The 112,415-nt window shown below is 62.9% G+C and carries 104 protein-coding genes (2 of these 104 cut by a window edge); 59 read left to right on the plus strand and 45 right to left on the minus strand.

Annotation, left to right across the window (positions count from 1 at the left end):
• Nucleotides 1-335: the 3' portion of a hypothetical protein gene (locus AC0Z42_RS16620; protein ID WP_485469307.1), read on the plus strand. Its footprint begins 319 nt before the window's first position; the window shows 335 of its 654 coding nt (coding positions 320-654); its start codon lies beyond the left edge, outside the window; the stop codon is at nt 333-335.
• 1 nt (nt 336) lies between these two features.
• On the opposite strand, the gene AC0Z42_RS16625 is transcribed toward AC0Z42_RS16620, so the two are convergent.
• The 5 genes from AC0Z42_RS16625 to AC0Z42_RS16645 all read right to left on the minus strand — a co-directional run bounded on the left by AC0Z42_RS16625 (nt 337) and on the right by AC0Z42_RS16645 (nt 4,151).
• Nucleotides 337-891: a hypothetical protein gene (locus tag AC0Z42_RS16625; protein WP_485469308.1), complete on the minus strand. Its 555-nt coding sequence runs from the start codon at nt 889-891 to the stop codon at nt 337-339.
• A gap of 10 nt (nt 892-901) precedes the next feature.
• Complete coding sequence (locus tag AC0Z42_RS16630) at nt 902-1,813, minus strand: DUF2145 domain-containing protein (RefSeq protein ID WP_485469309.1); 912 nt, start codon at nt 1,811-1,813, stop codon at nt 902-904.
• Nucleotides 1,810-2,241 carry a hypothetical protein gene (locus AC0Z42_RS16635; protein ID WP_485469480.1) on the minus strand — a complete coding sequence of 144 codons (432 nt, stop codon included), beginning with the start codon at nt 2,239-2,241 and terminating at the stop codon, nt 1,810-1,812. The genes AC0Z42_RS16630 and AC0Z42_RS16635 overlap by 4 nt, the downstream gene beginning before the upstream one ends.
• 97 nt (nt 2,242-2,338) lie before the next feature.
• Complete coding sequence (locus AC0Z42_RS16640) at nt 2,339-3,172, minus strand: HDOD domain-containing protein (RefSeq protein WP_485469310.1); 834 nt, start codon at nt 3,170-3,172, stop codon at nt 2,339-2,341.
• 82 nt (nt 3,173-3,254) lie between these two features.
• Nucleotides 3,255-4,151 (minus strand): LysR family transcriptional regulator, encoded by an 897-nt coding sequence (locus tag AC0Z42_RS16645; protein ID WP_485469311.1) that lies wholly within the window; start codon nt 4,149-4,151, stop codon nt 3,255-3,257.
• Nucleotides 4,152-4,253: 102 nt separating this feature from the next.
• On the opposite strand from AC0Z42_RS16645, the gene AC0Z42_RS16650 reads away from it, so the two are divergent.
• From AC0Z42_RS16650 to AC0Z42_RS16665, 4 genes are all read left to right on the plus strand, one after another.
• Nucleotides 4,254-4,919 (plus strand): RraA family protein, encoded by a 666-nt coding sequence (locus tag AC0Z42_RS16650; protein WP_485469312.1) that lies wholly within the window; start codon nt 4,254-4,256, stop codon nt 4,917-4,919.
• Nucleotides 4,920-4,949: 30 nt separating this feature from the next.
• Nucleotides 4,950-5,597, plus strand: a complete 648-nt coding sequence (locus AC0Z42_RS16655; RefSeq protein ID WP_485469313.1) for a 4-carboxy-4-hydroxy-2-oxoadipate aldolase/oxaloacetate decarboxylase — start codon at nt 4,950-4,952, stop codon at nt 5,595-5,597.
• Nucleotides 5,598-5,634: 37 nt separating this feature from the next.
• Entirely contained in the window at nt 5,635-6,993 is a 1,359-nt protein-coding gene (locus AC0Z42_RS16660) for an MFS transporter (protein ID WP_485469314.1), read from the plus strand.
• Between the two features lie 153 nt (nt 6,994-7,146).
• On the plus strand, nt 7,147-7,611 hold the full coding sequence (locus AC0Z42_RS16665) for a PaaI family thioesterase (protein WP_485469315.1): 465 nt from the start codon (nt 7,147-7,149) through the stop codon (nt 7,609-7,611).
• On the opposite strand, the gene AC0Z42_RS16670 is transcribed toward AC0Z42_RS16665, so the two are convergent.
• Nucleotides 7,608-8,510 carry a LysR family transcriptional regulator gene (locus AC0Z42_RS16670; protein ID WP_485469316.1) on the minus strand — a complete coding sequence of 301 codons (903 nt, stop codon included), beginning with the start codon at nt 8,508-8,510 and terminating at the stop codon, nt 7,608-7,610. The two genes, AC0Z42_RS16665 and AC0Z42_RS16670, sit on opposite strands and share 4 nt — an antisense overlap.
• 74 nt (nt 8,511-8,584) lie before the next feature.
• Here AC0Z42_RS16670 and AC0Z42_RS16675 point away from each other — a divergent pair, with 74 nt between their 5' ends.
• The 4 genes from AC0Z42_RS16675 (at nt 8,585) to AC0Z42_RS16690 (ending at nt 13,464) form a co-directional block, all read left to right on the plus strand.
• Entirely contained in the window at nt 8,585-9,985 is a 1,401-nt protein-coding gene (locus AC0Z42_RS16675) for an MFS transporter (RefSeq protein ID WP_485469317.1), read from the plus strand.
• 50 nt (nt 9,986-10,035) lie between these two features.
• Complete coding sequence (locus tag AC0Z42_RS16680) at nt 10,036-10,848, plus strand: hypothetical protein (protein ID WP_485469318.1); 813 nt, start codon at nt 10,036-10,038, stop codon at nt 10,846-10,848.
• A 166-nt stretch (nt 10,849-11,014) separates the two neighbouring features.
• Nucleotides 11,015-13,138, plus strand: coding sequence for a GmrSD restriction endonuclease domain-containing protein (locus AC0Z42_RS16685; RefSeq protein WP_485469319.1), 2,124 nt, complete (start codon nt 11,015-11,017; stop codon nt 13,136-13,138).
• 56 nt (nt 13,139-13,194) lie between these two features.
• Complete coding sequence (locus tag AC0Z42_RS16690) at nt 13,195-13,464, plus strand: hypothetical protein (protein ID WP_485469320.1); 270 nt, start codon at nt 13,195-13,197, stop codon at nt 13,462-13,464.
• 3 nt (nt 13,465-13,467) lie between these two features.
• On the opposite strand, the gene AC0Z42_RS16695 is transcribed toward AC0Z42_RS16690, so the two are convergent.
• The 3 genes from AC0Z42_RS16695 to AC0Z42_RS16705 form a co-directional block, all read right to left on the minus strand.
• Complete coding sequence (locus AC0Z42_RS16695) at nt 13,468-13,899, minus strand: hypothetical protein (protein WP_485469321.1); 432 nt, start codon at nt 13,897-13,899, stop codon at nt 13,468-13,470.
• A 155-nt stretch (nt 13,900-14,054) separates the two neighbouring features.
• Nucleotides 14,055-14,444: an RcnB family protein gene (locus AC0Z42_RS16700; RefSeq protein ID WP_485469322.1), complete on the minus strand. Its 390-nt coding sequence runs from the start codon at nt 14,442-14,444 to the stop codon at nt 14,055-14,057.
• A gap of 150 nt (nt 14,445-14,594) precedes the next feature.
• Entirely contained in the window at nt 14,595-15,407 is an 813-nt protein-coding gene (locus tag AC0Z42_RS16705; RefSeq protein ID WP_485469323.1) for an SDR family NAD(P)-dependent oxidoreductase, read from the minus strand.
• Nucleotides 15,408-15,570: 163 nt separating this feature from the next.
• Here AC0Z42_RS16705 and AC0Z42_RS16710 point away from each other — a divergent pair, with 163 nt between their 5' ends.
• Nucleotides 15,571-15,858 (plus strand): winged helix-turn-helix transcriptional regulator, encoded by a 288-nt coding sequence (locus AC0Z42_RS16710; protein WP_485469324.1) that lies wholly within the window; start codon nt 15,571-15,573, stop codon nt 15,856-15,858.
• A gap of 21 nt (nt 15,859-15,879) precedes the next feature.
• On the opposite strand, the gene AC0Z42_RS16715 is transcribed toward AC0Z42_RS16710, so the two are convergent.
• Nucleotides 15,880-16,650, minus strand: coding sequence for an alpha/beta fold hydrolase (locus AC0Z42_RS16715; protein WP_485469325.1), 771 nt, complete (start codon nt 16,648-16,650; stop codon nt 15,880-15,882).
• Nucleotides 16,647-17,663 (minus strand): M14 family zinc carboxypeptidase, encoded by a 1,017-nt coding sequence (locus AC0Z42_RS16720; protein WP_485469326.1) that lies wholly within the window; start codon nt 17,661-17,663, stop codon nt 16,647-16,649. Before AC0Z42_RS16720 ends, AC0Z42_RS16715 begins: the two co-directional genes overlap by 4 nt.
• Nucleotides 17,664-17,849: 186 nt before the next feature.
• Here AC0Z42_RS16720 and paoA point away from each other — a divergent pair, with 186 nt between their 5' ends.
• Genes paoA through paoC form a run of 3 tightly spaced genes read left to right on the plus strand, consistent with a single transcriptional unit; the run spans nt 17,850 to nt 21,699 of the window.
• Nucleotides 17,850-18,524 carry an aldehyde dehydrogenase iron-sulfur subunit PaoA gene (paoA, locus tag AC0Z42_RS16725; protein WP_485469327.1) on the plus strand — a complete coding sequence of 225 codons (675 nt, stop codon included), beginning with the start codon at nt 17,850-17,852 and terminating at the stop codon, nt 18,522-18,524.
• Nucleotides 18,521-19,504 (plus strand): FAD binding domain-containing protein, encoded by a 984-nt coding sequence (locus AC0Z42_RS16730; RefSeq protein ID WP_485469328.1) that lies wholly within the window; start codon nt 18,521-18,523, stop codon nt 19,502-19,504. The genes paoA and AC0Z42_RS16730 overlap by 4 nt, the downstream gene beginning before the upstream one ends.
• Nucleotides 19,501-21,699 (plus strand): aldehyde oxidoreductase molybdenum-binding subunit PaoC, encoded by a 2,199-nt coding sequence (gene paoC / locus AC0Z42_RS16735; protein ID WP_485469329.1) that lies wholly within the window; start codon nt 19,501-19,503, stop codon nt 21,697-21,699. Before AC0Z42_RS16730 ends, paoC begins: the two co-directional genes overlap by 4 nt.
• A 4-nt stretch (nt 21,700-21,703) precedes the next feature.
• Here paoC and AC0Z42_RS16740 read toward each other — a convergent pair whose 3' ends face one another.
• Entirely contained in the window at nt 21,704-23,362 is a 1,659-nt protein-coding gene (locus tag AC0Z42_RS16740; RefSeq protein ID WP_485469330.1) for a methyl-accepting chemotaxis protein, read from the minus strand.
• 232 nt (nt 23,363-23,594) lie between these two features.
• On the opposite strand from AC0Z42_RS16740, the gene AC0Z42_RS16745 reads away from it, so the two are divergent.
• Nucleotides 23,595-24,095: an arsenate reductase ArsC gene (locus AC0Z42_RS16745; protein ID WP_485469481.1), complete on the plus strand. Its 501-nt coding sequence runs from the start codon at nt 23,595-23,597 to the stop codon at nt 24,093-24,095.
• 125 nt (nt 24,096-24,220) lie between these two features.
• Nucleotides 24,221-25,207 carry a magnesium/cobalt transporter CorA gene (gene corA / locus AC0Z42_RS16750; protein ID WP_485469331.1) on the plus strand — a complete coding sequence of 329 codons (987 nt, stop codon included), beginning with the start codon at nt 24,221-24,223 and terminating at the stop codon, nt 25,205-25,207.
• A gap of 8 nt (nt 25,208-25,215) precedes the next feature.
• Here corA and AC0Z42_RS16755 read toward each other — a convergent pair whose 3' ends face one another.
• Nucleotides 25,216-25,710 carry a hypothetical protein gene (locus AC0Z42_RS16755; RefSeq protein ID WP_485469332.1) on the minus strand — a complete coding sequence of 165 codons (495 nt, stop codon included), beginning with the start codon at nt 25,708-25,710 and terminating at the stop codon, nt 25,216-25,218.
• A gap of 220 nt (nt 25,711-25,930) precedes the next feature.
• Here AC0Z42_RS16755 and AC0Z42_RS16760 point away from each other — a divergent pair, with 220 nt between their 5' ends.
• Nucleotides 25,931-27,004, plus strand: a complete 1,074-nt coding sequence (locus tag AC0Z42_RS16760; protein ID WP_485469333.1) for an extracellular catalytic domain type 2 short-chain-length polyhydroxyalkanoate depolymerase — start codon at nt 25,931-25,933, stop codon at nt 27,002-27,004.
• A 10-nt stretch (nt 27,005-27,014) separates the two neighbouring features.
• Here AC0Z42_RS16760 and AC0Z42_RS16765 read toward each other — a convergent pair whose 3' ends face one another.
• The 6 genes from AC0Z42_RS16765 to AC0Z42_RS16790 all read right to left on the minus strand — a co-directional run bounded on the left by AC0Z42_RS16765 (nt 27,015) and on the right by AC0Z42_RS16790 (nt 34,927).
• On the minus strand, nt 27,015-28,067 hold the full coding sequence (locus AC0Z42_RS16765) for an alpha/beta hydrolase (protein WP_485469334.1): 1,053 nt from the start codon (nt 28,065-28,067) through the stop codon (nt 27,015-27,017).
• 99 nt (nt 28,068-28,166) lie between these two features.
• Nucleotides 28,167-29,453 (minus strand): DUF445 domain-containing protein, encoded by a 1,287-nt coding sequence (locus AC0Z42_RS16770; protein WP_485469335.1) that lies wholly within the window; start codon nt 29,451-29,453, stop codon nt 28,167-28,169.
• An 86-nt stretch (nt 29,454-29,539) separates the two neighbouring features.
• Entirely contained in the window at nt 29,540-30,937 is a 1,398-nt protein-coding gene (bcaP, locus tag AC0Z42_RS16775; RefSeq protein ID WP_485469336.1) for a branched-chain amino acid transporter BcaP, read from the minus strand.
• Nucleotides 30,938-31,097: 160 nt separating this feature from the next.
• Nucleotides 31,098-33,170 carry an ATP-binding protein gene (locus tag AC0Z42_RS16780; protein WP_485469337.1) on the minus strand — a complete coding sequence of 691 codons (2,073 nt, stop codon included), beginning with the start codon at nt 33,168-33,170 and terminating at the stop codon, nt 31,098-31,100.
• 161 nt (nt 33,171-33,331) lie between these two features.
• Nucleotides 33,332-33,871, minus strand: coding sequence for a hypothetical protein (locus AC0Z42_RS16785; RefSeq protein ID WP_485469338.1), 540 nt, complete (start codon nt 33,869-33,871; stop codon nt 33,332-33,334).
• Nucleotides 33,872-33,946: 75 nt separating this feature from the next.
• A complete protein-coding gene (locus AC0Z42_RS16790) occupies nt 33,947-34,927 on the minus strand; it encodes a LysR substrate-binding domain-containing protein (RefSeq protein WP_485469339.1) in 981 nt (326 codons plus the stop codon).
• A gap of 70 nt (nt 34,928-34,997) precedes the next feature.
• Between AC0Z42_RS16790 and AC0Z42_RS16795 the strand changes: the two genes are divergently transcribed.
• Nucleotides 34,998-35,990 carry an MBL fold metallo-hydrolase gene (locus tag AC0Z42_RS16795; protein WP_485469340.1) on the plus strand — a complete coding sequence of 331 codons (993 nt, stop codon included), beginning with the start codon at nt 34,998-35,000 and terminating at the stop codon, nt 35,988-35,990.
• 10 nt (nt 35,991-36,000) lie between these two features.
• Here the strand turns inward: AC0Z42_RS16795 and udk are convergent, their stop codons facing one another.
• The 6 genes from udk to AC0Z42_RS16825 all read right to left on the minus strand — a co-directional run bounded on the left by udk (nt 36,001) and on the right by AC0Z42_RS16825 (nt 43,439).
• Nucleotides 36,001-36,642 (minus strand): uridine kinase, encoded by a 642-nt coding sequence (udk, locus tag AC0Z42_RS16800; RefSeq protein ID WP_485469341.1) that lies wholly within the window; start codon nt 36,640-36,642, stop codon nt 36,001-36,003.
• Between the two features lie 82 nt (nt 36,643-36,724).
• Nucleotides 36,725-38,953, minus strand: a complete 2,229-nt coding sequence (locus tag AC0Z42_RS16805) for a xanthine dehydrogenase family protein molybdopterin-binding subunit (protein WP_485469342.1) — start codon at nt 38,951-38,953, stop codon at nt 36,725-36,727.
• A complete protein-coding gene (locus tag AC0Z42_RS16810) occupies nt 38,950-39,414 on the minus strand; it encodes a (2Fe-2S)-binding protein (protein WP_485469343.1) in 465 nt (154 codons plus the stop codon). Before AC0Z42_RS16810 ends, AC0Z42_RS16805 begins: the two co-directional genes overlap by 4 nt.
• Nucleotides 39,411-40,721, minus strand: a complete 1,311-nt coding sequence (locus tag AC0Z42_RS16815; RefSeq protein WP_485469344.1) for a c-type cytochrome — start codon at nt 40,719-40,721, stop codon at nt 39,411-39,413. Before AC0Z42_RS16815 ends, AC0Z42_RS16810 begins: the two co-directional genes overlap by 4 nt.
• Before the next feature lie 10 nt (nt 40,722-40,731).
• A complete protein-coding gene (locus AC0Z42_RS16820; protein ID WP_485469345.1) occupies nt 40,732-42,333 on the minus strand; it encodes a methyl-accepting chemotaxis protein in 1,602 nt (533 codons plus the stop codon).
• Nucleotides 42,330-43,439 (minus strand): alkene reductase, encoded by a 1,110-nt coding sequence (locus AC0Z42_RS16825; protein ID WP_485469346.1) that lies wholly within the window; start codon nt 43,437-43,439, stop codon nt 42,330-42,332. The genes AC0Z42_RS16820 and AC0Z42_RS16825 overlap by 4 nt, the downstream gene beginning before the upstream one ends.
• 103 nt (nt 43,440-43,542) lie before the next feature.
• Between AC0Z42_RS16825 and AC0Z42_RS16830 the strand changes: the two genes are divergently transcribed.
• The gene (locus AC0Z42_RS16830; RefSeq protein ID WP_485469347.1) at nt 43,543-44,541 is read left to right on the plus strand and encodes a LysR family transcriptional regulator; all 999 of its coding nucleotides are present in this window, start codon (nt 43,543-43,545) and stop codon (nt 44,539-44,541) included.
• A gap of 11 nt (nt 44,542-44,552) precedes the next feature.
• Here AC0Z42_RS16830 and AC0Z42_RS16835 read toward each other — a convergent pair whose 3' ends face one another.
• A complete protein-coding gene (locus tag AC0Z42_RS16835; RefSeq protein WP_485469348.1) occupies nt 44,553-46,865 on the minus strand; it encodes a DOMON domain-containing protein in 2,313 nt (770 codons plus the stop codon).
• A gap of 105 nt (nt 46,866-46,970) precedes the next feature.
• Nucleotides 46,971-48,239, minus strand: coding sequence for a beta-ketoacyl-ACP synthase II (fabF, locus tag AC0Z42_RS16840; protein WP_485469349.1), 1,269 nt, complete (start codon nt 48,237-48,239; stop codon nt 46,971-46,973).
• A 179-nt stretch (nt 48,240-48,418) separates the two neighbouring features.
• Here fabF and AC0Z42_RS16845 point away from each other — a divergent pair, with 179 nt between their 5' ends.
• Nucleotides 48,419-49,450: an AraC family transcriptional regulator gene (locus AC0Z42_RS16845; RefSeq protein WP_485469350.1), complete on the plus strand. Its 1,032-nt coding sequence runs from the start codon at nt 48,419-48,421 to the stop codon at nt 49,448-49,450.
• 35 nt (nt 49,451-49,485) lie between these two features.
• Here the strand turns inward: AC0Z42_RS16845 and AC0Z42_RS16850 are convergent, their stop codons facing one another.
• Nucleotides 49,486-50,073, minus strand: a complete 588-nt coding sequence (locus tag AC0Z42_RS16850) for a TetR/AcrR family transcriptional regulator (RefSeq protein ID WP_485469351.1) — start codon at nt 50,071-50,073, stop codon at nt 49,486-49,488.
• Between the two features lie 212 nt (nt 50,074-50,285).
• On the opposite strand from AC0Z42_RS16850, the gene AC0Z42_RS16855 reads away from it, so the two are divergent.
• Nucleotides 50,286-51,047, plus strand: coding sequence for an SDR family NAD(P)-dependent oxidoreductase (locus tag AC0Z42_RS16855; protein ID WP_485469352.1), 762 nt, complete (start codon nt 50,286-50,288; stop codon nt 51,045-51,047).
• 58 nt (nt 51,048-51,105) lie between these two features.
• Here AC0Z42_RS16855 and AC0Z42_RS16860 read toward each other — a convergent pair whose 3' ends face one another.
• A complete protein-coding gene (locus AC0Z42_RS16860) occupies nt 51,106-51,621 on the minus strand; it encodes a hypothetical protein (protein ID WP_485469353.1) in 516 nt (171 codons plus the stop codon).
• A gap of 88 nt (nt 51,622-51,709) precedes the next feature.
• Nucleotides 51,710-52,087: a SirB2 family protein gene (locus AC0Z42_RS16865; RefSeq protein ID WP_485469354.1), complete on the minus strand. Its 378-nt coding sequence runs from the start codon at nt 52,085-52,087 to the stop codon at nt 51,710-51,712.
• A gap of 161 nt (nt 52,088-52,248) precedes the next feature.
• On the opposite strand from AC0Z42_RS16865, the gene AC0Z42_RS16870 reads away from it, so the two are divergent.
• The 4 genes from AC0Z42_RS16870 (at nt 52,249) to AC0Z42_RS16885 (ending at nt 57,375) form a co-directional block, all read left to right on the plus strand.
• The gene (locus tag AC0Z42_RS16870) at nt 52,249-53,766 is read left to right on the plus strand and encodes a phage tail sheath family protein (protein WP_485469355.1); all 1,518 of its coding nucleotides are present in this window, start codon (nt 52,249-52,251) and stop codon (nt 53,764-53,766) included.
• A 332-nt stretch (nt 53,767-54,098) separates the two neighbouring features.
• Nucleotides 54,099-55,283, plus strand: coding sequence for an MFS transporter (locus tag AC0Z42_RS16875; protein ID WP_485469482.1), 1,185 nt, complete (start codon nt 54,099-54,101; stop codon nt 55,281-55,283).
• Nucleotides 55,280-56,665, plus strand: a complete 1,386-nt coding sequence (locus AC0Z42_RS16880) for a NarK family nitrate/nitrite MFS transporter (protein WP_485469356.1) — start codon at nt 55,280-55,282, stop codon at nt 56,663-56,665. Before AC0Z42_RS16875 ends, AC0Z42_RS16880 begins: the two co-directional genes overlap by 4 nt.
• A 14-nt stretch (nt 56,666-56,679) precedes the next feature.
• Nucleotides 56,680-57,375 carry a carbonic anhydrase gene (locus tag AC0Z42_RS16885; protein ID WP_485469483.1) on the plus strand — a complete coding sequence of 232 codons (696 nt, stop codon included), beginning with the start codon at nt 56,680-56,682 and terminating at the stop codon, nt 57,373-57,375.
• Here the strand turns inward: AC0Z42_RS16885 and AC0Z42_RS16890 are convergent.
• Complete coding sequence (locus AC0Z42_RS16890; RefSeq protein WP_485469357.1) at nt 57,361-57,732, minus strand: ribonucleotide reductase subunit alpha; 372 nt, start codon at nt 57,730-57,732, stop codon at nt 57,361-57,363. The two genes, AC0Z42_RS16885 and AC0Z42_RS16890, sit on opposite strands and share 15 nt — an antisense overlap.
• A gap of 245 nt (nt 57,733-57,977) precedes the next feature.
• On the opposite strand from AC0Z42_RS16890, the gene AC0Z42_RS16895 reads away from it, so the two are divergent.
• From AC0Z42_RS16895 to AC0Z42_RS16945, 11 genes are all read left to right on the plus strand, one after another.
• On the plus strand, nt 57,978-61,685 hold the full coding sequence (locus AC0Z42_RS16895; RefSeq protein ID WP_485469358.1) for a nitrate reductase subunit alpha: 3,708 nt from the start codon (nt 57,978-57,980) through the stop codon (nt 61,683-61,685).
• Nucleotides 61,682-63,238: a nitrate reductase subunit beta gene (gene narH / locus AC0Z42_RS16900; RefSeq protein WP_485469359.1), complete on the plus strand. Its 1,557-nt coding sequence runs from the start codon at nt 61,682-61,684 to the stop codon at nt 63,236-63,238. The genes AC0Z42_RS16895 and narH overlap by 4 nt, the downstream gene beginning before the upstream one ends.
• Nucleotides 63,231-63,896, plus strand: coding sequence for a nitrate reductase molybdenum cofactor assembly chaperone (narJ, locus tag AC0Z42_RS16905; RefSeq protein WP_485469360.1), 666 nt, complete (start codon nt 63,231-63,233; stop codon nt 63,894-63,896). The genes narH and narJ overlap by 8 nt, the downstream gene beginning before the upstream one ends.
• A gap of 11 nt (nt 63,897-63,907) precedes the next feature.
• The gene (gene narI / locus AC0Z42_RS16910) at nt 63,908-64,591 is read left to right on the plus strand and encodes a respiratory nitrate reductase subunit gamma (protein ID WP_485469361.1); all 684 of its coding nucleotides are present in this window, start codon (nt 63,908-63,910) and stop codon (nt 64,589-64,591) included.
• 31 nt (nt 64,592-64,622) lie between these two features.
• Nucleotides 64,623-65,369: a peptidylprolyl isomerase gene (locus tag AC0Z42_RS16915; RefSeq protein ID WP_485469362.1), complete on the plus strand. Its 747-nt coding sequence runs from the start codon at nt 64,623-64,625 to the stop codon at nt 65,367-65,369.
• Nucleotides 65,370-65,451: 82 nt separating this feature from the next.
• Nucleotides 65,452-66,426 (plus strand): GTP 3',8-cyclase MoaA, encoded by a 975-nt coding sequence (gene moaA / locus AC0Z42_RS16920; RefSeq protein ID WP_485469363.1) that lies wholly within the window; start codon nt 65,452-65,454, stop codon nt 66,424-66,426.
• A gap of 118 nt (nt 66,427-66,544) precedes the next feature.
• Complete coding sequence (locus AC0Z42_RS16925; RefSeq protein ID WP_485469364.1) at nt 66,545-68,446, plus strand: type IV pili methyl-accepting chemotaxis transducer N-terminal domain-containing protein; 1,902 nt, start codon at nt 66,545-66,547, stop codon at nt 68,444-68,446.
• A gap of 23 nt (nt 68,447-68,469) precedes the next feature.
• Nucleotides 68,470-69,132, plus strand: coding sequence for a response regulator (locus AC0Z42_RS16930; protein ID WP_485469365.1), 663 nt, complete (start codon nt 68,470-68,472; stop codon nt 69,130-69,132).
• A 42-nt stretch (nt 69,133-69,174) separates the two neighbouring features.
• The gene (locus tag AC0Z42_RS16935; protein ID WP_485469366.1) at nt 69,175-69,573 is read left to right on the plus strand and encodes a GFA family protein; all 399 of its coding nucleotides are present in this window, start codon (nt 69,175-69,177) and stop codon (nt 69,571-69,573) included.
• 13 nt (nt 69,574-69,586) lie between these two features.
• On the plus strand, nt 69,587-70,162 hold the full coding sequence (locus tag AC0Z42_RS16940) for a hypothetical protein (RefSeq protein WP_485469367.1): 576 nt from the start codon (nt 69,587-69,589) through the stop codon (nt 70,160-70,162).
• Nucleotides 70,159-70,485 carry a carboxymuconolactone decarboxylase family protein gene (locus AC0Z42_RS16945; protein ID WP_485469368.1) on the plus strand — a complete coding sequence of 109 codons (327 nt, stop codon included), beginning with the start codon at nt 70,159-70,161 and terminating at the stop codon, nt 70,483-70,485. Before AC0Z42_RS16940 ends, AC0Z42_RS16945 begins: the two co-directional genes overlap by 4 nt.
• Here the strand turns inward: AC0Z42_RS16945 and AC0Z42_RS16950 are convergent, their stop codons facing one another.
• Nucleotides 70,486-70,941: a GNAT family N-acetyltransferase gene (locus tag AC0Z42_RS16950; protein ID WP_485469369.1), complete on the minus strand. Its 456-nt coding sequence runs from the start codon at nt 70,939-70,941 to the stop codon at nt 70,486-70,488.
• 224 nt (nt 70,942-71,165) lie between these two features.
• On the opposite strand from AC0Z42_RS16950, the gene AC0Z42_RS16955 reads away from it, so the two are divergent.
• From AC0Z42_RS16955 to AC0Z42_RS16965, 3 genes are all read left to right on the plus strand, one after another.
• A complete protein-coding gene (locus tag AC0Z42_RS16955; RefSeq protein WP_485469370.1) occupies nt 71,166-72,377 on the plus strand; it encodes an NnrS family protein in 1,212 nt (403 codons plus the stop codon).
• Nucleotides 72,378-72,465: 88 nt separating this feature from the next.
• Complete coding sequence (locus AC0Z42_RS16960) at nt 72,466-74,922, plus strand: membrane-bound PQQ-dependent dehydrogenase, glucose/quinate/shikimate family (RefSeq protein ID WP_485469371.1); 2,457 nt, start codon at nt 72,466-72,468, stop codon at nt 74,920-74,922.
• 423 nt (nt 74,923-75,345) lie between these two features.
• Entirely contained in the window at nt 75,346-75,984 is a 639-nt protein-coding gene (locus AC0Z42_RS16965; RefSeq protein WP_485469372.1) for a YidC/Oxa1 family membrane protein insertase, read from the plus strand.
• A 205-nt stretch (nt 75,985-76,189) separates the two neighbouring features.
• Here AC0Z42_RS16965 and AC0Z42_RS16970 read toward each other — a convergent pair whose 3' ends face one another.
• The 4 genes from AC0Z42_RS16970 to AC0Z42_RS16985 all read right to left on the minus strand — a co-directional run bounded on the left by AC0Z42_RS16970 (nt 76,190) and on the right by AC0Z42_RS16985 (nt 78,582).
• Entirely contained in the window at nt 76,190-76,930 is a 741-nt protein-coding gene (locus tag AC0Z42_RS16970) for a hypothetical protein (protein ID WP_485469373.1), read from the minus strand.
• A 163-nt stretch (nt 76,931-77,093) separates the two neighbouring features.
• Complete coding sequence (locus tag AC0Z42_RS16975) at nt 77,094-77,375, minus strand: hypothetical protein (protein ID WP_485469374.1); 282 nt, start codon at nt 77,373-77,375, stop codon at nt 77,094-77,096.
• A gap of 61 nt (nt 77,376-77,436) precedes the next feature.
• Complete coding sequence (locus AC0Z42_RS16980; RefSeq protein WP_485469375.1) at nt 77,437-77,925, minus strand: hypothetical protein; 489 nt, start codon at nt 77,923-77,925, stop codon at nt 77,437-77,439.
• A 393-nt stretch (nt 77,926-78,318) separates the two neighbouring features.
• Nucleotides 78,319-78,582, minus strand: a complete 264-nt coding sequence (locus AC0Z42_RS16985; RefSeq protein WP_485469376.1) for a hypothetical protein — start codon at nt 78,580-78,582, stop codon at nt 78,319-78,321.
• Between the two features lie 563 nt (nt 78,583-79,145).
• Between AC0Z42_RS16985 and AC0Z42_RS16990 the strand changes: the two genes are divergently transcribed.
• The 8 genes from AC0Z42_RS16990 (at nt 79,146) to AC0Z42_RS17025 (ending at nt 88,633) form a co-directional block, all read left to right on the plus strand.
• Nucleotides 79,146-81,254, plus strand: a complete 2,109-nt coding sequence (locus AC0Z42_RS16990; protein WP_485469377.1) for a TonB-dependent siderophore receptor — start codon at nt 79,146-79,148, stop codon at nt 81,252-81,254.
• Nucleotides 81,255-81,316: 62 nt separating this feature from the next.
• Entirely contained in the window at nt 81,317-81,712 is a 396-nt protein-coding gene (locus tag AC0Z42_RS16995; protein ID WP_485469378.1) for a DUF2946 domain-containing protein, read from the plus strand.
• An 83-nt stretch (nt 81,713-81,795) separates the two neighbouring features.
• On the plus strand, nt 81,796-83,886 hold the full coding sequence (locus AC0Z42_RS17000; protein ID WP_485469379.1) for a TonB-dependent receptor: 2,091 nt from the start codon (nt 81,796-81,798) through the stop codon (nt 83,884-83,886).
• A 157-nt stretch (nt 83,887-84,043) separates the two neighbouring features.
• Nucleotides 84,044-85,087 (plus strand): hypothetical protein, encoded by a 1,044-nt coding sequence (locus AC0Z42_RS17005; RefSeq protein WP_485469380.1) that lies wholly within the window; start codon nt 84,044-84,046, stop codon nt 85,085-85,087.
• Between the two features lie 104 nt (nt 85,088-85,191).
• The gene (dsdA, locus tag AC0Z42_RS17010; RefSeq protein ID WP_485469381.1) at nt 85,192-86,520 is read left to right on the plus strand and encodes a D-serine ammonia-lyase; all 1,329 of its coding nucleotides are present in this window, start codon (nt 85,192-85,194) and stop codon (nt 86,518-86,520) included.
• Between the two features lie 185 nt (nt 86,521-86,705).
• Complete coding sequence (locus tag AC0Z42_RS17015) at nt 86,706-87,515, plus strand: ferritin-like domain-containing protein (RefSeq protein WP_485469382.1); 810 nt, start codon at nt 86,706-86,708, stop codon at nt 87,513-87,515.
• Nucleotides 87,516-87,582: 67 nt separating this feature from the next.
• Nucleotides 87,583-88,281, plus strand: a complete 699-nt coding sequence (locus AC0Z42_RS17020) for an MgtC/SapB family protein (protein WP_485469484.1) — start codon at nt 87,583-87,585, stop codon at nt 88,279-88,281.
• Nucleotides 88,282-88,402: 121 nt separating this feature from the next.
• A complete protein-coding gene (locus AC0Z42_RS17025; RefSeq protein WP_485469383.1) occupies nt 88,403-88,633 on the plus strand; it encodes a hypothetical protein in 231 nt (76 codons plus the stop codon).
• Here the strand turns inward: AC0Z42_RS17025 and AC0Z42_RS17030 are convergent.
• Entirely contained in the window at nt 88,617-89,732 is a 1,116-nt protein-coding gene (locus tag AC0Z42_RS17030) for a DNA topoisomerase IB (protein WP_485469384.1), read from the minus strand. The genes AC0Z42_RS17025 and AC0Z42_RS17030 overlap by 17 nt on opposite strands.
• An 88-nt stretch (nt 89,733-89,820) precedes the next feature.
• Here AC0Z42_RS17030 and AC0Z42_RS17035 point away from each other — a divergent pair, with 88 nt between their 5' ends.
• Entirely contained in the window at nt 89,821-90,201 is a 381-nt protein-coding gene (locus AC0Z42_RS17035; RefSeq protein WP_485469385.1) for a YkvA family protein, read from the plus strand.
• Here the strand turns inward: AC0Z42_RS17035 and AC0Z42_RS17040 are convergent.
• The 4 genes from AC0Z42_RS17040 to AC0Z42_RS17055 all read right to left on the minus strand — a co-directional run bounded on the left by AC0Z42_RS17040 (nt 90,198) and on the right by AC0Z42_RS17055 (nt 94,276).
• Nucleotides 90,198-90,371: a hypothetical protein gene (locus tag AC0Z42_RS17040; RefSeq protein WP_485469386.1), complete on the minus strand. Its 174-nt coding sequence runs from the start codon at nt 90,369-90,371 to the stop codon at nt 90,198-90,200. The two genes, AC0Z42_RS17035 and AC0Z42_RS17040, sit on opposite strands and share 4 nt — an antisense overlap.
• 97 nt (nt 90,372-90,468) lie before the next feature.
• A complete protein-coding gene (locus tag AC0Z42_RS17045) occupies nt 90,469-91,647 on the minus strand; it encodes a serine hydrolase domain-containing protein (RefSeq protein WP_485469387.1) in 1,179 nt (392 codons plus the stop codon).
• A gap of 145 nt (nt 91,648-91,792) precedes the next feature.
• Complete coding sequence (locus tag AC0Z42_RS17050) at nt 91,793-93,088, minus strand: cation:proton antiporter (protein ID WP_485469388.1); 1,296 nt, start codon at nt 93,086-93,088, stop codon at nt 91,793-91,795.
• A gap of 39 nt (nt 93,089-93,127) precedes the next feature.
• Entirely contained in the window at nt 93,128-94,276 is a 1,149-nt protein-coding gene (locus AC0Z42_RS17055; RefSeq protein WP_485469389.1) for a mechanosensitive ion channel family protein, read from the minus strand.
• A gap of 260 nt (nt 94,277-94,536) precedes the next feature.
• Here AC0Z42_RS17055 and AC0Z42_RS17060 point away from each other — a divergent pair, with 260 nt between their 5' ends.
• The 3 genes from AC0Z42_RS17060 to AC0Z42_RS17070 are packed head-to-tail and all read left to right on the plus strand — an operon-like array spanning nt 94,537 to nt 99,444.
• A complete protein-coding gene (locus AC0Z42_RS17060) occupies nt 94,537-96,813 on the plus strand; it encodes an alpha,alpha-trehalose-phosphate synthase (UDP-forming) (RefSeq protein ID WP_485469390.1) in 2,277 nt (758 codons plus the stop codon).
• An 11-nt stretch (nt 96,814-96,824) separates the two neighbouring features.
• Nucleotides 96,825-97,619, plus strand: coding sequence for a trehalose-phosphatase (otsB, locus tag AC0Z42_RS17065; protein ID WP_485469391.1), 795 nt, complete (start codon nt 96,825-96,827; stop codon nt 97,617-97,619).
• The gene (locus tag AC0Z42_RS17070) at nt 97,603-99,444 is read left to right on the plus strand and encodes a glycoside hydrolase family 15 protein (RefSeq protein ID WP_485469392.1); all 1,842 of its coding nucleotides are present in this window, start codon (nt 97,603-97,605) and stop codon (nt 99,442-99,444) included. The genes otsB and AC0Z42_RS17070 overlap by 17 nt, the downstream gene beginning before the upstream one ends.
• 43 nt (nt 99,445-99,487) lie before the next feature.
• Here AC0Z42_RS17070 and AC0Z42_RS17075 read toward each other — a convergent pair whose 3' ends face one another.
• The 3 genes from AC0Z42_RS17075 to AC0Z42_RS17085 all read right to left on the minus strand — a co-directional run bounded on the left by AC0Z42_RS17075 (nt 99,488) and on the right by AC0Z42_RS17085 (nt 102,961).
• Entirely contained in the window at nt 99,488-100,003 is a 516-nt protein-coding gene (locus tag AC0Z42_RS17075) for a hypothetical protein (protein WP_485469393.1), read from the minus strand.
• Nucleotides 100,004-100,132: 129 nt separating this feature from the next.
• Nucleotides 100,133-101,716: a methyl-accepting chemotaxis protein gene (locus tag AC0Z42_RS17080; RefSeq protein ID WP_485469394.1), complete on the minus strand. Its 1,584-nt coding sequence runs from the start codon at nt 101,714-101,716 to the stop codon at nt 100,133-100,135.
• A 321-nt stretch (nt 101,717-102,037) separates the two neighbouring features.
• A complete protein-coding gene (locus tag AC0Z42_RS17085; RefSeq protein WP_485469395.1) occupies nt 102,038-102,961 on the minus strand; it encodes a LysR family transcriptional regulator in 924 nt (307 codons plus the stop codon).
• A 120-nt stretch (nt 102,962-103,081) separates the two neighbouring features.
• Here AC0Z42_RS17085 and mdcA point away from each other — a divergent pair, with 120 nt between their 5' ends.
• From mdcA to mdcH, 9 genes are read left to right on the plus strand one after another with little or no spacing between them, the layout of a single operon-like run.
• Nucleotides 103,082-104,752 (plus strand): malonate decarboxylase subunit alpha, encoded by a 1,671-nt coding sequence (gene mdcA / locus AC0Z42_RS17090; RefSeq protein WP_485469396.1) that lies wholly within the window; start codon nt 103,082-103,084, stop codon nt 104,750-104,752.
• The gene (locus tag AC0Z42_RS17095; protein WP_485469397.1) at nt 104,752-105,618 is read left to right on the plus strand and encodes a triphosphoribosyl-dephospho-CoA synthase; all 867 of its coding nucleotides are present in this window, start codon (nt 104,752-104,754) and stop codon (nt 105,616-105,618) included. Before mdcA ends, AC0Z42_RS17095 begins: the two co-directional genes overlap by 1 nt.
• The gene (locus tag AC0Z42_RS17100) at nt 105,605-105,913 is read left to right on the plus strand and encodes a malonate decarboxylase subunit delta (protein ID WP_485469398.1); all 309 of its coding nucleotides are present in this window, start codon (nt 105,605-105,607) and stop codon (nt 105,911-105,913) included. The genes AC0Z42_RS17095 and AC0Z42_RS17100 overlap by 14 nt, the downstream gene beginning before the upstream one ends.
• Nucleotides 105,910-106,764: a biotin-independent malonate decarboxylase subunit beta gene (locus AC0Z42_RS17105; RefSeq protein ID WP_485469399.1), complete on the plus strand. Its 855-nt coding sequence runs from the start codon at nt 105,910-105,912 to the stop codon at nt 106,762-106,764. Before AC0Z42_RS17100 ends, AC0Z42_RS17105 begins: the two co-directional genes overlap by 4 nt.
• Nucleotides 106,761-107,579 (plus strand): biotin-independent malonate decarboxylase subunit gamma, encoded by an 819-nt coding sequence (gene mdcE / locus AC0Z42_RS17110; RefSeq protein ID WP_485469400.1) that lies wholly within the window; start codon nt 106,761-106,763, stop codon nt 107,577-107,579. Before AC0Z42_RS17105 ends, mdcE begins: the two co-directional genes overlap by 4 nt.
• Before the next feature lie 50 nt (nt 107,580-107,629).
• Nucleotides 107,630-108,043, plus strand: coding sequence for a malonate transporter subunit MadL (gene madL / locus AC0Z42_RS17115; protein ID WP_485469401.1), 414 nt, complete (start codon nt 107,630-107,632; stop codon nt 108,041-108,043).
• Nucleotides 108,036-108,800 carry a malonate transporter subunit MadM gene (gene madM, locus AC0Z42_RS17120; protein ID WP_485469402.1) on the plus strand — a complete coding sequence of 255 codons (765 nt, stop codon included), beginning with the start codon at nt 108,036-108,038 and terminating at the stop codon, nt 108,798-108,800. The genes madL and madM overlap by 8 nt, the downstream gene beginning before the upstream one ends.
• Nucleotides 108,800-109,399, plus strand: a complete 600-nt coding sequence (locus tag AC0Z42_RS17125; protein ID WP_485469403.1) for a malonate decarboxylase holo-ACP synthase — start codon at nt 108,800-108,802, stop codon at nt 109,397-109,399. Before madM ends, AC0Z42_RS17125 begins: the two co-directional genes overlap by 1 nt.
• Nucleotides 109,396-110,328: a malonate decarboxylase subunit epsilon gene (gene mdcH, locus AC0Z42_RS17130; protein ID WP_485469404.1), complete on the plus strand. Its 933-nt coding sequence runs from the start codon at nt 109,396-109,398 to the stop codon at nt 110,326-110,328. Before AC0Z42_RS17125 ends, mdcH begins: the two co-directional genes overlap by 4 nt.
• 10 nt (nt 110,329-110,338) lie before the next feature.
• On the opposite strand, the gene AC0Z42_RS17135 is transcribed toward mdcH, so the two are convergent.
• A protein-coding gene (locus AC0Z42_RS17135; protein ID WP_485469405.1) for a TonB-dependent receptor crosses the window boundary here: on the minus strand, nt 110,339-112,415 show its 3' portion. 254 nt of this gene lie beyond the right edge of the window; 2,077 of the gene's 2,331 nt are visible here — the last part of the coding sequence; the start codon falls outside the window, past its right edge — the gene reads right to left on this strand; the stop codon is at nt 110,339-110,341.

Below are 112,415 nucleotides of genomic sequence, written 5' to 3' on the forward strand. Positions count from 1 at the left end.
CCAAGATATTCAATCGCGACAAGGTCGACCTTGCATCAATCGATAAAGAACTGCGGGCAGGCAAGCCGGGCGTGCCCAAGGAGCGGCCCGATACGCCACAGCGAAGACTGGAAAGAGGAATTGCCGATGCATTTGTCGGCTATGCCGAATCCGTCACGGATCACTATACGTCACCGGACGGCGTTGTTTATACCCGCACCACCAAAAATGGCAGGTCGTCGTGTTTCATGAGCGGCGGCAGCAATGTCATTCCCAGCATAATGCATAATGGATCGGGCGCATCGGGAGCGAAATCGGTCAATTGCCCACCGCCTGATAGCGGCTGGGAAAAGTGAATCACGGTTTGTTATCTGCCTCGATCTCGGCAATAATACTGGACAACGGCGGTACGCCAGCGGCGGCGCGCTCCGCATCGCTGATCACGCCCGGCAAGACCGGGTACAGCGTCTTCTTGCCGGTGTCTTTCACGATTTGTGATTGAGTGCCGTACCATTGCGGCTGTTTTTTCCACATCATGTAACGGTCCAATGAAGCGGCGGCAAGCCATTTTGGCGCGGGGTGTTCCGGCGCCAGGCGCGCCGAAATGATGGCCAGCGCGTGGGCCAGCTGGATATCTTCGGCGCTGCCGCCATGCTGGAATGCCATGGCCGCGTTATAAAAATCTTCCGCTGTCTGCACTTTGCCAGCGCGTAGCAGCGTCATGACTTCCGCTGCGCGCGTCGTGTCGCGCTGGTCCACTGCGGCCCAGTTGATATGGGCTGCGCTGCGGTCGGCCTGATCGGCGCGTAGCAGTTCTTTCAATTGCTCATTCGAGGCATTTTGCGCGGCAAGCGGCATGCTGATAACAAGCAGCCATAAGGCCAGGCACTTTTTTGACTTGCGCTGTTTCATCGCCGCTCCATCAGTCAAGCACCACCACCCGGTCATTTTCCCCTGCCACACAGCCCTCGGCCACCGGCTCCCAGCCCCTGTGCACCACCACCTGCTTGCCATCGTGGCAGATTTCCACGCGCTCGCTGGCGGGCAGGCGCTGGCGCACCAGGGTTTCCAGGGTCGACGGCAGGCTGACCTGTAGTTGCATCGTATCGATGGCTTCCTGCGGGTGGTCGGACAAATGCACCAGCGGCACGAAGACGGAACCTAACATCAGCCAGCGCGAGGGAATCGTCACAGGTTCGGGGGTGTAGGGGGCGGTGCGCAGCCAGGCCTGGGCGCGTTCGCGCAGGTCGGCGCCGTCGGGCAGTTCGCCCCAGGCGGCGCCCAGCAGTTCCACCACCCATTGATTGCAGTTCTGGTATTGCAGGCCATACGCATAGGCGTTGGCGCTGTAGCTGCCGGCCAGCAGGTGTTGCACGCGGGCCGGGTCGAGCAGGGCGCGGCGCAGCGGCGGCACTGTTTCGGCCGGCAGGCGCACGATGGAGATATAGCCGAGCTGGGGATTGTCGGTGCCCATCGCAAAGCCGGCCGTTCCTTGATCAAAAATGCGCGGGCGGCCTTCGTCGCAGGCGTAATACAGCTGGCGCGCGGACCAGCCGGCGTCAGCCTCATGGCGCCAGGCCAGTGCGGCATGGGAATAGCGGATGCCGAAGCGGGACAGGTCCAGGCCCGAGCGGCTGATCAGGGCCACGCTGCCTTCGGTGGCGGCCAGTTCTTCGCGCACCACGGCGGCAAAGCGCAGCAGTTTGTCCTGTTCGCTAGCAGTCAGTTCCTGCGAGCGGTCGCAGAAACGCGAGGAAGACAATGAACCGCCGGCATGGGCGCTACCTGCGGCAATCAATAGCAGGGCTGGCGCCAGGAAGCGGCGCAGCTTCACATGCTGACCGGACGCGTACCCAGTTCGCCGTACCACTCGTCGGCCAGCACCAGGAAGAAGGCGGCGCGCGTATCGTTGCGGGAAAATTCAATGCCGTAGGCGCGGTTTTGCGCATGCACCATATCGCCTTGCGCCAGTTGCTGCTGGTCAAAGGTTGCTTGCGGCAGGTCGAGCACCAGCGGCTGCTGGGCTGCTTCGGCTTGCATGGTCAGGCGCGTCATGCCGGCGTGGCCAGGGGTGGCGGCGATATCGATGATGCGGTAAGGGCCGTTGTCGACGCGCTTGTCGGTTTTCGAGCTGTTGCTCGAACCGCTCAGCGAGTCGGATACGCTGCCGCTCGACGCCGAGCCGGCGCTGGAAGCCGAGGAGGCAAAGCTGTCGGCGTGGGCGTTGCAGGCCACGGTCAGTGCTGCGGCCAGGCCGAGCATGCGAAAAGAGATAGTCAAGGCAGTATCCAGTGCTGATGGTGCAAGTCAGGGTAAGCCGAGTGTGTCCTCGGCAACTTTCCCATCATAGCAGATCACATCAGGCCAGCAAAACCGCGATCAGCTCTTTTGCCTCGTTTGACGGATTGTTGCGTAATTCCTGCAACACAGGGTCTTGCTCCAGATATTGCTGCAGCCTTTCGTTGACGGCTGCCGGCATTTGTGGCAATGGCGAGGCAACCGGCGCGATCGCCTTGGCCAGCAGCAGGGTGTCGCGCAAGCCGCCCGCCGGCAGCAGCACGGTGGCGCCGGGCAGGGTGGCGACGGCGTCGGCCACCTGGCTTGGCACGATCAGCTGGCGCATCAGCGCGCGGCCGACGATTTCCAGCACCGGCGCCATCTGCGTTTCCAGCTGCTGGTACAGGCCCGGCGTCTTGTCGGCTTCGGCCAGCAGGTACAGGCCGCCCACTTCATGCACGATGCCGGCGAACACGGCGGTGTCGGGGTCGACATGGGTAATGGTGCGGGCGATTTCATGCGCCAGCACCGCCACGTGCACGCTGTGCGCCCACAGCTGCGAGGCCCTGGCGCGCAGCGCGGCGTCCTTGATGCCGGTATTCATTTGCCGGATCACGGCCGCCGTGGCCAGCGACAGCAGGTTGCGGTAGCCCAGGCGTTCGACGGCGGCGCGCACGCTGGTGACGGTGGGCGTGTGGCCGTGGGCAAACATCACCGAGTTGGCCAGCGACACGGCGCGCGCCGACAGGCCCGGCTCGGACAGCAGCAGGCGGTGGATGTCGGCCGCGTGGCAATCGGGATTGCCCAGTTCCTGCTGCAAGCGCAGGGCCGTATTGACGTTGGTGGGGAACGCCAGCGTCTCGCTGTGGGCGCGGGCGAGGAGCTGGGACAGGCTGCTGAGGGTATCGGCTTGCATGGATGGTGTGCTCAAGAGGATGATTGCTTGAAAAGGATGGTCCTATTATCGGTCAAATTGGCCGGCGGTGTCGTATCGCCGGCTAGTCGTGCGCCGCGCCGGCCAGTATGCCCAGGAAGGCCGCCACCAGCCGGCTTTTCTCGTCGGCCCGCGTGACGGCCACCACGGTGGTGCTGGCGCGGATATCAATCACCGGCAGGAACATCACGTCGGTGCGGTTGTTTTCGGCGATCGAGCGCGCCACCAGGGTCGCACCAAGGCCGGCGGCCACCAAAGACAAGGCGGTGTAGATTTCCACCGCCGAATATGCCACGGCCGGCTCGGCGCCGGCGGCCTTGAGCGCGGCGACGATCTGCTGGCCGAACGGGCTGATCGGATCTTTCGGGTACAGGATGAAGGGAATTGCCGCCAGGTCCGCTGCGCGCACGGACGCCTGGCCGGCCAGCGGATGGTGTATCGGCAGGGCGGCCACCAACGGGTCGTCGATCGCCAGCGCGTGGCACAGGTCTGGCGGCGCGTCGAACGGGCCGATAAAGCGCGACAGGCCGATATCGATGCGGCCCTGGCGCAGCTGCGCCGGCTGGTATTCGGACAAGGCTTCCACCAGGTCCAGCTGCACGTCGGGCCAGGCGGCGCGGAACTGCCGGATTGCCCTGGGCAGCACGGAAAACGTCGCCGAGCGGGTAAACGCGATGCCCAGCCAGCCATGGCTGCCGCTGGCGATGCCCCTGGCTTCGTCATCGAGGCGCGCCGCCTGCAGCAACAACTCCTTTGCGCGCGGATAGAAAAAGCGGCCCAGCGCGGTCGGCTCCATCGGCCGGCGCGAGCGGTCGAACAGCTCGCCGCCAAGGTGGGTTTCCAGCTGGCCCAGCTGCATGCTGATGGCCGTCGGCGCGACATGCAGCCGCTCGGCCGCATGCGCGGCACTGCCGGCTTCGACCACTTCGCAAAAATAGCGTATCTGCCTGAGGTTCGTCATAAGTTCATTTTAATTGATTCAAGAGTCAATAATCGATGTTTGATATTGAATTCACTTTATATGAAACTGGGCTTCACGACAACAAGATCGATGGAGACTTTCATGGAACAAGATCAATTCGCCAAGGCGCGAGGCTTGAGCAGTGCGGAAGTGTCGGACGCGCTCGATTATTTCGGCTTGCCCGGCAGCGCCGTCGGCGTCCAGCCGGTGGCCGGTCCGCGCAAGCTGTTCGGGCCCGCCTTCACGGTGCGCTTCGGCCCGGTCGATACAGCCCAGCCCGGCACGGTGGGCGATTACCTCGATGACATGCCTGCCGGCAGCGTGGCCGTGCTCGACAACGCTGGCCGCGCGGACTGCACGGTATGGGGCGGCATCATGAGCCAGCTGGCCGCGCACCGCGCCATCGGCGGCACGGTGGTGAACGGCGTGTGCCGCGATACACAGGAGGCCGATACGGCCGCTTACCCGCTGTTTGCGCTGGACCGCTTCATGCGCACCGGCAAGGACAGGGTACAGGTCGACGCCGTTGGCGGCCCCGTGACCGTGGCCGGCGTGCGCGTCGCGCCCGGCGATATCGTCGTCGGCGACCAGGACGGCGTGGTGTTCGTGCCGGCGGGCAGGGCGGCCGAGGTATTCGAGCGTGCGCTCGTCATGCAGGCGCTCGAAGCGCGCATCGTCGCCGCCGCGCTGGACGGCATGCCGCTGGCGCAGGCGCGGCGCGAATTCGGCTACCACACCTTGCAGCGCAAGCCCGGGCAAGACGCCTGAACCATTTCAACTTGAATACAGGACATGATCATGGACCAACAAGTATCCATAGCGACCCTGCACGCGTTGCGCCAGCTCGGTGCTGCCACCGTGCACGAAGCACAGGGCGGCAAGGGCGCACTCGACAGCGGCATCAAGCCGATCGCCGCCCACATGCGCCTGGCCGGCCCGGCCTTTACGGTCGATACGCGGCCGGCCGATAATCTGATGTTGCACTACGCCATGCTCAAGGCGCAACCGGGCGACGTGCTGGTCGTCGACGCCAAGGGTTTCCTCGAAGCGGGCGTGTGGGGCGACGTATTTACCGAGCAGGCCCAGCGCATGGGCCTGGCCGGCCTGGTGATCCACGGCGCCGTGCGCGACGCCGCCGCCATGACCGAAGCGGGGTTTCCCGTGTTCAGTCGCGGCCTGTCGATCAAGGGCACCGGCAAGCACCAGCCGGGACGCATCAATGTGACGGTCACCATCGGCGACGTCAGCATCAATCCGGGCGACATCATCGTCGGCGACCAGGATGGGGTGGTGGTGGTGCGCCGCGGCGAGATCGGGCAGGTGCTGGCGAAAAGCCGGCAGCGCGAAGAGAAAGAGGCGCATTTCCGCCAGCAGATCCGAAACGGCGCAACGACCGTGGAACTGCTGGGACTGGAAGAGACGCTGCGCCGGCTGGAACTGAACTGACACCGGCGAACAACCAGAAAAATCAGGAGACACCCTCATGCACACCATTACACCCGCCGCGCCAGCCGCAGCACAGGCAGCATCGCGCCCCACGCGCTACCGCTGGATCGTTGCCGCGCTGTTCTTTATCGTCTACACCATCGCTGCCGCCGACCGCGCCAACCTGGGCGTGGTGCTGCCGTTCCTGCGCCAGGAATTTGAAATGAGCAATACCGATGCGGGCGGCCTGGTCAGCCTGTTCCTGATCGCCTACGCGCTGGCGCAACTGCCGTCGGCCTGGCTGCTGTCGAAATTCGGCGTGCGCAAGGTCTTTACCATTTCCATGGTGCTGACCTCGATCGCCACCGGGCTGACCGGCCTGGTCGGCTCCCTGTTGTCATTGAAGCTGTGCCGCATCGGCCTGGGCCTGGCTGAAGGACCGCTGCCGATCGGCGTGACAACCACCATCAATCACTGGTTTCCTTCGCGCGAAAAGGGCACGGCCTCGGGCATCTTCCTGTCGTCGGTGAAATTCGGCCCGGTGATCACGCCGATCCTGGGTGCCGCGATTATCGCCGCCTGGGGCTGGCGCGAAGTGTTCATCTGGTTCTCGGTGCCCGGCATCGTGCTGGCCATCGTCTGGTATTTCCTGGTCGCCAACAAGCCGGCCGAGAGCCGCCATGTCAACGCGGCTGAACTGGCCTGCATCGAAGAGAAAAGCGCCGATGGCCGCAGTACCGGCGAAGCGGCCACGTCCAGGCCGATGCCCTGGCTCGACAAGCTGATCCGCGTGCGCAAGCTGCCCACGGTGACCACCAGCCGTGGCGTGTTCAAGTCCTGGAACATTATCGGCTGCGCGCTCGGCTACTGCTGCCAGCTGGGCATTTCCAGCGTGCTGCTGGCCTGGATACCGACCTATCTGCTGACGGTAAAACAGTTTTCCATCATGAACATGGGCATGGTGGCGGCCGCGCCGTGGGTCGGCGCCGTGTTCGGCAATATCCTGGGCGGCCTGCTGGCCGACCGCGTGCTCGACAAGCGCAGGAAACCGGGCATGCTGATCTCGGCCCTGTCGACCGCCGTCATGATGTATCTGCTGATCCATGCGCCGGCCGATCCGCTGCAATACGGCGCACTTTTATTCCTCACCGGCGTGCTGCTGAGCATTGGTTTTTCCGCCTATATGGTCTATCCGATGCAGTTTGTATCGAAAGAAAAATTCCCGGTCGCCAATGCGGTGGTCAATATGGGCGCCCAGTTGGGCGGCGCGGCCACGCCGTGGATCGTCGGCATGCTGCTCGATCATTATGGCTGGGACTATGTATTCGGCTTCATGGCGGCGATTTCATGTTTGACCTTCATGGTGGTGCTGACGATTGCCGAACCGTTGAATTTAAGGCAGAAAATCATTCATTGAGAAGGCGTTCCTGGCAACACATGCCACCAAGCAGGATCGGCTGATTGCGTCGCGGTGCAGGCGACACCTTATGTATACCCGCCGGAAGAATGGCGGACGCAGCAGGAAAAGCGGTAGAGTAAACAACTCCACCTATGCCATGAAAGCCACTCCATGACCCTGATCACGCCGCCAGCACTGGCGCCACATATTGCCGAGCGCGTGCGAGAAAGCTTCGATTTGCAAAACGCCATGGTGCTGATACGCGCCAGCCTGCCCGTGCTGGGCCATGGCAGCGCGGAAATCCATGTGCCGCACTGGAGCGGCATCGAGCAGCAGCATGGTTTCGTGCATGGCGGGGTGGTGGGCATGATCGCCGATTCAGCCGCCGGCTACGCAGCCATGACGGTGGCGCCCGAAGGCGCTTCCGTGCTGACGGTGGAATACAAGATGAATTTGCTGGCCCCCGCCGATGGCGACATGTTGATCGCGCGCGGCAAGGTGGTACGGCCTGGACGCACCCTGATCGTCACCCAGGCCGAAGTGTTTGCCGTGCGCGATGGCAAGGAGACGCTGTGTGCGCTGATGCAGCAGACCATCATGGCGATGCAGGGCAAGGCCGAAAAGCCGAAGGGTTAGCCAGGCCTGGCCGGATAGCGCAAGGCATCGAGCATCAGCGTAAACGCCGGCGTCGGATGGCGCCGGCTCGGATAGTACAGCTTGTAGCCGGCATACGGCGGGCACCAGTCTTCCAGCACCCGCAGCAAGGTACCGGCGGCCACGTGCGGTGCAGCGACGTCTGCCGGGATGCATGCCAGGCCCAGGCCGCCCAAGGCCGCCTGCAACCGCACGGCAAGATTGTTGTAGACCAGCTGGCCTTCGACGCGCACATTGATTTCCTTGCCGTCTTTTGCAAACTCCCACACGAACAGGCCGCCATGGGTGGGCAGGCGCATGTTGATGCAATTGTGCATGGTCAGGTCCTGCGGCATGGATGGCTTGGGGCGGCTGGCGAAGTAGCTGGGCGCGGCCACGATGGCCATGCGAAAGTCGCCGCTGATGGGCATCGCAATCATGTCCTTGGCCACCTGCTCGCCCAGGCGCACGCCGGCGTCGAAACGGTTGGCAACAATGTCGGTCATGCCGTTGTCGACCACCACTTCCACGTTAATGTCGGGATACAGCGGCAGCAAGCGCGCGATCGCCGGCTGCAGCACCGTCAGCGCCGCATGCTCGCCGGCGCTGATGCGGATGGTGCCGGCCGGTTTCAAGCGCCGCTCGCTGAGCATGGCCAGCTCCGCTTCGATCTCTTCGAAGCGCGGCGCCACCGTGCGCAGCAGGTGTTCGCCGTCTTCGGTGGGCGAGACGCTGCGCGTGGTGCGCACCAGCAAACGCAGGTCCAGCCGCGCTTCCAGGGCGCGGATGGTCTGGCTCAGCGCGGACTGCGACACGCCCAGCCTGGCCGCCGCTTTGGTGAAACTGCCTTCGCGCGCAACGGCCACGAAGGCCAGCAGATCGTTGTAATTGGTCTGGGCCATTGATTAGCTCCGCTAATAAGTTCATGCGGACTTTAGCATCTAGTTCTTGCAATCACCAGTGTTTACAGTGGGGCATGAAAAACTCCACCATCCCCGTTTCCAAGAACGCGATTCTTGCCATTATCCTGGTCAGCTATGTGATGATCGTGCTCGATACGTCCATCGTGCTGACCGACCTGCCGAACATCCACCGCGAGCTGGGCTTTGGCGACACCGGCCTGGCCTGGGTACAAAGCGCCTATACGCTCGGTTTTGGCGGCTTCATGCTGCTGGCCGCCCGCGCCGGCGATACCTTCGGCCGGCGCCGCATGCTGATGCTGGGCCTGTCGCTGTTTACGGTTGCCTCGCTGGCGATCGGCCTGGCCCGCTCGCCGGCGGCCATGGTGGCCGCGCGCGCCGTCCAGGGCCTGGGGGCGGCGATCCTGGCGCCGTCCACTTTGGCCTTGCTGCAAACCACGTTTGCCGAGGGGCAGGAACGCACACGCGCCATCTCGTTATATAGCGCGGTGGCCGGCATTGCCGCCAGCGTCGGCCTGGTGCTTGGCGGCGTGCTGGCCGAATGGCTGTCGTGGCGGGTGGGCTTCTTCATCAACCTGCCGATCGGTATCGCCATGCTGTGGGCGGCGCGCCGTTTTATCCAGGAAAGCGAACCGGTCAAGGGCCGCTTCGATGTGGCCGGCGCAGCCAGTTCCACCCTCGGCATGACGGCGCTGGTCTACGGCCTGATCCGTTCAGCCAGCGCCGGCTGGGGCGATACCTGGACGCAAGTCTCGCTGGCAGCAGGCCTGCTGTTGCTGGCGGCGTTTATCCTGATCGAAAAGCATGCCAGCCAGCCCATCATGCCGCTGCGCCTGTTTGCCAGCCGCCAGCGTTCGGCCGCCTATGCGGCGCGCGTGCTGTTCCTGGGCGCCATGATCGGTTTCTTCTTTTTCGGCACGCAGTTCCTGCAGGTGGTCAAACATTACTCGCCGTCGCTGACGGGCCTGGCCTTCCTGCCGATGACCCTGGTGAACTTTGCCGTGGCGCTGCGCGTGCCGGCGCTGACGCGGCGCTTCGGCAATGCGCTGCTGCTGGCCGCCGGCCTGGCCTGCACCCTGGCCGGTATGGCGTGGCTGAGCCTGGCCAGTGGCGATACTGCGTACTGGCTCGGCGTCGCACTGCCCATGGTCCTGATCGGCGCAGGGCAGGGCATGGCCCTGAGTCCGCTGACGGTGGCCGGTGTCCAGGGCGTGCCCAAGGCGGACGCTGGCGCCGATTCCGGCATCGTCAACGTGGCGCATCAACTGGGCAATTCGCTGGGGCTGGCGGTGCTGGTGGCCGTGGCCGCCATCGGCGCCGGTGCCAGGACGGGCGTGGCGCTGATGGCGCACCGCGTCACGTTTGCCCTGTCGAGCGCGGCCGGCATGCTGGCGCTGGCCTTGCTGCTGGTGCTGGCACTGCTGGTGCGGCCAAGGCGCAAGACGGCTGGTCTATAATCGCGGCAACGTTGCCACCGATGGCGCGACATATAAAGATGGAAGCGCGCATGCACAAATTGATTTCTCAACTGGCCAGACTCTACCTGCTTGAAGGCCAGCAAGATACGGATGGCCGGCCTGTTACGCCCGAAGTGCTGGCGCGCCAGGTGGCCGGCGGCCCAGCCGTGGCAGCCAACCTGGTCAGCGATGCCGGCCTGACGCGCGCCCTGGTGCTGGAGTTTGGCGGCAAGGGCGGCGGCGAAAAGCACTGGAGCGACTTGTGCGTGATCGCCAACGCCGTGCAGCATGAACTAGACCTGCCGGCACCTGCCGTCAGCATCTCGGGCCGCACCTCTTTTTACTTGTGGCTGTCGCTGGAAACCCCGGTGCCGCAGTCTCAAGCGCGCCAGTTCCTGCAATTGCTGCGCACCGTATTCCTGCCCGCCAGCACCGACATCCTGACCGCCGCACCGGCCGCCTTCCTGGAATCGGTGGAACTGCCGCCATGCCTGCAGCCCTCGGGCAAATGGGCGGCTTTTATCCACCCCGGCATGGGCGCTTCGTTTGCCGACGAGCCGGGCCTGGACATGCCGCCGCCGTTGCCGGCCCAGCTCGGTTTCGTGGAAAGCCTGCGCAGCATGACAGCTGCGCAGTTCGCCAAGGCGCTGGCCGTGCTGCAACAGCATGCCGGTGTCGCGCCGGTAGCTGCTGCTCCCGCTCCCGCTCCCGCTCCCGCTCCCGCTCCCGCTCCCACTCCCGCCATCGCCAAGGCGCCGCCATCAAATGGTGGCTTGCTGCTGCAGGACGCCACCCTGGAAGATATCGTGCAATGGCTGCATGCCCGCAATATCGAGCCGACCTTCCGTCATCGCCTGCCTTGATAGTGCGCCATGATGCCGGAAGTGGCACTTGATATCGTCGAGGCACGCTTGCTGGGCGAGCACGCCATTCCTGTCAAGATCAGCACGCCGTGCCGAACTGTACGATGCAGGAATGGCAATCGAACCTCTGGGCTTACTAGTCGCATAAAAATTTAAAAGGATCCTAGTGAAAGCCACCGAAGCAAACCTGCTCAAGTTTCTGCGTAAGTCTCCTCAATTTGTCATTCCGATCTATCAGCGCAACTATGCATGGACAGCTGCGCAGTGTCGCCAGTTGTGGGGTGATCTGATGCGCGCTGGCCGCGATCCGAATGTGACCGCGCATTTCATCGGTTCTATCGTCTATGTGGAGCGCGGCCTATCATCGGTCACCAGTCAGGAAGCATTGCTGGTCATCGACGGACAGCAGCGCCTGACTACTAGTGCCTTGCTCATTGCGGCCTTGGCCGGACACTTCGAGACCCAAGGGTTGGGGGAAGTGCTCGATGCATTTTCGAACAAAAAGCTTCGCAACTACTACCTGCTCAACCCGGACGAAGAAGGTGAGCGCCATTTCAAATTGATCCTGTCAGAAACCGACAAGGAAACCCTTCTCGCTCTGCTGCAAGGCACACCGTTGCCGGCGGAAGCCAGTAGCCGCATTACCGAAAACCATACCTTGTTTCAGAATTTGATTGCGGAAAATCAGTCGGAACTGGAAGCCATTTGCCACGGCCTGGCCAAGCTCATGATTGTCGATGTGTCGCTCGATCGTGCCCAGGACAACCCGCAGATGATCTTCGAAAGTATGAACTCCACAGGTCTGGAGCTTAGTCAAGCGGATCTGATCCGCAATTACATCCTGATGGGGCTTGAGCCGAAGCTGCAAACCAACCTCTACAAAGCTTACTGGCGGCCAATGGAAAAGGCCTTCGGCCAAGCTGCCTACGTGCTGCACTTTGATGCCTTCATGCGACATTACCTCACTGCGAAGACGGGAGACATCCCTAACGTCCGTGACGTATATGATGCGTTCAAGGCCTTTGCACGCAACTTCAAGGGCGACATTTCTGATCTGGTGGCCGACATCTACGTTTATGCATCCTACTATTGCGCCATGGCCTTGGGTACGGAGACCGAGGTGCGGCTCAGGCAAGCTTTCCACGACCTGCGCGAACTAAAGGTCGATGTGGCATATCCTTTTCTGCTAGACGCTTACCACGACTATAAGCAAGGCCGTCTGAACGCTGAGGAAATACTGCGAATTATTCGCTTGGTGGAAAGTTACGTGTTCCGGCGCGCTATCTGTGCCATTCCCACCAATTCAATGAACAAGACCTTCGCAGGACTGAGCCGAACGTTAAAGAAAGACCGTTACCTTGAGAGCGTACAGGCTGCATTTATGATGCTGCCGTCGTACCGCCGCTTCCCAGGCGATGACGAGTTCCAGCGAGAGGTCAAGGTGCGTGACCTGTATAATTTCCGGAGCCGTAGCTACTGGCTGCGCCGTTTGGAAAACAACGAACGAAAAGAACGCGTCGTCGTCGAAGAATACACCATTGAGCACATCCTGCCTCAGAACGAAGATCTGTGCGACGAATGGCAGACAGAGCTCGGCAAAGAATGGCAGCGTGTTCAGCAGCAATGGCTACACACCTTGGGCAATCTCACTCTCACAGCTTACAACAGTGAATACAGCGATCGTCCTTTCGCTTACAAGCGTGATCGTGTCATTGACAAGAATGGCAACCCGGTTGGATTTGCTCACAGTCCATTGAAGCTGAACCTCGGGCTTGGCAAAGTGCAAGCATGGGATGAGGCAGCCATCATGGCTCGCGCCGAGCGCCTGTCCAGTGATGCCACGCGCGTTTGGATATCGCCGCAACTGGCGGAAGATGTGCTCGACGCCTACAGGCCGCGCTCAGCCAAACCTGGCCAGACATACAGCATTGCTGATCATCCGTTCTTGGCGTCGGGCTCTATGCGCGAATTGTTCGAGGCGCTGCGAAAAGCGGTTCTGGCGCTGGATCCATGCATCAATGAAGAGTTTCTTAAACTTTACGTGGCCTACAAAGCAGAAACGAACTTCGTTGACGTTGTCCCTCAGGCCAAGCGTTTACTGCTGGTACTCAACCTTGGTATTGAGGACATCGAAGACCCCAAGGGCCTGTGCCGTGATATCTCCAATATAGGCCGATGGGGGAATGGCGATGTCGAAGTCGGGTTGAACAATACCGATGAACTGCCATATATATTAGGCTTGGTCCGGCAGTCTTTCGAGCGACAGATGGGTGGTTCCCAAAACGACTGATTTGATCAGGATGTGTGGCGGGTGTTGGGGTCGGATCTGCCATTGTGGACGCACGCTTGCTGGGACCGCAACTCATTCCTGTCATGGTCAGGTTCAGGACTGAAGTCACGGAACACGGGATCGCCGAGCTGTATGCAGCGCTTGATTTTCTGATCGTGCACTGCCAGGATCACGACACCGTGCCGAAGACGTTGGCAGTGCCCTTTGTCTATATCTACAACGGCTCTGTGCAGGGTGAGGCCGAGCTGGTCCCGCAACATCAGCGCCGGCTGGCGGATGTGGTGAGTGCCTTGCAGGACAAAGCGTATCGGCTGTTTGGCGCATGAGTGCTACCGCAGAGCGTGGAATCGTTCAGTCTCGAGTGAGCGCTGCGCGTCAGCGCTTAAATGCAGTGCATTGACCCATCTGGCGATCGCCGTGGAGTCCGGATCCATGGATAAATAAGCCTCGGCGGCTGGCCAGAATTGCTGTATCGAGAACGTGCCGAGTTTGACCAACGCGTCACCCAATAGCGCTTTATTGGTGTAAGCCGATTTCCGGTAATGATGGAAAAGCGTGGCAAGCGTATCGCGATAAAAGGCCTGCGCTTCATCGTCCGCGTGCTCGGTGGTCAGAAAAGAGCGCAGCACCTCAAGCACTGGCGCTGGAATTTCCAGGTCGCCCGCCGGCTGCCAACGTGTTGCTGCCAGCCAGTCACGCAATATCTGCTTATTATCTGTCATCATTTTGGGTTTCAGGTTGATCTGTTGTCGGACATTCATGCGTCTTTTTCAGGCATTTTAATCCGTTCCATACAATCGATGCGCCACCATGAGTAACGCAGCGTCCTGGAAAAGCCGTGGCAATATCATTGTTGAACAAACAAAAAACCGCACCCCTTTCGAGGTGCGGTTTTGTTCATGGTAGAACAGATAGATTAATTCGACAGCAGGATCTGCGTAATCACGCCGGTGGCAATCGCTGCCAGCACATAATCATTGCCGGCACGCACCCAGTGCTGGCCGCGTGGCGGCGCGTTCAGGTGACGAGCTTTCCAGTCGCTGACGACGTAGCGGTTGTCGCGGTATTCCTGGCTCAGACGCTGGCCGCGGCGCAGGTCGTGTTTGGGACCGCCGCCGCGCGAGTCGTCGCGCCTGAACTTGCGCGCATCGTCATGGCGTCCGTCATTGTCGTGTTGCTGGCCGTGGTCGTTGCGGTCATTATGGTCATTGCGGTCGTGGGAGTCGTTGCCACGCTGGGCCAGGGCGCTGCCGCTGGCGGCGATGCTGATTGCAATAAGGGCCGATACGATCATTTTCGATTTCATTTTTGTTCTCCTTGATAACACGGTTGCGATGTGGTGAATCCATTACACCGTGATTCCGTCCTAACAGATAAGACGTTCCCGTAAGAAATGTTACAAGACGTTTCACGCGGCCGTGACATTTGCGACCGCCTGGCAGCCGCTTTTGAACTCCTACAAACCCGGCGACATGCCGCCATCGACCCGCAGGTTGGTACCGGTAATGTAGCCGGCCAGCGGGCTGGCAAGAAAGGCCGCCAGATTCGCGATGTCGTCGATCTGCCCGACGCGCCCGACCGGCACCTGTGCGAACAAGGGCAGCACGGTGCGTTCAATCGTGGCCCATGGTGCATCCATGTCCAGGCCATGCTGGAGCGCGGCCTCACGGAATTTACGGTCCAGCGTGGCGCTGTGGATGGTACCCGGGGAAATTGCGTTCACGGTAATGCCCTCGGCTGCAACAGCCTTGGCCAGCGATGCGGTCATGGCATTGATCGCCGCCTTGCACGCCGCATAGTCGGGGCCGCCCGCTGGCGGCATCGTGGCGGCCAGGCTGGAGATATTGATGATGCGGCCCCATCCGGCCTGGCGCATCGCCGGCAGCAGGCGGGTGGTAACGCGCAGGGCGGCGAGCACGTTGCGGTCATACGTCGCAGCCCAGGTTGCCGGCTGCGTCGCGGTCCAGTCCTCCTTGACGGTACTGGAGCCACCGGCGTTGTTGACCAGGATATCGATCATGCCGGCCTGCCGGGACGCCTCGTCGAGCAGGCCTTGCACGGCATCGTCGTGCGTCAGGTCGCCCAGCACCACGTGGGCGCGCCCGCCATGTCCGACGATGGCATGGGCGACCTCGTCGGCCTGCGTGCGGTCACGGCCATGTACGATGACGATGGCGCCTTCCAGTGCAAATTTGCTGGCAATGCCGGCGCCGATCCCCTTGCTGCTACCGGTGACCAGTACCTTTTTTCCGTCCAGTTGCAAGTCCATCCTGCTGCCTTCCTTTCAGTGTGAGGAAGTTGCATGCTAGAGTGGGGCGATGAACCAGACAAGTACGCACCTTTTTGTACCCATCAAGATAGCTTCCGCGCAGCATCGTGCAAATTGCCTCGGTCCGGACGGCGCCGTTGCCCACGTCAGCCGGGTGATCCGCATGATTCAGGGTCGCTGGAAGCTGCCGATCCTGTTCCGTTTGTATGCGGGCGAGGCGATGCGCACGCTGCAAATGAAGCGAGACCTGCCTGGTATTTCGCAAAAGGTGCTGACCCAGCAATTGCGCGAACTGGCGTCCGATCTTCTTATCGAACGCATCGACTTCAATGAAAAACCGCTGCGCGTCGAATATCGCTTGTCTTCGCTTGGCCGCGAACTGATGCCGGTGCTGATAGCTGCGCGCGCGTTTTCGGTCCAGCACGCAGCCGAAAGCGACACACTGGCTTGAAGCTCCAGGCAACAGTTTTTATCAGGTTTTTCGCTCCGCTCCGCCCAGCCATTGCGCCACCGTCTGCGCCACCCAATGCGGCTGGTCGAGCGGCAAGTCGTGGCCCGCGTCGGGATGGATTTCATACGCCGTCTGCCAGGCGCGCGCCAGTTGATGGGAACAGCCGGGGTCGACCAGCCGGTCGCGGCTGCCTGTCAATACCAGCAACGGCATCGGCGGGCAACTGGCCGGGGCGCGAAAGCGGGCCGCCGACAGCAACTGGCGCAGCGCATTGCGCCGGCTCACGGGATATTGCTGCTGGTACTGTAACCACCGATTTACCAGTGTCGCATTGCCCGTGCCATATTTAAAACTGGTCAGCCGCAAGATCAGCGCTTCCTGGCTGGCCTGGTCGCCGAATAGCAACTGGCGCAGCAGGGCCGGATAATTCTGCCAGCGCAGGCGGCGGTAGAATGGGCTGTACGGTCGCATGCTGGTATTGATCAGCACGCAGGACGCTATCTCCTGCGGATAGGTGCTGGCCCATGCGACGGCGACCATGCCGCCCAGCGACAGGGCCAGCAATCGATACGGTGGCGCCAGCCCTAGCGCCAATAAATCCTGGCGGCAGAACGCCACCATGTCCGCCACGCGCGTGGCGCTGTCGAGCAGATGGCGCTGGCCGTTGCCGGGCAGGTCGGGGGTAATAATCAGCGCATCGGGCAGGGCCGCGCCCAGCGTCGCGGGAAAGTCGCCCCAGTGCCGCTGCTCGCGCATCAGGCCACGCAGCAGAACCCAGGTGCCACTATTCATGATTCATACCACTGCGCCAGCGCGCGCTTGCGATGGGCCTTGCGCGCCAGGCCTTCCGGCATCCAGCGGCCGTGACTGTTGGCCGCGCGCATCAAAAAGTCGAACCACACCAGGTGGCGCCGCAGCACGCGCTGCAATCGGTGCGCGGCGGTCGGGTTGAAAATGCCGGCGCGGTTGAACAGCTGGCGCGGATTTTTCTTGACCCATAGCCAGGAACCCATTTCCAGCGTCAGCGGCAGGAACACGCGCTCGCTGTCGCAGGTAGCCCGCAAATACAGGTAATCCCACAGGTCGCCATGGGTGCGGTATTGCCGGCTTTGCGGCTCGAACACATAGTTGTGGTTGGGGTAAGTGCGGCTGTACAGTTCTTCCAGTGCGCCGATATCGGCCAGGTGGGCAATCGGCGTGGCCGTGTGGGCGTGCGGAAACCAGATGCGGTCGCGCAGGCCGAAGCCGGAATGGCAATCAAGGGCGATGCTGAACTGGCGCGACAGCAATTCGCGTTCGACCAGCTCGCACACGGCCTGGCTTTCCACCTGCATCGGCGTGCCTTCCTGGCCCCGGTACCAGGGCAGCTTGTTGCTGTAGCGCTGGCCGCCGAGCAGGAAGGGCACCGCTTCACTGGCGGACAACGGCGCATTGCGCATCAGGTCCACGCCTTGCGGATTGCTGCGCGTGCCTTGCCACATGCCGCCCGGGTTGACCAGCGGCATGAAGACCAGGCGCATCGATTCAAGCTGCTGGTGCAGGGTGCTGTCCCATTGCAGGCGCGCCAGGATGCTTTGCAAAAAGGCCAGGATCACTTGCGTGCCGATCCGCTCCAGCCCATGGATGCCGCCAAAAAATCCCAGCACCGGCACATCGGGACTGGGGTTGCCCAGCGCAATCGTATACACGGGAAAGTCGCGGCCATCGATGGGGATGCTGCAGGGTGCGGCCACTTCCAGGTGGCGGCCGCCTTCGTCGATCAGGCGCCGTAGCATGACCAGTTCGGGGAGATTCTTTTCGATCATGGGTGACGCGGAAAAAGAAGGTGCCCCAGTGTAGCCGATATGGCCGGGTTTCAGCCGCTCTGCGTTCAATAATGTACGTTCGCGTACAGACCTTTTTTCCTCTGCGCCTTACACTGATTCCTGGGCCGGCATGCGCCCACCCAGCCAATAGCAGCGAGCGACACAATCAGCCAGGAGGACGCAAGGATGGACAAGGTCAACAACAAGATGAGCGATATTAATACGGGCCGGCGCGATGTGCTGATTGCGGGGGCCTTGTCGGCCACTGCGGCGGCGATGCCGGGCATGGCTGCGGCCCAGGCTGCCAATGGGTCGGCTGCCGGCACCGGCGCCCCATCAGCGCCACCCGTGATGGCCGGCGTGCACTTCGAGATCAACGGCAAGGCGCATGCGCTGGAGCTCGACACGCGCACCACCTTGCTCGACGCCTTGCGCGAACACCTGCACCTGACGGGCACCAAGAAGGGCTGCGACCATGGCCAGTGCGGCGCCTGCACCGTGATTGTCGACGGCCAGCGCATCAATTCCTGCCTGAGCCTGGCAGTAATGCACGAAGGATCGAAAATCACCACCATCGAAGGGCTGGGCACGCCGGAAAAACTGCACCCGATGCAGGCCTCGTTTATCCGCCATGATGGCTATCAATGCGGCTACTGTACCCCGGGCCAGATCTGTTCGGCGGTGGCGGCGCTCGGTGAGATCCGCCGCGGCATTCCCAGCCATGTCAGTGCTGACCTGAACGCGAAACCGGAAGTCACGCCGGAAGAATTGCGCGAACGCATGAGCGGCAATATCTGCCGCTGCGGCGCCTATTCGAATATCGTCGACGCGATTACCGATGTTGCAGGGAGGCCGGCATGAAGGTCTTCAGCTACCAGCGCGCCACCACGCCGGCCGAAGCAGCGGCAGCTTCGCTGCGCACGCCGGGCGCCAAATTCATTGCCGGCGGCACCAATCTGCTCGACCTGATGAAGCTCGAGATCGAGGCGCCGCCGCACCTGATCGACGTCAACGGCCTGGGCCTGGACCAGATCAGCGCCACGCAAGACGGCGGCCTGCGCATCGGCGCCCTGGTGCGCAATACGGCCCTGGCCGCCGATGACAAGGTGCGCCGCCACTACGGCGTGCTGTCGCGCGCCTTGCTGGCCGGTGCTTCGGCCCAGTTGCGCAACAAGGCCACCACGGGCGGCAACCTGCTGCAGCGCACTCGCTGCCCGTATTTCTATGACACCAATCAACCCTGCAACAAGCGCAATCCCGGCAGCGGCTGTTCGGCGATTGCCGGCTTCAGCCGCCAGCTGGCCATCGTCGGCGGCAGCGACGCCTGCATCGCTACGCATCCCTCCGACATGGCGGTGGCGATGCGCCTGCTTGACGCCGGGGTTGAAACCGTGCGCCCCGACGGCGCCACGCGCACCATCGCGATTGCCGATTTTTACCGCTTGCCGGGCAATACGCCGCAGATCGAAACGGCCTTGCAGCCGGGCGAACTGATCACCGCCGTGACCTTGCCGAAACCGCTGGGCGGCACGCATGTGTATGCCAAGGTGCGCGACCGCGCCTCGTATGCGTTTGCGCTGGTGTCGGTGGCCGCCATCGTCATGCCGGACGGCTCTGGCCGCGTGGCCTTGGGCGGCGTGGCACCGCAGCCGTGGCGCATGGCGCAGGCGGACCAGGCGATGGGGCAGGGCGCCGCCGCAGTGAGCAAATTGTTGCTTGCCAACGCCAGGCCGACCAAGGACAACGCCTTCAAGGCCACCCTGGTGCAGCGCACCCTGGCTGGCGTGCTCAGTGGAGTGCCGACGCAAGCGCGCGATTCTGCGCAGAAAGTGACATCATGAAATTTACCACCCCCGCCACTACCAATCCCATCGACAAGCTGCGCTATATCGGCCGCGCCACCGACCGCATCGATGGCCCCCTGAAAACCACCGGCACGGCGCCCTATGCCTATGAACAGCACGAAGCGGCGCCGAACGCCGCGTATGGCCATGTGCTGGGTGCGGCGATTGCCAAGGGCCGCATTGCGTCGATGGATACCAGCGCCGCACTGCGCGCACCGGGCGTGCTGGCCGTTGTCACGGCCGACAACGCAGGCAAGCTGGGCAAGGGCAAGATGAACACCGCCAAGCTGCTGGGCGGCCCCGAGATCCAGCATTACCACCAGGCGATAGCGCTGGTGGTGGCCGAAACGTTCGAGCAGGCGCGCGCCGCGACCAGGCTGATCGAGGTGAAGTATGTAGAACAGAAGGGCAAGTACGACCTGGCTGCCGCGAAAAGCTCGGCCACCAAGCCCAAGGATGAAAAGCCCGATACCAGGGTCGGTGATTTTGCCGGCGCTTTTGCCGCCGCGCCGGTGCGCGTCGACGCCATCTATACCACGCCGGACCAGTCGCACGCCATGATGGAGCCGCATGCTTCGATTGCCGCCTGGAACGGCGACCAGCTGACGGTCTGGACCTCGAACCAGATGATAGACTGGGGCAAGGGCGACGTGGCGCTGAACCTGGGCATCCCGAAAGAAAAAGTGCGTATCGTCTCGCCGTATATCGGCGGCGGCTTTGGCGGCAAGCTGTTCGTGCGCGCCGAAGCCGTGCTGGCCGCGCTCGGCGCGCGCGCCGCCCAGCGCCCGGTCAAAGTGGCGCTGTCGCGCCCGCAAATGATGAACAACACCACGCATCGCCCCGCCACTATCCAGCGCCTGCGCATCGGCGCCACGCGTGCCGGCAAGATCACCGCCATCGGCCATGAATCATGGTCGGGCGACCTGGAAGGCGGCAAGCCGGAAACGGCCGTAATGCAGACGCGCCTGCTGTATGCGGGTGCCAACCGCATGACGGCGATGCGCCTGGCCGTGCTGGACCTGCCCGAAGGCAACGCCATGCGTGCCCCCGGCGAAGCGCCGGGCCTGATGGCGCTGGAAATCGCCATGGACGAGCTGGCCGAAAAACTCAAGATGGACCCGATTGCATTTCGCATCCTGAACGATACCAAAGTCGACCCTGAAAAGCCGAGCCGGCCATTTTCGCAGCGCCGTTTGATCGACTGCATGCGCACCGGCGCGGTGGAGTTCGGCTGGAAAGAGCGCAGCGCACAGCCCGGCGCCAAACGCGACGGCCGCTGGCTGGTCGGCATGGGCATGGCGGCTGCCTTCCGCAACAATATGGTGATGAAGTCGGCCGCCCGCGTGCGCCTGAATGCCCAGGGCGTGGTGACGGTGGAAACCGACATGACCGATATCGGCACCGGCAGCTACACCATCATCGCGCAGACGGCCGCTGAAATGCTCGGCGTCGAGCTCGACAAGATCGTCGTCAAGCTGGGCGACTCGGACTTTCCCGTCTCGGCCGGTTCCGGCGGGCAGTGGGGCGGCAACAGTTCCACCGCCGGCGTGTACGCAGCCTGCGTGAAATTGCGCCAGGCAGTGGCTGGCAAGCTGCAGATGGACGCCAATGAAGCGCGCTTTGCCGACGGCCAGGTCAGCGCGGGCGACCGCAACGTGCCGCTGGGCCAGGCTGCCAAGGATGGCGAAATCGTGGCCGAAGACCATATGGAATACGGCGACCTCGACAAGAAGTTCCAGCAATCGACCTTCGGCGCGCATTTTGTCGAGGTGGGGGTCGACGCCTACACGGGCGAAGTACGCATCCGGCGCATGCTGGCCGTGTGCGCTGCCGGCCGCATCCTCAATCCCAAGTCTGCCCGCAGCCAGGTGATCGGCGCCATGACCATGGGCGCCGGCGCGGCCCTGATGGAAGAACTGGTGGTCGACCAGCGCGGCGGTTTTTTTGTGAATCACGACCTGGCCGCCTATGAAGTGCCGGTGCACGCCGACATTCCGCACCAGGAAGTGATCTTCCTGGAAGAAACCGACCCGATGTCGTCGCCGATGAAGGCCAAGGGCGTGGGCGAACTGGGCATTTGCGGCGTGGCGGCGGCGATTGCCAACGCCATCTATAACGCCACCGGGGCCAGGGTGCGCGAGTATCCGGTCACCTTGGACAAGTTGCTGGATAAATTGCCGGCAGTTGCCTGAGTAATTAACCCAGCGCCGGCGCGCCGCCGGCCGGCAAGCTCAACGTTGCCGGCTTGCGGCGTGCCTTGCGTACCGCGCTGGCGGCCGGATGCGCCTCTTCAGGCGCCATCACCACCGCATCGTCGACCGTAAAGAAGCCCACCACGCGCAGCAGGGTGGCTGCTTCGCTATGAACCGATTCGGCGGAAGCGGCCGCTTCTTCGACCAGCGCTGCGTTTTGCTGGGTGACATTATCGATATCGGTGATGGCGGCGTTGATTTCGCCAATACCCGATTCCTGCTCGGCGCTGGCCGAGGCGATCTGCGCCATGATGCCTGTCACGCGCTCGACGCTGGCCACGATCTCGGCCATGGTGTCGCCAGCCGCATGGGCCAGCACGCTGCCGGTTTCAATCTTGTCGACCGAGGCGTTGATCAGCTGCTTGATTTCGCGCGCCGCCGTGGCCGAACGCTGGGCCAGGTTGCGCACTTCGCCGGCGACGACCGCAAAGCCGCGTCCTTGCTCGCCGGCACGGGCCGCTTCGACAGCAGCGTTCAGCGCCAGGATATTGGTCTGGAATGCAATGCCGTCGATCACGCCGATAATGTCGACGATCTTTTTTGCCGCCGCGCTGATGTCGTCCATGGTGCCGACCACATCATCGACCACGCTGCCGCCTTTTTTAGCCACCTGCGAGGCCGACAGCACCAGTTCATTGGCCTGGCGTGCATTACTGGTGTTGCCTTTCACGGCGGCCGTCAGCTCTTCCATTGACGAGGCGGTTTCCTGCAGCGCGCCCGCCTGGTGCTCGGTGCGGCGCGACAGGTCCAGGTTGCCGGTCGACAGTTCGCGCGAGGCGGTGTCGATGGTTACGGCGCCGTCGTGCACCAGCTTGACGGTCTCGCCCAGGCGCACGGTCATATTGTGCAAGGCGTTAAGCAGCTGGCCCACTTCATCGTTTCGTTCCTGAACTTCAATATGGCGCAGGTCACCCTGGGCGACGCGCTCGGCAATATGCACCGCATGCTGGAGCGGGACCACGATGCTGCGCGTAATCGCCCAGGCCAACGCGGCACCCGTGATCAGCGCCAGCGCGCCAAAGGCCAGCAGGGTGGCCACGCTGCTGTTGTACTGGCTGGCCGAGGCGGCTGCCAGGGCGTTGGCTTCTCTGGTCTGGTATTCGAGCAGCCGGGACAGCGCCGCGGCATATGCCGTGAACGTGGTTTTCATGCTGGTGCCGGTCAGTTGCTCGACCTCCTGGGTGCGGCCCTGGTCCTTGAAGGTGAATACTTCCTTGCGCACGGCAAGATAGGCTTTCTGGCTTTTGGCGAACTCGTCAAACAGCGCCGCCTCGGTGCCGTTCTTGGGCAAGGCTTTCATTTGCACCATCAAACGCTCGACGGTCTTGTCGCCCAGGGTCAGCTGGGCCTGGAAATATTCGCCCGTTTCCAGGCTGTCGCTCTTGGCGATCGACATGGCGCTATTGCCATTGAGCTTGGCATTGCCCAGCAGTTCGGAAGCGAGCTGCTGCTTGGCCAGCTTGTCCTTGACCAGGTAATCGGTATTGTCATTGGCCGCATGCAGGCGCCACAAGGCGATGCCGGTAATGCAGGCCATGACGAACAACACCATGGCGAACGAGATCAGGACCCGGGGTCCGGTTTTCAACTGGATGAATTTCATGGTGTGGGAGCGCTTTTCGGTTGTCTGCTGACGGATTGCTGATGAGAGCAAGCGTAGCAGGCCAGTGTGACGCAATCATTACATCATGGAAATTATTTTTGTTGAAAAATCATTATTGCTTTTGGGCGAAAGGGGCCTGCGTCATCATCCTGTCAAAGTGCGTGGATAAGATGGCAAGCCTGAACCCCGCAGGCCGTGCCTGTTTCAACTGGAGACTTATATGCAAGATGACATGCAGGAAAAAGTGTACAAGGTGCTGTTTGTCTGCACCGGCAATTCGGCGCGCAGCATCATGGCGGAAGCCTTGCTGACCACCATGGGCAAGGGGCGTTTCAAGGGCTATTCGGCCGGCAGCCAGCCGAACGGCACGGTCAACCCGCATGCGATCGAGCAGGTGGCGATCACCGGCTACCCGCTTGGCGAACTGCGCAGCAAAAGCTGGGACGAATTTGGCGTGGCGGGCGCGCCGCAGATGGACTTTATCGTTACCGTGTGCGACAACGCGGCGGGCGAAACCTGCCCTGTGTGGCCCGGCCATCCGATGTCGGCCCACTGGGGCTTTGAAGACCCCGCCGCCGTTACCGGCAGCGACGAGGAAAAGCGCGCCGCCTTCCACCGCATCTTCCGCCAGATCATGACGCGCATGAATATCTTTACCAGCCTGCCGCTGCATATGCTGGAAAAGAATGCCATCCACCAGGAAATGCAGGCAATCGGCGCACGCGCGGCCTGAGCCGGCAAGGCATATACAGCGGCGCAAGGCCCAGCGTTGCTCCCCTTGTCTTGTGAAACGATTAACGGAAATAACTTTCTTTTCCGCTATACTGGCCGTCCTCCCCAGCAGCCAGCACGCATATCATGGACTTGAGTCAACACGCCGCCGTCGTCAATTGCGAAGCCTATCGCCACGGCAAGAAGCTTGCCCACTTTGATATCGACAAGGTCGGCGATTTTCTCGGCGATCCCGATTGTTTTGTGTGGATCGGTCTGGCCGGCCCCGACAGCGCGGCCATGCAGGCGCTGCAATCGGCGTTCGGCCTGCATGAACTGGCGGTGGAAGATGCCGAAGGCGCGCACGAGCGGCCCAAGCTGGAAGAGTATGGCGACACCCTGTTCATGGTGCTGCACACGGCCAGCCTTGACGGCCAGACCATCGTTTATGGCGAAACCCACGTGTTTCTTGGCTGCCGCTTCATCATTACCGTGCGCCATGGCCCGTCGGCTGGCTACTCCAAGCTGCGCGAGCGCAAGGAAACCGTGCCCGAGAAACTCGCCAGTGGCCCCGGCTACGTGCTGTATTCCATCATTGATTTTATCGTCGACCAGTACCAGCCCTGCATCGACATGCTGCAATCGAAGTTCCAGCAATATGAAAGCCAGTTATTCAAGCCCAGCCTGAACGAAGACAAGCTGCAGGACTTTTACCAGTTGAAAACCGAGCTGCTGAAGCTCGACGCGGCCGTCAACCCACTGCATGAAATCTGTACCCAGCTGATCCGTTTCCACGGCGATATCGTGCCGAAGGAAAACCGCATCTATTACCGCGACATCCTGGACCATGTAAAGCGCGTCACGCATACCGCGAACCAGATGCGCGAAATGGTCAACGCCGCCATGCAGGTGGCGCTGGGCCAGATTTCGATCCGCCAGAACGAAGTGGTCAAGCGCCTGGCCGCCTGGGCCGGCATCCTGGCCGTGCCGACCATGGTGTTCAGCCTGTACGGCATGAACTTCGAGTTCATGCCGGAACTGAAATGGCGCGGCGGCTATCCGGCCGTGATGGCGGTGATCGTGGCGGGCTGCTATTTCCTGCACCGGCGCCTGAAGCGGGAAGGGTGGTTGTAGGTTTTACTTCAGTCCGTCATGACGATGTCGCGCAGCGCTTTGCCGTCGTAGTACAGAATCCGGCACGATGCTTCACCAAAGCACAGTCCGATTGCCTGGTTGCCGATATGTACCGTCTCGCATGGATGGCCGGGATGGCAAGCCGGCTGGTAGTGGCCAGGCGCTATCAGCGACAAAGCTGGAGGATTGGCATCGCCTTCCTTGTACCTGAACGATTTCAGCAGGCTGGAGTAACCACCGCCAGGCGTAAAGGTGACCATCACCACGCCGACCAGCTGTTGGTCATCGTTGTACATCAACTGGACGTTATCGTCGGTATCTGCATTCTGGACATGGCCCCTGATGGGCAGCAAAGGCATCAGCCGCCAGCCGGCTGGCGTCTGCACGCCCGCCGGGCCCTGAGCGTCGGCAGCGGTGGCGTTGGTGGCCGGCGCGACGGCAAGCGTGAACAGACAGGCGGCGGCGATCCGGGTGAACCGGTGAGAAAGGTGGAAGTGGCGCATGGCGAACTCCGGTTGTATGCGGACGGGTTGCCGCATTTGCAATCCATGCTAGGCAGTCGCTGCGGTGGCGTCAACCATTCTGGCATTACAAATCGGCAATGTTCAGCGTTGCCATGCCGAGATGGCCATGCCAAAATAATTATCATGACTATCACAATGGCTCATTTACAATTACCAGGCCAAGCTGGTTCCCGCCGATGACCTTGATTGAAAGATGACCATGATGAAGCCTGCATTATTCGCCATCCCCTTTACCCTGGCGCTGGCCACCGTGCCTTGCTCCGCAGTGGCCACCAGTGCCGCGCCACTGCCCGGCCTGGGCGCCGACCTGAACCATATTGCTGTTTCCGGCCTGTCGTCGGGCGCCTTCATGGCGGCGCAGATCGCCACCGCGTATTCCGCCGAGATCAAGGGCGTGGCAGTGATTGCCGGCGGCCCTTATGACTGTGCCTCGACCTACCCGCAGCAGCCGCTGCTCGTGAACGCAGCCACCGTCTGCATGCAGCCGGCTTCCGCCAACACGGCGGCAGACGCCATGGTTTCCTGGCGCAATGCCCAGCGCCAGGCGGAGCAGGGCAATATCGACCCGGTGGCGAACCTGGCGAAGCAGCGCGTCTACGTCTTCAGTGGCAGAAGCGACCGTGTCGTCAAGACCATCGTGGTCGACCAGGTGGAAAAATACTATTTGCTGGCGGGGGTGGCGCCGAAGGCCATCGTCTACGACAAGAGCGTCAACGCCGGCCACGCCATCCTGACGGATCGCCCCGACGACGGGCCGTGCGCCACCACCCAGGCGCCATATATCAACAATTGCGGCTTCATGCAGTCGCACGACTTGCTGCGCCACCTGGCTGGCGGGGACAGCCAGCCACCGAACCTGGGCCAGTCCACGGGGCAACTGATCCGCTTTGACCAGGCCGAATTCCTCAAGGGCAGCCGCAACAGCATGGACGATATTGGCTACGCCTATATTCCGCTTGATTGCCGCGACAATGCCTGCGCCGTGCACGTGGTGTTTCACGGCTGCCAGCAGGGCGCGAGAAACATCGGTGCCCGTTTTTACGCCGGCACCGGCTATAACCAGTATGCCGATACCAACCGCCTGATCGTGCTGTATCCGCAGATTCGGCCATCGAATGGCATCCCCGCCAACCCCCAGGGCTGCTGGGATTTCTGGGGATACTCCAGCGACGATTCGTCCAAACCAAACTTCCAGACCCGGCAAGCACCGCAGATGGCGGCCGTGATGGCCATGGTGCGCAGGCTGGGCCAGGCACGCGCGACGCCGCGCTAGACTTGCGCGATCATTTCGCCCAGCGCATCGCCTCGATGGCGGCCACCACCGTGCTCTCGTACTCCATCAGGAAGTCGCTGTGATTGGCGTTGGCGATGGTCAGCAAGGTGCTGCCCGGCAGCGCGTGGGCGATGCGTGCGCAGTCCGCGGCATGTGCCTGGCGGTAAGCGCGCAGGTAGCGGCTCGCTTCCGCGACCACGGCGGGCGCGCTGTGCGGCGTCACCCACGGCAGCATGTCGCGCACGCTGCCCGGGTCGGCGTGCACGACCAGCGCCGGGGCAAGCACCGCCCGGTAATCGGGTGAAAAAGCATGCGCCAGCAGATCCATCGAGGCGGCCACGTCATCCGGTGTATTGGGCCGCACCGAGCCGTCCGGCAGCACGGCCAGCGAGTCGCGCCAGTACGCTTCGGTGGCCGGCCACCAGCGCTTCTGCAGCAGCCTGGCGTAGGCGATCGAGGCGGCCATCGAGGCCATGTCGGCCGGCGTCGGCGCAGGTGGCGCCAGCAGTTCCTCGTCGATATCCTTGTCGATCGGCCATGGCGCCGGGGTGGCATAATCAAACGTCGTGTCGAGATACACCACGCCGCGCACGCGCTGCGGGTGGCTGCCGGCGAACAGGGTGACTTCATTGCCGGCGATCGAGTGGCCGGCCAGGATCACGCGCGGTATGTTCAGCGCGTCGAGCACGGCCAGCAGATCGGCCGCCAGGGTGGCCGGCGCGTAGGTGCTGGCGTCGACCGGCGCCGGTTTGCCGGATTGGCCATAGCCGCGCTGGGTGATTGCCAGCACGCGGTGGCGTCGCGCCAGCGCCGGCGCCAGGCTGTCATACGCATGGGCGTTGGCGCCCAGGCCGGTCAGTAGCACAATCACGTCAGTGTCATCGTGCTGGAAGTTGGACCAGTCGCGCACATGCAGCGTGATGCCAGCGTTGATCGCGATATGGCGGTCGGTCACGGCGGATCGCGGTGCCACGGCGCCACCGCCGCCGCAAGCGGTCAGGATAGCCAGGGCGGGGGCGGTCAGCAGCAGGCGCCGGCGCAAAGGGGAAGATAAACGGGTCATGCGGTACTCCTGGAAGGAAGAGGGCATGACCAGTATCGACGGCGCGCATGAAGCTGCGCTGAGGGTAGCGTGAAGGTAGAATGAAGAGCGGCGGCTGCGTCAGAAAGCCTGGCTGACGGAATGGATCAGCAGCCCGGCCAGCCCGCCCACCACGGTGCCGTTGATGCGGATGAACTGCAAGTCGCGGCCGATCGCCAGTTCGATGCGTTCGCTCATCTCTTCCTTGCTCCACAGCGCCAGACGGCTTTCGATGAAGGCGCCCACTTCGCCGCGGTAGCGGCGCACCAGCGCGCTGCTGCCGGCAACGATGGTGTCGTTCAGCCACGCGCTGGCCTGCGCATCGCTGGCCAGCACCTTGCCGGTATTTTCCGCCATGCTGGCAATCGTGCGCGCCAGCGCCGGCTGTTCGCTGCCCAGGTCCGCCTGCAGGCGCTCGACCAGGGCATCCCAGGCTTCGCCCAGCATCGCCTGCACCTTGTCGCTGGCCAGCGCCTGCAATTGATAGCGCTTGACCGTGTCCTGCCAGTGCGCGTCCTGTTTCAGGTGCAGCGCGCTGTCGGCGATCCAGCCCGACAGCTGCTTGCGCATCGGGTGCTGCGGGTCGGCGCGCACGGCAACCAGGAATTCCTGCAGCGAACGTATCATGCGCGCCTCGTACAGCACCAGGCCCGCCTTGATCAGCTTGTTTTCGATATGGAAGGCGTTCAGCGCGAAGTCGCCGATCGCGGCATGGTGGCTTTCGTCGGCCAGGTAATCGGCGCCCTTGTCGAGCACGAAGTCCAGCAGTTCCTGCGGCTTGCCGTCGGCGATCAGGGCGTCGATGCAGTCGGCCGCCACGCTGGACAGATTCAGTTCGCCCAGGTAGCTGGTGGCCTTGCTGCGCAGCAGTTCGCGCATGTGCGCATGATCGAGCATGGCCAGCAATTGCCTGGCCACCCCGGCGCCAGACTGGCCCAGTTGCTGCGCATTGCCTGGCTCGCGCAGCCAGGCCCCCAGCAGCCCGGCCGGATTGGCCCCGGCGATGCGCTCGGCAATGCCTTGCTCGGTAATGAAATGGTTTTCCACGAAGGCGCCCAGGCTGTGGCCTATGTCGTCCTTGCTGTTCGGGATGATTGCCGTATGCCAGACCGGAATGCCCAGCGGGTGGCGAAACAGCGCAACCACCGCAAACCAGTCGGCGATCGCACCGACCATCGACGCTTCGGCAAACGCTTCCAGGTAGCCCCAGGCCGGGTGGCCTGCGCGCTGCGAGCGGGCCAGCGCATACAGCAGCGCGGCCGCCACCAGCAGGCCGACCGCCACCCACTGCATGGTGCGCAGGCGCGCGCGCTTGCGCTGGTCGGCGCTGTGTTCCAGTGATTCGGTCAGGATGGGGGATGGCGGCATGGCGAAACTCGTCTTGAGGTAGAGAGTGCCATCATAACTGCGGCGCGCGACAAGGGCTGTCGCGCACGTGCAGTGTCATGCAAGGATCAGGCTTTCGGGTGCAGCAGCGAGCGCTTGCGGGCATAGCCGAAATAGATCGCCAGGCCAATCACCAGCCAGATGCCGAAGGCGATCCACGTGACCAGGCTCAGGTAGCTCATCAGGGCCACGCAAAAAATCACCGCCAGCGCCGGGATCACCGGCACTCCCGGGCAGCGGAACGCGCGCGGCAGGTCAGGGCGCTTCTTGCGCAGCACCACCACCGCGATCGCCACCAGCGTGAAGGCGGCCAGGGTGCCGATATTGATCAGTTCGGCCAGGATGTTGAGCGGGATCACGGCGGCGATCAGGCCGAACACGATGCCGACCAGCCAGGTGGCGAAGAACGGCGTCTGGAAGCGCGGGTGCACGGTCGACAGGCGGGCCGGCAGCAGGCCGTCGCGCGACATGGCGAAAATGATACGCGTCTGGCCGAAGGCCATCACCAGGATCACGGTGGTCATGCCCAAAATGGCGCCCAGGTCGACAAAGCCCGCGATCCAGTTTTCACCCGCATATTGCAGCGCAAGGGAGACCGGGTGGTCGACGCCAAGGAATTTCTGGTACGGCACGATGCCCGTCATGATGGCCGATACCACCACATACAGCACCGCGCACACTGCCAAGGACCCAATAATGCCGATCGGCAGGTCGCGCGACGGCTTCTTGACTTCCTCGGCGGCCGAGGTGACGGCGTCAAAGCCGATAAAGGCAAAGAACACCAGCGCCGCCGCGCTCATCACGCCGTTCATGCCGAACGGCATGTAAGGCTGCCAGTTGGCCGGCTGCACATGGCGCGCGCCGAAAATGATAAACAGCAGCACCACGCCGATCTTGATGGCCACCATGACGTTGTTCAGGCGCGCCGATTCGCGCACGCCCCAGCCCAGCATGGCGGTGAGCAGCAGCATGATCACCAGCGCCGGCAGGTTGATCCAGGTGGCAACCCCCGGCAGCGCACCGGGCGCCGCCGTCAGTTCCACCGGCAGCGCGATGCCGAAACCGGCGATCAGCGACTGGAAATAGCCGGACCAGCCGACACACACGGCAGCGGCCGCCAGCCCGTATTCGAGCAGCAGGTCCCAGCCTATCATCCAGGCCGCCAGCTCGCCCATGGTGGCGTAGGTGTAGGTATAGATCGAACCGGCGACCGGCACGGTGGAAGCAAATTCCGCATAGCACAGCGCGGCAAAGCAGCAGGCCACGGCCGCGATCACGAACGACAGCGACAGCGCCGGGCCGGCCGTCAGCGCGCCGGTGCCGGTCAGCACGAAAATGCCGGTACCGACGATGGCGCCTATGCCCATCAGCACCAGGTCGAACGGCCCCAGCACCTTCGCCAGCCCGCCCGGCTTCTTGCTGTGGGCGATCATGTCATCCAGATTCTTGGTTCTCAATAAGCTCACTGTCACTCCCGTGCGTTTTTATAGTGGTTTTGTCATCCTGGCCGCCTCGTGGGTGGCCAGGGGAAGGCAGATTCTAGCGCAGGGGAGGAGGATTCTTGAAAGAAATGTGCGAGTGCCCTGCCTGAGCACAGAATGCGGGTGTGCCGGCCTTGCAGTCCTGTTATCGAACCAGGCTGCCTAAAATGCGTTCGATATCGGCAGTTTGGACCGGCTTCGTGAGATGAAAGTTGAAGCCTGCCTCTTTTGCCTGGAGACGGTCAACTTCAGCTCCCCATCCTGTCAGCGCTACAAGGCAGGCATTTTTCCCTTGTTCCTGCCGACGCATGACGCGCGCGGCTTCATATCCATTCATGCGCGGCATGCCGATGTCGAGAAAGACGAGTTGAGGCACGAAATGCTTTATCTGCTCCAGCGCGTCCAGCCCGTCATGGGCCGTCTTTACACGATGACCTTGCATCTCAAGCAACATCGATAGTGTCGTCGCGGCATCAACGTTGTCGTCGACGACCAGGATCTCAAGGGGCACGTCCCCGGCGCTGCGCGCATTGTCGGGCGACTGTGCCGGCACCGGCTCGACAAAGTCGACCATTTGCTGCGCCAACGGCAAGCGGATGGTGAACGTGGTGCCCAGCCCAGCCCCGGCACTGCTTGCGAAAACGCTGCCGCCATGCATTTCCACCAGACGACGGACAAGTGACAGGCCGATGCCCAGCCCTCCCTGAGAGCGGTCGAGTCCGTGCCGGATCTGGCTGAACATTTCAAACACACTCGTCATCGCTTCCGCAGGTATGCCGATACCGTTGTCGCTGACCGATATCACCGCAACGTCACCGTCGCGCCGCAAGGCGAGTTCAATTTTTCCACCAGACGGGGTATATTTTGCTGCGTTGTTGAGCAGGTTTCCGACAACTTGCGCTATCCGTGTAGCATCAATCTCGGCCAGCATTGCGTGCTCGGGCAGCGCGACATGCAGCACGTGCTTGCCAGCTTCGATATGGGGCAGGCTGACCTCGACCGCATTCGACAACGCCAGCTTCAAGTCCATGCTGGCTTTCTTGAGCACCAGTTTGCCTCCAGTAATGCGCGCAACGTCGAGCAAGTCATCGATCAACGTCACCATATAGCTCACCTGGCGCTCCATCACGCCGCGTACTTTTGCAACCGCTTCAACGCTATCGCCTTTCATGGACAGCACGGTAAGGCCACTGCGAATCGGCGCCAACGGATTTCTCAGTTCGTGCGCCAGGGTGGAAAGAAATTCGGTCTGGCGTTGATTCGAGGCGCGCAGCGATTCTTCCGCGCGGGCACGTTCGACAGCGTCCCAGGTCCGCTCCGCAACGTCGGCAATGACCGTCATGTCGTCCGCAGTCCATTTTCGTGCCGAGCTGTGCGCAACGTTCAGATTTCCCCGTAATTGATCGTTGCGAATCAGCGGAACAATCACGATGGCGCTGATGGCAAGCGCGCTGTAGGCCTGGTCGAACCCGGCAAAACGGGCATCGGCCGACAAGTCATCGACCACCACCATCTGGCCCTGGCGCAGCGTCTTGAGAAGATAAGGGCTGAATTCATCGATGATGCCGCGCGCAGGCAGTTGCGGAAGGCCGGTGCCTTGCGCCCAGCGCGACGGGATGTTGAAGCTTGACGTCTTGTCGTCTATCTCGGCATAAAAGGCGCGCGCCACCTGCAGGTGCGCGCACAGCAGTTCCGTTGCCGTTGCGATAATTTCATCGGGAGTCGCCAGGCCGCGCAGCCTGTCCGCCAGCATCAATTGAAACGCGGTCCTGCGCTCCGCACGTACCCGCTCGCTGGTCTCTACCGCTGCGGTAAACATGCCGTCGATCTGGCCATTGATATTGCGAATCGGGCTGTAAGAGAAGGTAAAGTGACACAGTTCAAGATAGCCGTTCCGGTCAAGGACCAGGGGCATGTCCTCTCCCTTCACCGCAATTCCCTGGTGGACGACCTGGTCAACCATGGGGCCGATGGTCGGCCAGATGTCAGGCCATGTGCCAAGCGCAGGATGTCCGAATGCCTGCGGATGTTTGGTCGCGCCAAGGATGGGCCGGTAACCATCATTGTAAAATTGGATCAGGTCCGGCCCCCACCAGACGGCAATCGGAAACGCCGACTCAAAGCAGAGATTGAGCTGCAAGCGCAGCACTTCCGGCCACGTCGATGGATGCCCTAGCGCGGTGGATGACCAATCGGTGTTCCGCAGCATGGCGACCATCTCGCTATCCTGGGGCAAATGATCGAATTCCGGCGCAAGCTGTGACATAGACGAATTGGAAAAAGTTTCAATGCTTCAGTATGCCTTCAATTCAAAATGGATGACTTCAGGATGGCGTACAGTGCCGGACTCGGAAAAGGTCCGCCCGGCGGTGCGATCAGCTACCGCTTTTCCTTGTTAATCAGTTGCACCAGCTTGAACGCTTCGTGCTCGATCACCGGTTCGGCTTCGTCGAGTTCCTTGCTGGCCTTGACATAGGCGGCGCGCTTGCGCTCTTTCTTTTCTTCCGGCGGCACGGCTTTCGTCGCGCCAGGCATGATGAGCTGGGCACCGGAGTTGTACTTCTTGTGGATGACCTGCTTGCCGTAAGGGGTAGTGTAAAAGCGGACCATCTCGAGCGCAGTGTCGGCGGAGATGGCGTTTGTCAGCGCTGGCGCCAGGCGCTGGTAAATCTCGGCGGGCGCAATTTTGTCGAGTTTGGCGAGCACCGCCTGTTTCTGTCCTTCGGTCGGGTAGCGGCTGCGGGCGGCCACGCCTTTGAGTACCTTTTCGATCTGCATCGCGCCCAGCAGGTCCTGCACGGCTTTGATGTGGGCAGGCTTGCTTATTGCAAGCGGTGTTGCGGGTGGCGTGGCGGCGGCAAATGCCGGGTTGGCAAAAGCCACCGACAGGCCCAGTACGAGATGGACTGCAAATTTCATGGATTCCTTCTGGATGAGGATGTGAACGCATTACGCGAGGAAATACGCAAGTAACTGCAAACTGGTGTTGTTTCGCTATTTTTGCACATTTTCTTCTGATAACTTTAATTGCGTATCGAGGGCGCCAAAGGCAAGGGCGGGCACGAGATCCTTGACGACGCCGCAGACCCACTGGACAAAGACGTCCTTGTCGCGCGTTGCGTGCGAAACGAGGGCGATCTCGATGGTGGGCAGGTCGAGCGGAATGGCGGCGGACAGCAGGCCGAAATCGTTTTCCCAGATGGGCGCCAGGCCTCCCGGCACGGCCGCCACCGCGTCCACCCGTTGCAGCACCCTGGGCAAGGAAGAGAAATGCGGACTGGTATACACCACGTTGCGCGACAGCCCGAGCGTGGCCAGGGCCTTGTCGACGCGCCCTTCGAACGCCCCCCGGTGCGAGACGAGCAAGTGCGACAGCCCGGTATACTCTGCCAGCGTCATTTTTCCGCCGCGACCGATGACGTCCGGGCGCCCGACGCAGCGAAACGTCATCGACGCCAGCCCGGCACGCCGCTGCCAGGGCGGTCCCTGGTCGAACGCGCCGATGGCAAGTTCGATCTCCTCTTTCGCCAGCATGTCCGAGACGGTGTAAGGGTCGGTTTCAAGCACCCGCACACGCACGTGCGGCGCTTTGCGGCTGAGCGCGGCCAGCAGCGGTGCCAGCAGCCAGGTGTCGATCCAGTCCGGCATGCCGATGGTGATCGTGCTGGCCACTGTCAGCGGATCGAATGACGGCGGCTGGAACACGGCGATGTGCATCTCCTGCAGCGCCTCGCCCACGGTGCGTTCAAGTTCCAGCGCGCGCGGGGTCGGCAGCATCCCGGCACCCGTGCGCACCAGCAGTTCATCGTCAAACAGGCTGCGCAGGCGGGCCAGGGCGCCGCTGACCGCCGGCTGGCCCAGGTGCAGCCGCTCGGCGGCGCGCGAGACGCTGCGCTCGCGCAGCAGCACCATCAGCGTGACCATCAGATTGAGGTCGACGCCACGAAAATCATTTTCATTGATATTGTTTATCATAACAATCGATTTGCATGATGATACGGGAGGGCCTATCGTAACACCGTCCCACCACAACCCAGGAGTTATCGTGTCCCATCATTTTTTCAAGGCCAGCGCCATCCGTCGCGCGCTCGTTTCCACCGCGTTCCTCGTCCTCGCAAGCAGCGCGGCAGTCATCCCCGCGATATCGCACGCCGCCGCCCCCATGGCCGCTACCCAGGCGCCAGGCTATTTCCGCATGATGCTCGGGGCATTTGAAGTGACCGCCCTCAGCGATGGCACGCTCGACTTGCCGGTCGATACACTGCTGTCCGCCGACGCGCGCCAGACCCGGGCCGATGTCGCCAGCCTGCATCTCGAGGTGCCGCTTGAAACGTCGTTCAACGCTTACCTGATCAACACGGGCGAGAAACTGGTGCTGATCGATACCGGCGGCGGCGCGCTGTTTGGCAGCCGGCTAGGCCAGCTGGCCCGGCATATCGAGGCGGCGGGTTACCAGGCGAGCCAGATCGACGAGGTACTGCTTACCCATCTGCATTCGGACCATATCGGCGGCTTGATGTCGGACGGCCAACCGGCATTTGCCAATGCGACGGTGCGGGCTGACGGGCGGGAGTCCGGCTACTGGCTGTCGGCCGAGGCAAGGAGGCACGCGGCGGCGAATGATTTGCAGTTTTTTGATGCGGCGGCGGCGATGTTGACGCCGTATATCGCAGCTGGAAAATACCAGCCATTCAAGGCAGGCAGCCAGATCGTGCCAGGCATATCCGCCGTCTCCGCCGATGGCCACACCGCGGGCAGCACGGTGTATCAAATCGAAAGCAAAGGCAGGCGCCTGCTGCTGATTGGTGACCTGATTCATGTCGGGCCGGTGCAGTTCAAGCGGCCCGACGTCACAATCGAGTTCGATGTCGACCGCGACGCCGCGCGAGCGACCCGGGTGGACGTGTTCCGGCGGGCCGCGGTATCGGGCGATCTGTTGGGCGGCAGCCACTTGCCATTTCCTGGCCTGGGGCGCCTGCAAGCCGAAGGCAAGGGCTACCGGTGGCTGCCGGTTGACTACACCACGCAGGTGAAATAACGCGATAAAATCAGGTCCGCTTCGACTTGCCGATCACGCTCGCCACTTTGGTGGTAATCATGTCGACCGCCGGACCGTTGGCGCCATGCGGCAAAATGATATCGGCGTTGCGCTTGGTCGGCTCGATGAATTGCTTGTGCATCGGGCGCACGGTTTCCAGGTACTGCTCGACCACGCTTTCCACCGAGCGGCCGCGTTCGGTGATATCGCGCTGCATGCGGCGGATAAAGCGCACGTCGGAGGCGGTGTCGACAAAGATCTTCAGTGACATCATGTCGCGCAGGTCTTCGTCATACAGGGCAAACAGGCCTTCGACCACGATTACCGGTGCCGGCTTGACGGTAATGGTCTTGTCGGAGCGGTTGTGCAGCGTGAAGTTATATTCAGGCATCTCGATCGCCTCGCCGTTGCACAAGGCCTTGAGGTGCTGTACCAGCAACGGCCACTCGAACGCCTGCGGATGGTCGTAGTTCTGCTGGGGGCGCACTTCCGGTGCGAGATGGGTCTGGTCGCAGTAGTAATCGTCCTGCATCACGACCGACACCATGTCGGCGCCGAACGACGCCAGTACCTGCTGGGATACGGTGGACTTGCCGCTGCCGCTACCGCCAGCGACACCAATAACAAACGGTTGGAAAGGGATAGTATTCATCCCCGAATGATACCGGAACTGCGAGCGAACCGACAGTGGCCGGCCGGTTCCTCCACGAAGTTTCAGCTGTCCGTGTCGCCTTTCAAGTTGGTGGCAGCAGCGGCAAGTCGTGGCGGCGCACGCCTGTGGCCTGCGCCAGCGCATTGGCCAGCGCCGCCGCCATCGGTCCCTGCGCCGCCTCGGCCACGCCGAGAAATGGCAGGCCGGGCCGGTCGATCAGGGCCACCTCGATGCGCTCCGGCACGCCGGAAAAGCGCAGGATCGGATAACTGCTCCAGTCGCCGCTGGCAATGCCATCGGGGCCGTAGCGCAATTGCTCCTGCAAGGTCCAGCTGGCGGACTGGATGATGGCGCCTTCGAGCTGGTTGCGCGCGCCGTCCGGATTGACCACCTGTCCACAGTCGGCGGCGCACACCACGTTCAGGATGCGCACCGTATTGCGGTCCGGGTCGAACAGCACATCGACGGCGATGGCGACATACGCCATCAGGTTCTTGTACTGGCCGAAAGCGAAGCCGCGTCCGCGCCGCGGCAGCCTGGCAGCCCCCGCGCGCCAGCCGAACATGGCGGCGGCGCGCGCCACCACCGCCTGCGCGCGCGGGCTGCTGCGCAGGTGGTCGAGGCGGAAGCGTACCGGATCGGCATGCGCCAGCGCGGCCAGCTGGTCGATCGTGCTTTCGATGGCCGTGATGTTCAGGTGCGCGCCAAGCGAACGCATGGCCGAGGTGCGCAGCGGCGTCACCGGCAGGAAGTGGTTGACCACGCGGGCGTTGGGAATATCGTACAGGGGCAGCGCGTTGCGGTCGCCGCCGCCTTCCGGCTGCGGCATCGGCAGCGACCGGCTGGGCAGGATCGGCCGCGCGCGCAGCCCTGCCGGCACCAGCTTGCCGGCGTTGCCGGGGCGTTCATTGTGCGAACCGCTCCACACCTCGTATTGCCATTGCGCGATGCGCCCGTTGCCGTCGAGGGAAGCTTGCACGGTCGTCACCATGGCCGGCGCATACGGCTCCCACAGGTTTTCCTGGTCGCGCATCAGCTGCACGCGCACCGGCTGGCCCGGCATGGCGCAGGCCAGCAGGGCCGCGTCCGCCGCCACATCGTCGGCGCCATTCTGGCCGTAGCATCCCGATCCTTCCGCATGGATGCAGCGCACCTGGTCGATCCGCATGCCGACCAGTTCGGCCAGCGCCGCGCGCAGCGGATACACGCCCTGCGTATGGGTCCAGACGGTGAGCGTGCCGGCGGCCAGTTGCGCCACTGCGCAGGACGGCCCGATCGAGCCGTGCAATACATATTGCTTGGTGTAGCGCGCCTTGACCTGCGGGCCGCGCGCGCTGCCAGGCGCGCCGCGCTGCAGGATCACCAAGTCCTCGGACGGCAAGGCCTGCAGGGTGGCGTGGATGTCGCCGGGGGCGGGCAGGGGCGTGCCGCCTTCCCAGCGCGCGGCCGCCGTCAAGGCGCGCATGGCGGTGATCGCGCGCCATTCATCGTCGGCCAGCACGGCCAGGTAATTGCCGTCACGCACCACCTTGCGCACGCCCGGCAGGCGCGCCACCTGGGCGGTATCGACGCTGGCGAGCCGGGCGCCGAGGCGCGCCGGGCGCACCACGCGCGCGTGCAGCATGCCGGGCAGCCGCAGATCCTGCACGTAGGCGGCGCCGCCACTGACCTTGGCCGGGATGTCGACCCGCGCCAGCGGCTTGCCGATTACCCGGTAGGCCTGCGGCGCGCGCAATGGCGACGTCGCGCTGGCCATGCGGTGCAGGCCGGCCGCATCGAGTCCCTTGAGGGCGGCGCCATAATGCATGCGTCGCCCGCCCGGCGCCATGACGTTGCCGGCGTCCAGCCAGACTGTTTCGGCACCCAGCTTCCACTGCGCCGCCGCGCCCGCGCGCAGCAGCGCCGCCACTTGCGCCGAGGCGTGCAGCAGCGCGGTGCCGCTGTCGGCGATGGTATGGCTGCCGGCGGTGTAGCCCTCGTTGGGCGTGAGCGCCGTATCGCCGCCGACGAAGCGGATGGCGCCCGGCTGCAGTTCCAGCTGTTCCACGGCGATCTGGATCAGCGCGGTGCGCACGCCGGTGCCCAGTTCGACCTTGCCGCTGCATACCGTCACCTTGCCGTCCGGCGCCACCTGTATCCAGGCGTCGAGCAGCGGCGTGTTTTTCAGGCTGCCGGGCAGGCGCGGATCGGCCAGGGCGGGCAGGCCCATGGCATTGAATTCCGCATGGGCCAGCGCCGGCAGCATCGAAAAGCCGAGCAGCAAGGCGCCGTTCTTCAGCAGCGCACGGCGTTGGTTGTCAAATTCGTTCATGGCTGGCCTTCTTTGGCAACTTCGCCGATGGCGGCGAGAATACGGTGGTGGGTGCCGCAGCGGCACAGGTTCGGCTCCATATGGCGCCGGATCGCCGCTTCGTCCGGATGAGGGTCGCGCTCGAGCAGGGCCTGGGCGCGCATCAGCATGCCGGCGATGCAATAGCCGCACTGCGCGGCCTGGTGCTTGATGAAGGCCGCCTGCAGGCGGCCCGGCTGCGCGGCGCTGCCCAGGCTTTCAACCGTGCGCACGGCGCGCCCGGCCAGTGCGCCGACCGGCGTGATGCATGAAAACACCGGCTTGCCGTCGACGATGACGGTGCAGGCGCCGCATTGGCCCATGCCGCAGCCGAATTTGGCGCCGTTCAGTTGCAGGTCGTTGCGCAGCACGTACAGCAGCGGCGTGCCAGCGTCGGCCGCCACGTTTTTGCGCTGGCCGTTGATAGTGAGTTGTGTTGTCATGGATGCAGTTCCTTGCGTAGTGTGGCGCTGGTTTTTTGCACATCGGTCCAGGCCTGCTGGCCGGCGCCCTGGCGTACGTAGCCGGCCAGTGCGGCAATCTGCTGGTCGTTCAGGATATCGGCGAACGGCGGCATGTAGACCTGCGAGCCGCGTTCCCAGGCGATGCCCCCCAACACGGTTTGCACGAAGTTGGTGGCGTTGCTGCTGGCCAGCGCGCTGCTGCGGGACAGGGGAGGCCTGCCGGACAGCGCCATCATCGGCGCTTCCGGGCTGTGGCAGCCGGCGCAGGCGGCGGCAAACAGCCTGGCGCCATCGGCATGGACCTGGGTTGCGGGCACGGGCGCGGCAGGCCTGGCCGGCGCCTGGATCGACATCAGGTAGCTGGCCATGGCCTCGACGTCTTCACGCGGCACGCCGGCCAGGCGTTCGGTCACCGGCCGCATCGGCCCTTTTGCGGCGCCGTGGGCCAGCGACAGGCCGCTGCGCAGGTAATCGGCCAGCTCGTCGCGCGTCCACGGGTTGGCGCCGTGCGTCAGCTGCGTCAGCGCGGGCGCATCCCAGTCGTCGATATTGCCGCCCTGGAAAGGCGGCTGGCGTTCGCCGCCGATCAGGTTCAGGCCACTATGGCACGATGCGCAATGGCCGAGCGTGTCCACCAGATAGCGGCCGCGCTCGATCGTCGCGGCCGCTCCCGTTTCCGTTTCCGATCCTTGTCTTGTCAAAGGCTCAGGCGCGGTGGGGCCGGGGCGCAGATACAGCGCATTCCAGAATGCCAGCATGGGCCGCATTTTCAACGGCAGCGGCAGGTCGTTCTCGGGCTGCGCCACCTTGACCGGGGTGCGCGTCATCAGGTAGCCGTAGGCCAGCGCGATGTCCTCGTCGGTCATGCGCGTGTAGTGGATGTACGGGAAGGCCGGGTACAGCAGGTGGCCGTCGCGCGAGGCGCCCTCGCGCAGCGCGCGCGTGAACGCCTGCAGCGACCAGCTGCCGATGCCGGTTTCGGGATCGGGCGTGATATTGGTGCTGTAGATGGTGCCGAACGGCGTTTTCAGGCCCAGGCCGCCGGCGTACGCGGCGCCATCCCTGGCCGTATGGCAGACCATGCAGTCGCCCAGCGCCACGATGCGCGCGCCGGCGGCCAGCCTTGCCGCCGATGGCGCCGGCGGCAGGGCGGTCAGCGGTGCGATCGGCGCCGGAGCGGCCCAGCGGTACAGGGCGGCGCCCAGCACGGCCAGTGTCAGCACCGTCACGCCGGCGCGCCGCAGTGTGCGCCTGCGGTTGGTGGCAATTTTTCGGTAGATGCTCATGCGCTACCCTTCAGTGTTGATATTGCAGGCGTGGCGGCGCCATCGGTGCCGGCGCGGACGCCGCGTCCAGTTTGAAACTGCTGACCAGGGCCGACAAGGTCGCGGCCTGGTCGTGCATGCTGCCGGCGGCGGCAGCAGCTTCTTCCACCAGCGCCGCGTTCTGCTGGGTGACGGCGTCCATTTCCGTGATGGCCGTGCTGACGTGTCCGATGCCGGTGCGCTGTTCGGCCGAGGCGTCGGCGATGGCGGCGATAACGGCGTTCACGCTCGCCACGCTGGCGACGACTTCCTGCATCGTCGCGCCGGCGCGTCCGGCCATGTCGGTTCCGGTGGCCATGCTGGTGACGCTGGCGTCGATCAGAGCCTTGATTTCCTTGGCCGCCGTCGCGCTGCGCTGGGCCAGGTTGCGCACTTCGCTGGCCACCACCGCGAAACCGCGGCCCTGGTCACCGGCGCGCGCCGCCTCCACCGCGGCGTTCAGCGCCAGGATATTGGTCTGGAACGCGATGCCTTCGATTACGCCGATGATCGCGACGATGCGTCCGGCGCTGCCGTGGATGGCGTCCATGGTGCCGACCACCTGGCCGACGGCGCTGCCGCCGCGCCGGGCGGTATCCGAGGCCGACACCGCCAGCAGATGGGCCTGGCCGGCGTTGTCGGCGTTCAGGGCCACCGCCTGGGTCAGCTGTTCCATCGACGCCGCCGTTTCCTCCAGCGCGCTGGCCTGCGCCTCGGTGCGGCTGGAAAGATCCATATTGCCGGCGGCGATCTGCGCCGCCGCGGTGGCGATGGTATCCGAACTGGCGCGGATCGCGGCGATCATGGCGGCCAGGTTTTCCTGCATGGTCCGCATCGCGAACAGCAGGCTGGAACGGTCCGCCGGCGCGGTCTGCACACGCATGCTCAGGTCACGCGCGGCGATCTTCATCGCCACCTCGGCCGCGTATTCGGGGCTGCCGCCAATGGCGCGGTGCAGGCTGCGGTTGACCGCAACGACGATAGCCGCCAGCAGCGCGCACACCAGGGCCATCACCAGCAGCGCCTGATTCAGCGCGGCGTAGAACGCGGCGTTGATATCGTCGACGTACAGGCCGCTCACCAGGGCCCAGCCCCAGGGCTTGTACGCCACGATGCGCGCCAGCTTGTTCGACGGTTCCATCTGGCCCGGGCGCAGCCACAGGTACGACAGGAAGCCGGCGCCGTCGGGGCCTGCCGCCATGTGCGCGATCTCGCGGAAGACGTAGATGCCGTTCGCATCCTGGATGCCGCTCATGTCCTTGCCGTCCATCTCGGGACGGCCCGGATTCTGAATCGAATGGGCATCCATGCCGACGATGGCGATGTAGCCGTCGTCGCCATAGCGCATGGTGTTCAGCACCGCCCTGGCTTCGGCCTGGGCGGCGGCCTGCGTCATTTTTCCGGCCGCCGCCTGCGCCGCAAAGCCCTGCACGATCGACAGGGCGGACTTGTCGACGTCGGCCAGGTTCGACCTGCGCTCGCTGAAGCGCAGGTCGCGCGCCTGCAAGGTATAGAACAGCGCGGTGGCGCACAGGCACAGCAGGCTGGCCAGCAGTGGCAGCCACAGTTTCTGGCGGAAGCTCAGGCGTTTCATGTGGCCGCCCCGGTGCCGAGCGCAGGGTAGTCCAGGTAGCCGCCGTCGCCGCCGCCATAGAAGCGGACGGGGTCCGGTTCATTGTAAGGGCCGCCGCGTTCCATGCGCGCCACCAGGTCGGGGTTGGCGATGAAGCTGCGCCCGAACGACACCATATTGGCATTGCCCGAGGCGACCAGCGCGCTGCCGGACACCGGATCGAGGCCGCCGTTGGCGATGATGGTGGCGCCGAAGTTGGGACGCAGGATGCCGAGGATGCGTTCCATGTCCGGCGTGCCGCCCCAGGCATTGGTGTCGGCGGCATGGATGTAGGCCACGCCTGCGGCGCTCAGGACCCGCGCCAGGTAGGCGTAGGTATCGGCGGCGTGTGGATCGGGCGCGTTGTTATAGCCGGCAAACGGCGAGATGCGCACGCCGACGCGCTGGGCCGGCATTTCCTCGAGCACGGCGCGCAGCACCAGGTCCAGGTAGCGGATGCGGTTGACCAGGCTGCCGCCGAAAAGGTCGGTGCGGCGGTTGGTGTGCGGCGACAGGAACTGGTGCGGCAGGTAGCCGTTGCCGGCATGGATTTCGACGCCGTCGATGCCGGCCCGCATCGCATTGCGAGCGGCGATGCGGTACTCGTCGATGGAATGGTGGATCTCGTCGAGCGTCATTTCCCGGGAGGGCGAGGCGGCAATCCGGGTGTACGCGCCGTTGCGCAAGGCGCCGTAGGCCTGCACCAGATGCAGGTCGTCGTTGACGCTGGATGGCGCCAGTGGCGTGCGCCCGTCCAGCAAGGCCCAGGAACTGACGCGCCCACTGTGCCACAATTGAGCAAACAGCCGGCCGCCGGCGCCATGGACCTGTTCCATTACCTGGCGCCAGCCCGCCACCTGCGCTGGCGTGTGCAGCCCTGGCGCGAGTTCGAACGCGGCCGAATCGGGCGACACATTGGTGGCCTCGCTGATGATCAGGCCGGCCGACGCGCGCTGGGCGTAATACGCGGCGTTCGCTGCGGTCGGCACGCCGTCGCGGCCGGAGCGGGCGCGCGTGACCGGCGCCATGGCGATGCGGTTGGGGAGTACCAGGTCGCCGAGGCGGATGGGTTCGAAGATGCTTGCCATTTGTTTGCTCCATGTGAAAAGATGTATTCACTGTAGCCGCGTATCCGGCGCCTGATAATCGGTCGCCGGCCGATAACACCGTTGCTTCAAAGGCAAAGATAAGATGGATCGTTTCGCTGAAATCAAGACGTTTTGCACCGTGGCGGCCAATGGCGGCTTTTCGTCGGCCGCGCGCCAGCTTGGCCTGGCCACGTCCTCTGTTACCCGACTGGTCGATGCGCTCGAAGAGCGCCTGGGGGCCGTCCTGCTGAACCGGTCGACGCGCAGCGTGACGCTGACCGACCGCGGGCGGACCTATTACGAGCAGTCGCTGCGCGTGCTCGAGCAGCTCGACGCGGCCGACGATTCGGTGCTGGATCAATCCTCGGAACTGAGCGGCACGCTGCGCATCGCGGCACCCGTGACCTTTGCCGCGATGTACCTGGCGCCGGTGGTGACGCAGCTGCGCACCCGCTACCCGCGCCTGATGCTCGACTTGCGGCTCAGCGACACGGCGGCCCACCTGATCGACGAGTCGATCGACGTCGCCATCCGCATCGGCAGCCTGGAGCCGCATCCGAACCTGATTGCCCGATGCCTGACCGGCCACGAACGGGTGCTGTGCGCCAGCCCGGCCTACCTGGCGGCGCGCGGCACGCCGCAGCATCCGGCCGACCTGGCCGGCCACGACTGCCTGCAGTTCGTCTTCGCCGACAACCGGCGCATCTGGCGCATGCGCCGCAGCGACGGTATCGGCGGCGTGAATGGCGTGGCGGCGGCCGACATGCCGGTCGAGGAAATCGCCGTGCGCGCCGTGATCCAGGCCAATAACGGCGAGGTGCTGCGCCAGGCGGCCGTCAATGGCATGGGCATCGGCATGCTGGCCGACTGGCTGGTGCGCGCCGATTTGCATGAAGGGCGGCTGGTGCGGGTGCTGGCCGGCTACCAGATCAATCCGGGCCCGATGGACGTGGGACTGCATGCGCTGTACCAGAGCAACCGGCGCGGCTCACAGAAAATCCGCATGTTTGTCGATATGCTGGCCGACTACCTGGCGCAGCCGGACCTTGAAGGGTTGGCGCGCACGCTGCCGCTGGTCTCAGGCAGCCGGTCGACCGCCTGAGCTTCAGGCGGTCACACTTCCCACTGGAACTTGATGGTCAGCGCCTGGTTGGTGACCGTAGGCGCACGGGTTTTGTCGCGCGAGTAGCCAACCGACATCGAGCGCCCGTGGCGCCACAAATGGCGGTACAGCAGCGAGCGGTGCAGCTGCTTTTCGGTCCATGGTTCCAGATTGCTCACGCCATCGTCGCGCCGTTCGCCGGCCGTGTTCTGCACCAGCAGGCGCAGCGAATCTTTAGGGGTGAAGTGCAGCATGGCCAGCACGCGCCAGCCGGTGTCGGTAAACGCAGGCTGTCCCAGGGTGCCTTGCACCCAGGCGCGGCGCCAAAGCTGGTCCAGTTCCAGCGCCCAGCCATTGGGCAAGGCGCGGCGCCAGCCCAGGTCCAGCGTGACGTTGCCGCCACGCCCGACCCGGTCGGCGTCGACGTCGAGCTGGCGCCCCAGCGTGACTTCCGCATTCAGTTTGGGCAGCCAGGGCAGGGGCGACGATTCGAAGCCGAAATGCAGCGCGGTTGTATCGTGCAACTTGCCCAGGCGATTCGCGCGCTGCTGGTCGAAGCCCAGGTTGGCCCAGAAATTGAGCTGGCGCGGACCACGGAACCACACGCCGGGCTGCAGCTTGCGCTCGACCACCTGGCCACCAGGCTGGCCGCTGACGCGGTCGCCGACGGTGCGGATCTCGTGCAGGCCCAGGTGCGCTTCGGTCTCGTACAGGTCCAGCGCCAGGTCGTTCCAGGCCGGTCGCTGCGCACCCATGCGGCGGTTCAGATTGATGTCGGCCTTGGCGACGCCGGTTTGCGGCACGAAGCCATTGTCGTTGACAAAGCCGCCGCTGCTGGCCTCGAAGGCCGCGTCGTTCCACCAGGCGTCACTGATGTGCGTGAATTTGCCCCAGCCATAAACGCCACGGCGGGTGGCGACGCGCCGTGCAGGCCCGGCCTCGTCGGCCAGAGCGACATTGCTGTTCGATTGCATCAGCAGCCACGCCGCCTGCTGGCCGTCGCCGCGCCACTGGCCGTCAAGGCCGAAGACGGTATTGGCGCCGGCGCGGCCGTTATCGTGACTGTACCCGCGCTGCGAGGCGAAAGCTCCCAGCAGCACGCCACCGCCATCCCCATGCCAGCGCCCGCGCAGCAGGCTGGCCAGGGTGCGCGTGCTCTGGTCGTACTGGGCAGTTTCATACGGGCCGCCGCGCAGCACCACGCCGCCGGGCTGGTCGCGCAGGCTCATGGCGGTGGCGTCCATCTGCGCGCCGCGCCAGGTGGCGCGCAAGCCCCATTCCGGGTCGGCCACGGTGCGCGAATAAAACGCCGCCAGCGGCAGGCCCAGCACGTCGGCGCTTTCGAGGAAAAAGCCCCGTTTTTCCGGCAGGCTGAGGGCAATCCGGCTGGCCCCCGACGATGTCGGTTCGTCGATTTCCACCTGCGAGTAATCGGGATTGAGCGTGCCATTGAAGACCCAGTCCGCGCGCGGGCGGGCGTTCACTTCCAGGCCCAGGCTGGCGCGGTTGGCGCGGCGCCGGCCGTTGGCATCGTCGTCGCGCGTGGCACGCAGGGTCAGTTCGGGCTTCAGTTCCAGAAAAGCGCGGTCGCGCACGCCGGCCACCGTGTCACCCATGCCATCGATTTCCTGCAAGGCGGCGATATGGCTCAAGGCGTCGCTGCTCAAAGGTGTGCTGGTCAGCAGCAGGCCGCCCGCATGCGGCACGCTGCGCTCGATCATGGCGCGCCAGGTCTTGCCGCCCTCGTAGGGAAAGCGCAGGTTCGACAAGGGCCAGCGCACTTCCATGCTGTAGCCGTCGTCCAGCAGCTTGACGGCGGCGTCGATCGGAAAATCGGGCCCCAGGTCGGACAGGTCCTCGTCGGCGCGGTACATGCCGTCGCTGATTACACCGAGGGTATTGATGCGCACGAACTGCGCCGCGCGGCCGTGGCCGGTAGGGTCGAGCCAGATGCCGATAAAGTCCTGGTCCGTGCCCACCTTGTCGCGCCGCGCCAGCGCACCCTGGCGCTGGTGTGGAGCGTCGTCCCAGGCGCGGATGCCGAACACCAGCGCGCCGTCGACCACCAGCAGCTGCACCGTGGTGCGCAGCTGCGCGGGCGCCGGCCGGCCGTTTTCGGGCAGGTATTCGTAAAAGGTGTCATGCACGGGCGCCTCGCGCCAGGCATCTTCGCTGAGTGCGCCATCGAGTTGTGGCGGGGCGCTGGCAGACACCATGGCGGGCAGGGCGATGGTTCCCGGCACGCTGGCCTCGCAATTGGCGGCGGCGCTGGCAAGCAGCAGCGCCGAGATCAGCTTGTTAGTGGTCTTGAAGATGGATGGCACCAGATCCCTTGCAGTCGATGCAGCCACGCGCACGGATGTGGCGTGGCTGGGGCCGCAAGTGTACGCGATTTCATGTTATATAGGCAAGTACACCTGCGGCTACCGTCATAGCCTGCCAAATACCAGGCTGGCGTTGACGCCGCCAAAGCCGAAGCCGTTCGAGATGGCGTAATCGGTGGCGATCTGGCGCGCCGTGCCGGTGACGATATCGACGCCTTGGGTGGCCGGATCGGGCTGCGCCAGGTTCAGGGTTGGCGGCGCCATCTGGTCGCGCAAGGCCAGTACCGTGAAGATTGCCTCCACGCCGCCGGCCGCACCCAGCAAATGGCCGGTGGCCGACTTGGTGGCCGAGACGGCGGGGCCGCTGCCGCTGCCGAAGATCGCCTTGATGGCTGCCAGTTCGCTCATGTCGCCCACCGGGGTGGAGGTGGCGTGGGCGTTCAGGTGGCCGATCTGGCCGGGCGCGATATTGGCCTGCCGGATCGCCAGTTCCATGGCGCGCCGTCCACCGGCGCCGTCTTCCGGTGGCGACGTCATGTGATGGGCGTCGGCGCTGGTGCCATAACCGAGCAGTTCGACGATGGGCGTGGCGCCACGGCGCAAGGCGTGTTCCAGTTCTTCGATCACCAGCATGCCGGCGCCTTCGCCCATCACGAAGCCGTCGCGGGCCATATCGAACGGGCGCGATGCCTGGCCTGGATGGTCGTTGAAGCCGGTGGACATGGTCCTGGCGGCGGCAAAGGCGCCAAAGCTGACGCGGTCGATGCAGGCTTCGGCACCGCCGCAGACGGCGATATCGGCTTCGCCGGCGCGTATCAGGCGCGCAGCATCGCCGATGGCCTGGGCGCTGGCGGCGCAGGCCGTCACAGGCGCGCCCAGCGGGCCGCGAAAGCCGTGGCGTATCGAGATGTGGCCGGCCGCCATATTGGCCAGGAAGTTGGGCACTGTAAACGGCGAAAGCCGTTTCGGACCACGGCCATCGGTGGTGCGCACGGCGTCGACGATGGCGCCGAAGCCGCCCACGCCGGAGCCGACGATGGTGGCGGTGCGCTCACGCGCGCTGTGGGTATCGGGCTGCCAGCCGGCCTGCTGCAAGGCCTCCTGCGCGGCGGCCAGCGCAAACACGGTAAAACGGTCCATTTTCTTGAGGTCCTTCGCTTCCACGGCGAGTGCCGGGTCGAAGCCCCAGGGGCGTTCCGGGCTCAGGCCAGGCACGCTGCCAGCCACCTTGGCGGCGATGCCTTCGGTGACGTCATCGGGCAGTATCGCCAGTCCCGACTGCCCATCGAGCAGGCGGCGCCAGACCGCTTCGACTCCGTTACCCAGTGGCGTGACCATGCCCATGCCGGTCACCACAATGCGTCGTGTATTCAATTCGTGCTCCTCTTTGGACCGATGCAGACGGGTCCATGTAAACAGATCATTAACAATAAGCAAAATGCGCCATGGCAGCCCTCAGGCAGCATGGAAATAATGTGCCAGTATAGGGAAATGAAAACGGAAAGGTTGCCACTTCACGCCATTGACTATGCAAAATGCGCCATAATCATGGCATGACTTCCTCCTGGAAAAACTCGCTGACGGTTTCCGCACACTTCCTGCACGCCATGCTGGACGGCGTGCGCAGCCGCCATGGCGAGGACGCTGCGGCCAGGGTGCTGGCGGCCGCCGCCATTCCCGCTTCCTTTCAGCATCAGCCTGACGCACGGCTGACGCGCCAGCAGTACGTGGCGCTGTACCGCGCCGTGGCGGCGACACTCGATGACGAAATGCTGGGCTTGTGGTCGCGGCCGGTGCGCACCGGCACCCTGAAATACCTGATGCTGAGCCTGCTTGATGCGCCCACCGTGCTGGTAGCGCTGCACCGCTTCGTGCGTTTCTGGAATTTGCTGCTGGACGATTACCGCTTGCACATTGCCAGCAAAAATGCGCTGGTGCGCTTGGCGCTGCTGGAGCGCTCGCCTGGCACGACGGTCACGCCGCTGGGGCATGAACTGATGATGAAGCTGATACACGGCATCGCTTCGTGGCTGCTGGGGCGCGAGCTCGGCCTGCGGCTGGTCGAGTTCAGCTTCGCCAGGCCTTTGCATGCGCCAGACTACGGCTTGCTGTATCCGGGCGAGGTGGGCTTCGACGCCGCCGCCACCAGCATCCACTTTGCCTACGACGACTGCGCGCAGCAGTTCAAGCGCGAAAAGCACGAGCTGTGGGCCTTCCTGAAACGCGCGCCCGAAGACTGGACCTTCAGCGCCATGCACCGTGCGTCGATTACGGTGAGGACGCGCGCCTATCTTGAGCGGCACCTGGCGCAAGCGGCGACGATACAGCACCTCGCGCAAGCGTTGCACACCACCGTGCGCACGCTGAACCGGCGCTTTGCCGATGAAGGCACGCATTTCCAGGCGGTCAAGGACGCACTGCGGCGCGATATCGCCGTGCACCGCCTGGCCAATTCCAACACCAGCGTGGCGGCGCTGGCGTTTGATCTTGGCTACGCCGACGCCACCGGCTTTTGCCGCGCCTTCAGGCAGTGGACCGGCAGCAGCCCGGCCAGTTACCGGCAAGGCGCCCGCCAGGGCGAGTGATGTTGCTGATCGCCGGCAGGGCCGGGCAGTGCATTTCAGGCACGGCCAGGCCAGGTGGAAAGTGCTTGCTCAGCTACTGCTTCCAGCGTGGCGCGACAGAAGCCCGCCTTTGCCTGCACAGCCATGCCGTGCAACACCGTCAGGATAAATGCGGCCAGCACGGCAGGGTTGGCGCTTTCCGGCAGGTCCCCCGTCTGCTGCGCCTGCTCCAGGCGCAAGCGCAGCGATGTTTCGGCTCCTGCACGTGCATCAATCAACGCCGTTTGCACCGGTACGATATCGTCTGATCCCGCCAGGGCGCCGTGAATGCCGAGGCAGCCCCTGCGATCGGCGTAGCGGGTATGCAGCTCGGCCGCATTGCGCAGCATGTGTTCGACGACCTTGCGCGATGTCGGCTGCTCCAGCGCGGCCGGAAAGAAATTCAGATAACGCGTGTAATAACGCTCAAGGGCACGGCGAAACAAGGCTTCCTTGTTGCCAAACGCGGAGTACAGCGCCGGCCGCTCAACGCCCGTAGCCTGCGTCAGGTCCGTGTACGACGCACCTTCATAGCCCATGCGCCAGAACACATTGAGCGCGGCGTCGAGCGCTTCATCTATATCGAACTCGCGGTGGCGACCCATCTGTTTCCTCGATTTCCATCTTTTCGTAACGACCGATATTAAATTAACCGGCTTGCCAGGTCAAGAATGCTGTCATCCATGGAGCCGTTCACACGCCGCTCAGCGACAACTTGACAGCGTTTATTTTATAACGTAACGTTCGTTACCGTACTGATCGTTATGATTCGGCGAATCTCGCTGAAAGTCGATCAGTCATTTGAAAAGGACACATCATGCAAAAGACTTTCGAAGGAAAAACCGTGCTGATCACGGGCGGGTCACGCGGGCTTGGCGTCGCCATTGCCCATGTATTTGCCGCTTACGGCGCAAACATCGCCATCAGTTACGCGGCATCGGCCGACAAGGCCGAGGAGGTCGTGGCAAGCTTGCGGGCGAAGGGCGTGCGTGCCCTCGCCATTCAAAGCGATCAGTCGGACCTGAGCAGCGCCAAGCCGCTGATCGATGCGGTGATCGCCGAATTTGGCCAGCTCGATATTCTCGTCAACAACGCTGGTATCGCAACCCAGGGTCAACTGGTGGATGATGCGGGACTCGACGAAGAAAAATACAATCGCCAGTGGCAGGTCAATGTATTGGGCTCGATTGCCAATACGCGTGCGGCGGCATCGAAATTGACAGATGGAGGCCGCATCATTTTCATCGGCTCCCTGCTGGGTGACTACGTGCCGTTCAAGGGCGTGGCCGATTACGCCGGAACGAAGGCGGCCCTGGCCGGCTACGCCAGGGGCATTGCGCGCGACCTCGGCTCGCGCAACATCACCGTCAACGTCGTGCAGCCTGGCGCCATGCCGACAGACATGAACAAGGAGGTCGCCGGTGAACTGCCGGACATGGACACCTTCCTCGACATGCATCCGATCCGACGCTTTGCCAGCCTGGAAGAGGTGGCTGAAGTCACCTGTTTCCTGGCTGGCCCGCATGCCGGCTATATTACCGGCGAGACCATCAATGTAGCGGGCGGACTCGGAATCTGACGCATGGCAAGCGCTTGATCAGGCAAGCATGAAGGTGCGCGGCACTTCGCCGCACCTTTCACGCTCGCCTGGCTGCATCCACCTGCGCCTGCACACCACGAAAATACGTCAGCGGCCGCTCGATTGTCACGCCCATCAGGGCGGCCGCCTGGATGATGTCGGCGGTGTCGCGCCGGTACACGACCAGTGCATCCATGTTGTCGGTGCCGGAACCTTCGATCTGGATCAGGTCGTAACCGCCTTCTTCCACGGCGCGCTGCGCCAGTTCGGCGTCCAGCCACTCGTAATAGGGCAGCACGCCGCGCTCGCGGTCCTTGAGCAGATCGTAGGGGAAGTCGGGAAAGTCGTCGAACATGTCCTGGATCTGCTCGTGCAGTTCGTCGATCTTGTCGCTCGAAGCGATATAGCCGCCCAGCTGGCTGATGATCTCGAGCGCGTAGGCTTCGGCATCGCTGTCGATCCATTCCTCCTGCGGGTTGGACGGCGCAGCGGTAACCGCGGCGACGGCTTCCTCGAGTTCTTCGCCTTCGAGGTCGCCGCAGGTCATTCGGGTCAGCAGTTCGGACAAGAGCATGATTGCCTTTCAGTGGTGGACGCATGGCCGGGATGGCCGGCTGGTGATGCCTGAAATAGTAGCATTGCCGGATTGGTCGCGCTGTTCCTTAGAACGGCCATGGCTGGCGCGTCACGGCCACCGCCACGATATACGCGAACACCAGCAGGGCAAGCACGAACGCGGTGGCGCGCACGGCCAGCGTCTTGCCGCGTTTCAGGGCGACGGTGCCCAGCACGATATACGCCACCAGCGCACACAGCTTGGCCATCAGCCACGGGTGCTGGCCAGGCGACTGGCCGCTCCACACGGCCAGCGTGATGGCGCTGGCCAAGAGGGCCGTATCGATCAGGTGCGGCGCGATTTTTACCCAGCGCTGCTGCAGCGCGGGCGAAGCACGCAGCATCCAGGCACCGCGCAAGAGGAACAGGGCGCCGCTGGCAGCGGCGCAACCCATGTGGAAATGCTTGAGGCTCAGGTAATCCATGTGCAGGTTTTCAAGGCGGTGAAAGAGCGGCCAGCATAGCCTGTATTGCCCTGGCCGGCCATATGTCAGGTGAACTAGAGGCCTGCCGGGCGCTGAATAAATCGTGAAAAAAAGCCGCACCCGGCATAGAATGGCAGTTCAGAATGCCACAGGGAGCAGCGATGCCATTGAAGACGCCGGGCGTGTATCTCGTCGCAGAGAATAAGCTGTCCGATTCCTTGCCTGCCGCCGCTACCGGCATGGCGCTGTTCCTCGGTTATACGGAAAAACCGGGCATGGATACCGCCGCCGGTCCTGTCCTGGTCGAGTCGATCAGGCAGTTCGAGCAGCAGTTCGGTGGCCAGCACGCACCGCAATTTTCGCTCCATGTCGAACCAGGCACGCTGGAGCTGCTGCCGGCGCACCACGACCAGGCGCGTTTTTTCCTCTACCTCGGCTTGCAGTCCTACTTCGACAACGGCGGCGGCCCGGCCTATGTGCAATCGACCGGCACGCATGCGGATGCGATCGCGCGCGGCAAGCGCAAAGAAGACTTCCTGGAGCGAATCGACGCCCTGAAAAACCTCGCCGGCGTGGGCCTGGTCGTGGCGCCCGATGCCACGCTGCTGGGCAGCAGTGACGAGTGTCATGCGGTGTGGCAGGCACTGCTCGATCATTGCGGCGCGATGGGCGACCGGATGGCGCTGATCGATGTCTACGGCGGCGGACAGCCACGCACCAGGCATCCGCAGGACGACATTATTTCGGGTAGCCGTCATGGCTTGCGCGCGTCGCTGCACGGCAGTTTTCTGAGCTTTGGCGCCGTCTATTATCCATGGCTGCATTTCAATCTGGCCGACCCCTTGAGCATTACCTGGGACAATCTCGACGACGCTGCGCTGGCGCTGCTGTCCGAGGCGCTGCTGCGGGAACTGGCCATGCAATCGCCACCGCTTTCGCCAGCGACCAGCGATGCGCTCGCGGCGCTGTTCCATGGCTTGGGCCAGCGCCTGCCTGCAGGCCAGGACAACCGTGCCGCGCTGGTTGCCGACACTCACCGCACATTGTTGAAAACCAGTGCGCTGTACTATCGGCTGGCCGCGCTGCTGCTGGCGCTGGCCAACCAGCTGCCGCCAGGCGCCGCGATGGCAGGCGTATACGCGCGTACCGATGCGCAGCAGGGCGTGTGGCAGGCGCCCGCCAATACCGGCATCGTCGGCGCCGTTGCACCGGCCGAAGAGATCTCGCAGCAAGACCACGAAGGACTGAACCTGCCGCCGGACGGCAAGGCCGTCAACGCCATCCGCAGCTTTCCAGGGGCCGGCCTGCTGATCTGGGGCGCGCGCACGATGGACGGCAACAGCGACGACTGGCGCTATATTCCGGTGCGGCGCACCGCCATCATGCTCGGACAATCGATCAAGGCAGCCATGGCGGCCCATGCATCGCTGCCCAACGACGCCAATACCTGGCAGTCCCTGCGCGCCATGATCGCCGGCTTCCTCACTGCGCAGTGGCAGAACGGCGCCTTGCTGGGCGCCAGCGCAGGCGACGCCTTCCGTGTCGAGGCCGGCCTGGGCAGCACCATGACGAGCGACGATATCGTGCAGGGCACCCTGCGCGTCAGCGTGGCCGTGGCGCTGATCCACCCGGCCGAATTCATCCACCTGTGCTTCGAGCAGCAGATGCAGTTGTCCTGATTGTTTTTCCGGGACGTGACGCCCTGCGCGCCCGTCCTGTCTTCCTTCTCCTGGTCCGCCTGCAGTGCCAGGGTGCCTAGTCACTTCTGCCGACCCCTCTATTCAGATTGCTTTTCCAAAACCACCCTGTGGCCGATAGTGCTGCAGGCAGCTGCCACGTAAGCTGGTCGGGACGGCTGGCCATGCGGCCAGTGCATTCATGGAGAAGCATCGTGGCTACCTTAGATGGCACCAACAATAACAGTAGTAGCAAAATCCCCAACGTACGGCGCAAGCAGCTGTCCGTGCTGGCCAGCAGCACCTTTTCCTTCACCATCTGTTTTGCGATCTGGATGATGTTTGCCGTCCTGGGTATTCCGATCAAGGCCAGCCTGGGCTTGAGCGAAACGCAATTCGGCCTGCTGGCCGCGATGCCGGTGCTGACCGGCTCCCTGGTGCGCGTGCCGCTGGGGATCTGGACCGACAAATACGGCGGGCGGCGCGTGTTCTTCCTGCTGATGCTGGCCAGCGTGGTGCCGATCTGGCTCATTTCCTATGCCACGGCCTACTGGCACTTCCTGTTGCTGGGCATGTTCGTCGGCCTGGCCGGCGGCTCGTTCTCGGTCGGCACGCCGTATGTGGCGCGCTGGTATGAAAAAGAGCGGCGCGGGCTGGCGATGGGCATTTTCGGCGCGGGCAATTCGGGTTCGGCGCTGACCAAGTTCGTCGCGCCCGGCATCGTCGCCGCCTTCGGCTGGCAGATGCTGCCCAAGGTGTATGCGGTGGCCATGCTGGCCACGGCCGTCATCTTCTGGCTGTTTTCATTTACCGACAAATCGCACCTGGCGCCGTCCGGCGAAAGCTTTGCCTCGCAAATGAAAGTGCTGAAAGACCCGCGCGTATGGCGCTATTGCCAGTACTACTCGGTGGTGTTCGGCGGCTATGTGGCGCTGGCGTTGTGGATGACCAAATACTACGTGGCCGAATACGGCTTTGACCTGAAACACGCCGCGCTGCTGGCAGCCTGTTTTTCGCTGCCCGGTGGCGTGCTGCGCGCGCTCGGTGGCTGGGTCTCGGACAAATATGGTGCTGCCAAGGTGACCTGGGCCGTGATGTGGGTGTGCTGGGTATGCTTTTTCCTGCTGTCGTATCCGCAAACGCAGATGGTGATCGAGACCGTCACCGGCCCGCTGGCCTTCCATGTCGGCCTGTCGCCGGTGCTGTTTACCGTGCTGCTGTTCGTGGTCGGCATCGCCATGGCGGTTGGCAAGGCGTCTGTCTTCAAATTCATCGGCGACGACTTTTCCGACAATATCGGCGCCGTCTCGGGCGTGGTGGGCCTGGCTGGCGGCTTGGGCGGCTTTGTGCTGCCCGTGATGTTCGGCGCGCTGGTCGACCTGACGGGTGTGCGTTCGAGCGCCTTCATGCTGCTGTACGGCACCGTCTGCGTGTCGCTGGTGTGGATGCACTTTTCCTTCAAGCCGCTGCGCGCGGCGCCAAGCAAGCAAATTAATCAACCTGCAGGAGTAACAGCATGAGCCGCTATATGATCAATACCTGGGAGCCTGAAACCCCCAGCTTCTGGCAACAGACCGGCAAGGCGACGGCCGGGCGCAATCTGTGGATCTCGATCCCCGCGCTGCTGCTGGCGTTTGCGGTGTGGATGGTGTGGAGCGTGGTGGTGGTCAACCTGCCCAATATCGGTTTCACCTATAGTAACAACCAGCTGTTCTGGCTGACCGCCTTGCCGGGCCTGTCCGGCGCCACTTTGCGCATTTTTTATTCGTTCATGGTGCCGATTTTCGGCGGGCGCCGCTGGACCGCCATTTCCACCGGCTCGCTCTTGATCCCGGCGATCGGCATCGGCTTTGCGGTGCAGGATGTGAACACCGGTTACCCGACCATGCTGGTGCTGGCGTTGCTGTGCGGCTTCGGCGGCGGCAATTTCGCCTCGTCGATGGCCAATATCAGCTTCTTCTACCCGAAAGCAAGCAAGGGTTTCGCACTGGGCATGAATGCGGGCCTGGGCAACCTGGGCGTGTCGGTGGTGCAGTTTGTGGTGCCGCTGGTGATCACCATGGCGGTGTTCGGCGCCTGGGGCGGGGAATCCCTGACGTGGGCCAAGGCTGGCGCCACCAAAGCCATGTGGCTGCAGAACGCCGGCTTTATCTGGGTGCCATTTATCGCCTTGAGTACCTTGCTGGCCTGGTTCGGCATGAATGACCTGGCCTCGGCCAAGGCCTCGTTTTCCGAGCAGGCGGTGATTTTCAGGCGCAAGCACAACTGGCTGATGTGCTGGCTGTACACCGGCACCTTTGGCTCGTTTATCGGTTATTCGGCCGCGTTTCCACTGCTGATCAAGATCCAGTTCCCGGACGTCAATCCGCTCGACTATGCGTTTCTCGGCCCGCTGGTCGGCGCCTTGTCGCGCGTGGCCGGCGGTGTGATTTCGGACAAACTGGGCGGCGCGCGCGTCACCCTTTGGTCGTTCCTGCTGATGATCGCCGCCGTACTGGGCGTGCTGTACTTCATGCCCCACGGTGGCCTTGGTGGCAGCTTCGGCGGTTTCTTCTGGATGTTCATGGTGCTGTTTGCCGGCACCGGCATCGGCAATGCGTCGACCTTCCGCATGATACCGGTGATCTTCCTGACCGAACACCAGCGCGGAGCAGCCGGCAAACCGAAGGCGGTGCAGGAGCAGGCCATCGTCGACGCCAACAAGGAAGGCGCGGCGGTGCTGGGCTTTACTTCCGCCGTGGCCGCCTATGGCGCCTTCTTTATCCCGAAAAGCTATGGCACTTCGATCGCGCTGACGGGCAGCCCGGACGCCGCGCTATGGTGCTTTATCGGCTTTTATGTCAGCTGCATTGCGATCACGTGGTGGTGCTACGCGCGCAAAAACGCAGCGATGCCTTGCTGATCGCCGGGATCGTCATGGAAGAACTGGAAAAATTCGTCAACGGCTTCAGCCTGTTCCAGCAGCAGTATTTCAGCGAGCCGCAGACCCTGTACGACAGCCTGCGCGAGGGCCAGCGGCCGTCAACCTTGCTGATCGGCTGCTGCGACTCGCGGGTCGATCCGATGCTGCTGACGGGCAGCGACCCGGGCGACATGTTCGTGATCCGCAATATCGCCAACCTGGTGCCGCCATGTACGCCCGAAGCGCCGCCAGGCGTCAGCTCCGGTATCGAGTTCGCCGTCTGCAAGCTCGAAGTGGCGCGGGTGATCGTGCTGGGGCATGCGCGCTGCGGCGGCATCCGCGCGCTGCTCGAACCCCAGCCGCGCGCGGAAGGGCAGGAAACCGACTTCGTGGGGCAGTGGATGCGCATCGCCGAACCGGTGGCGCAGCGCGTGCGGCGCGACCTGGGCCACCGCTCGGCGCATGAGCAGCGCCACGCCTGCGAACTGGCCAGCATCCTGCAGTCGCTCGACAACCTGCTGACCTACCCGTGGCTGAAACGCCGGGTGGAGCAGGGCTTGTTGAAGCTGCACGGCTGGTATTTCGATATCGACAGCGGCGCCCTGATGGCGTATTCGGTGCGCCAGCAGCAGTTTTTGCCGCTGGTGTGTCCGATCGAGCGGGCGCGCCATTTGCATGAGCGCCCGTGGCCGGATTCAGTTAAAGCGTAACAACTCCCCGCTGCGGTCAAACGCCAGCAAACGATCGATTCGTCCTTCCTCGATCGACTTGACCATCGACCGCAGCGGCGCTTCGCATTCTTGCGACGCTGGCGGCTGGCCGTTGCTGCCCGCCAGCCCGGCCACGAAAACCACGTCCCAGTGCGCCGGCATCTGTTTCGACTCCTCCAGCAATTGCTCGAAACTGCTCAATTCTTCGGGCAGCTTGTCGGCGCACAGTACCGGCGTGAGCGGCTTGCCCTGGCCGCCCGGTTCGGCTTCAGCGCGCGTAAAGGTAAACAGCAATCGCTGTGGCTGGTCCTGCTGGCGTGCGCTGGCAACCAGGCCGGCGTAATCGGTAATGCTCATGATGCGAACTCCTGTGTGTACGGTAAAGGCTGACAGATATACCGCAGCAGGCGTTTTGCGCCCATAGGCATTAGTGCCTAGAGGGGTGACTAGCTGCCTATGCATTCCTGGCGCCGAAAACCGACTTCTTGCCAATACCGCTCCCGGCACCCGCTCGCTAGACTCATTGCATCGACGCTTGAGCCAATCAGCTTGCAGCGTTTCTTAGACCCGGCGCTGCCTTGCGGCGCATGTGTGGAGGTAGCATGAGTCACTTTCTGGACCGTCTTAAATTTTTCAACAAGAGCGCCGAACCGTTTTCAAACGGCCACGGCACCGTGGTCGATGAAGACCGCACCTGGGAAAACGCGTACCGCCAGCGCTGGCAGCATGACAAGATCGTGCGCTCGACGCACGGCGTCAATTGCACCGGCTCCTGCAGCTGGAAGGTGTATGTCAAGAATGGCCTGATCACCTGGGAAACCCAGCAGACCGATTATCCGCGCACCCGCCCGGACCTGCCCAATCACGAGCCGCGCGGCTGCCCGCGTGGCGCCAGCTATTCCTGGTATGTGTATTCAGCCCAGCGCGTGAAGTATCCGATGATCCGTGGCCGTTTGATGGAAATGTGGCGCGAAGCGCGCAAGACCATGGACCCGGTCACCGCGTGGGACTACATCAGCCAGGACCCGGTGCGCTCGCAGCAGTACAAATCCATCCGTGGCCTGGGCGGCTTCGTGCGCGCCACCTGGGACGAATCGAATGAAATGATCGCGGCCGCCAATGCGCTGACGATCAAGAAATATGGCCCGGACCGCATCGTCGGTTTTTCGCCGATTCCCGCCATGTCGATGGTCAGCTATGCGGCCGGCACGCGCTACCTGTCGCTGATCGGCGGCGTGGCGCTGAGCTTTTACGACTGGTATTGCGATTTGCCGCCGGCTAGCCCGCAAGTGTGGGGTGAACAGACCGACGTGCCGGAATCGGCCGACTGGTACAACTCCACCTTTTTGATGGTGTGGGGCTCGAACGTGCCGATGACGCGCACGCCCGACGCCCACTTTTATACGGAAGTGCGCTACAAGGGCACGAAGACCGTGGCTGTTTCTTCCGACTTCGGCGAAATGGCCAAGTTCGGCGATATCTGGCTGGCGCCCAAGCAGGGCACCGACGCCGCGCTGGCGATGGCCATGGGCCATGTGATCCTCAACGAATACCATAAACACCATCAATCGGCCTACTTCAAGCAGTACGCCAAGCAGTACACCGACTTTCCGATGCTGGTGCTGCTGAAAGAACAGAACGGCATCCTGGCACCCGAATACTTTTTGCGCGCCTCGCACCTGGCCAACAACCTCGATGAAACCAATAACCCGGACTGGAAAACCCTGGTGATCGACGAAGCATCGGGCCGCATCGTGGCGCCGGCGGGCTCGATCGGCTTTCGCTGGGGCGAAGCGGGCAAGTGGAACCTGGAGATGAAAGAGGGCGGCAACAACGCGCCGGTCGATCCGCAACTGTCCTTGCTGGGCAAGAGCGACGAAGTGGTCGCGGTCGGTTTCCCTTATTTTGGCGGCAAAGACAGCAGCGACATGCTGATGCGCCATGTGCCGGCCATGCGCTTGCAACTGGCCGACGGCAGCAGCGTGCTGGTCGCCACCGTATTCGACCTGACGCTGGCCAACTATGGCGTCGACCGTGGCCTCGGTGGCGGCAATGTCGCCACCAGTTACGAAGACGACGTGCCTTATACGCCAGCCTGGCAGGTCAAGCACACGGGCGTGAAAGCGGCGGACGTGATTACCGTGGCGCGCCAGTTTGCCGAAAACGCCGACCAGACGCGCGGCAAGAGCATGGTCATCGTCGGCGCGGCGCTGAATCACTGGTATCACATGGACATGACGTATCGCGGCATCATCAACATGCTGATGATGTGCGGTTGCGTGGGCCAGTCTGGTGGCGGCTGGGCCCATTACGTGGGCCAGGAAAAGCTGCGTCCGCAAACCGGCTGGACCCCGCTGGCGTTTGCCCAGGACTGGAACCGCCCGATGCGCCAGATGAACGGCACCTCGTTCTTCTATGCCCACACCAGCCAGTGGCGCCATGAAAAGCTGCATACCGAGGAAATCGCTTCGCCCACGGCCGGCCCGGACGTGGCGCCCATGACCCTCTTGGACTACAACGCCAAGGCCGAGCGCATGGGCTGGCTGCCATCGGCGCCGCAGCTGCAGACCAATCCGCTGGAAGTGACGCGCGCCGCGAAAGCCGCCGGCATCAATCCGGTCGACTACGCGGTGGCCCAGATCAAGAACAAGCAGCTGGAATTTTCGTGCGACGACCCGGACAACCCGGCCAACTTCCCGCGCAATATGTTTGTCTGGCGCTCGAATATCCTGGGCAGCTCGGGCAAGGGCCACGAATACTTCCTCAAGTATTTGCTCGGCACGCAGAATGCGCTGATGAGCGACGAGAACAACTGCATCAAGCCGCGCGACGTGAAAGTGCGCCCGGCCGCCGAAGGCAAGCTCGATCTGCTGGTGGTGCTGGACTTCCGCATGTCGACCACCTGCCTGTACGGCGACATCGTGCTGCCGACGGCCACCTGGTATGAAAAGGACGACCTGAACACGTCCGACATGCACCCGTTCATCCACCCGCTGTCGGAAGCCGTGCAGCCGCTGTGGCAATCGAAGTCGGACTGGGATATCTACAAGGGCATCGCCAAGAAATTCGAGGAAATCGGCGGAGAGTTTTTGGGCACCCAGCAGGATATCGTGTTGACGCCGCTGATGCACGACACCCCCGGTGAGCTGGGCCAGCCGTTCGACCCGAAAGACTGGCGCGCCGGCGAGTGCGAGCCGATCCCCGGCAAGACCATGCCCAACTTTACCGTTATCGAGCGCGATTACACCAAGATCTACCAGAAGTTCACCTCGATTGGCCCGCTGCTGGAAAACATCGGCAACGGCGGCAAGGGCATCAGCTGGCAGACCGGCCATGAAGTCGATGTGCTGCGCGGTATCAACCGCACCGTGCTGGCCGAAGGCGTTGCGCACGGCCAGCCGCGGCTCGATACGGCCATCGATGCGGCCGAGATGATCTTGTCGCTGGCGCCGGAAACCAATGGCCACGTGGCCGTGAAAGCCTGGGCCGCGCTGTCGAAAATTACGGGCCGTGACCATACCCACCTGGCGCTGCCGCGCGAGCACGACACCATCCGCTTCCGCGATGTGCAGGCGCAGCCGCGCAAGATCATCTCGTCGCCGACCTGGTCGGGCCTGGAATCGGAAGAAGTCAGCTACAACGCCTGCTATACCAATGTGCATGAACTGATCCCTTGGCGCACCCTGACGGGCCGCCAGCAGTTTTACCAGGATCACCGCTGGATGCGTGATTTTGGCGAAGGGCTGTGCGTCTACAAGCCGGCCATCAATACCAAGACCACCACGCAGATGCTGGGCGCGAGCCCGAACGGCAACAAGGAACTGGCGCTGAACTTTATTACGCCGCACCAGAAATGGGGCATCCATTCGACGTATTCGGACAATCTGCGCATGCTGACCCTGTCGCGCGGCGGCCCGCACGTGTGGCTGTCCGAGATCGATGCGAAGAACGCCGGCATCGTCGACAACGACTGGATTGAAGTGTTCAACGTGAACGGCACCCTGACGGCGCGCGCCGTCGTCAGCCAGCGCGTACCCGAAGGCATGACGATGATGTACCACGCACAGGAAAAGATCATCAATGTGCCGGGTTCGGAACAGTCGGGCAAGCGCGGCGGCATCCACAACTCGGTGACGCGCGCCGTGACGAAGCCGACCCACATGATCGGCGGCTATGCGCAGCTGTCGTGGGGGTTCAACTACTACGGCACGGTGGGCTCGAACCGCGATGAATTCGTGTTGGTCCGCAAGATGAACAAGATCGACTGGCTCGAAGGCCCGTTGGAAGAAGAACAAGGGAGCATGGCATGAAAATCAGAGCGCAAATCGGCATGGTGCTGAACCTGGACAAGTGCATCGGCTGCCACACCTGTTCCGTCACCTGCAAGAACGTGTGGACCAGCCGCGATGGCGTGGAATACGCGTGGTTCAACAACGTCGAAACCAAGCCCGGCATCGGCTATCCGAAGCAGTGGGAAAACCAGGACAAGTGGAACGGCGGCTGGCGCCGCACGGATGCGGGCAAGATCGAACCGCGCCAGGGCAGCCGCCTGAAAATCCTCGCCAATATCTTCGCCAACCCGAACCTGCCGCAGATCGACGAGTACTACGAGCCGTTCACGTTTGACTACGAGCGGCTGCAGAATGCGCCTTTGAGCGAAACGCCGCCAACGGCGCGGCCCATCTCGGTCTTGACCGGCAAGAAGATGGACAAGATCGAGTGGGGCCCGAATTGGGAGGATGACCTGGGCGGCGAATTTGCCCAGCGCAGCCAGGACGCGCTGTTCGACAACATGCAAAAGGAGATGTACGGCACGTTCGAGAACACCTTCATGATGTACCTGCCGCGCCTGTGCGAGCATTGTTTGAACCCGACTTGCGTCGCGTCGTGCCCATCGGGCTCGGTCTACAAGCGCGAGGACGACGGCATCGTGCTGATCGACCAGGACAAGTGCCGAGGCTGGCGCATGTGCATCTCCGGTTGCCCGTACAAGAAGATTTACTACAATTGGTCGTCCGGCAAGGCCGAAAAATGCACGTTCTGCTTCCCGCGCATTGAAGCGGGCCAGCCTACGGTGTGCTCGGAAACCTGTGTCGGCCGCATCCGTTACCTGGGCGTGCTGCTGTATGACGCCGACAAGATCGAGGCAGCCGCTTCGGTGGCCGACCCGCGCGACCTGTATCCGTCGCAACTGGGCCTGTTCCTCGATCCGCACGATCCGGCCGTGATCGAAGAAGCGCGGCGCCAGGGCATTCCGGACTCGTGGCTGGAGTCGGCCAGGCGTTCGCCGGTCTACAAGATGGCCGTCGAGTGGAAGGTGGCATTCCCGCTGCACCCGGAATACCGTACCTTGCCGATGGTATGGTATATCCCGCCGCTGTCGCCGATCCAGGCCGCCGCCGAATCGGGCAAGCTGGGCAAGAACGGCATCCTGCCCGACACGGCCAGCCTGCGCATTCCGGTGCAATACCTGGCCAATCTGCTGACGGCCGGCGACCAGCCGCCGGTGATTCGTGCGCTGGACCGCATGCTGGCCATGCGCGCCTACATGCGCAGCAAGCATGTGGCGACGACGCCCGACCTGGAGGTACTGAAGCAGGTGGGCCTGGACGCGGCCACGGTGGAAGACATGTACCACATCATGGCGATCGCCAATTACGAGGACCGTTTCGTGATCCCCAGCAGCCACAAGGAAATGGCCGAGGACAGCTTCAACGAGAAGGGCAGCTGCGGCTTCAGTTTCGGCAACGGCTGCTCGGACGGCGCCAGCGACGCCAGCCTGTTCGGCAAGCGCAAGCACGGCTCGGAAATTTTCATGGCGATGCCGAAGTCACGCAAAAAAAAGGAGAGCCTTGATGTCTGATTCCCTGAACACCATGCAGGGCTACCAGGTGCTGTCGGCCTTGCTGCTGTACCCGGAGCCGGAACTGCAGCAGGAGCTGCCGGCGCTCGATGGCCTGCTGCTTGACACCCTGCCGGCCTGGCATGCGACGTTGCAGCCGCTGCTGGCGCACTTGCAGGCCACGACGCTGATCGACCTGCAGCAGCAGTATGTGATGACCTTCGACCGTAATCCGTCGCAGTCGCTGCACCTGTTCGAACATATCCACGGCGAATCGCGCGACCGCGGCCAGGCCATGGTCGACCTGCTGGCCGAATACAGCCGCCACGGCCTGCAGATGGTAGGCGACGATTTGCCTGACTACGTGCCGCTGTTCCTGGAGTTTTTGTCGCAGCAGGACCCAGGCGAGGCCGAGCGATTGCTGGGCGACGCCATCCACGTGCTGGCGTATATCGGCCGCAAGCTGCGCGCCAATGGCAGCAGCTACGCCTGCGTGTTCGACCTGCTGCAGACCCTGACGCCGGTCCAGGCCGAGGAACTGAGCGAACCGCCGATACGCGACATGGACGAAGCGCTGGAAACCTTCGGACCTGGCGCGGACGGCATCGAGCCGCTGCTCAAGCCTGGTGGCGTTCAGCCGGTCAATTTCTATCCCAAGGCGGCAGCACCGCATCACTGAAGGAGAAGGTCATGAATTACCTGCATCAATTTGTATTCGGGATTTATCCCTATCTCGCGCTGGCGATTTTCCTGCTCGGCAGCCTGGTGCGCTTCGACCGCGAGCAGTACACCTGGAAGTCCGAATCGAGCCAGGTGCTGAACACAGGCATGCTGCGCCTGGGCAGCCCGTTGTTCCATGTCGGCATACTGGGCCTGTTCTTCGGCCACGCAGCCGGCCTGCTGACTCCTGTCTGGGTCTGGGATACGCTGGGCGTTACCCACGGCGTCAAGCAGACGGTGGCCATGGTGGCCGGCGGCGTCATGGGCCTGCTCTGCCTGGTCGGCCTCCTGATGCTGCTGGCGCGCCGCTTCGGCAATGACCGCGTGGCCGCCCGCACCACCTTCAAGGACAAGCTGGTGCTGCTGTGGATCCTGCTCACCCTTTTGCTGGGACTGTCGTCGATCTTTGTGTCGGCCTCGCACATGGACGGCCACATGATGGTGCTGCTGATGACCTGGGCCCAGCACGTGGTCACTTTCCGTGGCGACGCCGCCAGCTTTATCGTCGACGCGCCATGGATCTTCAAGCTGCACCTGTTCATGGGCATGTCGCTGTTCGTCATCTTCCCGTTCACCCGCCTGGTGCACGTGTGGAGCGGCTTTGGCGCCATCGGCTACCTTGGCCGCAGCTGGCAGCTGGTACGCCGCCGCTAATCGTTAATCGTCAATCGAACAGGAGAACATCATGGGTATCTCGGTCAATGGCGTCGATATCGACGACATGCAAGTGGAACAGGAGCTGGCGCATCACCAGGGCGCCGGCAACCCTTTGAAACAGGCGGTGCACGAACTGGTGCTGCGCCAGCTGCTGCTCGATGAAGCGCGGCGCCTGGGCCTGCAGGCCGCCAGTGACGACGACCTGGTCGAAGCGCTGTTTGCGCAGGAAGTGAAAGTGCCGCTCGCCGACGACGCCGCCTGCCGCACTTTTTACGCGCAGCGCCCGCAGCTGTTCCGCAGCGGCGCATTGGTGGAAGCGCGCCATATCCTGTTCCAGGTAACGCCGGAGGCGCCGCTGGACCTGCTGCGCACCACCGCGCAGGCGGTGCTCGACGCCTTGAAGGCCGCACCCGAGCGTTTCGCGGAGCTGGCGGGCCAGTATTCGAACTGCCCTTCGGGCGCGCTTGGCGGCAATCTGGGCCAGCTGTCGCCGGGCCAGAGCGTGCCGGAGTTCGATGCACTGGTATTCCGGCTGGACGAGGGCGAGCTGGCCGGGCGCTTGCTGGAAACGCGCTTTGGCTACCATATCGTGCAGGTGCTGCGCCGCATCGAAGGCAAGGCGATTGCCTATGAGGCGGTGCAGGCGCAGATCGCCGACCGGCTGTCGCGCGCGGCGTGGCAACGCGCCGTGCACCAATATCTGCACCTGCTGGTGGGCAGGGCGACAATCGCCGGCGTGGAGCTCGAAGGCACGGACTCGCCGCTGGTGCAATAGGCCAGAGTGACTAGGACGGTGGCCCGTCTGGTGTACAGCCAGGCGCGGCCCCAGGCCGTACAATCACATGAAGGAGTAAGGTATGTTGCTCGACCGATTTGGCAGGTCCATCGACTATATTCGCTTGTCGGTGACCGACCGCTGCGATTTGCGCTGCAGTTACTGCATGCCCAAGGGTTTTCGTGGTTTCGAAGAGCCGAAGGACTGGCTGAACTTCGACGAGATCGAGCGCCTGCTGGGCATCTTTGTGCGGCTCGGCACGCGCCGGGTGCGCCTGACGGGCGGCGAGCCGCTATTGCGGCGCAACCTGCCGGAACTGGCGGGGCGCTTGTCCTCGCTGCCGGGCCTGCAGGACTTGTCGCTGTCGACTAACGCCACGCAGCTGGGCCGCCATGCGGTGGCGCTGCGCGCCGCTGGCGTGAGTCGCATCAACGTCAGCCTGGACTCGCTCGACCGCGCCTGCATGGAAAAAATCACGGGGCGCGACAGCCTGCAGCCGATACTCGACGGCCTGATGGCAGGCAAGGCGGCCGGTTTCGAGCCGATCAAGATCAATATGGTGGCCATGCGCGGCGTCAATGACGACCAGATCGAGGCCATGGCGGCGTTCTGCATCGAACAGCATTTCATGCTGCGCCTGATCGAGGCGATGCCGATGGGCAGCACCGGCCGCAATGCCCAGTACATGCCGTTGAATGCCGTGCGCGAGCGACTGACTGAAAAATTCGGCCTGGTGCCGCAGGCGGCAGAACTGGGAGGCGGGCCGGCGCGTTATCTGTCGACAGCGGACGGGCAGGCCAGCATCGGCTTCATCACGCCGATGTCGCAGCACTTTTGCGCGACCTGCAACCGTGTGCGCCTGTCTGTCGACGGCACCTTGTACCTGTGCCTGGGCCAGGAAGAAAAATTTGCTTTCGGTCCCATGCTGCGCGGCGGGGCCAGCGACGCGGAGCTGGAAGCGGCCATCCGCCAGGCCATCGAACTGAAGCCGCAGCAGCATGATTTCAATACGCAGCCGGATAAAATAATCCGCTTCATGGCGCAGACCGGCGGCTGAGCAAACTGCCGGGGTCAGACCCGCCGGGACTCGGCGTCCCCGTCTGACCCCGGATTTCTGCTGCGGGGTCGAAACTCTCTCCAATTCGGCGGCATATTAGAAGGAAAACAGGAACAGCATGAGCCTCAACCAAATGATCTCCTCCTGGCAAAAACTGTCGACCAAGATCGTCGGCGCCATGCTGGGCATGCTGGCGCTGGCGTTGACGGCCATCGCCTGCACCCTGTTCCTGTCCTGGCAGCTCGAAGGCAGTTCTGCCGCCATCAATGAAACGGGCAGGCTGCGCATGCAGACCTATCGACTGACCTTGCTGGTGGGCGGCGAGACGCGCTCCGGCGTGCAGCCGCAAGTGCTGCTGGTCGACGAGATGCTGGCCAAGATCGGCCGTGGCGATCCGCAACGCCCGCTGTTCCTGCCGCCGTCCGCCGCCATCAAGACCGAATTCGAGCGTATCGTCCAGGCATGGCGCGGCCAGTTGCGCCCGGCCGCGCTGGCCGTGAACTCCAGCACCCAGGCACGTCTTTTCGAACTTGAAGCGCAGGACTTTGCCGGCCGCGTCGATCAACTGGTGCGCCTGATCGAGCGTGACAGCGAGCAGCGCACTTTCTGGCTGCGCGGCTCGCAGCTGATCCTGGTCGGCATGGCGATTGTCGGCACGGTCAGCATGATCTACCTGATGTTCATGCTGATTATCGAGCCAGTGACGCGGCTGCGCCTGGGCATGCAGCGCATGAAGGAGCGCGATTTCAGCGTGCGCCTGGCGGTCGACAGCAATGACGAATTCGGCCAGTTGGCCAGTGGTTTCAACCAGATGGCCGACCGTTTGCAGGCGCTGTATGGCAACCTGGAGGAGGGCGTGCGCAGCAAGACGGCCACCCTGGAATACCGCAACCGCGAACTGGCGCTGCTGTATGAAAGCGCCGCCTTTTTGCAGCGCCCGCAGCCGCTCGAAGCGCTCTGCGGCGGCTTCATGGAGCGCATCGTGGCTTACTTTGAAGCCGACGGCTCCACCGTGCGCGTGCTCGACGCCGAGCGCGGCAACCTGCACATGGTGGCGCATACGGGCTTGTCTCAAGAACTGGTGGCATCCGAACACTGCCTGAAAGTGGGCGACTGCCTGTGCGGCACGGCGGTGCAGGAAAATGTCGCCAAGATCCACGACATGCGCCGCATCGACCGCGCGCACGAACTGAAATGCCACCGCGAAGGCTTTGCTACGGTTTCCGTCTTCCAGATCCACGCGCATGAACAGCACATGGGCTTTTTCAACCTGCATTTTCGCCATGCGCGCGTGTTTTCGGCGCGCGAGCTGGCGCTGCTGGAAACCTTGGGCCAGTTGCTGGGCATTGCGCTGGAAAACCTGCGCCTGGCCGCGCGCGAGCGCGAGATGGCCGTGTCGGAAGAGCGCAACCTGGTGGCGCAAGGCCTGCACGACAGCATCGCGCAAAGCCTGAATTTTTTGAATCTGCAGGTGCAGATGCTGGACGACTCGGTGCGCAAGGCGCGCTACGACCAGGTACAGGACATCGTGCCGGCGCTGCAGGCCGGCATCAAGGAAAGCTATGACGACGTGCGCGAGCTGCTGCTGAACTTTCGCAGCCGGCTGATGGAGGATGACCTGATCGGCTCACTGCGCGCCGCGCTCGACAAATTCCGCCGCCAGACCGGCATCGCCGCTGAACTGCTGGCCGACGTCGACGGCGCGCCGTTCCCGCGCGAGCAGCAATTGCAGCTATTATTCATCGTGCAGGAAGCGCTGTCGAATATCCGCAAGCACGCCCAGGCCAGCCATGTTGAAGTGCGTCTGGCCGATGACCAGGACTTCGCGCTGACCGTCAGCGACAACGGCGTCGGTTTTGACGCCGCCGCCGTGCTGGAAAAAGGCGAAAGCCATGTCGGCCTGCACATCATGCGCGAGCGCGCGCAGCGCATCGAGGCCACGTTCGAGGTGCATGCCGCGCCCGGACGCGGCACCACCATTGAACTGCACCTGCCGCGCGAACAGCGCCGGGCAGCCTGAATACCTAAAGAAAGACGGAGACCATGACTACTGCCGACAAACCGATTACCGTCATGCTGGTCGACGACCATGCGCTGTTTCGCAGCGGCATACGCTCGCTGCTGCAGCGCCACGATGAATTTTCCGTGGTGGGCGAGGCGGCCGATGGTGTCGAAGGCATCAAGCTGGCGATCCGCCTGCAGCCCGACGTAGTGCTGCTGGACCTGAACATGGCCGGCATGTCCGGCGTCGAAGCGTTGCAACTGATGCAGCAGGACTGCCCCGACACCGCGATCGTCATGCTGACGGTGTCCGAAGACGCCGAGGACCTGGCCACCGCCTTGCGCGCGGGCGCCTGCGGTTACCTGATCAAGAATATCGACGCCGACTACCTGGTGCGGGCGATCCGCCGCGCCGCCGCCGGCGAAGTGGTGATCGCCGAAGCCATGACGGGCAAGCTGGTGGCCCAGCTGCAGGCGGGCACGCGGCGCGAGGAACCAGCCTCGGAGCTGGACAAGCTGACCCCGCGCGAAAAGGAGATCATCGACTGCCTGTCTCGCGGCGAAAGCAACAAGGGCATCGCCCGCACCCTGGACCTGGCCGAAAGCACGGTCAAGATCCATGTGCAGAACGTGCTGAAAAAACTGAACCTGAACAGCCGCGTGCAGGCGGCCGTGTATGCGGTCGAGCATCGACAGGCGAAGTGATCTGCTGCTACAGTGCTTCATCGACAAACCAGGGGAGCGCGGGTGAAGACATATCACGGCAGTTGCCATTGCGGCCAGGTGCGCTTTGCAGCCGATATCGACCTGAGCGAAGCCACCGTCCGCTGCAATTGCAGCATTTGCGCCAAGCTGCGGCTATGGTCGGCTATCGTCAAGCCCGAGGCGTTCCGGCTGCTGGCCGGCGAGGCGGAACTGAGCCTCTATCAATTCCTCAGCAAGACCGAGCAGCATCTGTTTTGCCGGCACTGCGGCGTGCGTCCTTTCGGCATCGGCCAGTCGCCGCGCTGGGGAAAATTCCACGCTGTCAACCTGGCCTGCCTCGATGATGTGACGCCAGAAGAACTGTCGCATGCCCCCATCACCTGTCTGGACGGCAGAAACGACAACTGGGACACGCCACCAAAGCAAGTGCGCCATCTATAAAGGGAAGATGCCGATGATTACTCTGGACGATTTGCAGCGATCGCAGTCAGCAACGCACGACCTGGCCCGGCACTTCGACTTCGATTTGAGCCGGGCTGCCCGCGACAATGCCTGGATCAAACTGGCGCCGCAACAGCCGTTCATGGTGATAGCCGGTGACAGCAGCGGGGGCGTTTTTCTCGCTTATGGAGATGGCGAGATCGAACGTTGCCCGATACTTTATGTCAGTTCCGAAGGCCAGGCCGGCCGTATTGCATCCAATCTCGCGGAACTGCTCTCTCTGATGATGGCATTGCCGGCGTGGCATGATCTGTTGAAATTCTCAGGCAACGGCAATCTGGAAGAAATGCGCAGGACTGCCCGGTTGATTGAAGAGGACGGCCCCGGTGATGACGAGCTTCCCGCCGCCACCAGGCGTATCATGGCGGCCTTTCCCCTTCCGGCCATTGCCGACCCGGTCATGCTGCTGCATGATTGTGTGCACGCCAGCGATTGCAACGTCGTCGCCGATGATGGCTGGCCTTATGAATCGCTGTTCGGGCATTTCAAATCAAGTGATAATCCGTTCTGGAAAAGGGATCAATCATGAGCGTTTCAAAAGCATATTCCTGCTTCATGCAAGAAGCGCCGGCGCATGCGGCCGCGTGGCTGCAAGTGGCCAAATCACTCGATGCCGCCAGTGCGCTCGATAAAAAGACCGAAGAGCTGGCCTATATCGCCGTGCTGGCCGCCACTGGCAATACCTCGGGCATTCCATTTCATGTGCTTTCAGCCAAATCGCATGGCGCATCGCGGCAGGAGGTGCTGAGCGCCGTATTGATTGGCTTGCCTGCAGCCGGCGCGGTGGTCATTGGCGCCTTGCCTGTTGCTGTCGGCGCCTACGATGGGCAAGACCAATCAGTCGTGGCGTGACTACCCCAGCCGCTTTTGCATGAACACGCTGAGCGGATCGTCGCGATAACCCCCAAACGGCCCGCAGCGCTCGAACCCTTGGCGCTGGTACAGCGCGATCGCCTCCGGTTGCGACGGCCCCGTCTCCAGCGTTATCAAAGGACAGGCCGCATCGCGCGCCGCCTGTTCCAGCAGCGCCATCAGTTTCTTTGCCGCGCCCAGGCCGCGCACTTCCGGCTTCACATACATGCGTTTGATTTCGCCATATTCAGAGTTCAATACCACGGCGGCGCAGCCGACGATGGTGTTATCTGCATCTCGCGCCACGGCAAATTTCACATGCGGCTGCAATAGCGCCTGCAAGTCCAGCGCATAGACGGATTCGGGTGGATACAGGCTCAGCTGGTAGGCGTCCAGGTCGGCGATCAGGGCGATGATCTCGGGCTGGTTTGGGGATTCGAAGGCGATCTGCAGCATGGTGTGTCGGTGATAGTTCGGATACCTGATTATAGTAGGTCGGGTTAGCGCTGGCGCGTAACCCGACATCACTACCGGCCCATGCCAACACCGTTGTCGGGTTACGCTGGCCTCCGGCCAGCTAACCTGACCTACTTGGCATACGCGGCATACGCATTTTGGCCGATGACAGCATCGCGCATTTAAAGTAGTATATTGAATATATCTTTAAATGCGAGTCCATCATGGCCATCACCCCGATCAGCGAACCCTCCCATCCCGCAGCTGCAGGCAGCGCCTTGCCCTGGAAGCCGGGCCACCCCGTGTGGCAGCTGGGTTTTCGCCCGTTCTACCTGCTGGCCGCGCTGTTTGCCGCCGTCAGCATTCCGCTGTGGCTGGTCAGTTACATGGGTTTGAGCACAGGGATGTTGCAGGTCAGCATGGGCTGGCATATGCATGAAATGGTGTTTGGCTTTGCAGTGGCCGTGGTGGTAGGCTTTCTGTTTACGGCCGGGCGTAACTGGACCGGACTGCCCACGCCGCAAGGCTTGCATCTGATGGCGCTGGCTGGTATCTGGCTGGCGGGGCGGGTGGCCATGCTGGCGGCGAACGCGCCGGTGGCCGCCGCCGTCGACATGCTGTTCCTGCCCTTGTCGGCCTGGCCCTTGTTCCAGGTGCTGCAGCGCTCGGGCAACCATCGCAACCTGTTCCTGGTCGGCCTGCTGGCGCTGCTGACTATCTCCAACGGCCTGTATCACGCTTCGGCGATGGGTGTGCTGGCGCTGTCGTATTTTGTTCCCGTGCAGGCGGCAATTTTCACTATCGTCCTGATCGAATCGGTGCTGGGTGCGCGCGTCATTCCCATGTTTACACGCAATGGTGCACCTGGCAGCACACCAGTGGCCAGCCCGAAACGCGCGCTGCTGGCGGTTGCCCTGATGGCGCTGGCCGGTATCAGCTGGCTGGCCGGCGCGCCGGGTCTGTTGACGGCGCCGTTGTGCCTGGCAGCCGGCGCCATGTCGCTGGCCAATCTGCTGGCCTGGCAGCCATGGCGCACCTTGCGCGTGCCGCTGCTGTGGATACTGCATGTTTCATATGCCTGGATCGGCATCGGCTTCATGCTGCTGGCCGCTGCCAGCCTGCAACTGCTGCCGGCCAGCGCCGCCTTCCATGCGCTGGCGGTGGGCTCGATGGCGGGCCTGATCATCGGCATGATGACGCGCACCACCCTGGGCCACACGGGCCGCCCGCTCAAGGCCGGCAGGCCGGAAATGGCCATGTACTGGCTGGTGCAGTTGGGCGCAGTCAGCCGTTTGCTGGCGGCGGTTGGCCCATCTTCGCTGGCCATGCCGGCGCTGCTGGCGGCGGGTGCGTGCTGGTCACTGGCGTTCATTTTGTATGCCGTGCAGTACGCACCCTACCTGTGGCGGCCCAGGGTCGATGGCCGCGAAGGATAGGGCGCGCGCACGCCAGAGCAAACTTCTGACGACCAAATCATTATCGGGATAGTATGGTTATTCTTCTCCATCCTTGACCAGGACCATCATGACTCCCTCTGGCTCTGCAACTGCGCGGCCCGGACCACTGCTGCTGGTGACCGGCATACTCTTCATCTTACTGGGTCTGGTATTGGCAGGGGGCGGCATCTGGCTGCTGACCCTGAACGGCTCCTGGTATTACATCCTGGCCGGCATCGGCATGATCATCGCCGGCGCCCTGGTGTTCAAGGGCCGCCGCACGGCGCGCTCATTCCTGGCATTTTTGCTGGCCGCCACCCTGATCTGGTCGATTTTCGAAGTCAGGTTTGACTGGTGGCAACTGCTGCCGCGCCTCGATATCTGGTTTGCCGCCGCCGTCTGGCTGCTGCTGCCCTTCGTTGGCCGGCGCCTGGAGCAAGCCGACCACAGCGTTGCGGCCAGGGACACAGGCAAGCGCGCCCTGCTGGTCGCCGTGGTGGCCACCTTGGCAGTGGGCATCTTCGCGCTGTTCCAGGATTATCACAACCTGCATGGCGAGGTATCGAACGAGAGCATGGCGGCCACGCCGCAGGGCGACTTTGCGCCCGGCGTGGCGCCCAATGATTGGGCGGCGTATGGGCGTTCAGGCTATGGCGACCGCTATGCGCCGGCCGCGCAGATCACGCCGGCGAATGCATCGCAGCTGAAGGAAGCGTGGGTATTCCATACGGGCGACTTCAAGGGGCCGACCGATCCGGTTGAAATTGCCAACGAAGTCACGCCGTTGAAAGTGAACGGCATGCTGTACCTGTGCACGCCGCACAATATCGTCATCGCGCTCGACCCGGACACTGGCAAGGAACTGTGGCGCCACGATCCAAAAATCAACCGTGACGCGGCCAGCTACCAGCACATGATCTGCCGCGGCGTGTCGTACTGGGATGTGAACGCAGGGCGCGCCAAGAACGATCCGGCGCCGGAAGCCGCTGGTATGGAGTGCCCGCGCCGCATTTTCGCGCCGACCATGGACGCCACTTTGATCGCGGTCAATGCCGATACGGGCGAAGCGTGCAAGAGCTTTGGCGAAAACGGCGTGATAGGCCTGTACCACGGCATGGCGATGAAAAAGCGCGGTTTCCTGATGCCCACTTCGCCGCCGGCGCTGTCGCAAAAGATGATCGTGATGGCCGCCAGCGTGACGGACAACGATTCGACGGAAGAGCCGTCGGGCGTGATCCGTGGCTATGACCCGGTCACCGGCAAGCTGATGTGGAACTGGGACGCCTCGAAACCGGACGCCACCGAACCCATCGTGGCCGGCCAGACCTACACCAACAACTCGCCCAATTCCTGGGGCGTGTCCAGCGTCGATGAAAAGCTCGGCATGGTGTATATCCCGATGGGCAACGAAACGCCCGATACCTGGGGCGGCAACCGCAATCCGAACGGCGAAAAATACAATAGCGCCATCGTCGCGCTCGATCTCGCCACCGGCAAGGTGCGCTGGGTCTACCAGACCGTGCATCACGATATCTGGGACATGGATATCGGCGGCCAGCCGACCCTGGTCGATATCGACACGCCCAAAGGCAAGGTGCCGTCGGTGGTCGCCACCACCAAGCGCGGCGACATCTATGTGATCGACCGCCGCGATGGCAGCCTGGTGGTGCCGGCGCCTGAAAAGCCGGTACCGACCGGTAACGTGGCCGCTGGCGACCGCGTCTCGCCGACCCAGCCATTCTCGGCATTGACCTTCCTGCCCGAGAAAAACATCAGCGAAACCGATATGTGGGGCACCACGCCGTTCGACCAGTTGGCCTGCCGCATCATCTTCCGCCAGCACCGCTACGAAGGGCCATTCACGCCGCAGACGGTCGCTTCCGGCAAGACCAAGGGCGCCATCATTTCGCCGGGCCCGCTGGGTATTTTCGAGTGGGGCGGCGCGGCCGTCGATCCGGGCCGCCAGCTGCTGCTGCTGAACCCCGATTACATGGGCTTCCTGGAACGGCTGGTGCCGCGCGCGCAAGCCACCGCCAAGGGCGGCAGCGGCACCGAAATGGGCTTGCAGCCGCAGACCGGCACGCCGTTCGCCGTTGAAATCAAGCCTTTCCTGTCGCCGCTGGGCTTCCCATGCCAGGCGCCGCCCTGGGGCTATGTGGCCGCCGTCGACCTGCGCACCATGAAAAAAGTCTGGATGCACAAGAACGGCACCACCATGGACAGCGCCCCGGTGCCGATTCCGCTGCCGCTGGGCGTGCCCAGCCTTGGCGGCATGAGCACCACCGGCGGCGGCGTGGCTTTCCTCAGCAGCACGCTCGACTACTATATCCGCGGCTACGATGTGCGCAACGGCAAAGTGGTGTGGAAGGCGCGCCTGCCGTTCGGCGGACAGGCCACGCCGATGAGCTATGTGTCTGATAAAACCGGCAAGCAGTATGTAGTGGTGATGGCCGGCGGTCATGGTTCGCTGGGAACCAAGATGGGTGATACCTTGATCGCTTATGCGTTGCCGGAAGGGGCGGCAGCGGCTGGGAAAACCAAATAGGACTTGCTTGCGGCACCGTGCAATGCGGTGCCGCCTGTACGGGTTCAGGTTTTAAAGATCAAGAACAGCGGGCCGGAGACGCGGGCCCGAGAAAATGCCGATGGCGGCGTTGCAGCTTCCTTGCCGTACATGTGTACTGTCTGCGTCGCCGCGCCTTGCCCTCGACATTTTTCAGGCCCGCTTGGCCCGGGGAGGGTGGGCTGCTGCTACGGGCGAATTAGTATTTTGCTGGTTTGCTTATGAAGTAAGCAAAAGGCAGTCGCTATTTGGCGGGTGGCAGCTTTCGCCCCAAACCAGCCCATCGGTGTTTGCCCTCTATCTTCCGAAAAACCGAAGTAATTTATCCGATAATTCGTATTTTCCTGGATGTATTTTTATATATAATTATCTTTTAGATAAATTGTCCTTAACCTTTTTGGAAATATGATGACTGAAATTCTTGCCAGCAGTATGACGGTGCTTGCGGCTTTTTTTGACGGAAGCATTGGCTGGGCGATTGTTGCGCTAGCGCTAAGTGTGCGACTCGCGCTGCTGCCTTTGACGCTTCATCTCTCACGCAAGATGGTCACTAACCAGAAAAAGATCAAGTCGCTGCAACCTGAAGTGGACGCGATCAAAAAGCGATTCGCTGGAGATCCAAAACAAATGTTCTCTGCCATGTCTGCGCTGTACAAGGAAAATGGCGCACACATGATCGACCGCTCCAGTGTTTTCGGTGCTCTAGCACAGTGGCCGGTTTTTCTGCTGATGTACAAGGCTATTTCCAACGCTGCGGCAGGAAATGTTTCATTTCTTTGGATTCGAAGCATCGCTGCTCCCGACGCCATACTGACTGCAATTGTATTGGTGCTTACAGCGGTCGCTGCTTACTATGCCCCTACTGCGGCCGATAGCACGACCATTATGGTGATGATTCAAGTAGCAATAACTGCTTTTGTGATCTGGCAGCTGTCGGCAGGTATTGGTCTCTACTGGGTTGCTTCAGCAGCAGTAGGTGTAGTGCAAACCGGGATACTGCGCTGCGAGCAAGGCCGCAGGAAAAGCAAAGTGGTCCACGCGTAATAGTTTGTCTACTAAGGTGCGCGTCATACGAGGTGTCCACCTTGCCTACAACCAAGGCCGAAATTATATGGCCGCTTTTGGCCGAACTCGGCCCTTCGGACAAGCATAGCAGGTTGTCAGGTGGGAAATCCAGCGCATCCCATGACAGGCAGGAATCGACCCGAAGCGGACGGTGAATTGTTAGAAGAAATTGATCAATGCTTTGCTAATCGGCAGGACCGCCAGCGGAGGGGTTATCCGCTTGAGCGCTCCGTTGGGCCTGGCGTTCTTTTTGCCACTGTTCTCGCCGTGCCTGAGCCTCCGCGCGTTCTTCTGCGCGATCTTCGCTTGTGTAAATATTTGCCTTGATGCGATGGGATCCAGTCGCGAGTTTGTGAATATCTCCCTGTATCTTCTCCAAGCTCTGAACAATGGCATATGCATGGGGTTTGCCTAGCTGGTAGCCACCTTTCAGCTCTGACATATCCACTACAAGCGATTCACTGTAGCGCTTCCCAGTAGCGCTGCTGTATGTCACGTCTATCGCCAGCATTGAAGCCATTTTTCCATCATGATCTACTGTCAGTTCTGTATATGCGGAAACCCGTTCTTGACCGGGGCCAAAATGCTTAATCCCAACGTTAAAAAAGTTTACGTCTGTGAACTCAGCAAGAAGTTTCTCTGCGGACTCACCACCGGCGAGGACTTTGGGCTTGAAAGTGACATTTAAGGCAGGACCAAGGCCGACGTTTCGAAGGTGTAGGCGAACAATGTGAATAGCGAAGTCGAATGAGCTAACTGTCACCTGCAACTTCGGCTCGGTTTGAACTTCTCTCATCATGCGAGTCTCCTTAACAAGAATCCAAGTCAAGGCGGCATAAACTGCAGTAGCTATGGTTACGACGGCCGTGAAAATCACCGTTAACGCTCCGGAGTTACTGTTCAAAAAATCAAAAAGTGCGGTCATGTGTTTTTAGGCTCAACGTGTCATAAATCTAAATTGGCAAACCAAGCATTCAAGTGAATGGCCGCTTCTGGCCGAACCCGGCCGTTCGGTCCAGCATATCAGGTTGCCAGGATGAAAATCTAGTGGCTGCATCGGCAGGCTGCATTCGAACCACAGCGGACGCTCAACCGGTCCGAATTCCATTCCAAGCACCGTCAAAAAGCTGGTGCGAAATTTCGTTCAGTGTTCCGTACTTACGCTTTGCTGCTTCCAGCGCATCCCACGGCCCTTCCGGTAGCGCGCCAAACTCATCCGTTGGCTTGTCATCGCTGTACTTTAGTGCGTGTCCCACAGACCGAATTTCGAGGTAGCGAGAGCAGTATCCATCTTCAGCAATCTCAAAGAAGGCTATGTACTCATCTAATCTTTCTGTGTTTCCAGCAGAGCAGTACAGATAATGCTTCACGTATTGGTGTCCTGACGAGATGTTGTAGTTTGCCTGTAGGTCCGCTCTTGGCCAAATGTCGTCACGCGCTGCTTCTATCCAACCGCGTCGGTTTCCAATGCTTTATCAGGTGCAGTGCGCGTCGCTCTGCGGGCCAGATGTAAAGCGAATACAAGTCATCGGCTGGGTCCCACTCCGTTTGAATTGTACTAACTCCGCTGACTAGGTAGATGAATCCGTAAGAGCCTGGCTGTACCTCCAATCGGGACGCATCAGGAAAGAAATCTGTGCAACCCATGACAGCGATTTTTCCCGAGGGACATGCAAACGTGCCCTCTACTGCATGGTCGAAATCTTCTAACTGAATTTCAGGAGGCCCATCAACAACGTGGACTTCAACGGCTACATCGACATTTCTGAGCGTTCCCAAGGAAAGCGCGGTTTCGCCAACTGCTACCATCATGGCAAGCGCGTCATCATTCCAAAGCGTCCCGAAATCGTCTTTTGAATTCTCATCCTGGACTATGAACTGAAAATAATCCGAAAAAATCGTAAATCGATTTACCCCCACGTTTCCCTCTTTAGTTCTGGCGCTTGGCCTCAAGCTGACTGACCGCTACCGGCGCCGAACCCGGCCGTCCGGCACAGCATGCCCCGGTGTAGCAGGTTGCTCGGCTGCAAATTCACGAATGGTCACGAAAGGCTGGACCCGACCCAGTTTTGACCTATCGAGACCGATCGCTTCTGCTCAGAGCGGAATTTCTGACTATGGAACCGGACAGCCGACTTGAGATGCCTTGTCAAATTGATCTTGCCCTGCTCCAATTTGGTACATGGTCAACTCAGCTTGGGTACCAGGCATGGACCAGATCATATGTTCTCTCACGTTTGCCTTTTGGTACTTTGCGTCATACACCAATCGGACTTCGTTCGGAAAACAAGACGACCCGACGAGAACAGAAGATTAATATTCTCCATATTGAGCCATTGAGGCCTGGGCTGCGGAAATGAACTTGTCTTTCGAAGTTGACGCCTTCATTACGGCAGAACCCAAATCATATAGACGCGTGTAGTCCTGCTTTTTTGAGAGCACACGGAATTTTTCAACACCGGCGAGTGCTTCATCCTTATCTTTGTCGAAGTATCCGGCCTTGACATCAACACCACAGCCAGAAAGCGCGGCAGTACACAGCAAGACGAAAATTTGATATCGGAAGTGTTTGCGCATCGTAGTGTTAGTAATAGGTATGTTGCGACGCCTTATCATCCTTCCTGCCGTAGGGGCACTAGCGGGCGTCCGGTCTTCTGGCCGATTGCAGTAGCTACTGCCAGCATTTCTCCTGCACTGAATATGACAGGTTTTATGTTTGAATCATACTTTATCGTTTATACACAACAATCGCAACCAGCCATGAACAAAAGATGGCATGGGCTGGCTGGGGCTTGCCTTGGTTGGCTGCCGGCGATGGCAGTTCTGTAAAGGTGATGCATGACAGGTGACGAGTAGCCGAAAAAGGATGTTTGTAACTGGTGTCGGCATCGTGAGGGCGTAGCTGGCTTGCCAACCTGCCGTGCAGGAAAATAGTGCGTGTCGTGACAGTTCAAATGACATAGATAGGCATATTGTGGACAGACACATGATGCAAGTTGGCAACCAAGGGTAGTTTTGCGCCAAAAGCGCTGTCAATGCCAGCAAATAGACTGGCAATTCTTGCGAATGATTCTCGTTACGGCTATCATGCGCGTAACTACAAGTTTCGATTGACCGTTTTGTTGAAGGTTTCACCATCCATGCCCGCCGTATTGATCCCCCGTTTGCTCCCCCTCGCCGCCGCTTTGTCGCTGGCTTTTGTCCCCGCTGCCCACGCTCAAACCGGAGACGACACGGTCATGCACGCCGTCCAGGTCACCGGCGCCCGCGCGCAGGGGCTGGTGCCGCTCACCACCGAAGCCGGCAGTTTTCGTGGCTCGAACATCATGGACGTGCCGTCGACCGTCAACGTGATTACGCGCGAATTGCTGGAGTTGCAGGGCGCCGCCGGCCTGTATGACGCGGTGCGCAATACGGCTGGCGTCACGCGCCAGCAAAATGGCGGCGAGACCTGGGACCAGTTGGTGATACGCGGCATTGCGGTGGAAAACCGCACCAACTATCGGTTGAACGGCTCGATGCCGGTCATGAATTTCTCGCAGGTACCGATGGAAAACAAGGAGCGGGTGGAGGTGCTGAAAGGCGCCTCGGCGCTGTACTACGGCTTTACGTCGCCGGCTGGCGTGGTCAATTTTGTGACCAAGCGCGCAGGCAGCACGCCGGTTACCAGCCTGGGCCTCTCGCTTGACGACCGTGGCAGCGCGGTGGCCAATGTCGACCTGAGCCGGCGCTTTGGCGAACAGCAGCAGTTCGGCATGCGCATCAATGCGGCTGGCGGCACCCTGGGCTCGTACCTGGATCATGTCGGCAACGGCAACCGCAGCTTTGTGTCGGCGGCGCTGGACTGGCGCGTGACGAACAAGCTGCTGCTGAAGGCCGACCTGGAATACGACCGCCGCAAGGTCACCGAACAGGCGGGCGTCAACCTGCCCACCGCCGTCAATGGCGTGATCACCTTGCCGCGCGCGGTTGATCCGTCTAAGCTGATCGGCCCGGACTGGGCCAAATTCGAAGCGCAGACGAAAAACGCGCAGCTGCGCGCCGACTATGCGCTGGGGAACAGCTGGGCGCTGACGCTGGAAGCGGGCCGCTCGGAAACGGCGCGCGACCGCAGCCTGCCGATCTTTCGCCTGAATAACGCCGCCGCCCTGGCCACCGGGGCGGGCCGCATCACCGGCAATATCCAGCATGGCGTGAACACCTCCGATTTGCTGCGCGCGGAACTGGCTGGCCAGTTCAACACGGGTTTTATCGCGCATGAACTGACCCTTGGTGCCTCGCGCACCGACAAGTCGCAAGATGCCATCTACCAGCGCAATTACACGATCGCTGCGCAAAACCTGTATGACCCCGTACCGATCACGAACGTGGTGTTCGGCGCCGCACCGACGTCGCCCACCACCGCCGCGCTCGAGACGCGCGACACGGGCCTGTACGCGCTCGACCGCATGGTCTTCAGCCCCCAATGGCAAAGCGTGGTGGGGGTGCGCCGCAGCAGCTACCGCAGCGACCAGGGCGCCAGCCACTATGACGTCAGCAAGACCACGCCGATGGCCTCGCTGATCTACAAACTGACGCCCGATGTGTCGTTCTATGCGTCGCTGGCGCGCGGCCTGGAAGAGGGCGAGACGGCGCCCAATGCCACCGCCAACCAGGGTGTCAAGATGGCGCCGGGCGTGAGCAAGCAGAAGGAACTGGGCGCGCGCTGGATGGCGCCGTCAGGCACCTTGCTGTCGGCCGCGCTGTTCGATATCACGCGCCCCGGCTATTACACCAACAGCAGCAATGTATTCACCTCGGACGGCGAGCAGCACTACCGCGGCCTGGAACTGGCCACGCAGGGCAAGCTGACGCGCCAGCTGTCCTGGCAAACCTCGGCGCAGTTCCTCGATCCGGGCTTTGAACATATCAACGCGCTGTACAACGGCAAGGCGCCCGAGAACGCCTCGAAACGCACGGGCAGCGCCTTTGTGTCGTACGCCTTCGACGGCGCGCCCGGCCTGTCGCTCAACGGCGGCGCTTATTACTACAGTGCGCGCCCGGTCAATGATCTGAACCAGGCTTTCCTTGGTGGCGTGACCCTGTTCAGCGCGGGCGCGCGTTATGCGGGCACGGTGATGAACAAGGCTGTCGTATGGCAGCTGAATATCGACAATGCGGCGGACAAGCGCTACTGGGCCGGCGCCGGCACGCGGCTGGCCTCGGGCGCGCCGCGCGCGGTCAAGCTGAGCATGAAAATCGATCTGTAAGGGTGCTGCGCGCTTGACCCTGGCGATGGAAAACCGCCATGGCGGCGGCTATAATGCCTCCCATGTTGACCAGCAAAGCCAGGGCAAGATGGGTGTTGTGGATCGCGTGCTGCGCCATCCTGCTGGCCGCGCTCGCCCCGACGCTGTCGCGCGCGCTGACCGTGGCCCAGGGCATGGCCGTACCCGGCCTGGAAATCTGCTCGGTGGCCGGCGGCATGAACATGGTGCCGCTCAAGTTGTCCTCCGATGACTCCGCCCCCGCCAAAAATGCCATGCAGATGGGTGACTGTCCGTGCTGCAGCATGCATGCCGCCACGCTGGACTTGCCACCCGTGGCGCTGGCGCCCGCTACCGGTGCGCTGATCACGGGCTTGCTGCCCCTGCTGTTTTATCAATCGATAACGCCGCTGTTTGCCTGGCCGCCGCTCCAGCCACGCGGCCCGCCTGCCGCTTTCTGATTCCGCTCGTCTGAACCGTTGCCTGCCGCGTCCATGGCGCGCCGGCGGCCGTTCGTCCTGATCATCAAACTGAAAGCCGCATCATGAACCACACTCCTTTATTGATTACCCTTGCGCTGGCCGTGCCGGCGTTTGCCCAGACTTCCAGTGGCGACATCGTCCTGCCCGAACAGAAAGTCATCGTCAGCGCCATCGCCAATCGCTATCTGCCATCGGGCGATACGGCGCAGATGCTGGGCGATCTGCCCGGCTACGGCGTGGCGGCCGGCGGCGGCGTGTCCGGACTGCCGGTGGTAAACGGCTTTGCCGACGACCGCCTCAAAATCCGCGTCGACGGCATGGAGATCACATCGGCCTGCGCCAACCACATGAATGCGCCCTTGTCGTATGTCGATCCGTCGCAGGTGCAGCGCATCAGGCTGATCGCCGGCGTGACACCGGTCAGCGCGGGCGGCGACAGCATCGGCGGCACCATCGAGGTGCACTCGAATGCGCCGGTGTTTGCCGACGCTGGAGCGGGGCTGCTGACGCAAGGCAGCTTCGGCTTTTCAGGGCGCAGCGTCAATAACAGCGTCTCCGGCAATCTGACGGCGTCTGCTGCCACTGAAACCTTCGCCATCGGCTACAGCGGCGCCTACACGCGCAGCCGCAGCTACGACGACGGCCATGGCGACAAGGTGCTGGGCAGCATGGTCGAGAGCATCAACCAGTCGATCGTGCTCGCGGCAAAGGGCGAGGGCCAGCAACTGACCCTGCGCGCCGGCGCGCAGCATATTCCTTACCAGGGTTTTCCCAACCAGTACATGGACATGACGGACAACCACGGCCAGTTCGCCAACCTGGCTTACCAGGGCAGTTTTGGCTGGGGCGTGCTGGACGCGCGCCTGTACTGGCAACAGACCGACCACGAAATGGGCTTTTTCAGCAGCGAGCGCCCCGGCACCATGCCGATGATCACGCATGGCAAGAACACCGGCTATGCGTTGCAGGCCAGCGTGCCGACCGGCGTGGGCGAACTGCGCCTGGGCCATGAATTCCACGCTTTCCGCCTCGACGACTACTGGCCGGCCGTGCCCGGCTCGATGATGATGGGGCCGCGCACCTACCTCAATATCAACGGCGGCAAGCGTGATCGCGCGGTGCTGTTCGGCGAACTGGAAAGCCGGCTCGATGCGCGCTGGACCAGCGTGCTGGGCCTGCGCGGCGAATCGGTGCGCATGGACACGGGCACGGTGCAATCGTATGGCAGCGGCATGATGAATATGGCCGATTCCATGGCGGCGATGGCCTTCAACGCCCGTTCGCGCCGCCAGCGCGACACCAATATCGACGCCAGCGCACTGGCGCGCTTTGTGCCGGACGCCGCCAGCAGCTATGAATTCGCGCTGGCGCGCAAGGTGCGATCGCCCAATCTGTACGAGCGCTATTCGTGGGGCAGGGGCACGATGGCCATGACCATGACCAACTGGTTCGGCGACGGCAACGGCTATGTCGGCAATATCGACTTGAAACCGGAAACGGCCTATACGGCGGCGTTCACGGCGGACTGGCATGGCACGGACGGCGACGGCTGGTTCGTGCGCCTGAACCCCTACTATAGCCGCGTCAATGACTATATCGACGCCGACGTGCTCTCGCCGTTCAACCCCTACATGCAGATGGGCGCGAAAGGCAATCTGCTGCAGTTCGCCAATCATGACGCCACCTTGTATGGCGTGAACCTGTCATGGCAGGCGCCGCTGGCGGCCAGCACGCGCTGGGGCAAATTCACCGCCACCGGCAACGCTGCCTACACGCGCGGCAAGCGCAGCGATAGTGACGGCGGCGGCGACCTGTACCGCATGATGCCGTTCAATGCCTTGCTCGGCATCGAGCATGCCATCGGCGCCTGGAGCAACCGCATTGAAGCGAAGGTGGTTGCGCGCAAGGACAAGCTCGATGTGCGGCGGCTGGAGCCGGAAACAGGCGGCTATGCCATCGTCAACCTGCGCAGCCAGGTGGCGCTGGGAAAGCAGGCAAGCCTGAGTTTTGGCGTCAGCAATCTGCTTGACCGCGCGTATGCCGATCCGCTCGGTGGCGTGTATCTGTCGGGCTTGCAGGCGAACGGGGCAGGGCTGCAAGCCTTGCCGGCCGAGGGCAGGTCGTTTGATGTGGGCTTGCAGCTGAAGTTCTGAGCCGTCAGGCGGGGTTTGCAAACGAGGCAATGCGGCAGATCAGGAGGCTATGGCGAGCATGTTTCATTGCGTGCATTGCCTCTTGTGTCACCGTCGTCTATGCTGAGTAACATACACGCGAACCGGTCAGCATGCATTCATTGAGTAAGGTGGCACCATGACCGTTGCTCTTTCTCACTATCAGCATCTTGTAAACGCTTTCGCCCGTGTGGGGCGTTTGCGCCTGCTCTGGCCTGTGCTGCTGGTAACGTTTCTGTTCTACGTGAATCTTCCCCTGATGAATGAACAGAGCGCGATCAACAAGGCGCAGTCGTCACCGGCCTATGCCACGGCAGTCGACGCGATGAAGAAAAGGCTGAAAGAAGCTGGACCGCCCGAAAAGGAACAACGCATCTTTCTTTATGATATTACGCCGTTCGTGCAGGTCGCCATATCGTATTCAGGTCGCTGGAATACCGATGTGTCGCCTCCTGTACTGCTGAGCGGGATAGATGCACCCCCAAGCGTTTCCTTGCGCACTGACCAGGTTGCGCTTGGCTGCGCCATGATCATCATGCTGGGGCTTGCCTTTTCCACCCTGAATCCACGCAGCGAAGTTGCGGCGACCGTCTTGCAGGAACAGCGTTCCGCCACGCTGTCGCAGGAACACACTACCGCGCGGCAGGTCTTTGCGCAGGAAGTGAAGCTGGCTGAATATCGTGCAGAAACGCTATTCAAGCGCTCCACTTTTTTGCTCACTGGTGGCGTACTGATGGCCTTTGTCGGGGTTGCAATCTTCTATGCCACGCTGCCCGAGCCGCCGCAGGGACAGATCCATTCGACCTACTGGGTCAGCGGCATACGTGCGGCTGGCATGCTGGTGTTTCTTGAAGCGATAGCCTGGTTTTTGCTCAGGCAGTATCGCAATCTGATCGAAGACTTCAAGGTGTTCCATCGCATCTATATGAAGCGGGCCAATTACCTCGCCGCCATTACTGTGCTGGACAAGGAAACCGTAAGGGGCGAAGATATTTTGCTGGTCGCTGCGCTGCTGGGCGAAGATTTTTCCGGAAAGTTGCATTCAGGCGAAACCACCGAAGCGCTCGAAACAATGAAAAGCGAAGGCGCCAACCCGGTGTTCAACCTTGTCCATGAAGCGCTGGCGAAAGCATTCGGGCGTAGCTCGACAGAAAAAGGGGATATGGACGGCACGGATCTATAGGAGAGCGGCCCATGCGTGACGCTGTGCCGGGCCTGCACAGGCATCTTTTGCCAGCAGCCGCCGGATGCGGTTTAATCATGGACTGCCAACACAAGGAGTTCTCCATGCTGCCCGTTCCATCGATTGCCGACTTGCGCGTCCGATTCCCCCTGGTCGACCGCCTGGCGGCGCTGCAGCCGCTCAGCTGGTTCAATCCCTCCATCGTACCTGCCGCCGTAGCGCTGGCCGACGTCGGCCTGGACCAGGCCGATGTGGCTCGGGCCAGCGCGCGCCTGGCCCGCTTTGCACCGTTCCTGGCGCGCGCCTTTCCCGAGACGCAAGCTGCCGGCGGCGTGATCGAGTCGCCGCTGGTGCCGCTGCCGGCCATGCAGGCGGCGCTGGCGGCGCGCCTGGGCCGTGCAATTCCGGGAAAACTGTGGCTCAAGCAGGACAGCCACCTGCCGATTTCCGGCTCGATCAAGGCGCGCGGCGGCATCTATGAAGTATTGAAGCACGCGGAAGGGTTGGCGCTGGACGCCGGCCTGCTCAGCGAGCACGACGATTACGGCCTGCTGGCCAGCGAGGCAGTGCGCGGCTTTTTCGGACAGCATGCGATCGCGGTCGGCTCGACCGGCAATCTTGGCCTGTCGATCGGCATCATGGGCGCGCGCCTGGGCTTTCGGACTACCGTGCATATGTCGGCGGACGCGCGCCAGTGGAAAAAAGACAAGCTGCGCGCACACGGCGTAACCGTGATCGAATATGCGTCCGACTACAGCGTGGCGGTGGAGCAGGGCCGCCAGCAAGCACAGGGCGACCCGAGCTGCCACTTTGTCGACGATGAAAACTCGCACGATCTGTTCCTCGGCTATGCGGTGGCCGGCGAACGCCTGAAAAAGCAGTTTGACGCGCAAGGTTTTATGGTCGATGCCGACCACCCGCTGTTCGTCTACCTTCCGTGCGGCGTGGGCGGCGGCCCCGGTGGCGTGGCGTTCGGCCTGAAGCTGGCCTTTGGCGATGCGGTCCACTGCGTCTTCGCCGAGCCGACCCATTCACCGTGCATGCTGCTGGGCGTGCATACGGGCCTGCATGAGCTGATCAGCGTACAGGACATCGGCATCGACAATATCACCGCCGCCGACGGCCTGGCCGTGGGCCGGCCTTCCGGCTTTGTCGGCCGCGCGATGCAGCGGCTGATCGATGGTTACGTGACCGTCAGCGATGATGAGTTGTACCGCTTGCTGGCGCTGCTGGAGCAGACCGAAGGCTGGCGTCTGGAGCCGTCGGCGGTGGCGGGGTTTGCGGGGATTTTGCCGGTGCTGGAGCAAGCCGGCTATGCATCGCAGTTGGCAAACGCCACGCATCTGGTGTGGGGGACCGGTGGGAGTATGGTGCCGCGGGAGGAGATGGATGAGTATTTGGAGCGGGGGCGAGCCTTGATGGTGAATGAGTGAGAGCATTACTTCGACCCGCAGCTGAAATCCGGGGTCAGTCGCTTCGCGATCGGAGTACGTCCCACTGGGACGTACTCCCCCGTCGGGTCTGACCCCAGCTCTCTGCCGTTGGGTTCAATCAGCGTATCGGCATTCATAATTTGATAGACTGCGCCCTCAAGAAAATCGCGTATCAAGGAAGCAGTATGAATTCGAGCCCGATCCAACAAACCCATCAGGAACTGCGCACCTGCGCGCTGGCCTGCCTGGTCGAACCCGATCCGGCGCGCAAGGTGGCGATGGTGGCAGCCATGGCCCAGGCACGCCCCGCGCCAGATCCGGCCGCGCTTCTGCAAGCACAGGGCGCCATCCCCGGCCGCCCGGAACGTCCCGAACTGGTGCCACCGCGCCTGGTCGGTCGCCGCTCGATGATCACGCAGGAAGGGCGCGCGATGCTGGTGCATGCGCTGGCGCATATCGAATTCAATGCCATGAACCTGGCGCTGGACGCACTGTGGCGCTTCCCCGATATGCCGGCGCAGTACTATACCGACTGGCTGCGCGTGGCGGCGGAGGAAGCCACGCATTATTCGCTGCTGGTGGCGCACCTGGCCGTGCTGGGCCACGCCTATGGCGACTTTCCGGCCCATGACAGCCTGTGGGAAATGGTCGACAAGACGCGCGGCGACGTGCTGGCGCGCATGGCGCTGGTACCGCGCACGCTGGAAGCGCGGGGGCTCGACGCGATACCGCCGCTGCGCGCCAAGCTGGCGCAGGCCGGCGACATGGCGGCCGCCTCCATCCTCGACATTATCCTGCGCGACGAAGTAGGGCACGTGGAAATCGGCAACCGCTGGTATGGCTATCTGTGCGATCAGCGCGGCCTGGAACTGCGCGCCACCTATGCCGAACTGGCGGTGCGCTACGAAGCGCCGACCCTGCGCGGGCCGTTCAACCTGGAAGCGCGGCGCCGCGCCGGGTTTTCCGAGTTGGAACTGAGCGACCTGCCGGCCTGAACCTGCGCCAGCCGCGCCAGCGTGGTAAATTCAACCATCGCCAGCAACGAGGAGAAACGCCATGGCATTGGCATCGGAATGGGAACTGGTAGGACGGCTGGCGTTTTCGGCCTTGCTGGGCAGCGCGATCGGCTACGAGCGCGAGCGGCTGGCGTGGGTGGCGGGGCTGCGCACGCATATGCTGGTGTGCGTCGGCTCGACCCTGATCATGATCGTGTCGGCGTATGGTTTTTCGGAAGTGCTGAGCGAGCGGGTCACGCTGGACCCGTCGCGGATGGCGGCGCAGGTGGTGTCGGGCATTGGTTTCCTTGGCGCCGGGGCAATCCTGGCGCGCGGCGAGATCGTGCGCGGGCTGACCACCGCTGCCAGCGTGTGGTCGGTGGCGGGCATCGGCCTGGCTGTGGGTGGCGGGCTGTACACGCCGGCGGTGGCGGCCACCGTCATCATCCTGATCATTTTGGCGGGCATCAAGCCGCTGGAAAAGCGCTTTATCGGTACGCGCCAGCGGCGCGAACTGTTGATCACGGCCGAGCGCGATGCGCTGTCGCTGGACAAATTGCATGAAGCGCTGGGCGCCGGCACGACAAGAGTGCAGCAGTTCATCATACGCCAGAAAGAGGGCGCGCCGCAGCTCGACGATATCGTCATCACGTTTGCGCGCGTGACGCCGATGCAGTTTCTGGCGTTGCAAAAACGCCTCGAAGCCGTGCCTGGCGTGATGAAGGTGAAAGACCCGGATGCGGACCCGGATACCGTGCAACCCTGATCCAGCCTGGGTTTGAGCTTGTCAGCTTAGTCCTACCTCGGCTGCGGCTGCTGTCTGATTGTATGCATTGTGGAAACACGAGATGATGATTCCACTCTGCAACCAATTAACGGAAACCGCCATGAACAAGCCAGCGATCAACAAGACTACCGGTGTCAACAAGCCTTTCGTGCTGATCTGCCTGTTCACCGTGTCGACGCTGGCTGCGACCGTCTGGAACAGCGATGTCAACGCAGAGCCTGCCGCCGCGCCGACGCAGATGGCGGTCGACCATGGTCACGCCACCTTGCCGGTGTGCGGCATGCGCGAACTGAGCCTGTCGGCCCAGTGCCAGCCTAGCGGCGACGCCTGACGTTCTGTTTCTTCGTTTCTTCGCTTTGCAAACGCCGTTGCAACAGGGCCAGCACGGCCGCTTCTTCCGGCGCCAGCGCATGCAGGTCATTTTTCAATTCCTGTTGCGCACGCGCCTTCAACCCTTCCAGCAAGCTGCCATCGAGGTAGGAATCGAGTACCGCCGGGTGCACATAGCATTTGCGGCAGATCGATGGCGTATTGCCCAGCTTTTTCGCCACCGACTCGATCGCCTGCACGATATTTTTCCTGGCCTGTGCCTCGGAATCGACTTTTTCAAACTCTTCCAGCGCCAGCGCGGCCAGCAAGGTGCCTGACCAGGTGCGGAAATCCTTGGCCGTGTAGTCTTCGCCGGTAATTTCGCGCAGGTAATCGTTGACGTCGCCCGAATCGACACCATGGCGCTGGCCGTCTTCATCGAGATACTGGAACAATTCCTGGCCTGGCAGCTCGCGGATGGTCTGCAGCACGCGCGCCAGGCGCCGGTCGCTGAGCTTGATGTCGTGATGCACGCCGCTCTTGCCGCGGAAATGAAATTCCACGCCGCTGCCGGCCACTTTCACATGGCGCGTGCGCAGGGTGGTCAGGCCGAACGATTTGTTGGTGCGCGCATATTCCTCATTGCCGATGCGCATCATCGTCAGTTCCAGCAGGTGAACGATGGTGGCCAGCACTTTTTTGCGCGGCATGCCGGGCAGTTTCATGCCGGCATCAACCGCCTGGCGGATGGCGGGCAGGGCGCGGCCAAAGTTCAGCATGCGTTCGTACTTGGCTTCGTCGCGTACCTGGCGCCAGCGCGCGTGGTAGCGGTATTGCTTGCGGCCACGCGCGTCGCGCCCGGTAGCCTGCACATGGCCGTTGGCGCGCGTGCAGATCCACACGTCGGTCCAGGCCGGGGGTATGGCCAGCGCCTTGATGCGCGCCAGCACGTCTTCGTCGCCGAGCTTTTGGCCGTCGGCGTCGAGGTAGTGAAACTTGCCGGGCTTGCCATGGCGGGTGATGCCGGGCTGGTGGTCGCCCACATAGCGCAGGCCTGCGGCCCGGGCGACGGCTGGGGCGGGATCTGCGGCAGGAGTTTCCACGGGTGAGTCTGTTTTCATGCACGATACTCCAGGTAGTGCTTTTGGCGATTCATGATAATGTGCGCGTTCGACCAGCCTGGCCGCGTGCCGCGAAAAGGAGCAGCAGATGTTTGGCAAAGCAAAAAATCCCAAGCAGGATCGTCCTGCGCAGTCAAAGGTGTACGAAAAGAAATATACGGACGACAGCTTCTGGGACAAGGTCATCAAGTTCGCCAAGACGGCGGGCCGTGAAGTGATCGAAAAGGCGCTGTGGCTGTATTACGCCGCGCAGCAGCCGGCAACGCCGGTGTGGGCCAAGACGGCCATCTATGGTGCGCTTGGCTATTTCATCTCGCCCATCGATGCGATTCCCGACATGACGCCGGTGGTGGGCTATGTCGATGACCTGGCCGTGCTGGCCGCCGCCGTGGCAACGGTGGCGACCTATATCACGGCCGACGTCAAGCTGCGCGCTGCCGAAAAGCTGCAGGGCTGGTTTGGCGCCTAGGCTTGCACGGAAGCTTGCGAGGCTGGCTGTCCCTTGACGGCATTGCGATATTTTTCTTTCGCAATGGCTTTTTTCACCGCTTCGTTGGCGATATTCGATGCCTTGATGCGGGCTTTTTCGCTTTTGCTGCGTTGTTGGGCGATATCCTTGTTGCCGATGCGGTTGGTCATGCTGGTCTCCTGAGAAGTTGGTCGATGTGACCGTTCCAGCATACGTGCCTGGCGCGCCGCCACCGTGCGTCCGCCCACACAGTGGCAACAGGCAAGCTTACTTTTTGACAGTTTCGTTGGCGCGCGCCAGCAGGCGCTGCACGACTTCCTTCTGGAAGCTGCGGAACTCGCGGTCGGCGCTGATGTTGGAAAACGCCAGCACGGCCGTCTTGCTGGCCGTATCGACGCAGACCACCGATGCGGCGCCCGGGTCACCCCCGCTGTGGGTGGCCAGTTGCATGCCGTCCAGGTCGCGCAGCACCCAGGCCAGCGCCTGGCGCGCCTGCGGATCAGCCGCGGCCATGCTGACCGGCTGCGGCGCCAGGAAGGCCTTGACGGTTTCTTCCTTCAGGTAGCGGTGGCCCTTGACCATGCCGCCGTTGCTGAAGATAGCCAGGAAACGCGCAAAATCATGTGCCGAGCTGCGCAGCAGGCCGGCCGGCCAGTCCGGGTAGCCTACCGGTGGCAGCACCTGCAGGCCAGGGTCCTTGTCCTTGTACGGCTGGGCCACCACCGTGCCGCGCGCCAGGCCGGCCAGTTTCCAGGCCGTGTCATCCATGCCCAGCGGCTCGAACAGCTGCTCGTGGGAATACACGTCGAGGCCTTCGGGGTTCAAGCGCCCCACCAGGTAGCCGAGCAGGGCGATGCCGACATTGCTGTAGCGCCATTCGGTACCAGGGCGCCCGGCAAACGACAGGTCGGCGTCATACCAGGCGCCGCCGCGCGACAGATAGCCCTTCAAAAAGTCGCGCAGCGGCAGGCGCGGGTCGCCCTCGACCGCAAACGCCGGCGTCTTTTCATACACGGCGTCGGAAATGCCCGAGGTGTGGGTCAGCAGATGGCGGAAGGTGATCGGTACATCGGGATACTTCGGGTGTATCAACGGAAAGTCGAGCAGGGGCGCGACCTTGTCGTCGAGCTGGAACAGGCCTTGATCGTGCAGCATCATGATGGCGGTGGCGGTGACGACCTTGCTGACCGAGGCGACATGAAAAGCCGTGTCGGCGTCGGCCTGCTGTTCCTCGTCGACATTGGCCATGCCGTAGCCACGGGCAAAGATGGTCTTGTCGCCGCGCACGATGGCCACGCTCATGGCCGGCGTTTCGGTGCGCGCCAGGCCGTCGCGCATAAAGGCGTCAAAGGCGGTTTCCCAGGCCGTGTCGGCAGGATTGGTGGCGCAACCGGTTTGCAGCAGGGCCAGTGCAACACCCAATCCCAGTACGCTTCGTCGTTTCATGGTAATCGTTCTTTCTCGGCTAAGTTCTCGCCAGGTGCAGGCGTTTTGACGTTTTGATTATCTTATCTTAACAATATTTTCTCAAAAAGCAGTGCCAATTGGCAAAACATTGCTGTGTAGCAATGGCAATCAGGCTGGCGGGGCTTTATTTCTGCCAATAACGGTTCAGCAATGGCGTCACGCTGAGGCCGTGCGCGGCAATGGACACCATTACCACCACGATGGTGATATGGCTGAGGTCGCGTGCCAGGCCCGCCGGCAAGCCATGGTTGATGGCATAGCACAGGTAGTACACGGAACCGATACCGCGCACGCCGAACCAGGCGGCCATGGCGCGCAGGCGCAGGCCCGTGTTCGATCCCAGCAAACCCAGCATTACGCTGAGCGGGCGCGCCACCAGCAGCAGGAACAGCGCCATGCCCATCGTGCGCCAGTTCCAGGCCGACTGGCTGACGGCGCCGCCCAGCAGCAACACCAGGGTCAGCTCCGATAAATGCTCAAGGTGTTCCTTGAACACCAGCGACTCGGCGCTGACTGTCAGCGGCGCCTGCGATTCCTGCGGCTTGACGGCCGAACTGGCATGCACTTCCTCGGCCTGCAGCAAGCCCTGCTTGTCTTCCGGTGCGCCGGCCAGGCGCAGCTCGGTCTGGCGCAGCGCCACGCCGGCAAAAAAGACAGCCAGAAAGCCCCAGGCGTGCAGCCAGGTGGCCACGCCATAGACCAGCGCGATCAGGCCCAGGCCGACCAGGTCGTCGAGCACTTCGTGTTTCGGGTCCTTGCCGCGCAGCTGCCAGCCCAGCCAGGCCAGCAACGCGCCGCCGGCCACGCCCAGCGCGATCGCCGCTGCGCTGGCCCACAGCAGGTCGTGCCACACCCAGGCCCATCCCGTGTTGCCCAGTTCGTGATAACCGAGCAGGCCCAGGCCCAGCATGACGAAGGGAAAGCCGCTGCCGTCGTTCATGCCCGCTTCGCAGGTCAGCGTAAAACGCAGCTGATCGCTGTCGCCGGGGCGGCGCACCTGCACATCGGTGGCCAGCACCGGGTCGGTCGGCGCCAGGATGGCGCCCAGCAGGATGCCGGCGCCCAGAGGCAAATCGAGTACCAGGCAGGCAAACGCGGCCACCAGCGCCACCGAGATGGCCATCGACAGCCAGGCCAGGCGCAGCGAGGGCAGCCAGCGCGCCAGGCTGAACGGCACCGGCATCTTCACGCCGGCCGAGAACAGGGAAATCAGCACGGCAATTTCGGTCAGGGTTTCCAGCAGCGGCGCCTGTTCCACCAGGTCCAGTGTAAACAGGCCCAGCACCATCGGGCCGACCACCAGGCCCACGCCCAGGTAGGCCATCGACGAGGTGAAAGGCAGGCGGGCGATGCTGGTGGCTGCCAGGCCGCGCGCCAGCATCAGGCAGCCGATCAGGATGAACCAGGCGGTGGTACTCATGGTGGTTTTCCTTCAGGCTGGGGGAGGAATGAACGCAGCTTACACCTTGGCCGTTGGCGCGCCGTCGATAATCGTATCGAGCGCGTCCGGGTTGTTGATGACCCTGGCGGCCGTGGTATTGAGCTCGAGCGGGTCGAGCGAGGAGCGCAGGCGCGGCAAGCCTTGCGGATAATGCTGGGCCACATAGCCGAGGATGCCTTCGCGGATAACGCAGCGCAGCTCGAACGCATCGCCCGAGTTATTGGCGCTGATCAGAAAGCGCAGCTGCATGGCGCGGTCGGTGGCGTCGGTCACTTGCACCTTGCACACGCGCTGGTCCCACAGTGGCGAAGCCTGGCAGATGCGGTCCAGTTCGGCGCGCAGCGGCTCGACCGGCACGCTGAAGTCGAGCCACAGGAACACCGTACCCAGAATGGTGGACGAGGTATGGGTCCAGTTTTCAAACGGGTTTTCGATAAACCAGGTCAGCGGCACGATCATGCGGCGCTCGTCCCAGATGCGCACCACCACGTAAGTGCCCTTGATTTCTTCCACGCGGCCCCATTCGCCATTGACGATCAGCACGTCATCGATGCGGATTGGCTGCGAAAACGCGATCTGCAGGCCGGCGATAAAGTTGCCCAGCACGGGCCGGGCGGCAATACCGGCCACCAGGCCGGCCACGCCGGCCGAAGCGAGCAAACTGGCGCCGATCTGGCGCGCGCCGGGCAGGGTCAGCAAAATAAACGACAGGCCGAGGATGATGACGATGGCGTGCGCGCTGCGCGTCAGCACCCTGGCTTGCGTGATCAGGCGGCGCGCGCGCAGGTTGTCGGCCACGTCGACCGGGTTCAGCTGCGCGATCGTCAGGCTCAGCGACTCGATGCACTTCATGGCCAGCCAGGTCAGCGCCACGATCAGGGCCACGCTGGCCAGGTGCGACAGGCCGACCAGCGCCGGCGTATCGGTAGGCGCGCCAGCAAGCACGATGCGCAGGCCGAACATGATCAGGCACAGCTGGCTGGCGCGAAACGCCACGCGCGTGACATTGGTGGTGAACGGGCGGCCATTGGCCAGGCGCCGGAGCAGGCTGATGCCGGCGCGATGAACCGCCATGGCGATCAGGGTGGCGATAATGGCGCTGAGTAAAACGGTGACTGCGGAAGCGAGCCGGCCCCCCATCAAAGAATGGTAGGTGGTGAGATCCATGGGCTAAAACTCCTTATGACTTGTAAATGAATGGCAGCAAATATATATTTTAAAGCCTGGGCGTGCAGCGGGGCGTGCGTTGATTAACGGACAAGACGTTTCCTATGGCGGATACTGAAAGTACCTTCTGCCGCCCGTGCTGCATGGAATTGATGTTTCAATAAGGAAACCAACAGAACGACGCGGCATGGACAATATTGGCATACTTGCCATGCTTTTAGCTTTTGCAAAGGAAAATGATGATTTTAAGATCGCTCAGAATGTCCTTGCGATTCATTCTGCCACTTGCCCTCGTGCTGGGGCTGTTCGCCTACATCGTGGTGCCGCTGCTCGACAACGTTACCTTGCGCTGGTACGTGCGCGACCTCGACAGCCGCGCCGAATTGCTCGCCGGCACACTGCGTCCGCCACTCACACAATACTTGCCTGAAAACGATACTACCCGTATCAACGAGCTGTTCCAAGGCGCCACCCGCGACGAACGCCTGATCGCGCTGGGCTTTTGCGATAACGCCGGCAAGCTCGTCTACAAGACGGCCCAGTACCCCGAATCGATAGGCTGCTGGACCACGCCGTCGTCGGGCGGACTGTACAAGTCGCTGGCGCAGTTGCCGCAAGGCCAGGTGCACCTGAGCGAAACGGCCGTCATGAACGAAGCCCAGCAACTGGGCCGGCTGGTGCTGGTGCAGGACATGAGCTTTGTCGAGCGCCGCAATACCGATACCAAGCGTTTCATCTTTGCCTTCCTGGCCGTGCTGGCCGTGCTGATCTCTTTGATGACCGTGTTCGTGGCGCACCTGAGCTGGCGTGGCTGGCTGGCTGCCGTCAAGGACGTGCTGCGTGGCGAATTGCTTCCCAAGAAGAACGTTGCCACGCCAACCGACGCCACGCCGGCCGCCATTATCGCGCCGGCACCGGCCGAAATGCAGCCTCTGATCGGCGACCTGCGCGAACTGCTGCAGGAATACCACCTGGAGCGCCAGGGCGAAAACAGCGGCTGGACCTCGGAATGGACGCCGGAAAAACTGCGCGGCCTGCTCGAAGCGGACCTGGCCGGCGACCAGGTGCTGGTGGTGTCGAACCGCGAGCCCTATATCCATACCAAAGGCGACGACGGCACCATCAAGGTACAACGCCCGGCCAGCGGCCTGGTGACCGCCGTCGAAGCAGTGATGCGCGCCTGCTCGGGCACCTGGATCGCCCACGGCGCCGGCTCGGCCGACCGCGAAACAGTGGACAAGCTCGACCATGTTCCGGTGCCGCCCGACAACCCGAGCTATACCTTGCGCCGCGTCTGGCTGACGGAAGAAGAAGAGCAGGGCTATTACTATGGCTTCGCCAACGAAGGCATGTGGCCGCTGTGCCATATCGCCCACGTGCGTCCGGTGTTCCGCTCGTCGGACTGGGACCAGTATGTAAAAGTCAACCGCCGCTTTGCCGAAGCCGTGATCGCCGAGGCGAAAACCGACAACCCGGTGGTGCTGGTGCAGGATTATCACTTTGCCCTGTTGCCGCGCATGGTGCGTGAAGCGCTGCCGAAAGCAACCATTATTACGTTCTGGCATATCCCCTGGCCAAACTCGGAGTCCTTCGGCATTTGCCCATGGCGCGAGGAAATTCTCGATGGCCTGCTGGGCAGCACCATCTTGGGCTTCCATACGCCGTTCCACCGCAAGAATTTCCTGGAAACCGTCGACCGCTACCTGGAAACCCGTATCGAACCGGAAGCGTCGACCATTTCCTATGGCGGCGAAATGACGCAGGTCGAGGATTATCCGATCTCGATCGCCTGGCCCGACGAAGACCCGAACCTGCCCGACGTGGCCACCTGCCGCGCAGAAATTCGCGCCGCGATTGGCGTGCCGGCCGACCATCTGCTGGGCATCGGCGTTGACCGCCTTGATTACACCAAGGGTATTGTCGAGCGCTTCCAGGCCGTCGAGCGCATGCTGGAGCAGCAACCGGGCATGGTGGGGCACTTCACCTTTGTCCAGATTGCCGCGCCGAGCCGCGCCTCGCTCGACGAGTATCAAAGTTTCGATACCCGCGTGCGCAAGATGGTCGAGCGCATCAACCGCCGTTTCGGCAGCGGCGACTACGTGCCCATCCTGCTGAAAGCCGAGCACCATGGCCAGGATGCGTTGCAGCGCTTCTTCCGCGCCTCGGAAGTGTGCATGGTAACCAGCCTGCATGACGGCATGAACCTGGTGGCCAAGGAATTCATCGCCGCGCGCGACGACGAAATGGGCGTGCTGGTGCTGTCGCAATTCACCGGCGCCGCGCGCGAGCTGCATGAGGCGCTGATCATCAATCCTTACCATATCGAGCAGGGCGCCGAAGCGCTGTACCGTGGTCTGGTGATGCCGCCAGTGGAACAGCACGAACGCATGAAGAGCATGCGCGCGCGCGTGAAACACTTCAATGTGTACCGCTGGGCAGGCCGCATGCTGCTTGACGCCTCGCGCTTGCGCCAGCGCGACAAGGTCATGACCAAGATTGACGCATACCGCCGCAGCAGCCGGCGCAAGGGAATTTAATGACAGGTAACATGGTTAAACCCCCCGACGATAGCGCAGTGCTGACCAGCATGCTCGACCAGCCTGGCTGCGCCATCTTTCTTGACTTTGACGGTACCCTGGTCGACCTCGCTGCCACGCCCGACGGCGTGCGGCTGGAGCCGGGCGTGGCCGAGGCGCTGGCGCTGCTGGTCAGGCGCCACGACGGTGCGCTGGCCATCATTTCCGGCCGGCCCGTGGCGCAGATCGATGCCATGCTGGCGCCACTGGTGCTGCCGGTGGCGGGCGTGCATGGCGTGGAGCGGCGCGACGCGGACGGCAAACTGCATATGGCGGCCACGCCCGATGTGTCGCCTGTGCTGGCCCGGGCGCAAGCCCTGGCCGCCTTGCATCCGGGCTTGCTGGTGGAACAGAAGCGCGGCGCCGTGGCCTTGCATTACCGGCTGGCGCCGCAATTGCAGGAACTGTGCGTCCGTGAAATGACGGACGCGGTGCAAGCGTGCCCCGGTATTTTGCTGTTGCATGGCAAAATGGTGCTCGAAGCCAAGCCGGCGGGTACCGACAAGGGCGGCGCGATTGCCGCGTTCATGCGCGAAGCGCCGTTCGCAGGGCGCCGCCCCGTGTTTGCCGGCGACGACACTACCGATGAGGCAGGCTTTGCCTTTGTCGAACAGGCCGGCGGCCGGGGCGTCAAGGTGGGCAGTGGCGCCAGCGCCGCCTCGCTGCGCCTGGTCAGCCCGGGCGCACTGCGCGCCGTGCTGCTGCACGCCGCCGTGCTTGCCGCATCCATCAAAACCCAAGGAGTAGCCGATGACGACAGCCTATGAAACCCCGAGCGGCGCGCATGCGCCAGCCGCCAGCAAGCCCCCGAGCCAGGCCAGCCTCAATTGCGGCGTGGTCGGCAATTGTGCCTTTAACGCCCTGATCGACCAGGCCGGGCAGGTAGTGTGGTCCTGCCTGCCCCGTTTTGATGGCGACCCGGTATTCAACACCTTGCTCGACGATACGGAAAACGGCAGCGTCTGGGGCATCGATATCGAGAATTTTGCCCGTAGCGAACAGTTTTACGAACCGAACACGGCCGTGCTGCGCACGCGTTTGTACGACACCGAAGGCCGCGGCGTGGAAATCACCGATTTCGCGCCGCGCTTCCTGAGCCGCGACCGCATGTTCCGCCCGCTGATGCTGATACGCCGCGTGCGCCCGCTGGACCGCGCCGTGCGCATCCGCGTGCGCCTGCGTCCCCGTTTCGACTGGGGCAAGCTGGCGCCGCAGATCACCCAGGGCAGCCACCATATCCGCTATGTTGGCGCGGAACAGACCTTGCGCCTGAACACCGATGTGTCGCTGAACTATGTGCTGACCGAATCGTATTTCGTGCTCGACAAGACCGCCAACTTCCTGCTGGGCCCGGATGAAACCCTGGCCGGCGGCATCGACGAGACGGCGCGCATCTTCGAGAAAGAAACCATCAACTACTGGCGCACCTACACGCGCCGCCTGGCCGTGCCGCTGGAATGGCAGGACGTGGTGATACGCGCCGCCATCACCCTGAAGCTGTCGTTGTACGAGGATACCGGCGCGATTATCGCCGCCATGACCACCAGCATTCCCGAAGCACCGGGCAGCAGCCGCAACTGGGACTACCGCTATTGCTGGCTGCGCGACGCCTTCTTTGTCGTGCGCGCACTGAACAGCTTGTCCGAAGTCGGCACCATGGAAGAATACCTGCGCTGGCTGACCAATATCGTCGCCAGGTCAAAAGGCGGCCATATCCAGCCACTGTACGGCATCGGCCTGGAAGAGTTGCTGCCCGAATCCCTGGTCGAGCATTTGCCCGGCTACCGCGGCAACGGCCCCGTGCGCGTGGGCAACCAGGCGCAGGAGCATTTCCAGCATGACGTCTACGGCAATATCGTGCTTGGCGCGGCCCAGGCTTTCCTCGACCACCGCCTGTTCCACCGCGCAGGCAAGGCCGAATTCACGGCGCTGGAAGCGGTCGGCGAGCAGGCCTTCAAGCTGCACGCCGAACCCGACGCCGGCATGTGGGAACTGCGCACGCGCGCCCGCGTCCATACCTCGTCGATGCTGATGAGTTGGGCCGCCTGCGACCGCCTGTCGAAAGTGGCCCACAAGCTGGAACTGCCGGACCGCGCCGATCTGTGGCAAAGCCGCGCTACTCTGATCCGCGAGCGCCTGCTGCGCGAAGCATGGAGCGAAGAGCGCCAGGCCTTCGCCGAAAGCCTGGGCGGGCGCGACCTTGACGCGTCGGTACTGCTGATGGCGGAAGTGAACTTCATCGACCCGATGGACCCGCGCTTTATCGCCACCGTCGACGCCCTCGAAGCCTCGCTGTGCGACGGCCCCTACATGCGCCGCTACGAAGCCCCCGACGACTTCGGCAAACCGGAAACCGCCTTCAACATCTGCACCTTCTGGCGCATCGACGCCCTGGCCCGCATCGGCAGGAAAGACGAAGCGCGCCAGATCTTCGAAACCATGCTGATGGCGCGCAACCACGTGGGGCTGCTGTCGGAAGACACGCATCCGGTAACCGGCGAAATGTGGGGCAACTTCCCGCAGACGTACTCGATGGTGGGGCTGATCAATTGCGCGGTGAGGTTGTCGGCGCCGTGGGATAGTGCGATTTGATCAATCCATCGCGGGCGCTGCGGAAGGCTGCAGCGCCTGGCCACTATTTCAATTTCATGGCGGCCTTCAAGGCCCTGGCGTCCATCGCACCCGCGATGATCTCGACCTGTCCGCTTGAAGACCGATAGTACATCAAGGGCACGGAAGGTGGCCGCGCGGCAGGGTCCACGGTGATCATCAGCTCGGTGTTGAGGGCCACCTTGGCCAGCGAGGCTTCCGACGGCTCCGCCGTCAAGGTCATCGCCGTGACGGCATGGCGCATGGCTTCCTCGTTGGCCCACATGAGGCTTGCCGGCTGCGCCGAATCGAGCATCGCCGCCCCCAGCGCGGCGCTGTCTTCGCCCAGCAGCGCCACCGGTATCCACACGAAGGCGACCTCGTTCTTCAACAAGCTCGTCTCCCGCCACAAATCGCTGCAGTAGGAGCAATACGGGTCAAAAAACACCCAGGCCCGGTTCGCTGAAGGCATGCCCGAGGAGAAACCGATGGCCTCCGTTTCCACGCGCGCCAGCATGGCGGCACGCTGCGGCTGCGAGAGCGTTTTGACGTGCGCTTCCATGATGCCTTCTGGCCGTGCTTTGATGACAGGCGCACAGGCGGATAGCGATAGTAGTAGCGGAACAGCAAGGACAAGTAATCGCATGGCAGTTGGCGGCAGGCTGAAGATGAGGCAAGCTTATCATCTTGTTCAGCTATTGCCGGGCACGCCTGCACCAAGCCGGCTTAGCTGGCCGGCAGGGTAAACACGCTGACCAGCTGCATCAGCTGCACCGTTTGCTGCTCCAGCGATCCGGCCGCCGCTGCGGCTTCTTCGACCAGGGCGGCATTCTGTTGTGTGACGCCATCCATATCGGAAATGGCCGCGTTGATCTGGCTGATGCCAGCGTCCTGCTCGCCTGCCGCGGCGCTGATGTCGCCCATCAGTTCGGTCATGCGCGATACTGGCGACCACTTCGTCTATCGTCACGCCGGCCTGGCCGACGATCCTGCTGCCGGCCTCGACCTGCGCTACCGAGGTGCCGATCAGCACTTTGATTTCTTTCGCGGCGCTGGCCGAGCGTTGCGCCAGATTGCGCACCTCGCTTGCCACCACGGCGAAGCCCCGTCCTTGCTCGCCCGCGCGCGCCGCTTCCACGGCCGCGTTCAGGGCCAGGATATTGGTCTGGAAGGCGATGCCATCGATGACGCTGATAATGTCGACGATCTTTTTGGACGACTGGTTGATCTCGTTCATGGTGTCGACCACCAGCGCGACTTCCTGGCCGCCTTTGCGGGCCACGGCGGACGCGGACTGCGCCAGTTGATTGGCGTGCAGGGAATTGTCGTGGTTGTGCCGGACGGTGGCGGTCAGTTCCTCCATCGAGGAGGCCGTTTCTTCCAGCGAGCCGGCCTGGCTTTCCGTGCGCGCTGACAAGTCGGCGTTGCCGGCCGCAATCTGGCCCGAGGCGGTGGCGATGGTCTCGGTGGACTGGCGGATCTCGCCAACCGTGCTGACGAGATTGGCGCGCATCCTGCTCATCGCCGCCAGCACGCTGCGGGTGTCACCGGCGCGCAGCGCCACGTCGCCGCCGAGATCGCCGCCAGCGATGCGCTGGACAACCTGCACGGCATACGCTGGTTCGCCGCCAAGCTGGGCATACACCTGGCGTATCAGGCTGTAGCCCATCAAGGCCGAAACCAGCAGGCCGCCCGCAATCAGGGCGATGGCGAGCAGCTTGATCTGCACATAGGTGCTGGCCGCTTTCTCGTATTCCTGTTTGGCCACGTCCACCTGCAACTGGCGCAGGCTGGCGATGGTATCCCTGATCGGCGCACTGCGCGCCAGCGACATGGCGAACAGCGGCCGCAGGCCTTCGATATCGTTTGCCGCCAGCCTGGCGGCTATCGGCATGTCGATGTCGTTTTTATACTTCTGGTAGTCAGCGACGAAGGTGGCGGCCAATTGGGTTTCTGCGGGCGTCAGATAGGTGGCGGCATACAGTTTCCAGACGCGCTCGACCTCGTCGCTGTCCTTCTTCAGACGGTCGGCGGCAGGCTTGATGTCCTGCTCGCGGGGCGACGCCAGCAGTTCGGCGACCGTGTAGCGGTTTCTCAGCAGCAGGCGGTCGATCCTGGACACCTGTTCGAGAGCGACGGTGCGGTCTTCGTACACCGTTTTCAACCCCTGATTGGAGGCGTTCATGCCGTACAGGCCGATAAAGCCGATGATGAACGTGATGATGGAGATAACTCCGATAATGGCGGCGATGCGAAACTTGAGCGTGGTTTTCATCTTTAAACTGGTTCAATTATTTTTCTTGTGCGTGCAACGGCCACAAGGCGATGGTAATCGCTTGCGCTGGCGCGTCATCGGCAAATGAGCGGAAATGCGATGCGGTCGGTCATGCGAGCCGGCGCACGGGAGGCGCGCAGGGTCGGGAAAACAACATCCGGGAATGGGTAAAGCGGCGCGAGGTTGGGGCGCTGGAGTGTTTTTCAGCTATACAGCCAGACAACTTGATTGACTAACAGATATGACTGGAGGAGCGATTATACACAGAATAAATATTTCCTAATGGAATGTATTATTACTGTGTGGTAATGTTCGATTGTATTAATTGCTGGCAAAACTACCGCGTTTTCCGTATAAGCGGCACTCCGCTGCCAACGCCAATAAATTCGCATCGCGTTCCCGGCTGCTCAGCACCAGCAGCGTAATCTGCTGGTGCGAGCCGTAGCGTGCGTCAAGAGGAATCAATTCGATGCGCGAGCTGAAGGCACGTACGCGGCCGGGCAGCAGGCTGTAGCCGATGCCGCCGCTGACCAGGTTAATCAGGGAAAAGATGTCGCCGACCCGCATCGCGGTGTCCGGCACGAAGCCGGCCAGTTCGAACGCGTGGTTGAAGCTTTGCGAGGTGACGAAGCCTTCGTTGAGGGTGACGAATTTTTCGTTGCGCAGCGCTTGCAGGTCCACGGAAGTTTGCCCTGCATAGGGCGAATTCAATGGGGCGGCCAGGTAGACGTCGTCCTGGAACAGCGGCACCGAGACCAGCCCTGCATGATGTTCCTCTTCCTGCACGCCGATAATGATGGCGTCCAGCCTTCCGTCAGCCAGGCTTTGCAGCAGTTCGCGGTTCGAGCCTAGCGTCAGGTCGATATCCAGGCCGGGGCGGCGCAGTTTCAGGGCGATTACCAGTTGCGGGATGCAGTGCAGGGTCAGCGAATAGAGTGAGCCGATCTTCAGGCGCACCGGGTTGATGCCCGACATTTCGCGCACCTTGCGCACGCCTTCTTCGCATTCGGCCAGAGCGCGCCGCGCCGATTCGGCAAAGGTATAGGCCGCGTGCAGCGGGATCAGGCTGCGGCCTTCGCGCTTGAACAGCGGGCAGCGCAGGCCGTCTTCCAGGCTGTGCAGGGCGCGGTGCACGCTGACGGTGCTCTGGCCCAGAACATCGGCCACCCGCGCCAGGTTGTTCAGCTCCATGAAGCTCAAGAACACTTCCAGCTTTTTCAGTGTAATTTCTTCATTGATGGCCATGGATCACCGTGATTGTCGTTAGTTCATTAACTTTAGAGTAATGAACATGGTAGCAGCTTGATTGTAGCGGCGCCGCCTTTTTACTATCGTGGAAGCTCGATACCTAAAAAGGGAGGCAATATGTCAACCCCCACACAGGCGCCACCGCAGCGCAAACAGTGGGATACGCGCCGCACCGAGAAGCGGCGCCGGCTGGACGCCGTGCGCCAGTTTGCGAATGGGCCCGTGCTGCAGCAGGCCGATATGGTGGCCGTGCTCGAAGCGCTGCTGGCGCCCGGTGACCGGGTGGTGCTGGAAGGCAATAACCAGAAGCAGGCCGACTTTTTGGCGCGCATGCTGGCAAAAGTCAACCCGGACAAGATCAACCACTTGCACCTGATCATGCCCAGCGTCAGCCTGCCCGAGCACCTGGATCTGTTCGAACGCGGCATTGCCCGCAAGCTTGATTTTTCGTTCGCCGGCACGCAAAGCCTGCGCATCGCCCAGTTCCTGCAAGACGGCCTGCTGGAAGTGGGCGCCATCCACACTTATATCGAACTGTATGCGCGCCTGTTTGTCGACCTGACGCCGAACGTCGTGATGGTGGCCGGTTATATGGCCGACCGCCAGGGCAATCTGTACACGGGACCCAGCACCGAAGATACGCCGACCCTGGTCGAATCGGCGGCTTTCCGCGATGGCATCGTGATCGCCCAGGTCAACCGGATCGTCGACGATGTCAGCGATTTGCCGCGCGTCGATGTGCCTGGCTCGTGGATCGACTTCGTGGTCGAAGCCGACAAACCGTTTTTTATCGAACCGCTGTTTACCCGCGACCCGCGCGTGATCAAGCCGGTGCATGTCTTGATGGCGATGATGGCGATCCGTGGCGTCTATGAAAAACACCAGGTGCAGTCGCTCAATCACGGCATCGGCTTCAATACGGCCGCCATCGAACTGATACTGCCGACCTATGGCGAGAAGCTGGGCCTGAAGGGCAAGATCTGCCGCAACTGGGTGCTCAATCCGCATCCGACCCTGATCCCGGCGATTGAAACGGGCTGGGTCGAGAGCGTGCATTGCTTTGGCGCCGAACTGGGCATGGAAGGCTATGCGGCGGCGCGGCCCGATGTGTTCTTCACTGGCCGCGACGGCTCGATGCGCTCGAACCGCGCGCTGTGCCAGTTGGCCGGCCAGTATGCGGTCGATCTGTTTATCGGCGCAACCCTGCAGATGGACGGCGTGGGTAATTCCTCGACCGTGACGAATGGCCGGCTGGCCGGCTTTGGCGGCGCGCCGAACATGGGCCACGACCCGCATGGCCGGCGCCACCCGACCCCTGCGTGGCTGGACCTGATCGAGACCGACGACCCGCTGGCGCGCGGCAAGAAGCTGGTGGTGCAGATGGTCGAAACGTTCCAGGATGGCGGCCAGCCGACCATCGTCGAATCGCTCGACGCGGTCGCCGTGGGCAAGGCCAGCGGCATGCCGCTGGCGCCCGTGATGATCTATGGCGACGACGTGACCCATGTGCTGACCGAGGAAGGCGTCGCGTATTTGTACAAGGCGCGCTCGCTCGACGAACGCAAGGCCATGCTGGCAGCGGTGGCTGGCGTCACGCCGATCGGCCTGCGCCACGACCCGAAAACCACGGCCAAACTGCGCAGCGACGGCCTGATCGCGCTGCCCGAGGATATCGGCGTGCAGCGCGGCGAAGCGAACCGCTCGCTGCTGGCCGCAAAAAGCATCGCCGACCTGGTCGAATGGTCCGACGGCCTGTATCAACCGCCCGCCAAATTCAGGAGCTGGTAATGAACACCATGATGACAACGAAGAACACCACGGCGCTGGCGCACCAGGTGCTGCAGGCGCTGCTCGACGAAGTGACCCTGACGCCAAAGCCTGGCCTGGTCGACCTGCGCAGCCGTGGCGCGCACGTGGACCTGAACTGGGCGCTGATGTGCCATTCCGCCTGCGCGCTGCAGCCCGTATTCGAGGCAATGGCCGAGGCGGGAGCGGAAGAGCAGGACGACGACCAGCTGCGCCAGCGCATCGGCGCCATTGGCCGCGAGGGCGAGGCGGTGATGATGGCGGCCACCGGCGGCGTCAATACGCATCGCGGCGCGATCTGGGCGTTGGGCCTGCTGGTGACGGCGGCGGCGCAACTGCAGGCGCGCGGTGCATCGCTGGCGCCGCAGGCCGTGGCGGCGCGGGCCGGCGCTCTGGCGCGGTTGACCGACCGTGGCGCCCCCGGCGAGACCGGCAACAAGGGCCAGCTTGCTTGCCGCCAGTATCACGTCGGTGGCGCGCGCGGCCAGGCGCTGGCCGGTTTTCCGCACGTGCTCGACACCGGTTTGCCGGCTTTGCGATCAGCGCGTGCACGCGGCGACAACGAAACCACGGCGCGGCTGAATGCCTTGCTGACGATCGTGGCCAGCCTGGACGACACCTGCGTGCTGTCGCGCGGCGGCGTGGCGGCCCTGCTGGCAGTGCAGGCCGGTGCGGCGCAGGTGCTGGCGGCTGGTGGCGCCGGCACGCAGCCGGGTACCGAGGCGCTGCTGGCGCTGGAAGCCAATGTGCTGGGATTGAATGTGTCGCCTGGTGGCGCGGCCGACCTGCTGGCGGCCACGCTGTTTCTCGATAGCCTGGAAGAAGGAGAACAAGATGGAAAAGCGTGACTATGCATTCCCGGCCGGGCAGCCGGCTGCCGGGCGCGCCCTGGCCGGCGTGGTCGGTTCGGGCGACCTGGAAGTGCTGCTGCAGCCGGGCATTGCCGGCGAGACGCGCATCGTCGTGCATACCTCGGTCGACGGCAAGGGGGCGGTGTGGGATGCGCTGCTGGCGCGCGTATTTACGGGCGAACTGCTGCCGGCGGCCAGCATCGTGATCAACGACTGCGGCGCCACGCCGGGCGTGGTGCGCATGCGCATCGAACAGGCGTTTGAAGAAACCACGCAGGAGGGGCAGTCATGAGCACATTGAAGCAATTGCTGGAGCGCGACAGCTTTATCGAACGCGGTGCGCGCAGCCGGGCCAAAGCCTTGCTGGACCCTGGCAGCATGCGCGAACTGCTCGATCCATTCTGCGGTCTCGGTTCGCCCTGGCTGCCGCAGCAGGGCGTGACCGCCCAGGCGGACGATGGCGTGGTGGTGGCCAAGGGCCGCTTCGACGGCCAGCCGGCCGTGGTGCTGGCGATCGAGGGCGGCTACCAGGGCGGCAGCATGGGCGAAGTCGGTGGCGCGAAGATCGCCGGCGCGCTGGAACTGGCGGCGCAGGACAACCGCAAGGGCATACCGACGCGAGCCGTGATTTTGTTTGAAACCGGCGGCGTGCGGCTGCAGGAAGCCAACCTGGGCCTGGCGGCGATTGCCGAGATCCAGGCGGCGATTGTCGACCTGCGCCGCTACCAGCCGGTGATCGGGATTACCGCCGGCACCGTGGGCTGCTACGGCGGCATGTCGATCGCGGCCGGCCTGTGCAGCTATCTGGTGGTAACGCGCGAGGCGCGGCTGGGCCTCAATGGCCCGGCGGTGATCGAGCAGGAGGCCGGCGTGCAGGAATTCGACTCGCGCAACAAGCCGTTCATCTGGAGCCTGACGGGCGGCGAGCAGCGCTTTGACACCGGCCTGGCCGACGCTTACGTCGGGGACGACACGGCGCAGATCCGCGCCACGGTCGCCGAACTGTTTGCACGCGGCGTGCCGCAGCAGCATCGCAGCGACCGTGCCGGCCATTTCCTGGCGCGCCTGGCCGAGGTCGACGCGGCCGAGCAAGCCACGCCGGACGCCGTGCGCAGCATCTACAGCAAAGGAGCCGCATCATGAATCGCACCACAAATACCAGCCGCGGCGCCATCTGGCTGGCCGCATTGACCGGCAATGCCACGCCGCTGCCTGACTACCCACCATCGGTGCGGGTGGTCGACGCGCAGCTGGCCGGCAGCGCCGCCCGTTATATCGCCGTGCTGCCCGACCCCAACAACCGTTTTACGCGGGCGCGCACCGGCGAAATCGGCCTGGCCGAAGGATGGCAGCTGGCGCGCGCGGTGCAGCAGGTGGTGATCGAGGACCACGCGCTGCCAGTCAAGCGGCCGATTGTCGCCGTGATCGACGTCGCCAGCCAGGCCTATGGCCGGCGCGAAGAAGCCTACGGCATCCACCAGGCGCTGGCCGGCGCGGCGGGTGCTTACGCCGAAGCGCGGCTGGCCGGCCACCCTGTCATCGGCCTGATCGTCGGCAAGGCCATGTCCGGCGCTTTCCTGGCGCATGGCTACCAGGCCAACCGCCTGATCGCGTTTGATGATCCGCAGGTGATGGTACATGCCATGGGCAAGGCCTCGGCCGCGCGCATTACCTTGCGCACCGTGGAAGCGCTGGAAGCACTGGCCGAGACCATTGCGCCGATGGCCTATGACATCAAGAACTACGCGACGCTGGGTTTGCTGTGGCAGACCTTGAGCGTGGCGCAGCCCGATGCACCGTCGGCAGAGGATGTTGCGCAGGTGGAAGCGAGCCTGCAGGCGGCGCTGGCCGATATCCGCCTGGACCCCGAACGCGGCCTGGCCAGCCGCCTTGGCGCGCCACACCGACAGGCATCGGCAAAGGTGAGGGAGGTATTGCAACAGCAGTGGCAAGGGTAGCAAAGAGAAGACGCAAAAGTCATTCCCATACTCATAACGGAGACAGTACCATGATCATTTACGGAACCGCATTACTGGCCTTGTGCCATTTGCTCGGCATCTTCCTGGGAGATTTGCTCGGGCAGCTGATGGGCGTGAAAACCAATGTCGGCGGGGTCGGCATTGCGATGCTGCTGCTGATCTGCGCGCGGCTGTACATGCAGCGGCGCGAGTGGATGCCGCAGATGACCGAGCGTGGCGTCGAATACTGGGGCGCCATGTATATTCCGGTGGTGGTCGCCATGGCGGCCCAGCAGGATGTGGTGGCGGCGCTGCGCGGTGGACCGGTTGCCTTGCTGGCCGCCATCGGTTCGGTGGTCATCTGCGCCGGCGTGATCTCGCTGATCAACCGCATGGAAAGCCCGGCCGCGATTGCCGCCGCCGAAGCCGACTCGATACTGGCAAAGGAGCACCGTCATGCTTGAAATCTTTGAAAAAGCCGCCGTCCATAACGGCCTGGTGACCGCGTTTGCCTTTGTCGGCCTGATCATGCTGCTGTCGGTGGCCTTGTCCAAATACCTGACCATGGGCCGTGTGCATGGCTCGGCCATCGCCATCGTGATCGGCCTGGGGCTGGCCTACTGGGGCGGCATCCAGAGTGGCGGCCACAAGGGACTGGCCGACCTGTCGCTGTTTCGCGGCATCGGCCTGATGGGCGGCGCCATGCTGCGCGACTTCGCTATTGTTGCCACGGCCTTCGAAGTGCAGGCCACCGAGGCGCGCAAGGCGGGCCTGATCGGGGTGGTGGCGCTGATGCTGGGCGTGGTGCTGCCGTTCCTGGTCGGCGCATGCATCGCCTACGCCTTCGGTTATTCGGACGCCGTCAGCATGACCACCATCGGCGCCGGCGCCGTCACCTATATTGTCGGCCCCGTGACTGGTGCTGCGATTGGCGCCAGCTCCGACGTGATGGCGCTCAGTATCGCCGCAGGCCTGATCAAGGCGATCCTGGTGATGGTCGGCACGCCGGCCGCCGCGCGCTTCCTGCGCCTGAAAACGCCGCGTTCGGCGATGGTGTTCGGCGGCCTGGCCGGCACTGTTTCCGGCGTGTCGGCCGGCCTGGCCGCCACCGACCGCAGGCTGGTGCCGTATGGCGCGCTGGTGGCGACGTTTCATACGGGCCTCGGTTGTTTGCTGGGACCATCGCTGCTGTTCTTTGCCGTCAAGGCAGTGGTGGCCTGATGCACGGCTACCGGGCGCATGACTTGCTATGGCTCGATAGCGTGCCTTCGGCGCCATCGTGGGCCAGCCGGGACTGGCTGCGGCAGGCGCCAGTGGTAGTGCGCCGTGCCATGGTCGCGCCAGGACGCATTCCGGTGGGACTGCGTGGCGCAGTGCGCAGCGAGCGCCATGCCTGCGAGATCGAGGCGGCCAGGGTACTGCGTTGCGTGACGCCGGAAATGTTGTCGGCCCTGCCGGTTGACGGCAACGATTGCGCCGCGCTGGCGGCCCTGCGCACGGTGGCGCCGCTGCTGGACGCCACCGGCTGGGCCTGGGGTCCGACCGGCGGCGCCGGTTTTGCGCTGGCGAGCAGCTTGCCGGTGCTGCGCGCCGACAGCGACCTGGACCTGGTGCTGCGCATCGATGTAACACCCGATGCGGCGCAAACGGAAGCCTTGCGCGCGATTGCCGCCACCGTTACCGGCTGCCGGCTCGACCTGCAGATCGACACCGGCCATGGCGGCTTTGCGTATGCCGAATGGGCGGCCGGGCGCAAGAATATCCTGTTGAAGACGAACCGGGGGCCGCTGCTGACGGCCACGCCATGGGAGCCTGTATGAGCGTCTTGTTTACCTTTCCCGGGCAGGGCGCCCAACGCCCCGGCATGCTGCATGCGTTGCCGAATGACGCTGCGGTGACCGATACGCTTGCAGAAGCGGCCGAAGTATTGGGCCATGATCCGCTGCTGCTCGATACCGCCGTCGCGCTGGCTTCGACGCGTGCGGTGCAACTGTGTTTGCTGATCGCCGGCGTGGCGATGGCCCGTTCGCTTGAGAATCAGGGCGCCGTGCCGCAGATGGTGGCCGGCTTTTCGATCGGCGAATATCCGGCGGCGGTGGTGGCCGGCGCGCTCGATTTTGCCGACGCCGTGCAGCTGGTGGCGCGGCGTGGCCAGTTGATGGAGGAAAGCTACCCGAGCGGCTACGGCATGGCGGCGATTGTCGGCCTGGAGCTGGCGCAGCTTGAACCGCTGGTGGCCAGCGTGCACACGGAGGCGTGCCCGGTCCATGTCGCCAACCTGAACGCGCGGCGCCAGATCGCGATTGCCGGCAGCGAAGCCGGTTTGCAGGCCGTGATGGCCCTGGCGCTGGACCATGGCGCCAGCAAGGCCGAACGACTGGCCGTCAGCGTGCCTTCGCATAGCCCGCTGTTCGACGCGGCCGCGCAGCAACTGCGCGCCGCTTTCGACACGGTGACATTACGCAGGCCGGCGCTGGTTTATCTGAGCAGCAGCGCCGCGCGCACCCTGTTCGACCCGGCCCTCATCCGCGACAGCCTGGCCTCGAACATGGCGCGGCGCGTGCATTGGATGGACACCGTACGCCTGGCCTGGGAGAGGGGCGCGCGCCTGGCCGTGGAAATGCCGCCCGGCTCGGTGCTGACGCGCCTGACTGCGCCCGAGTTCGGCGATGGCGTGCCGGTGTGCTGCGATGGCAATCGTGTAGAAAGCCTGCTGGCGCTGGCCGCCAAGGCGCACGCCGGCGCCTGACTGGCGATGATCAGATCTTGCCCGTCACCCCCAGCTGAAACCCCCGGCCTGGCAAAGGCGCGATATATTTCAGCGGCGAGTTGTGTGGCCGCGCATCTTCATCAAGCAGGTTGGAGGCGCTGACAAACAACTCGATCTCCCTGATGCTCGAATTGGCCAGCTGGAATGCGCGGCTGAGCTGGAAGTTCACCATGGTGTAGCCGTCGAGCGGCACTTCGTCGCTGACGCTCTTGCCCAGGTACTTCTGCTTGTCGTAGCGGGTGCCGGACAGGCTGCTCTTCCAGCCCTGGTTCTGCCACAGCAGATTGGCGCCGTAGCGGTTGGTCGGCATATTGGGCAGATATTCGCCGTCGTTATGCGCGCGCAGCGAGTCCGGATTGTCGGCCTTGTTCTTGACCAGGTCGGCAAATGTCGAGAGGTCCAGCTTGCCGTAGGCGCCCAGGTCCAGGCGCTGCGACACATCGACCTCGAAGCCCTTGACCGTGGTATCGGTCTGCTTCCAGTATTTTAACGGCAGGCGGTTCGCAGTTTGCAGGCCCGAGTGGCCAAGGTAGAGGTAGTTCGCGTACTTCATCTCATAGGCCGTCGCCGAGGCCTTGAAGCCGCGGTTGCCGAACAGCATGGTGAGTTCGGTCGTTTTGGCGCGTTCTGCCTTCAGCATTTGGTTGCCTTCTTCCTGGGTCATGATCGAATAGTGGCGATTGCTGGCATACAGCTCGTTGACTTCGGGCGCGCGCTGCGACGATGAGTAGCGCAATTTGGCGCCGAACAGGCGGCCAAGTTCGGTTGAAGCACCGAGGTTATAGCTGTTCAGATTGAAGTCCCGGTCATCGAGTTTGGTATTTTTCGCATTGCGCGAGGTCTTGAATGCGCTGTCCTCGATCTCGTGCTTCACCCGTTCATGGCGAAAGCCGGCGTCGAACGAGGCCCAGTCGACGTCCAGGTTCTGCTTGAGGAAGAGGGCGCTGCTGTTTGTCGTCACGTCGGGCAGGTACAGTTGCGCGCCGCTGCCGGCGATATCCCTGGCTTGGTGGCTGATGCCAAGCAGGCCGCTCAAGGGACCGGCGCGCCGTTGCGCCAGCAGCAGTTCGGCTTGATTGGTGTCGAACTGGTAGTCATTGGCCTTGCTGGCGCCCAGGCGTTCGCCCGAGGCGTTATTCAGGCGCGAGACGCGCAATTGCGCGCTTTCAAAGTACGGCACGGGATCAAGCAGCTTGGCCTCCAGCGCATATTTGTCCTGCCTGATCACCACGCCGACCGGCATCGCCTGGCCATAGTCGGCACCGAAGGACAAGTTTTCCATCGAAAAGCCCGGCACGCCGTACTTGCTTTCCTTGCTGTCGACACTGGCCGCCACATAGCCGCGCTCGAAAAAGTAGGTCGTGCCGACCGCAAAGTGGGCATTGCTGGAATAGCTGTTGCCCAGGGTGCCGTGGTAGTCGGGCGTCACATCGCGGTTGATCTTGTTCTGCACCGTGGTTGGCGTGCCTGGAACGTAGGCCGGGTTGACGGGATTCACATACGTCTTGCGCTGCCAGACCGAGGTGGGGTTATTGGTATAAAACGAAAAAGCACCATCGGCCCAATCCGGGTTTTCCGTCATGAACTGATCGATATACGGCTGCGAGGACTTGTTGTAGACCTGCTGGATGCGTGCCTCTTTCTGGCAGCTGTCGGCCAAAAAGGTGTTGACGCCGCCCTTGGCCGGAAACAGCTGGCTGTCGCACACCGATGCCTTGCTGTTGCCGGGAATGGTGTAGTGCGAGATCTTCTGGAACGACAGCTGCACATTCGTTGAAAAGTGCTTCTGGTCGTTGAAGTTCAGCCGCAGGCCCTGGGCGTCGGCGTTGTTGAAACCCTTGCGCAGCACCAGTTCCACCTCCTTTTCCTGCTCTTCCATCTTCCTGGAAATGAGTCCCGAATCGACGTCGACGCTGCCGCCAATCGCATTGCCGCCAAAACGCACGCTATCGGACGATTTGTTGACGGTGGCACTGCGCACGAACAGCGGATCGAACGGAATATTGATGTCGCCGCTGAGCGCATTCATGCCCATGATCGACTGGCCGTCTTCCAGTATCTGCACG

The organism is Janthinobacterium sp. 1L-D-8-B-C4, assembly GCF_057291295.1.

What these genes read in the sequence shown, in the direction of transcription:
- AC0Z42_RS16625 (WP_485469308.1), bottom strand. Translation starts at nt 891, where the DNA reads ATGAAACAGCGCAAGTCAAAAAAGTGCCTGGCCTTATGGCTGCTTGTT.
- AC0Z42_RS16635 (WP_485469480.1), bottom strand. Translation starts at nt 2,241, where the DNA reads ATGCTCGGCCTGGCCGCAGCACTGACCGTGGCCTGCAACGCCCACGCC.
- AC0Z42_RS16640 (WP_485469310.1), bottom strand. Translation starts at nt 3,172, where the DNA reads ATGCAAGCCGATACCCTCAGCAGCCTGTCCCAGCTCCTCGCCCGCGCC.
- AC0Z42_RS16645 (WP_485469311.1), bottom strand. Translation starts at nt 4,151, where the DNA reads ATGACGAACCTCAGGCAGATACGCTATTTTTGCGAAGTGGTCGAAGCC.
- AC0Z42_RS16650 (WP_485469312.1), top strand. Translation starts at nt 4,254, where the DNA reads ATGGAACAAGATCAATTCGCCAAGGCGCGAGGCTTGAGCAGTGCGGAA.
- AC0Z42_RS16655 (WP_485469313.1), top strand. Translation starts at nt 4,950, where the DNA reads ATGGACCAACAAGTATCCATAGCGACCCTGCACGCGTTGCGCCAGCTC.
- AC0Z42_RS16660 (WP_485469314.1), top strand. Translation starts at nt 5,635, where the DNA reads ATGCACACCATTACACCCGCCGCGCCAGCCGCAGCACAGGCAGCATCG.
- AC0Z42_RS16665 (WP_485469315.1), top strand. Translation starts at nt 7,147, where the DNA reads ATGACCCTGATCACGCCGCCAGCACTGGCGCCACATATTGCCGAGCGC.
- AC0Z42_RS16670 (WP_485469316.1), bottom strand. Translation starts at nt 8,510, where the DNA reads ATGGCCCAGACCAATTACAACGATCTGCTGGCCTTCGTGGCCGTTGCG.
- AC0Z42_RS16675 (WP_485469317.1), top strand. Translation starts at nt 8,585, where the DNA reads ATGAAAAACTCCACCATCCCCGTTTCCAAGAACGCGATTCTTGCCATT.
- AC0Z42_RS16680 (WP_485469318.1), top strand. Translation starts at nt 10,036, where the DNA reads ATGCACAAATTGATTTCTCAACTGGCCAGACTCTACCTGCTTGAAGGC.
- AC0Z42_RS16695 (WP_485469321.1), bottom strand. Translation starts at nt 13,899, where the DNA reads ATGAATGTCCGACAACAGATCAACCTGAAACCCAAAATGATGACAGAT.
- AC0Z42_RS16700 (WP_485469322.1), bottom strand. Translation starts at nt 14,444, where the DNA reads ATGAAATCGAAAATGATCGTATCGGCCCTTATTGCAATCAGCATCGCC.
- AC0Z42_RS16705 (WP_485469323.1), bottom strand. Translation starts at nt 15,407, where the DNA reads ATGGACTTGCAACTGGACGGAAAAAAGGTACTGGTCACCGGTAGCAGC.
- AC0Z42_RS16710 (WP_485469324.1), top strand. Translation starts at nt 15,571, where the DNA reads ATGATTCAGGGTCGCTGGAAGCTGCCGATCCTGTTCCGTTTGTATGCG.
- AC0Z42_RS16715 (WP_485469325.1), bottom strand. Translation starts at nt 16,650, where the DNA reads ATGAATAGTGGCACCTGGGTTCTGCTGCGTGGCCTGATGCGCGAGCAG.
- AC0Z42_RS16720 (WP_485469326.1), bottom strand. Translation starts at nt 17,663, where the DNA reads ATGATCGAAAAGAATCTCCCCGAACTGGTCATGCTACGGCGCCTGATC.
- paoA (WP_485469327.1), top strand. Translation starts at nt 17,850, where the DNA reads ATGGACAAGGTCAACAACAAGATGAGCGATATTAATACGGGCCGGCGC.
- AC0Z42_RS16730 (WP_485469328.1), top strand. Translation starts at nt 18,521, where the DNA reads ATGAAGGTCTTCAGCTACCAGCGCGCCACCACGCCGGCCGAAGCAGCG.
- paoC (WP_485469329.1), top strand. Translation starts at nt 19,501, where the DNA reads ATGAAATTTACCACCCCCGCCACTACCAATCCCATCGACAAGCTGCGC.
- AC0Z42_RS16740 (WP_485469330.1), bottom strand. Translation starts at nt 23,362, where the DNA reads ATGAAATTCATCCAGTTGAAAACCGGACCCCGGGTCCTGATCTCGTTC.
- AC0Z42_RS16745 (WP_485469481.1), top strand. Translation starts at nt 23,595, where the DNA reads ATGCAGGAAAAAGTGTACAAGGTGCTGTTTGTCTGCACCGGCAATTCG.
- corA (WP_485469331.1), top strand. Translation starts at nt 24,221, where the DNA reads ATGGACTTGAGTCAACACGCCGCCGTCGTCAATTGCGAAGCCTATCGC.
- AC0Z42_RS16755 (WP_485469332.1), bottom strand. Translation starts at nt 25,710, where the DNA reads ATGCGCCACTTCCACCTTTCTCACCGGTTCACCCGGATCGCCGCCGCC.
- AC0Z42_RS16760 (WP_485469333.1), top strand. Translation starts at nt 25,931, where the DNA reads ATGATGAAGCCTGCATTATTCGCCATCCCCTTTACCCTGGCGCTGGCC.
- AC0Z42_RS16765 (WP_485469334.1), bottom strand. Translation starts at nt 28,067, where the DNA reads ATGACCCGTTTATCTTCCCCTTTGCGCCGGCGCCTGCTGCTGACCGCC.
- AC0Z42_RS16770 (WP_485469335.1), bottom strand. Translation starts at nt 29,453, where the DNA reads ATGCCGCCATCCCCCATCCTGACCGAATCACTGGAACACAGCGCCGAC.
- AC0Z42_RS16780 (WP_485469337.1), bottom strand. Translation starts at nt 33,170, where the DNA reads ATGGTCGCCATGCTGCGGAACACCGATTGGTCATCCACCGCGCTAGGG.
- AC0Z42_RS16785 (WP_485469338.1), bottom strand. Translation starts at nt 33,871, where the DNA reads ATGAAATTTGCAGTCCATCTCGTACTGGGCCTGTCGGTGGCTTTTGCC.
- AC0Z42_RS16790 (WP_485469339.1), bottom strand. Translation starts at nt 34,927, where the DNA reads ATGATAAACAATATCAATGAAAATGATTTTCGTGGCGTCGACCTCAAT.
- udk (WP_485469341.1), bottom strand. Translation starts at nt 36,642, where the DNA reads ATGAATACTATCCCTTTCCAACCGTTTGTTATTGGTGTCGCTGGCGGT.
- AC0Z42_RS16805 (WP_485469342.1), bottom strand. Translation starts at nt 38,953, where the DNA reads ATGAACGAATTTGACAACCAACGCCGTGCGCTGCTGAAGAACGGCGCC.
- AC0Z42_RS16810 (WP_485469343.1), bottom strand. Translation starts at nt 39,414, where the DNA reads ATGACAACACAACTCACTATCAACGGCCAGCGCAAAAACGTGGCGGCC.
- AC0Z42_RS16815 (WP_485469344.1), bottom strand. Translation starts at nt 40,721, where the DNA reads ATGAGCATCTACCGAAAAATTGCCACCAACCGCAGGCGCACACTGCGG.
- AC0Z42_RS16820 (WP_485469345.1), bottom strand. Translation starts at nt 42,333, where the DNA reads ATGAAACGCCTGAGCTTCCGCCAGAAACTGTGGCTGCCACTGCTGGCC.
- AC0Z42_RS16825 (WP_485469346.1), bottom strand. Translation starts at nt 43,439, where the DNA reads ATGGCAAGCATCTTCGAACCCATCCGCCTCGGCGACCTGGTACTCCCC.
- AC0Z42_RS16830 (WP_485469347.1), top strand. Translation starts at nt 43,543, where the DNA reads ATGGATCGTTTCGCTGAAATCAAGACGTTTTGCACCGTGGCGGCCAAT.
- AC0Z42_RS16845 (WP_485469350.1), top strand. Translation starts at nt 48,419, where the DNA reads ATGACTTCCTCCTGGAAAAACTCGCTGACGGTTTCCGCACACTTCCTG.
- AC0Z42_RS16850 (WP_485469351.1), bottom strand. Translation starts at nt 50,073, where the DNA reads ATGGGTCGCCACCGCGAGTTCGATATAGATGAAGCGCTCGACGCCGCG.
- AC0Z42_RS16855 (WP_485469352.1), top strand. Translation starts at nt 50,286, where the DNA reads ATGCAAAAGACTTTCGAAGGAAAAACCGTGCTGATCACGGGCGGGTCA.
- AC0Z42_RS16860 (WP_485469353.1), bottom strand. Translation starts at nt 51,621, where the DNA reads ATGCTCTTGTCCGAACTGCTGACCCGAATGACCTGCGGCGACCTCGAA.
- AC0Z42_RS16865 (WP_485469354.1), bottom strand. Translation starts at nt 52,087, where the DNA reads ATGGATTACCTGAGCCTCAAGCATTTCCACATGGGTTGCGCCGCTGCC.
- AC0Z42_RS16870 (WP_485469355.1), top strand. Translation starts at nt 52,249, where the DNA reads ATGCCATTGAAGACGCCGGGCGTGTATCTCGTCGCAGAGAATAAGCTG.
- AC0Z42_RS16875 (WP_485469482.1), top strand. Translation starts at nt 54,099, where the DNA reads ATGATGTTTGCCGTCCTGGGTATTCCGATCAAGGCCAGCCTGGGCTTG.
- AC0Z42_RS16880 (WP_485469356.1), top strand. Translation starts at nt 55,280, where the DNA reads ATGAGCCGCTATATGATCAATACCTGGGAGCCTGAAACCCCCAGCTTC.
- AC0Z42_RS16885 (WP_485469483.1), top strand. Translation starts at nt 56,680, where the DNA reads ATGGAAGAACTGGAAAAATTCGTCAACGGCTTCAGCCTGTTCCAGCAG.
- AC0Z42_RS16890 (WP_485469357.1), bottom strand. Translation starts at nt 57,732, where the DNA reads ATGAGCATTACCGATTACGCCGGCCTGGTTGCCAGCGCACGCCAGCAG.
- AC0Z42_RS16895 (WP_485469358.1), top strand. Translation starts at nt 57,978, where the DNA reads ATGAGTCACTTTCTGGACCGTCTTAAATTTTTCAACAAGAGCGCCGAA.
- narH (WP_485469359.1), top strand. Translation starts at nt 61,682, where the DNA reads ATGAAAATCAGAGCGCAAATCGGCATGGTGCTGAACCTGGACAAGTGC.
- narJ (WP_485469360.1), top strand. Translation starts at nt 63,231, where the DNA reads ATGTCTGATTCCCTGAACACCATGCAGGGCTACCAGGTGCTGTCGGCC.
- narI (WP_485469361.1), top strand. Translation starts at nt 63,908, where the DNA reads ATGAATTACCTGCATCAATTTGTATTCGGGATTTATCCCTATCTCGCG.
- AC0Z42_RS16915 (WP_485469362.1), top strand. Translation starts at nt 64,623, where the DNA reads ATGGGTATCTCGGTCAATGGCGTCGATATCGACGACATGCAAGTGGAA.
- moaA (WP_485469363.1), top strand. Translation starts at nt 65,452, where the DNA reads ATGTTGCTCGACCGATTTGGCAGGTCCATCGACTATATTCGCTTGTCG.
- AC0Z42_RS16925 (WP_485469364.1), top strand. Translation starts at nt 66,545, where the DNA reads ATGAGCCTCAACCAAATGATCTCCTCCTGGCAAAAACTGTCGACCAAG.
- AC0Z42_RS16930 (WP_485469365.1), top strand. Translation starts at nt 68,470, where the DNA reads ATGACTACTGCCGACAAACCGATTACCGTCATGCTGGTCGACGACCAT.
- AC0Z42_RS16940 (WP_485469367.1), top strand. Translation starts at nt 69,587, where the DNA reads ATGATTACTCTGGACGATTTGCAGCGATCGCAGTCAGCAACGCACGAC.
- AC0Z42_RS16945 (WP_485469368.1), top strand. Translation starts at nt 70,159, where the DNA reads ATGAGCGTTTCAAAAGCATATTCCTGCTTCATGCAAGAAGCGCCGGCG.
- AC0Z42_RS16950 (WP_485469369.1), bottom strand. Translation starts at nt 70,941, where the DNA reads ATGCTGCAGATCGCCTTCGAATCCCCAAACCAGCCCGAGATCATCGCC.
- AC0Z42_RS16955 (WP_485469370.1), top strand. Translation starts at nt 71,166, where the DNA reads ATGGCCATCACCCCGATCAGCGAACCCTCCCATCCCGCAGCTGCAGGC.
- AC0Z42_RS16960 (WP_485469371.1), top strand. Translation starts at nt 72,466, where the DNA reads ATGACTCCCTCTGGCTCTGCAACTGCGCGGCCCGGACCACTGCTGCTG.
- AC0Z42_RS16965 (WP_485469372.1), top strand. Translation starts at nt 75,346, where the DNA reads ATGATGACTGAAATTCTTGCCAGCAGTATGACGGTGCTTGCGGCTTTT.
- AC0Z42_RS16970 (WP_485469373.1), bottom strand. Translation starts at nt 76,930, where the DNA reads ATGACCGCACTTTTTGATTTTTTGAACAGTAACTCCGGAGCGTTAACG.
- AC0Z42_RS16985 (WP_485469376.1), bottom strand. Translation starts at nt 78,582, where the DNA reads ATGCGCAAACACTTCCGATATCAAATTTTCGTCTTGCTGTGTACTGCC.
- AC0Z42_RS16990 (WP_485469377.1), top strand. Translation starts at nt 79,146, where the DNA reads ATGCCCGCCGTATTGATCCCCCGTTTGCTCCCCCTCGCCGCCGCTTTG.
- AC0Z42_RS16995 (WP_485469378.1), top strand. Translation starts at nt 81,317, where the DNA reads ATGTTGACCAGCAAAGCCAGGGCAAGATGGGTGTTGTGGATCGCGTGC.
- AC0Z42_RS17000 (WP_485469379.1), top strand. Translation starts at nt 81,796, where the DNA reads ATGAACCACACTCCTTTATTGATTACCCTTGCGCTGGCCGTGCCGGCG.
- AC0Z42_RS17005 (WP_485469380.1), top strand. Translation starts at nt 84,044, where the DNA reads ATGACCGTTGCTCTTTCTCACTATCAGCATCTTGTAAACGCTTTCGCC.
- dsdA (WP_485469381.1), top strand. Translation starts at nt 85,192, where the DNA reads ATGCTGCCCGTTCCATCGATTGCCGACTTGCGCGTCCGATTCCCCCTG.
- AC0Z42_RS17015 (WP_485469382.1), top strand. Translation starts at nt 86,706, where the DNA reads ATGAATTCGAGCCCGATCCAACAAACCCATCAGGAACTGCGCACCTGC.
- AC0Z42_RS17025 (WP_485469383.1), top strand. Translation starts at nt 88,403, where the DNA reads ATGAACAAGCCAGCGATCAACAAGACTACCGGTGTCAACAAGCCTTTC.
- AC0Z42_RS17030 (WP_485469384.1), bottom strand. Translation starts at nt 89,732, where the DNA reads ATGAAAACAGACTCACCCGTGGAAACTCCTGCCGCAGATCCCGCCCCA.
- AC0Z42_RS17035 (WP_485469385.1), top strand. Translation starts at nt 89,821, where the DNA reads ATGTTTGGCAAAGCAAAAAATCCCAAGCAGGATCGTCCTGCGCAGTCA.
- AC0Z42_RS17040 (WP_485469386.1), bottom strand. Translation starts at nt 90,371, where the DNA reads ATGACCAACCGCATCGGCAACAAGGATATCGCCCAACAACGCAGCAAA.
- AC0Z42_RS17045 (WP_485469387.1), bottom strand. Translation starts at nt 91,647, where the DNA reads ATGAAACGACGAAGCGTACTGGGATTGGGTGTTGCACTGGCCCTGCTG.
- AC0Z42_RS17050 (WP_485469388.1), bottom strand. Translation starts at nt 93,088, where the DNA reads ATGAGTACCACCGCCTGGTTCATCCTGATCGGCTGCCTGATGCTGGCG.
- AC0Z42_RS17055 (WP_485469389.1), bottom strand. Translation starts at nt 94,276, where the DNA reads ATGGATCTCACCACCTACCATTCTTTGATGGGGGGCCGGCTCGCTTCC.
- AC0Z42_RS17060 (WP_485469390.1), top strand. Translation starts at nt 94,537, where the DNA reads ATGTCCTTGCGATTCATTCTGCCACTTGCCCTCGTGCTGGGGCTGTTC.
- otsB (WP_485469391.1), top strand. Translation starts at nt 96,825, where the DNA reads ATGGTTAAACCCCCCGACGATAGCGCAGTGCTGACCAGCATGCTCGAC.
- AC0Z42_RS17070 (WP_485469392.1), top strand. Translation starts at nt 97,603, where the DNA reads ATGACGACAGCCTATGAAACCCCGAGCGGCGCGCATGCGCCAGCCGCC.
- AC0Z42_RS17075 (WP_485469393.1), bottom strand. Translation starts at nt 100,003, where the DNA reads ATGGAAGCGCACGTCAAAACGCTCTCGCAGCCGCAGCGTGCCGCCATG.
- AC0Z42_RS17080 (WP_485469394.1), bottom strand. Translation starts at nt 101,716, where the DNA reads ATGAAAACCACGCTCAAGTTTCGCATCGCCGCCATTATCGGAGTTATC.
- AC0Z42_RS17085 (WP_485469395.1), bottom strand. Translation starts at nt 102,961, where the DNA reads ATGGCCATCAATGAAGAAATTACACTGAAAAAGCTGGAAGTGTTCTTG.
- mdcA (WP_485469396.1), top strand. Translation starts at nt 103,082, where the DNA reads ATGTCAACCCCCACACAGGCGCCACCGCAGCGCAAACAGTGGGATACG.
- AC0Z42_RS17095 (WP_485469397.1), top strand. Translation starts at nt 104,752, where the DNA reads ATGAACACCATGATGACAACGAAGAACACCACGGCGCTGGCGCACCAG.
- AC0Z42_RS17100 (WP_485469398.1), top strand. Translation starts at nt 105,605, where the DNA reads ATGGAAAAGCGTGACTATGCATTCCCGGCCGGGCAGCCGGCTGCCGGG.
- AC0Z42_RS17105 (WP_485469399.1), top strand. Translation starts at nt 105,910, where the DNA reads ATGAGCACATTGAAGCAATTGCTGGAGCGCGACAGCTTTATCGAACGC.
- mdcE (WP_485469400.1), top strand. Translation starts at nt 106,761, where the DNA reads ATGAATCGCACCACAAATACCAGCCGCGGCGCCATCTGGCTGGCCGCA.
- madL (WP_485469401.1), top strand. Translation starts at nt 107,630, where the DNA reads ATGATCATTTACGGAACCGCATTACTGGCCTTGTGCCATTTGCTCGGC.
- madM (WP_485469402.1), top strand. Translation starts at nt 108,036, where the DNA reads ATGCTTGAAATCTTTGAAAAAGCCGCCGTCCATAACGGCCTGGTGACC.
- AC0Z42_RS17125 (WP_485469403.1), top strand. Translation starts at nt 108,800, where the DNA reads ATGCACGGCTACCGGGCGCATGACTTGCTATGGCTCGATAGCGTGCCT.
- mdcH (WP_485469404.1), top strand. Translation starts at nt 109,396, where the DNA reads ATGAGCGTCTTGTTTACCTTTCCCGGGCAGGGCGCCCAACGCCCCGGC.